Annotated in this window: 78 protein-coding genes (1 of these 78 only partly in view); 54 read left to right on the forward strand and 24 right to left on the reverse strand. The window is 58.0% G+C overall.

The genetic code is table 11. The features are described 5' to 3' along the window. The 4 genes from metK to cmk all read left to right on the forward strand — a co-directional run. On the forward strand, positions 1-1,140 hold the 3' portion of the coding sequence (gene metK, locus HW561_RS15030; protein ID WP_176866158.1) for a methionine adenosyltransferase. It extends 42 nt beyond the left edge of the window; the window shows 1,140 of its 1,182 coding nt (coding positions 43-1,182); its start codon lies off the left edge, out of view; the stop codon is at positions 1,138-1,140. A 103-nt stretch (positions 1,141-1,243) separates the two neighbouring features. After that, positions 1,244-1,954 carry a tRNA (guanine(46)-N(7))-methyltransferase TrmB gene (gene trmB / locus HW561_RS15035; protein ID WP_176866159.1) on the forward strand — a complete coding sequence of 237 codons (711 nt, stop codon included), beginning with the start codon at positions 1,244-1,246 and terminating at the stop codon, positions 1,952-1,954. 67 nt (positions 1,955-2,021) lie between these two features. After that, positions 2,022-3,368 (forward strand): 3-phosphoshikimate 1-carboxyvinyltransferase, encoded by a 1,347-nt coding sequence (gene aroA / locus HW561_RS15040; RefSeq protein WP_176866160.1) that lies wholly within the window; start codon positions 2,022-2,024, stop codon positions 3,366-3,368. Further along, complete coding sequence (gene cmk, locus HW561_RS15045) at positions 3,365-3,982, forward strand: (d)CMP kinase (RefSeq protein ID WP_176866161.1); 618 nt, start codon at positions 3,365-3,367, stop codon at positions 3,980-3,982. Before aroA ends, cmk begins: the two co-directional genes overlap by 4 nt. Positions 3,983-4,009: 27 nt before the next feature. Here the strand turns inward: cmk and HW561_RS15050 are convergent, their stop codons facing one another. Continuing rightward, positions 4,010-4,489 (reverse strand): YHS domain-containing (seleno)protein, encoded by a 480-nt coding sequence (locus HW561_RS15050; RefSeq protein WP_176866162.1) that lies wholly within the window; start codon positions 4,487-4,489, stop codon positions 4,010-4,012. Between the two features lie 219 nt (positions 4,490-4,708). Between HW561_RS15050 and HW561_RS15055 the strand changes: the two genes are divergently transcribed. The 8 genes from HW561_RS15055 (at position 4,709) to trpB (ending at position 12,646) form a co-directional block, all read left to right on the forward strand. Beyond that, complete coding sequence (locus HW561_RS15055) at positions 4,709-5,224, forward strand: hypothetical protein (protein ID WP_176866163.1); 516 nt, start codon at positions 4,709-4,711, stop codon at positions 5,222-5,224. 303 nt (positions 5,225-5,527) lie between these two features. Beyond that, complete coding sequence (locus tag HW561_RS15060; RefSeq protein WP_176866164.1) at positions 5,528-7,213, forward strand: tryptophan halogenase family protein; 1,686 nt, start codon at positions 5,528-5,530, stop codon at positions 7,211-7,213. Between the two features lie 227 nt (positions 7,214-7,440). Continuing rightward, on the forward strand, positions 7,441-7,743 hold the full coding sequence (locus HW561_RS15065; RefSeq protein ID WP_268952757.1) for a DUF6525 family protein: 303 nt from the start codon (positions 7,441-7,443) through the stop codon (positions 7,741-7,743). A gap of 265 nt (positions 7,744-8,008) precedes the next feature. Continuing rightward, positions 8,009-9,685: a 30S ribosomal protein S1 gene (rpsA, locus tag HW561_RS15070; RefSeq protein WP_176866166.1), complete on the forward strand. Its 1,677-nt coding sequence runs from the start codon at positions 8,009-8,011 to the stop codon at positions 9,683-9,685. Between the two features lie 271 nt (positions 9,686-9,956). Beyond that, the gene (ihfB, locus tag HW561_RS15075) at positions 9,957-10,241 is read left to right on the forward strand and encodes an integration host factor subunit beta (RefSeq protein WP_037310872.1); all 285 of its coding nucleotides are present in this window, start codon (positions 9,957-9,959) and stop codon (positions 10,239-10,241) included. A gap of 7 nt (positions 10,242-10,248) precedes the next feature. Beyond that, positions 10,249-10,599, forward strand: coding sequence for a lipopolysaccharide assembly protein LapA domain-containing protein (locus HW561_RS15080; RefSeq protein WP_176866234.1), 351 nt, complete (start codon positions 10,249-10,251; stop codon positions 10,597-10,599). Positions 10,600-10,608: 9 nt separating this feature from the next. Next, complete coding sequence (locus HW561_RS15085) at positions 10,609-11,253, forward strand: phosphoribosylanthranilate isomerase (protein ID WP_176866167.1); 645 nt, start codon at positions 10,609-10,611, stop codon at positions 11,251-11,253. Positions 11,254-11,398: 145 nt separating this feature from the next. Further along, positions 11,399-12,646 (forward strand): tryptophan synthase subunit beta, encoded by a 1,248-nt coding sequence (trpB, locus tag HW561_RS15090; RefSeq protein WP_176866168.1) that lies wholly within the window; start codon positions 11,399-11,401, stop codon positions 12,644-12,646. Positions 12,647-12,700: 54 nt separating this feature from the next. On the opposite strand, the gene HW561_RS15095 is transcribed toward trpB, so the two are convergent. The 8 genes from HW561_RS15095 to HW561_RS15130 all read right to left on the reverse strand — a co-directional run bounded on the left by HW561_RS15095 (position 12,701) and on the right by HW561_RS15130 (position 19,033). Next, positions 12,701-13,021 (reverse strand): antibiotic biosynthesis monooxygenase family protein, encoded by a 321-nt coding sequence (locus tag HW561_RS15095; protein ID WP_176866169.1) that lies wholly within the window; start codon positions 13,019-13,021, stop codon positions 12,701-12,703. 85 nt (positions 13,022-13,106) lie between these two features. Beyond that, the gene (locus HW561_RS15100; RefSeq protein WP_176866170.1) at positions 13,107-13,484 is read right to left on the reverse strand and encodes a DUF2237 family protein; all 378 of its coding nucleotides are present in this window, start codon (positions 13,482-13,484) and stop codon (positions 13,107-13,109) included. Between the two features lie 9 nt (positions 13,485-13,493). Beyond that, positions 13,494-14,657 (reverse strand): serine hydrolase domain-containing protein, encoded by a 1,164-nt coding sequence (locus tag HW561_RS15105; protein ID WP_176866171.1) that lies wholly within the window; start codon positions 14,655-14,657, stop codon positions 13,494-13,496. Positions 14,658-14,738: 81 nt separating this feature from the next. After that, positions 14,739-15,422, reverse strand: coding sequence for an aminoacyl-tRNA hydrolase (pth, locus tag HW561_RS15110; RefSeq protein ID WP_176866172.1), 684 nt, complete (start codon positions 15,420-15,422; stop codon positions 14,739-14,741). Between the two features lie 170 nt (positions 15,423-15,592). Then, the gene (locus HW561_RS15115; RefSeq protein WP_176866173.1) at positions 15,593-16,246 is read right to left on the reverse strand and encodes a 50S ribosomal protein L25/general stress protein Ctc; all 654 of its coding nucleotides are present in this window, start codon (positions 16,244-16,246) and stop codon (positions 15,593-15,595) included. Positions 16,247-16,367: 121 nt separating this feature from the next. Then, the gene (locus HW561_RS15120; RefSeq protein ID WP_176866174.1) at positions 16,368-17,534 is read right to left on the reverse strand and encodes an alpha-hydroxy acid oxidase; all 1,167 of its coding nucleotides are present in this window, start codon (positions 17,532-17,534) and stop codon (positions 16,368-16,370) included. 139 nt (positions 17,535-17,673) lie between these two features. After that, the gene (gene trpA, locus HW561_RS15125; RefSeq protein WP_176866175.1) at positions 17,674-18,465 is read right to left on the reverse strand and encodes a tryptophan synthase subunit alpha; all 792 of its coding nucleotides are present in this window, start codon (positions 18,463-18,465) and stop codon (positions 17,674-17,676) included. Positions 18,466-18,544: 79 nt separating this feature from the next. Further along, positions 18,545-19,033 carry an acyloxyacyl hydrolase gene (locus tag HW561_RS15130; protein WP_176866176.1) on the reverse strand — a complete coding sequence of 163 codons (489 nt, stop codon included), beginning with the start codon at positions 19,031-19,033 and terminating at the stop codon, positions 18,545-18,547. A gap of 200 nt (positions 19,034-19,233) precedes the next feature. Here HW561_RS15130 and ychF point away from each other — a divergent pair, with 200 nt between their 5' ends. The 5 genes from ychF to HW561_RS15155 all read left to right on the forward strand — a co-directional run bounded on the left by ychF (position 19,234) and on the right by HW561_RS15155 (position 27,060). Continuing rightward, positions 19,234-20,331 carry a redox-regulated ATPase YchF gene (gene ychF / locus HW561_RS15135; RefSeq protein WP_176866177.1) on the forward strand — a complete coding sequence of 366 codons (1,098 nt, stop codon included), beginning with the start codon at positions 19,234-19,236 and terminating at the stop codon, positions 20,329-20,331. Between the two features lie 71 nt (positions 20,332-20,402). Continuing rightward, positions 20,403-21,284, forward strand: coding sequence for a LysR family transcriptional regulator (locus HW561_RS15140; RefSeq protein WP_176866178.1), 882 nt, complete (start codon positions 20,403-20,405; stop codon positions 21,282-21,284). An 85-nt stretch (positions 21,285-21,369) separates the two neighbouring features. Continuing rightward, positions 21,370-23,073: an NAD(P)H-dependent oxidoreductase subunit E gene (locus HW561_RS15145; protein ID WP_176866179.1), complete on the forward strand. Its 1,704-nt coding sequence runs from the start codon at positions 21,370-21,372 to the stop codon at positions 23,071-23,073. Between the two features lie 13 nt (positions 23,074-23,086). Beyond that, positions 23,087-25,867, forward strand: a complete 2,781-nt coding sequence (fdhF, locus tag HW561_RS15150) for a formate dehydrogenase subunit alpha (protein ID WP_176866180.1) — start codon at positions 23,087-23,089, stop codon at positions 25,865-25,867. 314 nt (positions 25,868-26,181) lie between these two features. Beyond that, positions 26,182-27,060: a LytTR family DNA-binding domain-containing protein gene (locus tag HW561_RS15155; RefSeq protein WP_176866181.1), complete on the forward strand. Its 879-nt coding sequence runs from the start codon at positions 26,182-26,184 to the stop codon at positions 27,058-27,060. Positions 27,061-27,770: 710 nt separating this feature from the next. Here the strand turns inward: HW561_RS15155 and HW561_RS15160 are convergent. The 3 genes from HW561_RS15160 to HW561_RS15170 all read right to left on the reverse strand — a co-directional run bounded on the left by HW561_RS15160 (position 27,771) and on the right by HW561_RS15170 (position 35,034). Then, positions 27,771-31,859, reverse strand: coding sequence for a translocation/assembly module TamB domain-containing protein (locus HW561_RS15160; RefSeq protein WP_235962925.1), 4,089 nt, complete (start codon positions 31,857-31,859; stop codon positions 27,771-27,773). Continuing rightward, on the reverse strand, positions 31,856-33,661 hold the full coding sequence (locus HW561_RS15165; protein WP_176866182.1) for an autotransporter assembly complex protein TamA: 1,806 nt from the start codon (positions 33,659-33,661) through the stop codon (positions 31,856-31,858). The genes HW561_RS15160 and HW561_RS15165 overlap by 4 nt, the downstream gene beginning before the upstream one ends. Before the next feature lie 149 nt (positions 33,662-33,810). Next, positions 33,811-35,034, reverse strand: coding sequence for a urate hydroxylase PuuD (locus HW561_RS15170; protein ID WP_176866183.1), 1,224 nt, complete (start codon positions 35,032-35,034; stop codon positions 33,811-33,813). Positions 35,035-35,129: 95 nt separating this feature from the next. Here HW561_RS15170 and HW561_RS15175 point away from each other — a divergent pair, with 95 nt between their 5' ends. Next, positions 35,130-36,044: a LysR family transcriptional regulator gene (locus HW561_RS15175; protein ID WP_176866184.1), complete on the forward strand. Its 915-nt coding sequence runs from the start codon at positions 35,130-35,132 to the stop codon at positions 36,042-36,044. Between the two features lie 4 nt (positions 36,045-36,048). Here the strand turns inward: HW561_RS15175 and uraH are convergent, their stop codons facing one another. After that, positions 36,049-36,405 carry a hydroxyisourate hydrolase gene (uraH, locus tag HW561_RS15180; RefSeq protein WP_176866185.1) on the reverse strand — a complete coding sequence of 119 codons (357 nt, stop codon included), beginning with the start codon at positions 36,403-36,405 and terminating at the stop codon, positions 36,049-36,051. Between the two features lie 168 nt (positions 36,406-36,573). Between uraH and puuE the strand changes: the two genes are divergently transcribed. Both puuE and HW561_RS15190 read left to right on the forward strand, forming a co-directional pair. After that, the gene (gene puuE / locus HW561_RS15185) at positions 36,574-37,992 is read left to right on the forward strand and encodes an allantoinase PuuE (RefSeq protein ID WP_176866186.1); all 1,419 of its coding nucleotides are present in this window, start codon (positions 36,574-36,576) and stop codon (positions 37,990-37,992) included. Next, complete coding sequence (locus tag HW561_RS15190; protein ID WP_176866187.1) at positions 37,989-38,477, forward strand: ureidoglycolate lyase; 489 nt, start codon at positions 37,989-37,991, stop codon at positions 38,475-38,477. The genes puuE and HW561_RS15190 overlap by 4 nt, the downstream gene beginning before the upstream one ends. A 100-nt stretch (positions 38,478-38,577) precedes the next feature. Here HW561_RS15190 and HW561_RS15195 read toward each other — a convergent pair whose 3' ends face one another. The 3 genes from HW561_RS15195 to HW561_RS15205 form a co-directional block, all read right to left on the reverse strand. After that, positions 38,578-39,564 (reverse strand): type I glyceraldehyde-3-phosphate dehydrogenase, encoded by a 987-nt coding sequence (locus HW561_RS15195; protein ID WP_176866188.1) that lies wholly within the window; start codon positions 39,562-39,564, stop codon positions 38,578-38,580. 54 nt (positions 39,565-39,618) lie between these two features. Beyond that, on the reverse strand, positions 39,619-39,942 hold the full coding sequence (locus HW561_RS15200) for a hypothetical protein (RefSeq protein ID WP_176866189.1): 324 nt from the start codon (positions 39,940-39,942) through the stop codon (positions 39,619-39,621). Positions 39,943-40,043: 101 nt separating this feature from the next. Then, positions 40,044-40,877, reverse strand: a complete 834-nt coding sequence (locus HW561_RS15205; RefSeq protein WP_176866190.1) for a bifunctional allantoicase/(S)-ureidoglycine aminohydrolase — start codon at positions 40,875-40,877, stop codon at positions 40,044-40,046. Positions 40,878-41,052: 175 nt separating this feature from the next. On the opposite strand from HW561_RS15205, the gene HW561_RS15210 reads away from it, so the two are divergent. Continuing rightward, positions 41,053-41,409, forward strand: coding sequence for a hypothetical protein (locus HW561_RS15210; protein ID WP_176866191.1), 357 nt, complete (start codon positions 41,053-41,055; stop codon positions 41,407-41,409). 8 nt (positions 41,410-41,417) lie between these two features. Here the strand turns inward: HW561_RS15210 and HW561_RS15215 are convergent, their stop codons facing one another. Next, positions 41,418-42,353, reverse strand: a complete 936-nt coding sequence (locus tag HW561_RS15215) for a 2-hydroxyacid dehydrogenase (protein ID WP_176866192.1) — start codon at positions 42,351-42,353, stop codon at positions 41,418-41,420. A 126-nt stretch (positions 42,354-42,479) separates the two neighbouring features. Here HW561_RS15215 and HW561_RS15220 point away from each other — a divergent pair, with 126 nt between their 5' ends. From HW561_RS15220 to HW561_RS15235, 4 genes are read left to right on the forward strand one after another with little or no spacing between them, the layout of a single operon-like run. Further along, entirely contained in the window at positions 42,480-43,715 is a 1,236-nt protein-coding gene (locus tag HW561_RS15220; protein ID WP_176866193.1) for an acyl-CoA dehydrogenase family protein, read from the forward strand. A 13-nt stretch (positions 43,716-43,728) separates the two neighbouring features. Then, complete coding sequence (locus HW561_RS15225; protein WP_176866194.1) at positions 43,729-44,529, forward strand: thioesterase family protein; 801 nt, start codon at positions 43,729-43,731, stop codon at positions 44,527-44,529. A gap of 29 nt (positions 44,530-44,558) precedes the next feature. Then, positions 44,559-45,251: a DUF1007 family protein gene (locus HW561_RS15230; RefSeq protein ID WP_235962926.1), complete on the forward strand. Its 693-nt coding sequence runs from the start codon at positions 44,559-44,561 to the stop codon at positions 45,249-45,251. Beyond that, positions 45,236-46,147: a nickel/cobalt transporter gene (locus HW561_RS15235; protein ID WP_176866195.1), complete on the forward strand. Its 912-nt coding sequence runs from the start codon at positions 45,236-45,238 to the stop codon at positions 46,145-46,147. The genes HW561_RS15230 and HW561_RS15235 overlap by 16 nt, the downstream gene beginning before the upstream one ends. Position 46,148: 1 nt before the next feature. Here the strand turns inward: HW561_RS15235 and truA are convergent, their stop codons facing one another. Continuing rightward, on the reverse strand, positions 46,149-46,916 hold the full coding sequence (gene truA, locus HW561_RS15240; protein WP_176866196.1) for a tRNA pseudouridine(38-40) synthase TruA: 768 nt from the start codon (positions 46,914-46,916) through the stop codon (positions 46,149-46,151). A gap of 108 nt (positions 46,917-47,024) precedes the next feature. Here truA and HW561_RS15245 point away from each other — a divergent pair, with 108 nt between their 5' ends. The 8 genes from HW561_RS15245 to ileS all read left to right on the forward strand — a co-directional run bounded on the left by HW561_RS15245 (position 47,025) and on the right by ileS (position 58,489). Then, complete coding sequence (locus tag HW561_RS15245) at positions 47,025-48,440, forward strand: YcjX family GTP-binding protein (protein ID WP_176866197.1); 1,416 nt, start codon at positions 47,025-47,027, stop codon at positions 48,438-48,440. Then, positions 48,437-48,892, forward strand: coding sequence for a GNAT family N-acetyltransferase (locus tag HW561_RS15250; RefSeq protein ID WP_176866198.1), 456 nt, complete (start codon positions 48,437-48,439; stop codon positions 48,890-48,892). The genes HW561_RS15245 and HW561_RS15250 overlap by 4 nt, the downstream gene beginning before the upstream one ends. After that, entirely contained in the window at positions 48,885-49,874 is a 990-nt protein-coding gene (locus tag HW561_RS15255; protein ID WP_176866199.1) for a YcjF family protein, read from the forward strand. The genes HW561_RS15250 and HW561_RS15255 overlap by 8 nt, the downstream gene beginning before the upstream one ends. Positions 49,875-49,933: 59 nt before the next feature. Next, complete coding sequence (locus tag HW561_RS15260) at positions 49,934-50,644, forward strand: VIT1/CCC1 transporter family protein (RefSeq protein ID WP_176866200.1); 711 nt, start codon at positions 49,934-49,936, stop codon at positions 50,642-50,644. Positions 50,645-50,729: 85 nt separating this feature from the next. Next, positions 50,730-52,046 (forward strand): SDR family oxidoreductase, encoded by a 1,317-nt coding sequence (locus tag HW561_RS15265; protein WP_176866201.1) that lies wholly within the window; start codon positions 50,730-50,732, stop codon positions 52,044-52,046. After that, complete coding sequence (locus tag HW561_RS15270) at positions 52,046-52,525, forward strand: DUF2269 family protein (protein WP_176866202.1); 480 nt, start codon at positions 52,046-52,048, stop codon at positions 52,523-52,525. Before HW561_RS15265 ends, HW561_RS15270 begins: the two co-directional genes overlap by 1 nt. Before the next feature lie 89 nt (positions 52,526-52,614). Beyond that, positions 52,615-55,347 (forward strand): DUF2339 domain-containing protein, encoded by a 2,733-nt coding sequence (locus HW561_RS15275; RefSeq protein WP_235962927.1) that lies wholly within the window; start codon positions 52,615-52,617, stop codon positions 55,345-55,347. Positions 55,348-55,510: 163 nt separating this feature from the next. Continuing rightward, positions 55,511-58,489 carry an isoleucine--tRNA ligase gene (gene ileS / locus HW561_RS15280; protein WP_176866203.1) on the forward strand — a complete coding sequence of 993 codons (2,979 nt, stop codon included), beginning with the start codon at positions 55,511-55,513 and terminating at the stop codon, positions 58,487-58,489. A 51-nt stretch (positions 58,490-58,540) separates the two neighbouring features. Here ileS and HW561_RS15285 read toward each other — a convergent pair whose 3' ends face one another. Continuing rightward, a complete protein-coding gene (locus HW561_RS15285; RefSeq protein WP_176866204.1) occupies positions 58,541-60,517 on the reverse strand; it encodes an alpha/beta hydrolase family protein in 1,977 nt (658 codons plus the stop codon). A 126-nt stretch (positions 60,518-60,643) separates the two neighbouring features. Here HW561_RS15285 and HW561_RS15290 point away from each other — a divergent pair, with 126 nt between their 5' ends. Together HW561_RS15290 and HW561_RS15295 are read left to right on the forward strand one after the other, a co-directional pair. Next, positions 60,644-61,099 carry a methylated-DNA--[protein]-cysteine S-methyltransferase gene (locus HW561_RS15290; RefSeq protein WP_176866205.1) on the forward strand — a complete coding sequence of 152 codons (456 nt, stop codon included), beginning with the start codon at positions 60,644-60,646 and terminating at the stop codon, positions 61,097-61,099. Between the two features lie 76 nt (positions 61,100-61,175). Further along, positions 61,176-61,643: a hypothetical protein gene (locus HW561_RS15295; RefSeq protein WP_176866206.1), complete on the forward strand. Its 468-nt coding sequence runs from the start codon at positions 61,176-61,178 to the stop codon at positions 61,641-61,643. 24 nt (positions 61,644-61,667) lie between these two features. Here HW561_RS15295 and HW561_RS15300 read toward each other — a convergent pair whose 3' ends face one another. The 4 genes from HW561_RS15300 to fsa form a co-directional block, all read right to left on the reverse strand. Beyond that, positions 61,668-62,363 (reverse strand): CDP-alcohol phosphatidyltransferase family protein, encoded by a 696-nt coding sequence (locus HW561_RS15300; RefSeq protein ID WP_176866207.1) that lies wholly within the window; start codon positions 62,361-62,363, stop codon positions 61,668-61,670. An 89-nt stretch (positions 62,364-62,452) separates the two neighbouring features. Beyond that, positions 62,453-63,373 carry a tyrosine recombinase XerC gene (locus tag HW561_RS15305; protein WP_176866208.1) on the reverse strand — a complete coding sequence of 307 codons (921 nt, stop codon included), beginning with the start codon at positions 63,371-63,373 and terminating at the stop codon, positions 62,453-62,455. Continuing rightward, on the reverse strand, positions 63,370-64,077 hold the full coding sequence (locus HW561_RS15310; RefSeq protein ID WP_176866209.1) for a DUF484 family protein: 708 nt from the start codon (positions 64,075-64,077) through the stop codon (positions 63,370-63,372). The genes HW561_RS15305 and HW561_RS15310 overlap by 4 nt, the downstream gene beginning before the upstream one ends. 200 nt (positions 64,078-64,277) lie before the next feature. Then, positions 64,278-64,931 (reverse strand): fructose-6-phosphate aldolase, encoded by a 654-nt coding sequence (gene fsa, locus HW561_RS15315; protein WP_176866210.1) that lies wholly within the window; start codon positions 64,929-64,931, stop codon positions 64,278-64,280. Between the two features lie 91 nt (positions 64,932-65,022). Between fsa and HW561_RS15320 the strand changes: the two genes are divergently transcribed. The 4 genes from HW561_RS15320 to HW561_RS15335 all read left to right on the forward strand — a co-directional run bounded on the left by HW561_RS15320 (position 65,023) and on the right by HW561_RS15335 (position 69,919). Then, the gene (locus HW561_RS15320) at positions 65,023-67,218 is read left to right on the forward strand and encodes a primosomal protein N' (protein ID WP_176866211.1); all 2,196 of its coding nucleotides are present in this window, start codon (positions 65,023-65,025) and stop codon (positions 67,216-67,218) included. Between the two features lie 79 nt (positions 67,219-67,297). Next, positions 67,298-68,530 carry an MFS transporter gene (locus HW561_RS15325; RefSeq protein WP_176866212.1) on the forward strand — a complete coding sequence of 411 codons (1,233 nt, stop codon included), beginning with the start codon at positions 67,298-67,300 and terminating at the stop codon, positions 68,528-68,530. A gap of 66 nt (positions 68,531-68,596) precedes the next feature. Then, on the forward strand, positions 68,597-69,475 hold the full coding sequence (locus HW561_RS15330; protein ID WP_176866213.1) for a 50S ribosomal protein L11 methyltransferase: 879 nt from the start codon (positions 68,597-68,599) through the stop codon (positions 69,473-69,475). 87 nt (positions 69,476-69,562) lie between these two features. Next, the gene (locus HW561_RS15335; protein WP_235962928.1) at positions 69,563-69,919 is read left to right on the forward strand and encodes a hypothetical protein; all 357 of its coding nucleotides are present in this window, start codon (positions 69,563-69,565) and stop codon (positions 69,917-69,919) included. A gap of 101 nt (positions 69,920-70,020) precedes the next feature. On the opposite strand, the gene HW561_RS15340 is transcribed toward HW561_RS15335, so the two are convergent. Beyond that, positions 70,021-70,236 carry a DUF1127 domain-containing protein gene (locus HW561_RS15340; protein WP_176866214.1) on the reverse strand — a complete coding sequence of 72 codons (216 nt, stop codon included), beginning with the start codon at positions 70,234-70,236 and terminating at the stop codon, positions 70,021-70,023. A 333-nt stretch (positions 70,237-70,569) separates the two neighbouring features. Here HW561_RS15340 and ruvC point away from each other — a divergent pair, with 333 nt between their 5' ends. The 15 genes from ruvC to HW561_RS15415 all read left to right on the forward strand — a co-directional run bounded on the left by ruvC (position 70,570) and on the right by HW561_RS15415 (position 84,729). Next, on the forward strand, positions 70,570-71,067 hold the full coding sequence (gene ruvC, locus HW561_RS15345; protein ID WP_176866215.1) for a crossover junction endodeoxyribonuclease RuvC: 498 nt from the start codon (positions 70,570-70,572) through the stop codon (positions 71,065-71,067). Continuing rightward, complete coding sequence (gene ruvA, locus HW561_RS15350; RefSeq protein ID WP_176866216.1) at positions 71,064-71,741, forward strand: Holliday junction branch migration protein RuvA; 678 nt, start codon at positions 71,064-71,066, stop codon at positions 71,739-71,741. Before ruvC ends, ruvA begins: the two co-directional genes overlap by 4 nt. Before the next feature lie 4 nt (positions 71,742-71,745). Next, the gene (gene ruvB, locus HW561_RS15355) at positions 71,746-72,765 is read left to right on the forward strand and encodes a Holliday junction branch migration DNA helicase RuvB (protein ID WP_176866217.1); all 1,020 of its coding nucleotides are present in this window, start codon (positions 71,746-71,748) and stop codon (positions 72,763-72,765) included. 63 nt (positions 72,766-72,828) lie between these two features. Beyond that, positions 72,829-73,452 carry a hypothetical protein gene (locus HW561_RS15360; protein WP_176866218.1) on the forward strand — a complete coding sequence of 208 codons (624 nt, stop codon included), beginning with the start codon at positions 72,829-72,831 and terminating at the stop codon, positions 73,450-73,452. Continuing rightward, on the forward strand, positions 73,449-73,832 hold the full coding sequence (gene ybgC, locus HW561_RS15365; protein WP_176866219.1) for a tol-pal system-associated acyl-CoA thioesterase: 384 nt from the start codon (positions 73,449-73,451) through the stop codon (positions 73,830-73,832). Before HW561_RS15360 ends, ybgC begins: the two co-directional genes overlap by 4 nt. A gap of 109 nt (positions 73,833-73,941) precedes the next feature. Beyond that, entirely contained in the window at positions 73,942-74,637 is a 696-nt protein-coding gene (gene tolQ, locus HW561_RS15370) for a protein TolQ (RefSeq protein WP_176866220.1), read from the forward strand. A 1-nt stretch (position 74,638) separates the two neighbouring features. Next, the gene (tolR, locus tag HW561_RS15375; protein WP_176866221.1) at positions 74,639-75,115 is read left to right on the forward strand and encodes a protein TolR; all 477 of its coding nucleotides are present in this window, start codon (positions 74,639-74,641) and stop codon (positions 75,113-75,115) included. Between the two features lie 9 nt (positions 75,116-75,124). Next, positions 75,125-76,228: an energy transducer TonB gene (locus HW561_RS15380; RefSeq protein ID WP_176866222.1), complete on the forward strand. Its 1,104-nt coding sequence runs from the start codon at positions 75,125-75,127 to the stop codon at positions 76,226-76,228. After that, the gene (gene tolB, locus HW561_RS15385) at positions 76,225-77,544 is read left to right on the forward strand and encodes a Tol-Pal system beta propeller repeat protein TolB (RefSeq protein WP_176866223.1); all 1,320 of its coding nucleotides are present in this window, start codon (positions 76,225-76,227) and stop codon (positions 77,542-77,544) included. The genes HW561_RS15380 and tolB overlap by 4 nt, the downstream gene beginning before the upstream one ends. An 83-nt stretch (positions 77,545-77,627) precedes the next feature. Next, positions 77,628-78,134, forward strand: coding sequence for a peptidoglycan-associated lipoprotein Pal (gene pal / locus HW561_RS15390; protein ID WP_176866224.1), 507 nt, complete (start codon positions 77,628-77,630; stop codon positions 78,132-78,134). 4 nt (positions 78,135-78,138) lie between these two features. After that, a complete protein-coding gene (gene ybgF, locus HW561_RS15395; protein WP_176866225.1) occupies positions 78,139-78,963 on the forward strand; it encodes a tol-pal system protein YbgF in 825 nt (274 codons plus the stop codon). Beyond that, positions 78,954-80,213, forward strand: a complete 1,260-nt coding sequence (gene tilS, locus HW561_RS15400; RefSeq protein WP_328803296.1) for a tRNA lysidine(34) synthetase TilS — start codon at positions 78,954-78,956, stop codon at positions 80,211-80,213. The genes ybgF and tilS overlap by 10 nt, the downstream gene beginning before the upstream one ends. 76 nt (positions 80,214-80,289) lie before the next feature. Next, entirely contained in the window at positions 80,290-82,206 is a 1,917-nt protein-coding gene (gene ftsH / locus HW561_RS15405) for an ATP-dependent zinc metalloprotease FtsH (RefSeq protein WP_176866227.1), read from the forward strand. A gap of 105 nt (positions 82,207-82,311) precedes the next feature. Beyond that, on the forward strand, positions 82,312-82,887 hold the full coding sequence (locus tag HW561_RS15410; protein ID WP_176866228.1) for an MOSC domain-containing protein: 576 nt from the start codon (positions 82,312-82,314) through the stop codon (positions 82,885-82,887). 165 nt (positions 82,888-83,052) lie between these two features. After that, positions 83,053-84,729: a formate--tetrahydrofolate ligase gene (locus tag HW561_RS15415; RefSeq protein WP_176866229.1), complete on the forward strand. Its 1,677-nt coding sequence runs from the start codon at positions 83,053-83,055 to the stop codon at positions 84,727-84,729. Positions 84,730-84,749: the final 20 nt, after the last annotated feature.

Genomic DNA, 84,749 nt, shown 5'->3' on the forward strand with positions numbered 1-84,749 from the left:
GAAGGGCATCCCGATAAGGTCTGCGACCGTATTTCCGACGCTGTACTTGACGCATTTCTGAATGAAGAACCCGAAGCGCGCGTTGCGTGCGAAACCTTTGCTACGACCGACCGGGTCGTCATCGGTGGAGAAGTAGGTCTGTCTGATCAGGAAAAGCTGCATGACTATATGGGCCGCATCGAAGATATCGCGCGCGCCTGTATCAAGGATATCGGCTATGAGCAGGACAAGTTTCACCACGAAACGGTCGAGGTGACGAACCTGCTGCACGAACAGTCTGCACATATCGCACAGGGTGTGGACGCGGCTGAAAACAAAGACGAAGGCGCTGGTGACCAGGGCATCATGTTCGGATATGCCACGACCGAAACACCTGCGTTGATGCCGGCACCGATCCAGTATTCGCATGCGATCCTGCGCCGTCTGGCCGAGGTTCGCAAAAACGGGACCGAGCCTGCACTAGGCCCTGACGCGAAATCTCAGCTTTCGGTGATTTACCGCGATGGTAAACCGGTCGGCATCAGCTCGATCGTGTTGTCGACGCAGCATTTGGATGAAGCTCTGACCTCGGATGACATTCGTCAGCTTGTCGAGCCATATATCCGCGAAACCCTGCCTGAGGGTTGGGTAACAGCTGACACCGAATGGCATGTGAATCCCACGGGCAAATTCGTGATTGGCGGACCGGATGGCGATGCGGGCCTGACTGGACGCAAGATCATCGTGGATACTTATGGCGGTGCCGCGCCGCACGGCGGCGGTGCGTTCTCGGGCAAGGATCCGACCAAAGTGGACCGCTCGGCTGCCTATGTCTCGCGCTATCTGGCCAAGAACGTGGTTGCGGCAGGCATGGCCGAACGCTGCACCATCCAGCTGAGCTATGCGATTGGCGTGTCCAAGCCACTGTCGATCTACGCCGACACGCATGGCACGGGGCAAGTCGCTGATGCCCAAATCGAAAAAGCTATTGATCAGGTGATTGACCTGACACCGCGTGGCATTCGTGAGCATTTGCAGATGAATAAACCCATCTATCAGCGTACCGCGGCATACGGGCATTTTGGCCGAGAGCCGGAAGCCGATGGTGGTTTCAGCTGGGAACGCACCGATTTGGCGGATGCGTTGAAACAAGCGGTCTAAACCAAAGAAACAAAAAGCGCGTCGGTTTCGGCGCGCTTTTTCGATTGCACGCGAGGGATCACACCCCTTGCAACGCTGTCGGCCCGGCGGTATGGCCACCGGCATGAGCACCGAGACCCCGCAACGCCCTCGCAGAAACTTCTATGGCCGCTTCAAGGGAAAGACCCTGAAGCCCAGCCAGAAGACCTATTTGACCGAAGATCTGGCCGCGCTTGCACCCGGTGCGGTGGATTGGGACAGCAATCCGGAACGCCAACCTCTGGATCTGGATGGTCTGTTTGGTGGCAAGCCGATATGGCTTGAGGTCGGTTTTGGCGGCGGTGAGCATCTTGTGCATCAGGCCGAGAGCAACCGCGATATCGGCATTATCGGGGCCGAGCCTTATATCAACGGCGTTGCCATGCTGCTGGGAAAGATCCGCCGTGCTGATGTCGATAATCTGGCCGTACATCCGGGTGACGCACGTGATTTGTTTGATGTTCTACCGGATGCCAGTATCTCACGCGCCTTCCTTCTTTACCCTGACCCATGGCCCAAAACACGGCATCATCGCCGCCGCTTCGTCACACAGGAACATCTGCAGCCGCTGGCCCGCGTCCTGAAGCCGGGGTCTATTTTCCGCGTTGCAACGGATATTCCCGATTATGTCCGGCAAACTCTGGAAGAAGTTCCGCGTGCTGGCTTTGAATGGCTAGCAGAACGCCCTGCAGACTGGCGCGAGCCGTGGGATGACTGGATTTCAACTCGGTATGAACAAAAAGCCCTGCGCGAAGGGCGTACCCCGCATTACCTGACCTTCCGCCGTACGGGGTGATTGCACTGGACCAACCGGCCTCAATTCGCTAATCGGCCTGAGGTACGATAGCGCAAAAGGAGCCCTCATGTCCGGACACGGCACGCCCATCCCGATGACCTCGCATCCCTGCGGCCCGCTGACTGGCACGGCAGAGGTGCCCGGCGACAAGTCGATCTCGCACCGGTCTTTGATCCTTGGGGCAATGGCGGTGGGTGAGACCAAAATCTCGGGACTTTTGGAAGGCGAAGATGTTCTGGACACCGCCAAGGCCATGCGCGCCTTTGGGGCCGAGGTCACGGATCACGGTAATGGTGAATGGGCGGTGCACGGCGTTGGCGTCGGTGGTTTTGCGGAACCCGATCAGGTGATTGACTGCGGCAATTCTGGCACCGGCGTTCGGTTGATCATGGGCGCGATGGCGACCTGTCCGATCAGCGCGACCTTTACCGGCGATGCCAGCCTCAACAAACGCCCGATGGCGCGTGTCACTGACCCATTGGCGTTGTTCGGAACGCAGGCTGTCGGCCGTTCCGGTGGTCGGTTGCCGATGACTATCGTAGGCGCGGCCGAGCCGGTTCCGGTGCGCTATGAGGTCCCGGTACCATCTGCGCAGGTGAAATCTGCGGTATTGCTGGCCGGGCTGAATGCACCCGGCAAGACAGTTGTGATCGAGAAAGAGGCCACGCGCGACCACTCCGAACGTATGCTGGCCGGATTTGGGGCAGACGTCACGGTCGAGGATACGGACGAGGGGCGCGTGATCACGTTGACCGGACGTCCCGAGCTGAAGCCTCAGGTCATCGCTGTTCCACGCGATCCGTCCAGCGCGGCTTTTCCCGTTTGCGCGGCTCTGATCACTCCGGGGTCGGATGTGTTGGTGCCCGGAATCGGCCTGAACCCGACACGTGCTGGCCTATTCACTACACTGCGTGAGATGGGGGCCGATCTAACTTATGAGAATGAGCGGATCGAGGGCGGCGAGCCGGTTGCCGATCTGCGCGCGCGCTTTTCGCCCGACATGAAGGGTATCGAAGTTCCGCCGGAACGCGCGGCGTCGATGATCGACGAATACCCTGTGCTGTCGGTGGTTGCGGCCAATGCCAGCGGGACCACGATGATGGGCGGCGTGAAAGAGCTGCGGGTCAAGGAAAGCGACCGCATTGATGCGATGGCGCGGGGTCTGCGCGCCAACGGTGTGACTGTGGAAGAAGGTGACGATTGGTGGTCCGTTGATGGGCTGGGCATTGGCCGCATCCCAGGCGGCGGCACATGCGAGAGCTTTCTGGATCACCGCATCGCCATGTCTTTCATGGTTATGGGTATGGGTGCAAAAACCCCGGTATCGGTCGACGATGGTGGCCCGATCGCAACATCTTTCCCGATCTTTGAACCCTTGATGGCGTCGCTAGGTGCGCGCGTAGACCGTACATGAGCTTTGCGGTCGCGATCGACGGCCCTGCTGCGGCAGGCAAGGGGACGATCTCGAAGGCCGTTGCGGCGCATTTCGCATTTGCTCATCTGGATACGGGGCTGTTGTATCGCGCTGTAGGGCGGCGGACGTTGAACGGAACCGATCCGGTTGCCGCCGCACAGGATTTGACGGCCGAAGAGCTTGCACAAGGCGACTTACGTACTGCCGAGATTGCACAGGCGGCCTCGAAAGTGGCTGTCATCCCTGAGGTCCGCGCGGCACTGGTTGATTTTCAACGCGCCTTTGCCCGGCGGGCAGGGGGGGCCGTGTTGGATGGGCGTGACATCGGAACAGTGATTTGTCCGAAAGCGGACGTGAAGCTGTTCGTCACTGCCAGTGCCGAAGTCCGGGCTGAACGCCGTTTTCTGGAACTCAACGCCAAGGGGGCGGACGTGACGCGCGCTCAGGTGTTGTCGGATGTGCAGGAACGTGATGCGCGGGATGCCGAACGCAGTACCGCACCGATGAAACCTGCCGAGGATGCCATCTTACTGGACACTTCGGATCTGAGCATTGATGAAGCGTTGGCTCAGGCAATTGAGGTCATCGAAAGTATGCTGCCCGCGACGCGGTGACGTCGCAGGCAGCCTGATCAGGTCAGATTACAGCTCGCCGACGGCGATGCTTTTGATATTCGACCATTGACTGTCGGCGGTTTTCGAAGTGCCGCTCACGTCCTCCAGAAAGCTGGCCCGGGTCGCTGCGTTCAGGAACAGGTACAGCTTGCCATCCGCAACCAGATACTGATCCGGATCGCCGTCGAATTTTTTGCCGACCGACACGCCAAACGAGCAGAACCCGCCATGCTGCGGCAGATAAGCGGCTGGGTTTGCCTCGAACGCTTCGCGGTTTTCAGCGGTGGTAAAGTAGTAGGACGCGCCGTCGTAGGTGGCGGAGTGGGTTGCGAACCCGTCAACCGGGTTGCCGTCATTGACCAGCGTAACAACATCGACGCCATGAACGGCCAGAGGCGCGCCAGCGGCCGAGATACCGCTCGAGACGTTGATCTCATCTGCGGCAAAGGCGGGGGCTGCGATCAGAGGCACGGTCGCGATCAAAGACGCCAAAATCAGAGATTTCATTGTGATTTCCTTTTTGCTTTCAGGTTCGGGTCGAGCTGAGCGTCGACCGCTGTAGCAAAGATAGAAACGTTAATCCGAACGTACTATGACAGAAAATACGCTACTCTTTGCAGATCGTTCAGAATTCTGAATTATCAGAAAAACCCGTTCACCAAGCTTTGTTTGGTCAGTGCGCGGATCGACACCTATGGTTGGACTGTCGTCTGCAGGAGAATGACCATGATACGACTTGCCCTTGCGCTGATTTTTATGGCTGGAAGCTTGGCCGCCCAAGAGGCGGAGCCACCGATGGACTATGAGAGGTTGGGCAAGATCATCTTTGCCCTCGACCCTGATGCGCAACCCACCGGCCCGGGGTTCGAACTGACAATCTCGGACGTGCCAGTGCTGGTGATCACCGATGTCAATGCAGACAGAATGCGGGCGATGGTAGCGATCAGCAGCGCCGCAGATTTGTCGCCCGAGGACCTGCAACGCATGATGCAGGCGAATTTTGACAGCACGCTGGATGCGCGCTACGCGATCGCCAATGGCACCTTGTGGGCTGCGTTCATCCACCCGTTGTCTCGGCTGGACAGAGACCAGCTGATCTCGGGACTGGCCCAGACGGTGAACATCGCCAATACGTACGGCACCCTGTATTCCGGTGGTGTGGCGGAATTCGGAGGGGGCGACAGCAATGATCTTCAGCGCGCTCTGATCGAAGAACTTCTGAAGAAAGGCGAGGAAATCTGACACACGCCTAGAATTTGCGCTTACCCTGATGTCAGCCTTTCTCGCAGAAGCCATCATGCTGAGGGAGATAGCGGCAGGGTTTGCTTCGAACGCCTCGCGGATTTGTGCGGAACCGGGGGCGGAGGATCTGTCAATGTGGATTACGGGGCCGGATGTGTATGCAGGCCAGGGCGCCATAGGCCCTAGCTGGATGCAGGAAAGCTGCTATAGTTTCCCTAATAAAGCGAAAAGGGAAAGCTGCTATACAAACCCAAAAAGGGGAAAGCAGCTACATAATTCCCTAAGCCAACAGGGACTGAAAACATGAATAATCGTTTACGCAAAATCACCATTGTGGGTGGTGGCACGGCAGGTTGGATGACCGCGCTGATCTTGGACATGGTGCTTTCCCGCACTTCAAGGCAAATGGATCGCCCGCGCATCTGCCTGATTGAGAGCCCCAACATCGCCACCGTGGGTGTAGGCGAGGCCACGGTGCCGCGCATGCCGGTCACACTCCGTCAGGCGGGCATTTCAGAGCGGGATTTTTTCCGCGAGACCAACGCTTCGTTCAAACTGGGTGTGAAGTTTTGCAATTGGAACAAGGACGCCAAGGGTAATCGCATCGATTATGTGAACCCTTTTGCCCACGGCCAGATGTTGGAGGGGTTGGAGTCTGCCGAGTATTTCTTGCGCTTTGGCAATGGAGATCGGGATTTTACGCAGTCCATCTCGCCGCACGATGATCTGGGCCGCCTGTGCAAAGGCGCGCGGCAGTTGGGTCAGTCCGAATTTGAGCAGCGGTTTGGCTATGCGTATCATCTGGACGCTGTGAAATTTGCGGGCATGCTCTCTAAGGTCTGCACCAAGCGCGGCGTGGAGCATATCCAAGACGAGGTGCAATCGGTTGAGCTGGATGAGCAGGGCAACGTCAGCCATCTGATGTTAGAGCGCAGGGGCTGCCATGACATCGAGATGGTCGTAGATTGCACCGGGTTTCGTGGGTTGATAATCAATAAAGCACTTGGCGAACCGTTTATGGACTATTCGGACTATCTGCCAAACGATCGCGCCCTGGCGTTGCAGATCGAGCATCCCAACCCAGAGAAGATCGAAAGCCTCACACGGTCTACTGCACTTGGCGCAGGTTGGACATGGCGGGTGCCGCTCTATAACCGTGTGGGCACGGGCTATGTGTTTTCATCCGCGCATCGTACCGATGATCAGGCGGCAGATGAATACCTCGAATGGCTGGGTGACAGCGGCAAGGGTGCGACGCCGCGCGTGATCCCGATGCGTATCGGGCGTGTGCGCAATGCTTGGGTCAAAAACTGTGTGGCGATCGGTCTGTCCGGCGGGTTTATTGAGCCGTTAGAGAGTACTGCGATCCACATGGTTGATCATGCGGTGCGCTGGTTCGCAGAGCACTTGCCCACGCGAGACATCGCGCCGTCACTGCGGACAAGATATAATCGGCAGATGAATAATCTCTATGACGAAGTTCTGGATTTCATCTGTTTGCACTATCGATTGGGCAACCGCACCGATGACCAATACTGGATCGACGCGCGCACCGAGATGAAAATACCGGACCGGTTGGCGGAAAACCTGGAATTGTGGCAGCACCGCCTGCCACTGGAACACGATATCGAGTTCGCAACGTTGTTTAACTTTCGCGTCTATCAGACGGTTCTTTTGGGTAAGCAGGTTTATGATACGGGCTACGGTGCTGGCATCCGCGATCGTCTGCGGCCGTTGAAGAGACCAATTTGGTTCCAGTGGTTGAGGGGCGCAAATGTGGAGCTTGCGAAGATACTCAAATCGATGCCGGATCACAAAACGCTGCTGCGCGATATCCGAGGAGAGTTGAAGCAACCAGCCTTTGGCCAGGCGGCAGCGGTGAAACCGACGGTGGCGATGCCGGGCGTGGCACCGGCACCCGTGACGATCCAGAACATGCCGAACCACGCTGAAATCCAAAGCGGCGCAAAGGATTTGCAACTGTTCTAGAAGTTCTTTGCGCTCTGCGCATATATTTTGAGGCAAAGTTGAAGGGCGGAGAGTAATATCTCTGCCCTTCAACGTGAGCTAATCGTGGAATTTTCGATGAAAGGGGAGAAAACCCAAGCGACCGCAAAGGGTATCATCCCATTGATAAGAGGATCAGCGCCTCTTGATCACGCCATAAATGAGATATAATAACATATCATAAATTGACACCAAAAAGAGATTTGTTTATGCCAGCTGCAATCGCTTCTTCACGTGACTTATGGCTTGGGCGCCGAACCAGTCGAAACCTTCGTACACATCTGACGCGCAGAAAGCGGCAGGGGCGCACTATGCAGGCTTATGATACGCTCCCTTCAACGTTGCGACATTGGTTGGCCGAAGCATGTCTGCCTTGGAGCCCGTCCTCGGCACTGAAAATCTGGGAAAATGCCGGAGGAGATCGCAATCCAGAAGCCGCGTTGGAACGGCTGGACACGATTGAGCGGTCAATGCTGTGCCGCGATGCACGTATTTGGGAGGTGAATGCCTAAACCAATCGGGCGGGCAAATCCTTTGTAACCCATACGGGGCAGGGCTTTGCACTTGCACAATCCCGCCAAACGGCCTATACGCGCGCTGTCACGACAAGGGCGGTCAACGTCCGGATGACGTATCTGAGCAGGGCCGGGTTACCTCGGCCCTTTGTGTTTGTTGTCTCCGATACGCACCGAACCACGTCTGGTGACGCCATGAAACAAGACCGGCGGAAACAACCGCTCGGCCAGTAAAAACGTATGTAAAGGAAAACACTGCCAGATGGCTGATACAACCATGGAGGAATTCGAAGCCCTCCTGAACGAAAGCTTCGAAATGGACACGCCCGAAGAGGGTTCTGTTGTCAAAGGCAAGGTTCTCGCGATCGAAGCGGGCCAGGCCATCATCGACGTCGGCTACAAAATGGAAGGCCGCGTTGATCTGAAAGAATTCGCAAATCCCGGCGAAGCCCCTGAAATCACTGTTGGCGACGAGGTCGAAGTCTACCTGCGCGCCGCAGAGAACGCCCGCGGCGAAGCCGTCATCTCTCGCGAGATGGCCCGCCGTGAAGAGGCATGGGACCGTCTGGAAAAAGCATATGCTGACGACCAGCGCGTCGAAGGTGCAATCTTTGGTCGCGTCAAAGGTGGCTTCACCGTCGATCTGGGTGGCGCAGTTGCGTTCCTGCCCGGTTCGCAGGTTGATGTACGCCCCGTGCGCGACGCAGGCCCACTGATGGGTCTGAAGCAGCCGTTCCAGATTCTGAAAATGGACCGCCGCCGTGGCAACATCGTTGTTTCGCGTCGTGCAATCCTGGAAGAATCACGTGCCGAACAGCGCGCCGAAGTTATCGGTAACCTGACCGAAGGTCAGACCGTCGAAGGCGTGGTCAAGAACATCACCGAATACGGTGCGTTTGTTGACCTGGGCGGTGTTGACGGCCTGCTGCACGTCACCGACATGGCATGGCGTCGTGTGAACCACCCGTCCGAAATCTTGACGATTGGCGAAACCATCAACGTCCAAGTCATCAAGATCAACAAAGAGACCCACCGTATCAGCCTCGGCATGAAACAGCTGCAGGACGATCCGTGGGATCTGGTTGCTGCGAAATACCCGCTGAGCTCGGTGCATCAGGGTCGCGTCACCAACATCACCGATTACGGCGCGTTCGTCGAGCTGGAAGCCGGTGTCGAAGGTCTGGTGCACGTGTCCGAGATGTCGTGGACCAAGAAAAACGTCCACCCTGGCAAGATCGTTTCGACCAGCCAGGAAGTCGACGTCATGGTTCTGGAAATCGATGGCGCCAAGCGTCGCGTTTCCCTGGGCCTGAAACAGACTCAGCGTAACCCATGGGAAGTGTTTGCTGAAACACACCCCGAGGGCACCGAAGTCGAAGGCGAAGTCAAGAACATCACCGAATTCGGTCTGTTCATCGGCCTCGAAGGCGACATCGACGGCATGGTTCACCTGTCGGATCTGTCCTGGGACGAGCGCGGCGAAGATGCCATCCAGAACTACCACAAGAACGATGTGGTGCAGGCTGTCGTCTCGGAAGTGGATGTTGAGAAAGAGCGTATCTCGCTGTCGATCAAAGCCCTGGGCGGTGACAAGTTCGCCGAAGCCGTGGGTGGCGTGAAGCGCGGCTCGATCATCACCGTCGAAGTGACCGCAATCGAAGATGGCGGCATCGAGGTGGAATACGAAGGCATGAAATCCTTCATCCGCCGCTCGGATCTGTCACGTGACCGTGCCGAACAGCGCCCCGAGCGTTTCTCGGTCGGTAACAAGATCGACGTTCGCGTCACCAATGTTGACAGCAAGACCCGCCGTCTTGGCCTGTCGATCAAGGCACGCGAAATCGCCGAAGAGAAAGAGGCCGTGGAACAGTACGGTTCTTCCGACTCGGGCGCGTCGCTGGGCGACATTCTGGGTGCAGCGCTGAAATCCGGCGACTAAGCCTGGACTGCATCCCGAACACGACTTTTCGGCCCCGCGCAATTGCGCGGGGCCGTTTTTGTTGCGAATCAATATGTTCCGATTTCTCGTGTTATTCCGGGTATCGCTCGCGCATTAAGTGTGGAAATTCGGCTAACAGGCAAAAAATCGCGTGAGATTGCCGCAAAATGATCTCTGATCGCACAGAGATTGCTTTCCCCTGATCCGGATTTTTCCCTATACTGTCCAGAACATAGACATGTCACACCGGCCGCCTGGGAGGGTATCACGCATGATCCGTTCAGAATTGATTCAGAAAATTGCCGACGAAAACCCGCATCTCTATCAGCGGGATGTCGAGCGGATCGTGAATACCGTATTCGAAGAAGTCACAGACGCCATGGCGCGTGGCGATCGGGTCGAACTGCGCGGGTTTGGCGCGTTTTCGGTCAAACAGCGGGACGCCCGCGTTGGTCGTAACCCAAGAACGGGTGAAACAGTGCAGGTCGAGGAAAAATGTGTACCATTTTTCAAGACTGGCAAGTTGCTACGGGATCGATTGAACGGTAAAGCCTGACCTCATGATGCGCTACCTTCGATATGCTTTTCTGGTGACCTTGGGAATCATTTTGATTTCGGTGTCGCTGGCCAATGTTCAATCCGTCGAACTGAAGCTGATGCCAGACGCTCTGGCCGAACTTCTGGGCTTTAATCTCAGTACATCATTGCCGCTGTTTCTGATTGTACTGGGTGGCGTTGTTGCCGGGCTGGTCATCGGCTTCATGTGGGAGTGGCTGCGCGAGCATAAGCACCGCCGCGACGCGACCACGAAGAAAAGCGAAGTCCGCAAGCTTGAGCGCGAGGTCAAGAAGCTCAAGAAAAAGCAGAATGAAGGTCAAGACGAAGTGCTGGCCCTGCTGGATGAGGCAAGCTGAGACGGCCCAATGTCCGATGATGTTAAGTTCAAGATTTGCGGTTTGACCGCCCCCGAACATGTGCGTGCTGCCGCAGATGCCGGTGCGGGCTATGTCGGCTTTGTCTTTTTCCCCAAATCGCCGCGCAATCTTGAGCTTCCTGCAGCGGCCGAGTTGGCGCATCTGGTTCCGGCTGGAATTGCCAAAGTGGCGTTGGTCGTGAACGCCTCGGACGAAGAGCTAGATCGAATCGTATCCACAGTTCCTCTGGACATGTTGCAACTGCACGGCAAAGAAAGCCCCGATCGTGTGGCCGAAGTTCGGGACCGGTTCGGGTTGCCGGTGATGAAGGCTGTTGGCATTGCCGAAGCCGAGGATCTAGCCGCCATTGATCTTTATTCGGACATCGCAGATCAATTGCTGATCGACGCCAAACCACCCCGTCAGTCCGAATTGCCGGGGGGTAATGGGTTGGCGTTTGACTGGCGTTTGCTGGCCGGGCGAAAATACTGGCGTCGTCCCTGGATGCTGGCCGGTGGGCTCACGCCTGAAAATGTGGTTGAAGCTGTCAGAATGACCGGAGCACAGCAGGTTGATGTGTCGTCCGGGGTCGAGCGCGCGCCGGGTGTGAAGGACACATCCCTGATCCACGCCTTCGCAACATCCCTTCGGTGATCTGATCTGGGCCGTAATGTGTATCCCTCGAACGCGAGGGATAGATCATGCCCGTGGCATTCCGAGGCCACGAAAGGATGCGATTTGCGATGGCAAATCCCTGCGCCACCTCCTATGAACAACGGGTATGACGAGGGAGACATCCATGGCCAACGATCTTTTCAATTCCTTCATGTCCGGTCCCGATGAACAGGGCCGCTTTGGCATTTTCGGCGGACGGTTTGTCAGTGAAACGCTGATGCCGCTGATCCTGTCGCTGGAAGAGGAATATGAGAAAGCCAAGGATGACCCCACCTTCTGGGCCGAGATGGATGATCTGTGGGCCAACTATGTCGGACGCCCTTCGCCGCTGTATTTTGCGGAACGGCTGACCGAGCATCTGGGCGGTGCTAAGGTCTATCTGAAGCGCGATGAGCTGAACCATACCGGCGCCCACAAGATCAACAACGTGCTGGGTCAGATCATTCTGGCGCGGCGTATGGGCAAGACGCGGATTATCGCAGAAACCGGGGCAGGGCAGCACGGCGTTGCGACTGCCACCGTCTGTGCCAAGTTTGGCCTCAAGTGCATCGTCTACATGGGCGCGCATGACGTGCAGCGTCAGGCGCCAAACGTATTCCGCATGCGCCTGTTGGGGGCCGAAGTGATTCCAGTAACTTCGGGCCGTGGCACGCTGAAAGACGCAATGAACGACGCGCTGCGTGATTGGGTGACCAATGTGCGCGACACATTTTACTGCATTGGTACCGTGGCCGGTCCGCACCCGTACCCGGCAATGGTTCGTGATTTCCAGTCGATCATTGGCAAGGAAGCCAAGGAACAGATGCACAAGGCCGAAGGCCGCTTGCCCGACACACTCATCGCTGCGATTGGCGGTGGGTCAAACGCGATGGGCCTGTTCTACCCGTTCCTCGACGACAAGGACGTCAACATCATCGGCGTCGAAGCTGGGGGTAAGGGCGTGAATGAAAAGATGGAGCATTGTGCCTCGCTGACTGGTGGCCGCCCGGGCGTGCTGCACGGCAACCGCACCTACCTGCTGCAGGACGATGATGGGCAGATCCTCGAAGGCTATTCGATCTCGGCCGGTCTGGATTATCCCGGTATAGGTCCCGAGCATTCGTGGCTGCACGAAATCGGACGCGCGCAATATGTCTCGATCACCGACCTTGAGGCGCTGGAAGCGTTCCAGCTGTGTTGCGCGACCGAAGGCATCATTCCTGCGCTTGAACCCAGCCACGCGCTGGCGCATGTGATGAAAATCGCGCCTGATCTTCCCAAGAATCACATCATTTGCATGAACATGTGTGGCCGTGGCGACAAAGATGTGCAGACCGTCGCGCGTTACCTGAAGTTCGATATGTCGGATACCGAGGGCCGCGCAGCTGACTAGTCGCTGACGCGGCCCAACGGATTGAACCGGTCCCATGTTGGGGCCGGTTTCTTTCTATTTTTCGTGCAGAATGGTTTCGAAGCCCTCAAACTGCGGTGGCCCCATGAGGGGGGATTGGGTTTTGTTGTTTTCTGCGTTCTTGTGCGCGTGGCGGAACTGTTCGGATTTGGTCCATGCCTCGAAATCTTCCCGGCGGTCCCAAATCACATGGCTGGAATACAGGCGATACCCGTCCCCTTCTGGCCCTTTCAGCATCCGGAATTCCTGGAATCCCTGTAGTTCTCTCAGGCGGCCTTGGCGTTCTCTCCAGGTGGTTTCGAAATCCGCTTCGCTGCCCAGCCGGACCTTGAAGCGATTCATAGCAATAAAACTCATGGTTTACCTCTTTTAAGCGCTATCGGGTGCTGGCTGGACGCGGTCGTGGCTGGCTTTCGACATAGACGAAATTTTTGGTGTCGCGTCAATTTGCGCCGACAGCGTGTTGATGCAGAATGTTCAAAGGGACGATGTCCAGGGCCCGCTGATGGGTCGCCTCCAGATGAACTTTGGGCGCGCACCCTTCGTCATGAGCTTGTAAAAAACGCGCTGCGCACAGACACCAACTGTCTCCGGACTTGAGGCCGGGAAAATCGAATTCGGGCCGTGGAGTGCTCAGATCGTTGCCGACATATTTCGAATAAGCCAGGAATTCGGCCGTCATGATGGCGCACACTGTGTGACTGCCCTGATCCTCGGGGCAGGTGTTGCAGGCGCCGTCACGAAAGAATCCAGTGACCGGGTCGCGCGAGCAGGGGGCCAGGACGCCCCCCAGTACATTTATGCTGTCCTGTTTTTGCATGTGCCCATCTTACAGCTTTCGGGCGATGTTGCGGAACATTTCGATATTCTGCGCATTGACGCCGGATGTGCGAAACTCGCGATCCGCCCCGGTGGTGACGATGAGGACATTGCGCGCCTGATCAAAGTAGATGTATTGGCCATAGACGCCGCGTGCGAAGAATTCTCCGTCTTGTGCATCAACCGGAATCCACCATTGATAGCCATAGCCTGTCCTGCCGGGTTCGGTGGGGGCACTGGCGCGTGTTGCCTCGGCGATCCATTCGGCTGGCACCAGCTGTTGCCCATCATGATTGCCGTTTTGCAGGATCATTTGACCGAAACGGGCAAAGTCACGGGTGGTAAAGTTCAATCCGCCCAACACAAATGCCACTCCGGCACCGTCGGTGATGTAATAACCGTCGCGTTCAAGCCCCAAGGGTTGCACGATTTTTTCAGTCATCAGCTCGGTCACACTACGACCGGTTGCACCGCGGATCACTATGCCGATCACATGGGTGTCGATTGAAACATATTGCCAGATATCGCCCGGCGTTGCGAAACTGTCTTGCAACGCGGCCGCGAAATCATCCAGTTCCCCGCCCAAAGCGACCACGCGACCCATGCGGTTAATGTCGGAGCTGGGGTCCAGGTAATCCTCGTTGAAAGTCACCCCGCTGGCCATGTTCAGCACATTGCGGATTGTTGCATCCTCGTAAGCACTGCCTTTCAAATGTGGGGCGTATTCCACGACCAGATCGTCCAGCGAGTTGATTGCGCCTTCCTCCAGCAATATCCCCAAAAGGGCCGACAGGTAGCTTTTGGCAACGGACCAGGATATCCGGCGGTCTTCGGCTGCGGTGCCCAGATAGTATTCCTCAAACCGGATTTGTCCGCTCTGCATCACCAGCAAAGAGGTTACGGACCGCTCATCGATCCAGGTATCGGTTCCCTCGGGCAGGTCAAAGCCGGCACCATAGGGCAGCTCCCAGGTCGGCGCGTTGCCGCGTGGCAGATCGGCTGTCAGAAAGGCTTCGTTCATATGAGAAAAGTTGTGAACGATCTTTTCTTCCGAAAACAGCGAGTTCACGGCCATCAGACGCTGTATCTCTTCGCGTTTCCACAGCCCGACGACAACGGCTGCAAGTGCCAAAGCCAGAATGATGCGCAACAGCCACTTAAACACAGGTCTCATACGGTGCCTCCCTCTTCGATCGGCATTGGAACGCGAGGTTGGTTACTCCGCAATCACGACGTTACGGAAAGAGCAGACAGATCACTTGAACTTGTCCATGAGTTTCTGCATCGCCGACCGCTCATCTGCCACCGGTTCCGGCTGTGCCTGCGGTTTAGCCTCGGAAGTCGGGGATGCGGGCGATTTTGAGGATCGCGGCGGGGCCGTGCGCAAGGCCACTGCGTTCATGAACTTGCCACCCTCATCCTGCGCCAGATGCGCCGCGCCGTCCGAGACCCCGCGCAGAACGTTGTCCAGCCACTCCCCTTCGGATTTTGCGAAGTCGCTGAGCACGTAGGGTGAAACCATTTCCTTGCGGCCGGGATGCCCAATGCCCAGCCGCACGCGATCATAAGCGGCGCCGATGTGGTCGTGGATCGATCGAAGGCCATTGTGCCCGGCGTGGCCGCCACCGGCTTTGACGCGGACTTTTCCGGGTACAAGATCCAGCTCGTCGTGAAAAACAGTCACATCGGTCGAGTCGAGCTTATAAAACCGCATCGCTTCACCGACAGACTGGCCCGAGCGGTTCATGTATGTCTGAGGCTTGAGCAGCAGGATCTTTTCGGATCCCAATCGCCCTTCGGCGATGTCGCTCTGAAATTTGGATTTCCACGGGCCGAACCCGTGATCCTCGGCGATACGGTCTACAGCCATGAAGCCGATATTGTGCCGGTTCCGGGTATATTTCTGACCCGGATTTCCCAATCCCACAAATAGTTTCATGACAATGCTCCGCGCGTCTGAATTTGCCTGACATCCTCATGCCCGGATTTCGAACGGAAATCCAGTCGAGGCAAACCAGAGTGACGCTCGAAGTAAAGGTATCAGCGTTTAACAAAAAAACGGGGCTCCAAAGGAACCCCGTTCGAAAATCCGAATACTTGGATGCGGATTTATTCTTCTGCTTCTTCCTTGCCGACAACTTCGACTTCGTCAGCCGCGACTTCGCCTTCTTCTTCGTCATCATCCGTGACCAGACCGGTCGGAGCCGAGACATTGGCAATTACGAAATCACGATCGATGGTCGGCTTGGTGCCTTCCGGCAGAACAACCGACGAGATGGTTGCGACGTCGTTGATCTCCATGCCGGTCAGATCGATAGTGATCTTCTCGGGGATGTCGCCAGCGGTGCAGACCAGTTCAACCTCAGGACGGACAACGGTCAGAACGCCGCCCTTCTTGATGCCGGGTGCTTCTTCTTCGTTGATGAACTCAACAGGAATGAACAGCGCGATCTTGGTGGTCCGGCGCAGGCGCATCAGGTCCAGGTGGGTCGGCAAGTCTTTGACGATGTCACGCTGAACGTCGCGGCAGATGACGCGGACGTCTTCCTGGCCTTCAACCTTCAGGTTCCACAGGGTCGACTTGAATCGGCCAGCCTTCAGGCGCTTGAACAGTACGTTGAATGGGATCTGGATTGCCAGCGGGTCTTTGTCGCCGCCAAATACAACGCCCGGAACCATGCCTTCGCGGCGTGCTTTACGAGCGGCGCCCTTGCCTGTCCCCGTCCGTTCCAGAGCTACGAGATCAGGAATCTCACCAGCCATGTTAATTCTCCAATGTTAGGGCGGGCATCCTCCAAGGCTGTATGCCCGCGTGAAGCGGCGTCCATAGCTTGATTCATTGGGTTTGGAAAGGGATTTTTGTCCCTTCAGGTGCGCAGGCGCGTCAATCCTGCCAGCGCCCGCCAAAATCTTCGGGGATCAACAGATTGTGCCGCCCCAGATCGCCCACATTCCGCTCGCCACACAGGGCCATGGTGGTGTCCAGTTCCTTCTGAATGACGTCCAGAGCTGTGGTCACGCCTTTCTGTCCCATCGCGCCCAGGCCGTAAACAAATGCGCGACCGATATGTGTCCCTTTTGCCCCGAGCGCCAGAGCTTTTAGGACGTCCTGGCCAGACCGGATTCCACTGTCCAGATGCACTTCGACATCGTCGCCGACCGCATCCATGATCTCGGGCAGCACGCGGATCGAACTGAGGGCACCGTCCAGTTGTCGTCCGCCGTGGTTGGACACGATGATGGCATCTGCACCCAGTTTGGCGGCCATCTTCGCATCTTCGGCGTCCAGTATGCCTTTGAGGATCACCTTGCCGCCCCATTGCTGCATCAGCTTTTCGACCTTATTCCAATCGAGACTGGGATCGAACTGTTCCGCCGTCCACGCCCCCAGCGATGATGCGTCCGAAATGCCCTCGACATGGCCGACGATATTGCCAAATTCCCGGCGTTTGGCGCTTAGCATTTCTATGCCCCAGCCCCATTTGGTCATCAGGTTTGCGATGGTTTTCGCCGTTAGTTTTGGCGGAGCGGACAAACCGTTTTTCAGATCTTTGTGTCGCTGCCCCAGAATCTGGAGATCCAGTGTGATAACAAGCGCCGAGCATTTCGCATCTTTGGCGCGCTGGATCAGGCGGTTGACGTAATCCGTATCCTTCATCGTGTAGAGCTGAAACCAGAACGGTTTGTTGGTGTGTTCCGCCACATCCTCGATCGAGTTGATTGACATGGTAGACAATGTGAATGGGACGCCGAATTCCTCGGCAGCCTTGGCGGCTTTCATCTCGCCATCAGCATGTTGCATTCCGGTCAGCCCGACGGGGGCAAGTGCTACGGGAAAGGAAACGTCCTCGCCGATCATCTGAGATGCGGTCGACCGTCCGGCCATGTCCACGGCGACCCGCTGGCGCAGGCGGATCTGTTCGAAATCCGAGCTGTTTTCGCGAAATGTTTGCTCGGTCCAGCTGCCGCTTTCGGCGTAGTCGTAGAACATCCGTGGCACGCGGCGTTCGTATATCCGTCGGAGGTCTTCGATCGTGGTAATTACGGGCATTATCAGGGACCTCTCTGGACTGAGTAAGGGTTTGTAACCACTGGATGCCCCGGATCGCAATGTGATCCCGCAAATAAGAAACCGCAGATGGCAAAAAACCAACTGCGGTATTGCTTACTTCAGAGGTTGGATTGCCCAATCAGGCCGAGTGGGCGCCATCGGACAGCGATTTTACAAAATCCAGAACCTCGGTCACGGGCTTGCCCGCTCCGATTTGACTCACGATGGCCGAGCCGACCACAGCGCCATCCGCTATGCTGGCGATGGCTTGGGATTTTTCTGGCGTGTTTATGCCAAACCCAACAATGACGGGCAGATCTGTTGCCGATTTGATCCGTGAGACTTCCGGGCCGACATTCGTGGCCTCAGCCTCAGCTGCGCCCGTGATCCCGGTGATCGAAACATAATACACAAAGCCCGAGGTGTTCTGCAGAACGCGTGGCAGGCGTTTGTCATCCGTTGTCGGTGTTGCCAGACGGATGAAGTTCAGGCCAGCGGCCTGCGCGGGCAGGCAGAGCTCCTCGTCTTCCTCGGGCGGCAGGTCAACCACGATCAATCCGTCAATTCCTGCGGCTTTTGCATCTACCAGAAAAGCGTCTACGCCCCGGCTGTAGATCGGGTTGTAGTACCCCATTAGGACAATCGGCGTCGTATCGTCGGTTTCACGGAAGGCGCGCGCCAGACCCAACGTGCGTTGCAGCGTCATGCCGCTATCCAGTGCCCGCTGTCCGGCGGCCTGAATCGTGGGACCGTCGGCCATTGGATCGGTAAACGGCAAGCCCAGCTCAATCACATCCACACCGGCACCCGGCAAACCCTTTACCACCTCAAGCGAGGTCTCATAATCCGGGTCCCCCGCCATGACATAGGAGACAAAGGCCTTTTTCCCTTCAGCTTTCAGGGCGGCGAACTTGGCGTCGATACGGGTCATCGGATGTCCTTGCAGTCAGGTTTAGACCTGATGTGCAGAAACTTTGCCCGAAAATCAATCCCGCATGGGCGGCGCGGGATCAGAACGCGTAATGGTACCGCAAGAGGAGGGTGTTTACGCCGGGGTTGTCATCTTGTGTGCTGGCGTTGGATTTGTGGGTGATTGCCATCGATACCTTGTTGCCGCTGTCCAAGGTATAGCCAAGACCCAGCAGGCTGCGGATCTGAAATTCACCGCCCAGATCGTTATCATTGTCTGAGGCGTTAAAATACCCCGGCATCACGCTGCCTTCGACAAACCACCGGTCAGACAGTGAATAGATGCCGATCAGGCCCGCTCCGATATGGGTGTTGCCATCCTCGTCCACGGACAGTGCTGCCCCCCAGGTCGCGCCAAACCGGGTCGCTTGATGAAAGGGTTTGTGCTGATATTCCAGTGAAAAGATAGCTAGATCATCCGAGTCGCTATTCGAAAAATCCGCGTACCCGGCGCCAAAAATAACAGATTGAGCCTGCGCCGTTGTGGCTGCAGCGGCCAGTAAAACAGAGGCGAGAATAGATTTTATCATGGCTGTCTATCATTACTTTGTTGGTCGTTGAATGCTAAGTGGTTATGGTAACGTGCCTTTTTCAATTCACACAATAACACGAAAATCGAACATTTTTGTGATGTGTCGAAACGGACTCAGTTTTACATAGCCCGGCGTACGGCTTGCGCATTGACCCGGACCTGCCTAGAAGCAGCCGCGAATGGCATCAGGAGACCATCATGGGCTTTAAAATGGGAATCGTGGGTTTGCCGAATGTAGGCAAGTCGACCCTCTTCAATGCGCTGACCAAAACTGCGGCTGCGCAGGCGGCGAATTTTCCGTTTTGCACGATCGAACCCAATGTGGGCGATGTTGCCGTGCCCGATGACCGGTTGGACACGCTGGCCGCGATTGCGACCTCGAAACAGATCATCCCGACGCGGATGACCTTTGTTGATATTGCAGGTCTGGTCAAAGGCGCCTCGCAGGGTGAAGGGCTGGGCAATCAGTTCCTGGCCAATATCCGCGAAACTGACGCCATCGCCCATGTGTTGCGCTGTTTCGAAGACGGTGATGTGACCCATGTGGATGGCCGCGTTGATCCGGTGGCCGATGCCGACACCATCGAGACTGAGTTGATGTTGGCCGATTTGGAAAGCATCGAAAAGCGCCGCGCCAATCTTGTGCGCAAGCTCAAGGGCAATGACAAAGAGGCACAACAGCAAGAGCGTCTGCTGGCCGAGGCACAGGAGATGCTGGAAAGCGGCAAGCCCGCGCGTCTGGTTGAGGTCAGCGATGAAGACGCCAAGGCATGGAAAATGCTGCAACTGCTGACCACAAAACCTGTCCTTTACGTGTGCAACGTGTCCGAGGAAGAATCCGCCACGGGCAACGAGTACTCGGCCCGCGTCGCCGAAATGGCTGCGGCGCAGGGCAATGCACACGTGATCATCAGCGCCAAGATCGAAGAAGAGATCAGCTTGCTGGAAGACGACGAAGCGCAGATGTTTCTTGAGGAGATGGGGCTAGAAGAGCCCGGCCTCGACCGCCTGATCCGTGCCGGTTACGACCTGCTCAAGCTGGAAACCTACTTCACCGTCGGCCCAAAAGAAGCGCGCGCCTGGACGATCCGCACCGGCACAGCTGCACCGCAGGCCGCCGGTGTGATCCATGGCGACTTTGAAAAGGGTTTCATCCGTGCCGAGACCATCGCCTATGACGATTACATCTCCAGCAATGGCGAGCAGGGCGCCAAAGAGGCCGGTAAAATGCGGGCCGAAGGCAAAGGCTATGTCGTCAAGGATGGCGACGTCATGCACTTCCTGTTCAACACTTGATCATATAGGGCCTTTTCCTGACAGGCGATGAGGTTATCCTGCCTCATCGCAGCTATGCCCCGAGGCCCAACTTGATCGAAATCCGCGACCTGCAATTGCTCAGCGCTTTGGCGCGGCACCGCCATTTTGCCAAGGCGGCCGAGGAATGCGGAATCTCTCAACCTGCGTTTTCGATGCGCATCCGCAATCTTGAGGATCGCCTTGGCGTTTCGATCGTCCGCCGTGCTAACCGATTTCAGGGATTAACCGAAGAGGGCGAGATGATCGTCCAGCGCGCGCGCCGGATCCTCGACGACACCAAGGCATTGGAACAGCAGGTTCTGGCTGCCAAAGGCGAGATTACTGGAACATTAATTCTGGGTGTTATTCCCACCGCAGTTGCCTTTACCGGCCGTCTGATCAAACATTTGCGTCGGGCGCATCCGCGTATTGTCACGCGGATTGAAACCATGTCCGCAACGGCCATTCAGCACCGGTTGGACGAGGGCAGTCTGGATGCAGGCGTAACCTATGGCGACAGCATCGGTACCGATTTGCGGCAGGTGCAACCTCTTTACGAGGAAACGTATGTCTTGCTGGTTCCTTCGCATATGACAGACCGGTCCGACCCGATCCCCTGGGCGCGCGTGGCGGATTTTCCGCTCAGCCTGCTTGAGCCGCAGATGCAGAACCGTCGCATTCTGGATCGTATCTTTGCCGAGCAGGGCCTGCATCCGGATGTTGTTGCTGAAACCAGCGGCTTTACTGCGTCGATGGTGATGGCACGCGAAGGGTTGGCGGCCACAGTTGTGCCACGTGTGCTTGTGCGTGCGTTGGGTGATCTGAAAGGCACGCGGGTTCTGCCGTTGGTCGATCCCGTTGTAAGTAAACCAATATGTCTGGCTACGTTGATACGCGATCCGGAATTGCCCACGGTTGAAGCTTTGCGGGCTGTGGTGACGTCTTTACGGTGATAATCTGTCGTTATCGTGCGATTGGAATTTGCGATTTGACGATATAATATTCTGATGAGAGACGGAACCTCAATCGGAGGGCATTATGGCACCATTAGATACCAAGCCATCAAACGCACCTAAGGGCGTTTGGAAGTCAGGTAAAGGCAAGGGGCGGCACACGCCCAAGGGCCGTCAATTCACGGATGAGGCGCAGGCTGAGATTCATCGCCTGCTGGGTGATCGCCCGCGCCGCCGCGACCTGCTGATCGAATTTCTGCATTTGATTCAGGACGAACACGGCCACATCAGCGCCGACCACATCGCCGCCTTGGCTGTTGAAATGCGCATCGGTCAAGCCGAAATCTATGAGACCGCCACATTCTACGCCCATTTCGATGTGGTGAAAGAGGGCGAGACGCCGCCACCCGCGCTGACCATCCGGGTCTGCGATTCCCTGTCTTGCGAGATGGCCGGTGCCCAGCAACTGCAAAAGGCGCTTGAGGATGGGTTGGATGCATCGCAAGTCCGCGTGTTGCGCGCGCCCTGCATGGGCCGGTGTGATACCGCGCCAGTGCTTGAAATTGGTCATAACCACATCGACCATGCGACCCCCGAAAAAGTTCAGGCTGCCATAAATGCGGGTGATACCCACGCGCATCTGCCTGACTATGAAACTTATGCCGCCTATGTCGGAAACGATGGGTACGCCAAGCTGGCGGAACTGCGGGACAGCGGTGATTGGGAGAAGGTTCAGGAAGATATCCTATCCTCGGGTCTGCGCGGCCTGGGCGGCGCTGGCTTCCCGTCCGGCAAAAAATGGGGCTTTGTTCGCATGAACGAAGGCCCGCGCTATCTGGCCGTGAACGGGGACGAGGGCGAACCGGGTACGTTCAAAGACCGCTACTATCTGGAGCGCACGCCGCATGTCTTTCTAGAGGGTATGCTGATCGCTGCATGGGCGGTCGAGGCCGAGACTTGCTTTATCTATATGCGCGATGAATACCCGGCGGTGCTGGAAATCTTGGCCACTGAGATTGCCGCGCTGGAAGAGGCCGGCATCGTTGCCAAAGGCTATATCGATCTGCGCCGGGGCGCTGGCGCTTATATCTGCGGTGAAGAATCTGCGATGATCGAGTCGATCGAGGGCAAGAAGGGCCTGCCGCGTCACCGTCCTCCGTTTGTGGCGCAGGTTGGGGTCTTTAATCGCCCGACTCTGGTGCACAATGTCGAGACGCTGTATTGGGTCTCGAAGATCTGCCGCGAAGGGCCGCAGATCCTGAATTCCGTTGAAAAGAATGGCCGCAAGGGCCTGCGCAGCTATTCGATCTCAGGCCGCGTGGCTAATCCGGGCGTCTATCTGCTGTCTGCGGGTTCGACCATTCTTGACGTGATCGACGCCGCTGGTGGCATGGCCGAAGGTCAGTCTTTCAAAGCGTACCAGCCGGGTGGGCCGTCCTCGGGCCTGCTGCCTGCGTCGATGGATGACATCCCACTGGATTTTGACACGTTGCAACCACACGGCACCTTCATCGGGTCTGCTGCAGTCGTGGTTCTGTCCGATCAGGACACCGCTCGCGATGCAGCGCTGAACATGTTGCGGTTCTTCGAGGATGAAAGCTGCGGTCAGTGCACGCCTTGCCGGGCAGGTTGCGAAAAGGCGGTGAAGCTGATGCAGGCCGACAAGTGGGATCAGGACCTGCTGGAAGATCTGTGTCAGGTCATGGGCGATGCGTCGATCTGTGGTCTGGGGCAGGCGGCCCCGAACCCGATCCGCCTGGTCATGAAACACTTCGCTGACGAAATCTGAGGGAGACAGAGCCATGCTTGATGCAAGCCCAACCAAGACCGTCACCTTCAACCTGAACGGCGATGACGTCACCGTGCCCGAAGGCACCACGATCTGGGACGCGGCCAATGGCCAAGGCCTGATCATTCCGCACCTGTGCCACAAGCCGCAACCGGGCTATCGCCCCGACGGCAACTGCCGCGCCTGTATGGTCGAGGTGGAAGGCGAGCGCACTTTGGTTGCCTCGTGTATCCGCCCTGCAGCAGAGGGCATGGTCGTGAAAACCGACACCGACCGGGCCGAGAAGTCGCGTGCGATGGTCATGGAGTTGCTGGTGGCCGATCAGCCCGAGCAGCCGCATGATGTTTCCAGCCATTTCTGGGACATGGCCAAGCTGAACGATGTTAGCGACAGCCGATTCCCGGCGAAAGAGACCGAGAAGATCCCGCTGTTGGATGACAGCCACGTCGCGATGCGCGTCAATCTGGATGCCTGCATCAACTGCAATCTCTGCGTCCGGGCCTGCCGTGAAGTGCAGGTGAATGACGTGATCGGCATGGCCGGGCGTGGTCACACAGCCGAGGTGGTGTTTGATCAAAACGACCCTATGGGCGCGTCCAGTTGCGTCGCCTGTGGTGAATGTGTTCAGGCCTGCCCAACGGGCGCTTTGATGCCGGCCACTGTGCTGGACGACAAGCAGCAAGGCGACAGCAAGGACTATGACTCTGAGACCGAAAGCGTCTGCCCGTTCTGCGGCGTCGGCTGCAAGGTCTCGCTGAAGGTCAAGGACGGCAAGGTCAAGTATGTCGAGGGCATCAATGGCCCCGCGAATGAAGGCCGCCTGTGCGTCAAAGGCCGGTTCGGCTTTGACTATATCCACCACCCGCACCGCCTGACCAAGCCGCTGATCCGCCGCGAGGATGCGCCTGCCAAGGGGTTGAACGTCGATCCCGGCAACATCGGCACCCATTTCCGCGAAGCGACATGGGAAGAGGCGATGGATCTTGCCGCCTCCAAGCTGAAAGCGCTGCGCGAAGATGATCCGCGCAATGTTGCAGGCTTTGGTTCGGCCAAATGCACCAACGAAGAAGCCTATCTGTTCCAGAAGTTCATCCGACAGGGCTTCCGCCACAACAACGTCGACCACTGCACCCGTCTGTGCCACGCCTCATCCGTGGCGGCGCTGATTGAGAACGTAGGTTCGGGTGCGGTGACGGCGACCTTTAATCAGGTCGAAAACTCGGACGTGGTCATCATCATCGGCTCGAACCCGATCGAGAACCATCCGGTTGCTGCAACCTATTTCAAGCAGTTCGCCAAGCGTGGCGGCAAGCTGATCGTGATGGACCCGCGCGGCGTCGGCATGCGCAAGTTCGCGGATGAGATGCTGCAGTTCCGTCCGGGCGCGGATGTCTCGATGCTCAACGCGATCATGAATGTGATCGTCGAGGAAGAGCTGTATGATAGCCAGTATATCCACCGCTGGACCGAGAATTGGGAGACCGAGAAGGAACATCTGCGCGCCTTCACGCCTGAGGCGATGGCACCGATCTGCGGCATCGAACCGGAACAGCTGCGTCGTGTTGCACGGATTTTTGCGCAGGCCAAAGCCGGTTTGATCTTCTGGGGGATGGGCGTCAGCCAGCATATCCACGGCACGGACAACTCGCGTTGCCTGATCTCGCTGGCTCTGATGACGGGTAACGTCGGCAAACCGGGCGCGGGTCTGCACCCGCTGCGTGGTCAAAACAACGTGCAGGGCGCGTCCGATGCGGGTCTGATCCCGATGTTCTTGCCGGATTATCAGTCGGTTATGGATGACGGCATCCGCGCCAAGTTCAACAACGTCTGGGATTCGGAAGACTTCTCGAACGAAAAGGGTCTGACCGTCACTGAAATCATTGATCAAGCTTACGCAGGCAACATCAAGGGGATGTACATTCAGGGCGAGAACCCGGCCATGTCAGACCCGGATGTCGGTCACGCGCGTGAGGCACTGGCCAAGCTGGAACTGATGATCGTGCAGGATATCTTTCTGACCGAAACGGCGAACTATGCCGACATCATCCTGCCTGCCTCGGCGCTGTATGAAAAGAACGGCACGGTGTCGAATACCAACCGTCAGGTGCAGCGGGTGCGGCCTGCCGTGGCACCCCCGGGTGAGGCGCGTGAAGATTGGAAGATCACCGTTGAACTAGCGCAGCGGATTGGGTTGAACTGGGATTACACCGACGTGTCTCAGGTATTCGACGAGATGAAGTTGACGATGGCATCGCTGGACAACATCACTTGGGATCGTCTGAAAACCGAAACCATCACCTATCCGTCGCTCAGCGAGACCGACCCGGGCCAGGCGATTGTGTTCGGTGACGGCTTCCCGCGTGCGGGTGGAAAGGCCAAGTTCACCCCAGCCAGCGTCATCCCGCCGGACGAGGCCCCGGATGAAGAATACCCGATGATCGCCACCACTGGCCGTCAGTTGGAGCATTGGCACACCGGGTCGATGACTCGCCGGTCAATGGTTCTGGACGCGGTCGAGCCGGAAGCAAATTGTTCGCTCAACCCCCGTACCCTGAAGCTGATGGGAATTGAGCCGGGCGAGATGATACGTCTGACAACCCGCCGCGGATCCATCGAGATCATGGCACGGGCCGACCGGGCGATTGCCGAGGATATGGTGTTCATCCCGTTTGCCTATGTCGAGGCGGCGGCGAATATCCTGACCAACTCGGCCATTGACCCCTACGGCAAGATCCCCGAGTTCAAGTTCTCGGCCATCCGGGTCGAAAAAATCGAAGCCATCGCGGCGGAGTAACACCACTCATGCGATGTGAAAGGGGCGGCTAAAAGGCCGCCCCTTTGCTTTTGCCGTAACGTCACATTGGAATGCGCCCATCTGACGTCTAGTTGTGAGAACTGCACCACATTTGAATGCAAATTGTGACGCTAAAGTTATTAAGGTGACGCAAGAACACCTATTCCACTCGAAATGTTCACAGGCTAAAAATATCGCTGTTTATTTTTGGCCCGGGTCACACTGAGGGGGCAGGGCACCGATCGAGATGGCGACCAAAATCGAAGGCTTCCCCAGCAGTGGAGCTTTAGGAAACTGACAGAAAAAAAGGGCACATGAAGCTCACGGACGCATATAAACTAGTTAAAAAGGCGAACATAACGCTGGTAATGATGCCGCGTGTATCTGTCACCATGAAGCTGCAAGAGGCTTTTGGTTTCTTTGCGTCCAGAAATTTTCTTCTGTTTCTAGCGCCTCTGATGATGATGCTTGTCGGTGCCACGCCGTCGCTGTTTGCCATGCCGTTAGACGGATTCGGGCGCGCGGTGTATTGGGTTTTTTGTCTGATCGGCTACGCGATTCTTGCCTTTGCCATGCTACTGTCCATGGCAGTGGCGAGCAGGTTCTTTCACATCGGAAAGTTCTTTACGCCGCTCACCTGTCTGCCGATAGCTTTTGGGGCGACAAAGTTTGCCCAATACGGCGCAACGTTGTTCTGCAACATCGTTCTATCCTACAATTTTGTGTATATGCCGTATTTTCTGCCGCAGTATTTTCTGATCCTGGGGGTAGAGCTTATTGTGATGGTCTGGGTGCTGCCGGCCTTTCTAAACCGTGCCAGGGAAAACGCACCCGCAGCAGACGATGCCCAGGAAATGGGTGCATCCGGTGGGGTTATTTCCGCCAACGACAAGAAGTTCCTGCTGCGGGACATTCTGTATATTCAGGCCAACCAGCATTATGTGACAATTCGCACCGAAGATCGGGAAGTACTGGTCCGCTCGACGTTCAAAAGCATTCTGACGCAATTGCCGGAAGATTATGGATTCCAGGTCCATCGTTCGTTCTGGGTGTCCGGCAATGGTGTTGATCTGGGCCGTAGTCTGAACGAGGTTGATTGTGTGGTCCTGTCCTGCGGTACTAAAATCGCCGTCGCGCGCAGCAGGCAGAGCGCAGTGCGCGATTGGTTGACGGATCTGGCGGCCGCTGCCTGACTCATACCACGCCTTTGCGGTCGCTTTGATTGAAAACAAACCCGCTGGACTTGTGACCGTTAAGGTCTGAGCACAAGACATTGCAGTGTGTTGGTGCCTATCAAATATTAGGTCAGTTCTAGCGCTTGGATTTGTGTTCCTTCTGCATGGCTATGCCGAAGGGATTTGGGCGCATCGGAGGTCAGTCAAAATTGATAGACTGACAGTTTCGTTCAGGTGAGGATGTCAAAGTCGCCCGAGGTACCCACTTCCCCGCGAAACTCATACAACATGTATGAAATTTCGCGGAGAGATGAGTGGAGTAATACACTCGTACTCAAAAAAAATTGTTGCTATGTTTGCAGTATTTCTTGCCCAAAACCTCACTCACTTCGAAATAAGGACGTACTCGTTAAACTTAGTCACTCGTTAACGCACCAGAACAATCTTTGTGCTGAAACCAGTTTGCAAAAGCTGGCTTCCGACCGCAACGGGATTGGAACGAACGGTCGGAAATCGAGCACTAACGGTCGACTTTCGTTTGTGTGTCACGAATGGGAAGTCTCAATCTGAAGTTATTTGAGTGGCATGATCATAGCACATGGGTGATCAGGGCGGGCTGGCCGCTGCCGCCCTGCCTTCGTGCTTGGAAAGTGTGCTATGGGCCGTGGGGCTGGCTTCACGGTTGCGTTTTCTGGGATGGCTCTGCGGCGCGGTCTTTCGTCCGGGTCCTAGTAATCCCGTTCAAAGAAGATACCGACCCCGGTTTCCCCCCGACCGTCCACGGTGCCGCGTACGGTGAAATTGTCAGTGACGTCCAGGTTCAGGTTTACCTCGGTATCGCCTTCGGTGTTCACGGTGAAATCGGTGTAGAGATTGTCGCTCAGATAAGCGCCGGCTCCCAGACGGCCTGCACCACCTTCGGTGGCACCGAGGTCAATCGTATCGACGCCGGTGGAGTCCCGCAGACCTTTGGTGGCGTCACCGCCAGCCCCGCTGAGCTGCGCGAGGGATGCCGCCATCTGCGCAATCAGGAACGGAGAAATTTCAGAGAAACGATTTCCGAACAACAGCATGGCCAGCGCCTCTTCGGCGGGGCGTTCGGGATCCGAAAATACATCGACCTCGGGCGAATCCAGCGGCCCGGCGATTTCAATCGTGGCAGTACCGTCGGACGTGCTGGCCGAGGACTCGAACTCAATATAAGGCGTCAGATCGCCTTGCAGCGTTACGAGACCCTTAGTCAGTGCCAGCCTTCGGCCCAGAATATCAAAGGTCCCGCGGATCAATTCAATCTGACCTGACGGTACGACCGACTTTGTGGTTCCGCTAATCTGAATGCGACCACCCAATTCAGCATTCACGCCTCGGCCGCGAACAAACACCTCTTTAGGTGCCAACAAGCTGATATCCAGCGCAATCCGGGAATCGGTCTGGGTGCTTTCTTCGGTCACGACCAGTTGAGCCCGTTCGCGCGTAAGGTATCCCGCAGCACTTTCGTTCAGATGTTCAATTTCGGGGATCGGAGCCGCCCCAACCGCACCGGAAGCAGCGGCGAGGTTGATATTGGTCTCGTCAAACGCGATCTGCCCGGACAGCGAACTGTTCCCCGCCAGTGCCCCGGTCATGGCGATCTGTCCGTTCAGCGTAGTTTCATACAGCAGTTTGTCCGTCAGTACGAGGCTATTGAGCGCCGTCGTGATCTGAGCATTGAAAGGTGGTGTCAGATCCACTGGTCCATTGACGGTGAAACCGCCCCCGGCGCGCATTCCGCCGCTCAGCGCAATCGTGGCGCGGCTTTGGGCCAGATCGACCGATCCGCTGATACCCGTGATCGTCTGGCCCGCCGTTGGGATTGCCAGCGAAGTGCCCGAGGTCGTGATTGAACCGCTGAGAGACTCAAGAGCCGATTTGCCTTTCAGCGCCAGATTGAACCGGGCCTGCCCGGCGATCTTGTTCGGTGTGATAAAGATATTGGCGATACCGATATTGATCCCGCCCTGCGCCTTCAGGTCCGCCTCGCCGGTGGATTCGTCGAAGGTGCCGACCACATCGCTGTTTATTTCTGCCGGGCCTTCGGCTTTGGCATCAATGGTCCAGACGCCGTTATTCCGTTTGGCACTTCCGCCTGCGGTAATGGTTCCCGGGAACTCTGGCGCGAACCGCTCAATCCGGTTGAGTTTGGCATCGAAATCCAGATCGGCAGACCCATCCGTGTCCACGGTTCCTTCAAGGCTGGCGTAAGAGCTGTCGGGGCCCTGCAGCTTGGCAGTGCCTTCCAGCCCAGACCCGGTGGGCGCGACATTGCCGTCCAGTTGCAGTGGCCCTGAAAGAGTGCTTGATAAACGTCCCAGATCATCCAATGCAGCCGAGAAACTCAGCCCGCCGGATTCCCGATCCAACTGGCCCGAAGCATTGGCCGACAATGCCGTGCCCTTCAGGCGGAAGGTGCGAATATTCAGGCCCTGATCGTCGTTCACGGCGTCCACGGTCAATGTCGTGCGCCCCTGAATCAAGCCATCAACCAGATCAACACCGGTTTGAATGTCGTTGGCGTTCACGTTTCCCTGGACGTCGAACGCCTTGCTGCCTTTTGCGCCCTTGCCCTGCAAATTGGCTTGAACCGACCCGGCCAGATCGCGCCCGGCCAGTCCCGAAAACAGTGACAGATCCGGTGCGTTCACCTGGGCCTTGCCATCAACGGCTAGGCTACCCGTCGGATCGTCAACCGTGGCGGTGAGCTGCGCGGTCAGGGCCTTTCCGTTCACTTTCGCCTCGCGGACGACAATTTGATCCTGGCTGAGGGCTCCGTCAAATTCAACAGAGGACTGGCCAACCAGTAGCGGGTCGATTTCGGTCATGCCGGTTTTGATGTTGCGGCCCGTTAGGCTGGCGGTTCCGTCAAATTCCAGCGTTTGAATGGTCCCTTTGCCATCCAGTTTGGCCTGCACTGCGCCACCCAGATCACGATTTGCAAGGCCGGAAAAGATCGAAAGATCCCGAGCGTCCACGGTGGCTTGACCATCGATCGAGACGTTGCCATCGGGGGTTGTCACAGTACCGTTGGCCTGAGCGCGCAAAGTATCCCCGATCACTGAGAAGTCCCGGATCGTTACACCGTCAGCGCCACGTTTGGCATCAACTGTAATCGTTGTTTCGCCGGCGATTATCGGATCGATATCGTCGCGCCCTGTGGACAGATCACTGCTTTTGACAACAAGCTTGCCGTCAAAGCTGCCCTCAAGCGGCGAGCCATTTCCCTTGACTTGCGCGGATGCTTGTCCACCCAATTCGAGCTTAGCCAAATCCGAGAAACGCGACAGGTCTGACGCTTCGAGCGAGGCCGAGCCATCCACGCTCAGACCGCTGGTCAATCCGCTGATCAGCGCGTCGACACCCAGCGTGTAATCTGATCCAACCAGCTCAAAACCGGACAAGTTCAATGACTGGTCGCTGCCATAATCAAACAATCCATCCAGCGTGATACGATCCCCAAGCGCCGTGTTCAGCGCGGGATCGGCCATGTCGATGCCGTCCACGGCGGCCTGTAAATCGCCATCAACTTTCAGAATGTCACCCTGATCCAGTGTGCCCTGCGCAGTAATCTGGGCGCGTTGCAGACTAATCCGCTCTGATTTGAACGCATTTGCCGTCAGGCTCAGGTCCCAGAGGTTTCCGTTCTTCTGGTCGAACAGCGCCGAAATCTGTGCTGCTTCGATCGACGTATCCCCACCGGAAATCGGTAGAACAACGGTATTCCCATCCGGCGGAGTAATACGGCCCTGCAACGCCGCCAGCTGCAAAGTGCCGCCCGCCGCCAGCTGCAACTTGCCTTCCAGTTTCAGCGCCTGAGAGGTGAATTCCAGGTCACTGATGTCCAGTGCACCGTCTGGCTCGGTGCGTCCATCTACGAAAAGGCGTGTCTGCGTGCCAAAAAACGTGTCCATATTTTCGGCGACAAAAGGCGTCAGATCACCGCCCAGATCAGCCGTGAACGCAATGCCTTCGCTGGCGCTTGCAGCGGCTGTCGGGGCCGCGCGCAATCGAACCTGACCGGATACGCGTAGCTGATTGTCACTGCTCAGCCCGATATCGGCGGTGAAATCCGTGACCGGCCCGGACCCTTCGGCCGTCAACCCAATGGGCGGGCTGTCGGGGATCTTGAGTGCCGTCGAAATCAGACCGCCCGAGGCTTCGATTACTTGCAGATCAAGATCAATCTGACTGGTGGAGTTTTGAAAACCAGCAGCGAGCTTGATTTCATCGCCCGCTCGGTCCAGCCGCGTGATGTCCAACTTGGTGTCCAGCGTCCCATCGGCCAAGGACAGATTGCCATTGACCGCCAGCTCTGCCGCAACACCAATCAGAGGTTCCCCAAGCGCCAGCTCATCTATCCGAATTTCTCCGATTTCGATAGCGACTGGCAGTTCGGGCAACTGAAAGGGTTGTGTTTCAGCCGAGGGCGGCGGGGTGTCTTTAGTGGTGGTCCCCGGCGTACGGGCAACATCGATCTCTTGCGCTGTCAGGGTATTGACGGAAAACCGGCCCCGGATCAGTGCCAGACGGTTCCAATCCAGCTCGGCATCTTTGATGGTCAGCCATACACCTTCATCGTCGGCGACAGTGATTTCTTCGATGGTCGCCCGCGAACTCAGCGCGCCCTGCAGGCCTTTGACGGTGACATTCTGGTCGTCACCCGAGAGCGTATCCTGCAAGAACCGCTCGATCATGCTGCCGCCTTCGTCCTCTTGCGCCTGCACCACAAGTGGGGCGCATGCCAGGATGCCGATGAGCAAAGGATATGAAAGACGCCGTATCAAAATGCCTGTCCGATCCCGATGTAGAACTGCAGACCATCGCCTGTGTCACCCTGAACCGGAAAGGCCAGATCAAATCTCAGCGGTCCAAATCCGCCCAGATCGTATCTGACCCCCAACCCCGCCCCAGCATGATCTTCAGCACCGCTGCCGACAAAGGATGACGTGTCGACCATACCGTAGTCGTAAAAGCCAACCAGCGACAGGCTGTCAGTGACCTTGCCGCGCACTTCGCCGGAAAAGCCCAGAAACGACTTGCCGCCAGCAACGCCTGTTCCGACCGGAATGCCCAGGCTTTCGAAAGGTTGCCCGCGCACCGTTCCGGCGCCACCTGAGAAGAACAGAAAGTCCGGCGTGACATTGTCTGCGCTTGGGCCAATGACCGACCCCAGCTGAACCCGGCCCGCCAGCACCAGACGTCCGCCAGTTCCGAGGCTGGTATAGCCACGGCCATCGAAAAACAGGCGAATGCCGCTGTCTGTGCCAGAAAACCCGGCAAACGGCATAATCTGCGAATCCAGATAGAAGCCACGCGTTGCGCTGACTTTGCTGTCCCGCTTGTCCCACTCTGATCGGAAGGGCAGGATGAAGTAGCGGAATTTGCGACCGTCTCCATAGGCGTCATCCGCATCCGACCACTGAAAACCAGCCGAAGCCTCGGCATAAAGCTGATCGGAAAAGGTGCGACGTGCACCATAGGCCAGTGAGGCCACCGAAACGTTGTAGTTTTCGGTATTGCGCCGTTCCAGAAGGGCGCTCCAGAAGGTGTTGTCATCTGGGCCCAGCCGGTCAGGTTGGTCCAGCCGCAGACCGATCCGTCCATCAATATCTTCGGCCCCGCCGATGTTTCGAATGGCAGCCTCGAACCGCAGGCGTTCGGCCCTTTTGAACATGTTGCGATGCGTCCAGGTCGCGGTCACATCAATGCCATCACGCGACGCCAATTCGACCCCGAATGTCAGACGGCGCTTGGGCAGATCTTCGAAAGTCGCATCAAAGTCCAAAGTACCATCGGGATTGGGTGTGTCCCGTTCCTGGATCGAGACCACGTTGAATGTGCCAGTGCGGCGCAGTCGGGTGCCGACCTTCTGAATCTGTGCGGGTGAGTAGACCTCACCACTTGGAAAACCCGCGATCTTTTCAATGGAGTGATGGCGCACATCCGTATCACCGCTGATGAACATCTTGCCGAACGTCAGCCGCCGGCCCGGATCGAGGTCAATATCGGCATCCAACCGCGCCTGCGCGTGGCGCGCGATGACCCTTTGTCCCGCGACGTCGGCTTTTGCGTGGCCTGCATCTTTCCAGGCACTCACGCCAGCAGACGCAGCCTGTTGAATGGCGCCTGTGGTCGCCAGTTTACCGGTTGCGAACTCCTCTGGCAGCTCGGTCTTGGGGGCGAGCGGTTGCACAACAGCGGTGCCGAAGGTGAAGGTTGGCCCGGTTTCAACGGTGATGACCGCGCGGTTGATTTGCGCCGGTACACTGAGCGAGCTGAGCTCTGCCGCTTCCTGACCGTCCAGCTTGATGCTGACGACCGGGCTGAAATACCCTTCGTCATACAGAATTTGTACGATTGTTCGGTAATCCGACAGAGCGGCGGACAGGATTTCTAACGGAGTGTCCAACCCGCGGGACTCAGCCGTCGTAACTGAGGATGTTTCCTCAATGCGCTCAATCAGTTGCTTTGGCGCGCCCGGTGCGGTGAGGGTTGTTTCCAATGCCGCCAGAGTTGTCGGCATCAAAGCCGTGAGCGCATAAAATAGCCAGCGCCCCAGATTGCCTCGCGGCTTGCTCCACTGCATCAGATGGCTCCAACTGCCCCTAGTCGAAATCACTTGTGCCGCGTTTTGACCTTGTCGCGGCTGATTAACTTCATGTTAGAGCATTTGACACCGTTTGGGGAAAGGGAATTAATGTGAGTACTGCTAATTTGGCCTGAATTGTGGTCGCATTACAGACCGGCGTTGCGAACCCATCGGATGATGGCATCGCGATCTTCGGGTTCCATATAGGTTACGTTGGCCGGGGGCATTGCATGGCTGACGCCTGCCTGCAGATAAATCTGTTTTGCATTGCGGGCGATGTCGGCTTCGGTTTCCAGAAGGACACCTTTGGGAGCCCACAGTATACCCTCCCAAACCGGTTCACGCGCGTGGCACATCGAGCATCGGCCCAGCACGACGTCATGTGCCTCTTCAAACCCTTCTGCTGAGGCAAATCGTTCTTCGTAAGATGTCAGCGGCTGGGCTTCGGCCTCTTCCAGCGGCTTGTACATAGGCGCGGTGGACAGCCATATGATGGCGAGAAACAGCAGCGCAGTGACCAGCCAGGTCCAGGTCGGGTTGCCAGTGCGGGCGTGGCGGGTGTTGAAATAATGCCGGATGGTGACCCCCATCAGGAACACCAGCGACGCGATTATCCAATTGTATTCGGTCGCAAATGCCAGCGGATAGTGGTTCGACAACATCAGGAACACGACCGGAAGTGTCAGGTAGTTGTTATGGGTGGACCGCAGCTTGGCGATCTTGCCGTATTTCGGGTCCGGTGTGCGCCCGTTCTGCAAATCATCCACCACGATGCGCTGGTTTGGCATGATGATGAAAAACACGTTTGCTGTCATGATCGTGGCGGTGAACGCCCCCAGATGCAACATCATCGCGCGGCCGGTGAAGATCTGGTTGTAGCCCCAGCCCATCGCCACAAGCAGGACAAACAGGAGCACCATCAACAATGTTGGACGCTCGCCCAGACCGGATTTGCACAGGAAGTCATAAACCAGCCAGCCGACGGTTAGCGACGCCGCCGAAATCAGGATGCCCTGCCACAGCGCTAGATCGGCTTTCTGCGCGTCGATCAGATACAGCTCCCCACCGACCCAATAGACGATCATCAGCAATGCTGCACCGCTGAGCCAGGTCGCATAGCTTTCCCATTTGAACCAGGTCAGGTGGTCCGGCATCTGTTCCGGTGCTACGAGGTATTTTTGGATGTGATAGAACCCACCACCATGCACCTGCCATTCCTCGCCATCCGCCGGACCGGGGATGTTGCGATTCAGACCAAGGTCTAGTGCGATGAAATAAAAGGATGATCCGATCCAGGCGATTGCGGTGATCACGTGCAGCCAGCGCACAGCAAAGGCCATCCAGTCCCAGAACACGGCGAAGTCGTACATGCAGAGGTCTCCGATTGCTTGCTGCCACACTAGGCAAGCGGGCTTTTCTTCGGTATTCCCGTATATTGTCAAACTGTATCAAAAAAAACGATAAGATGTCCTATCTCGATAACATTCGCACCTTCGTCAGGGTTTATGATCTGGGCAGCATGTCTGCGGCCGGGCGTGACCTGCGCATTTCACCTGCTGTCACCTCGGCGCGGATATCGCAGCTTGAGGATCATCTGGGTGTCCGTCTGTTCCAGCGAACGACTCGGAACCTCAGCCCGACAGAACAGGGCAGGGCGTTTTATCCCGGGGCTGTTACAGTTCTGGACGCAGTGGATGAAGCAGAGGCGCAGGTGACGCATCTGACCGAGGCGCCCCGAGGATCGTTATTTGTGGCTGCCCCACTAGGCGTAGGGCGCCGGCTTCTTGCACCGCATGTTCCTGATTTTCTGGCGGAATACCCCGAGATCGATGTGCGACTGCGGCTAACGGACCGGTCAGTGGATTTGACCACCGAAGGGCTGGACCTGGCCTTTTTCATTGGTCAGCCCGAAGACAGCACCTTGCGCATCCGAAAAATCGCGGATTGCCAGCGCGTGCTATGCGCGGCGCCAAACTATGTGAAGCGGCAGGGTATGCCGCAAACGGGCAGTGACCTGATTTCGGAAAAACACGAATGCCTCAAACTGCGCTTCCCCGGAGCTACCGAGTTTCAGTGGCTACTTGAAACATCAGAAGGTCCAAAGCGATTTGCTGTCACCGGGCGCTTTGAATGTGATGACGGGGATGTGCTGACGGATTGGGCGCTGTCGGGGCAGGGTATTGTGATGAAACCCGTTTTCGAAGTGGCCGAGCATCTGAAAGCGGGTCGGCTTGTCACTGTGGCCGCGGATACACCGCCGACGTCGGTGCAAATGGCGTGCCTTTACACGCATCGCCGCCATCAGGACCCCAAAGCGCGCCTGTTCATGGATTTCATGATCGAGCGGGTCGGCAAGGTTGTGCGTCAATCCGAGGCGTAAAACCTCAGCTGCCGCGATAGGTCGAATAGCCGTACGGGGACAGTAGCAGCGGCACGTGATAATGCGCGTTTGCATCGGACAGGCCGAAACGAATAGGAACTTGATCCAGAAACAGCGGATCGTCACCCGCCTGCGCTGTTTCCCGCAAATAGTCCCCGGCGAAGAAAACCAGCTCGTAAGTTCCGGTCTTGAAATCTTCTTGGGGCAAGATCGGGCTGTCGGTGCGGCCGTCTGAATTGGTCTCCATCTCGACTAGTTTGCGATGGGAATTGCCGGATACTTCGTAAAGCGCGATTTTCAGCCCCTGAGCCGGGCAGCCTCGGGCCGTGTCCAGAACATGGGTCGTCAGATAGCCTGCCACGGTCATCTCCTTTGATTTGCCTTTTGGTTTGCCACAGTGTGGAACAAACTTCAAAACAGTTGAAATGCGGAAAGAAGTGGAAACACTGTTCGGATTGATTTGATAATCGAGATCGGTTTTCTGCGTTAAGGCAGTATGTAACAGAAGAACCATAGGACGGAAGACACCATGCAGCCCCCTCGTTATCCCCGCGACATGATCGGATACGGCGCCAACCCACCGGATGCGAAATGGCCAAACGATGCAAAGGTCGCGGTGCAGATCGTATTGAACTATGAAGAGGGCGGCGAGAACTGCGTCTTACATGGCGACGCCGCATCCGAGGCATTCCTGTCCGAGATCGTGGGCGCCGCACAATGGCCGGGCCAACGCCACTGGAACATGGAATCGATCTATGAATACGGCGCACGCGCCGGGTTTTGGCGCTTGCATCGTTTGATGCGTGATCTGCCGATCACGGTCTATGGTGTGGCGACATCTCTGGCTCGGTCCCCAGATCAGGTGGCTGCGATGAAGTCCGCTGGATGGGAGATCGCCAGCCATGGGCTGAAATGGGTTGAACACAAGGACATGCCCGAGGACGAAGAGCGTGCGCAGATTGCCGAAGCGATCCGGTTGCATACCGAGGTGGTCGGGGAACGGCCCCGAGGGTGGTACACCGGGCGCTGTTCTGAGAATACAGTTCGGTTGGTGGCCGAAGAAGGCGGGTTTGACTATGTCTCTGATACCTATGACGACGATTTGCCTTACTGGATGCAGGCCGACGGGCGGGATCAACTGATCATTCCTTACACGTTGGATTGCAACGATATGCGTTTTGCAACGCCGCAAGGCTTCAATTCGGGGGATCAGTTCTTTGCCTATCTCAAAGATAGTTTTGATGCGTTGTATGAGGAAGGCGAGGCTGGGGCACCCAAGATGCTTTCGATCGGGTTGCACTGTCGTCTGATCGGTCGCCCGGGCCGGGTGATGGCCCTGCGGCGCTTTCTGGATTATGCACGCGGGTTCTCGGATGTGTGGTTCGCGACCCGGTTGCAGATTGCCGAACATTGGGCGCAGATTCATCCACCGCAGGCACACCCAAAACCATCGCAGATGGGACGAGAGGAATTTGTTTCGGTCTATGGCGGCATCTTCGAGCACTCCGCCTGGATTGCTGAGCGGGCGTTTGATCTGGAGCTTGGGCCAGCGCATGACACTGCCGGCGGGTTGCACAATGCCCTGACGCGCATGTTCCGTTCAGCATCGGATGCCGAACGACTGGGAGTCCTGACGGCGCATCCGGATCTTGCGGGGAAGCTGGCGAAGGCCAAGCGGTTGACCAGTGAGAGCACGTCCGAGCAAGCCTCGGCCGGGCTGGATGCCCTGACAGATGACGAGCGCGAAACATTTACCGAGTTGAACCAACGGTACATCGAAAATTTCGGATTTCCGTTCATCATTGCGGTGCGAGACCATGACAAGGCCTCGATCCTGCAGGCGTTCCAACGCCGGATCGAGCAAGATCGCGACACCGAATTTGCCGAGGCCTGTCGTCAGGTCGAGCGCATTGCCGAGTTCCGGTTGCGGGATATCCTGCCGTCATGAACCGCCAGATTGTAATTGAGCCGATATCGTCACATACCTTTGCGCCCTTCGGTGATCTGATCGAGGTGTCGGATACTCCGGACAAGATCATCAATCAGGGACAGTGCGGGCGGTATCACGACCTTGCAGCTCTGGATTTCGCGGATGGGCGGGCGGGTATCAGCTTGTTTGATGCCAACCCGCGAGACTTGCCGTGTCGCCTCGAGATGGTCGAGCGTCACCCAGAGGGCAGTCAGGCCTTCATCCCGATGACGCACCAGCCTTTTCTGGTCATAGTTGCGCCGGATCAGGGGGGCGTTCCGGGGCAACCGCAGGCGTTCGTCACTGAACCGGGACAGGTGGTGAATTATCACCGCAACACATGGCACGGCGTTCTGACACCGTTGCACGGGCCGGGATTGTTTGCCGTAATTGATCGCATCGGTGACGGCACAAACCTCGAAGAATACTGGTTCGAAGAACCATATGAGGTCATCAAGGCCTGAATCAGGACGCTCCCGCCCGGTCAGTGAGCATCAGAGATGCACCTTGACCCGTTGGGCCAGGCAGCGTGCGGGCAAGCCCGCCCGCTGTGTCAGCGACGGATCAGTCGGTTGCCATCAACCGCGCAACGTCGAGCATACGGGCGGAAAAGCCCCATTCGTTGTCATACCAACCAAACACCCGAACCTGATTTTCACCGACCATCCGGGTCTCTGGCCATGCAATAACCAAAGATTCAGGGCGTGCGCGCAGATCGGATGACACAAGCGGTAGATCGGTCCGCCCCAGTACCGATGAGGCATCGATTGCGCGGCGAAACTTGTCGTCAAAGGCGTCGGTGCTCATGCTCTGCTCAAGCGTGACAACAAGGTCTATGGCGGACACACTGGCTGTTGGTACACGCACGGCTGCGCCGGATATACGCCCGGCCAGATGCGGCAGAACCACGTCAATCAGATGGGTTGCGCTGGATGTGGTGGGCACCATCGACAGCGCACCGGCACGGGACCGGGCCAGATCGCCGCGTGGGGCGTCAACCATCGGTTGGCTGTTGGTGTAGCAATGAATGGTGGTCATGTGCCCCAGGGCGACACCGCCGATATCATCCAGCACCTTGATCAGCGGCGCCAGACCGTTGGTGGTGCAGGACGCGTTCGAGACGATGCGAGCGCTGCCCAACTGGTCATCGTTGGCGCCCAGAACGACCGTAACCTCGGCTGCCGGAGATGGTCCCGAAATCAGCACTTTACCGGCGCCGGCTGACAACCCACGACGGGCCACATCCGTGCTTCGTGCAATCCCGGTACAATCCAGTAACACGTCCACGCCTGACAGATCGACCCGTGTCAGGTCGGCGCTATGGGTCATGGGGACCGTGCGTCCGTCCACGGTCAGCCCCGCGTCGCCTTGGGCAACGGTTCCGGGATAGGGGCCAAAGGTGCTGTCGTATTTGAACAGGTAGGCACAGGTCTCCAGCGGTGCGATATCGTTGATCAGCACCAGCTCGATATTCGACTCCTGTGGCAAAGCCAGAACTTGCCGCAGGATCGTGCGGCCGATGCGGCCGAATCCATTAATCGCGAGTTTCATGCGCAAGCTATGGCAGGCCGCCTGAGCGACCTCAATGCCCGATCTGACGCTGCATCAATTGCAACTGACCTGCGAGAAGAACTGACCCGAGATGTTCTGATACATGCTGGGCACAATTACCTTGCAGCCCGTGGCCTGCTGGATTGCAGCGATGGCCTGAATGGTGCGCAGGCGGGGCGGCGGGCCGAACGGGTTCAGGTTGTTGTTGTCGCGGGTTGCGCGATAGACGGCAGGTGTTTCTGCGATCTGAGTCACCGCCCATGTGCGGCTCATGACAAAGACGGATTTGGTTTCTTCTTTGGCCGCGACAGGCGTTGCGTCAAATGCCGAAAGGCCAAGCAAAATCGCCAGGGCCACCGTTGTTCCGCGCAGTAACATCAAACAATCTCCAGTGTAAAAAAACACTGTTATTTCACCAGATTCACGTGCTTATGTGAACCCCCAGTGGGCAAAAACCTGTGTAGAGTGGCTTTCAATTCTCAGCGATGAGAAAGCGACAATGGCATGTGCCGGTTCACATCTTTGTACAGCAGATACCGGAACCGACCGGGCCCGCCAGCGTAACAAGCCTGCGGGCAGAAGGCACGCAGCCACATGTAATCGCCTGCTTCAACCTCGACCCAATCTTGATTGAGCCGATAAACCGCTTTGCCTTCTAGCACATAAAGCCCGTGTTCCATGACATGTGTTTCGGCAAAGGGAATCACACCGCCGGGTTCAAAGGTAACGATGTTTACGTGCATGTCGTGGCGCAGATCCTGAGGATCGGCAAAGCGCGTGGTAGCCCACCGTCCTTCGGTGCCGGGCATCGGGGTCGGCGCAACGTTGCGTTCATTTGTTATGATCGGATCAGGTGCGGGCAAATCCTGTACCGCCTCATAGGCTTTGCGTACCCAGTGAAACCGGACGACATCGTCGGTGCGGTTGTGCAGTGTCCAGTCAGAGCCGGGTGGGATATAGGCGTATCCTCCGGTTTCAAGAACATGAACCGAGCCATCGAGGGTCAAAGTAACCGCGCCTTCGACCACGAACAGAACGGCCTGCGCGCGGGCATCGGTTTCAGGTCGATCGCTGCCGCCGCCGGGCTGAACCTCCATGATGTACTGCGAGAAGGTCTCGGCAAAACCGCTGAGGGGCCGTGACAAAACCCAAAGCCGCGTGCCTTCCCAAAACGGCAGATAGCTGGTGACAATGTCGCGCATCGTACCTTTGGGAATTACCGCATATGCGTCAGTGAACATGGCACGGTCGGTCAATAGCTGGTCCTGACCGGGGTGCCCGCCGCTGGGGGCGTAGTATGTCGGATGTGTCATCGCGTGCCTCAAGATCAGTTTGCGGGCACTATGCTGGGAAAGGCAGAACGCTCCTAGGTCTGGCCTTACGATAGGTTTGTTCGGAAAAATTTGAAGGTGCGCTTGCAGGGCTTGGCCACACCCGCACGGCGGTATATCCTTGAGGTCAAATTGAATTCATTTAAGCGAGACGCACATGAAAGCCCGGATTTCTTTCGCATTGGCGGTACTGAGTATTGCAGGATTCGTTGAGGTCGCTGCGGCCAAGCCGTTGTCCCGAATCATCGCGGAAATGGGGTTGAGCCCTGCTGATTTCGAGGTTGTGAACGCGGTATCGACCACATTGTTATCCAACGGCACACCGAGTGTCGGTCAGGAGCAGTCGTGGATGAACGCCGAGACGGGATCCCAAGGCACAGTCCGGGTGAACGGGGTGCAAGACAACTGCGTGCAACTGCAGCATTTCATTCAGCCCGAGGGGGCGGACGACACGCGCGAAATCAGGACGCAACGATGCAAAGATGCCAGTGGTAATTGGATCATGACGCCCTGATCCATGGATCAGTAACCCCGAGTCCGATCCACCTCGTGCAACAAAGACGTGCCCGAGTTGAGCTTTTGAAAGTTCTGGGCCACGTCAGACAATGCATCACCCAGATGCCAGCCTGAGACATGCGGGGTAATCGTAACACCGGGATGCCGCCAAAGCGGGCTGTCCTGCGGCAAGGGTTCCTGACAGGTTACATCCAGTACCGCGTGACCGGGTGTGTTACGATCCAGTGCCGCGATCAGGGCGTCCTCGTCAATCAGATCTCCGCGTCCGGCGTTCAACAATTGACTGCCGGGTTTCATGGCGGCCAGCATACCCGCGTCGAACAATCCCACAGTCTGCGGTGTGGACGGCAGGATGGCGCACACATGATCACATTGGTTCAGCATATCGGGTAAGGCAGCTTCGCCATGCAGGCAAGTCACGCCTTCGATCTGCTTGGGCGACCGACTCCAACCGATGACCTGGAACCCGACTGCGTTTAACATGCGCGCAGTACGGTCGCCGATATGGCCTAACCCCAGAACTCCGACCACGGTGTCGGGCGTAAAGGTCGGTGCTTTGGGGCGCCATTCCGCCACGCTCTGGGCGTTTTCGTGAAATGACATGTGCCTTTGGGCGCGCAGGATGTAGGCCAGAAACCACTCGGCAATACCCTGCGCAGGCGCATCCGGTTTCAGACGCGCCACCCGGACATGCCCCGGAAGGTCCGGGTTGCCCACAATCGTCTCTACCCCGGCCCCAAGTTTTTGAACCAGTTTCAGGTTTTGCAACCGGCGAAGATGGTCGCTTGTGAAGTTAACGACTGCAATCATCGTGATCTCATCAACGTTTCCGATTGTGTCCGGTGTCCGAACATCGGCATCAGGCGTCAGCCGAAGGATATCGCTGGCGATATCGGAATCGCGTTTCCAGTCTGACAGCCCGGTATCGATCAACAACGCCATGTGCGGCCCCTGCATTAAAATTAAGTGTGGTGACGTCCCGTTACCCAACTGGACAGTGCCACGACAGTTAAGCCATCCTCTGACCCAAAGGTACAGCCCGGTTCCAGTGCCGCAGGAGGGAATTTGATGATGATGTCGTTTGGACTGCGCGAGGAAAATCGTGCCCTGTTACAACGCGTTTCCGACATGATCCGGGACGAGATCATGCCACTGGAAGACGAATATCAGGCCGAAATCAACAAAGGCGACCGGTGGCAGTATACAGCGCGGCAAGCCGAGATACTGGAAGGTCTCAAGGCCCAAGCCAAGGCTGCCGGGTTGTGGAATTTCTGGCTTACCGACAGCAGCAAGGGGTTTGGGCTGACAACGGTTGAATACGCCTATTTAGCTGAAGAGATGGGCAAAACCCCTTTAGGCGCCGAAATATTCAACTGTTCAGCGCCGGATACCGGCAACATGGAGGTGTTTGAGCGCTACGGCACCAAGAAAATGAAGGAGCAATGGCTTGCACCTTTGCTCGATGGGCAGATTCGGTCGGCCTACCTGATGACCGAACCGGACGTGGCCTCGTCGGATGCTACCAACGTGGCGATGTCTTGTGTGCGGGATGGAGATGACTATGTGCTCAATGGCGAAAAATGGTGGTCGTCGGGGGCGGGTGATCCGCGTTGCAAAGTATATATCGTCATGGTCAAGACTGGCGGTGACGAGCAGCCTAAGCACAAGCGTCAATCGATGATCGTCGTGCCAGCCGATGCGCCGGGAATAGAAATTCTGCGGCCCATGCAGGTCTATGGCCATGACGACGCGCCGCATGGGCACATGCACATCCGCTTCACAGACGTGCGCGTTCCAGCCGAGAATATCCTGCTGGGCGAAGGGCGCGGGTTCGAGATCGCGCAAGGCCGTCTGGGACCGGGCCGCATCCATCACTGCATGCGCGCCATCGGGCAGGCGGAAAGCGCGCTGGAGCAGATGTGCAAACGGTCCATGCAGCGCGAGGCGTTCGGCAAGAAGCTAGCCCAGCTGGGTGCCAACTTCGACATTATCGCCGAATGCCGGATGGAGATTGAGATGGCCCGCCTGCTGTGTCTCAAGGCCGCATGGTACATGGATCAGGGTGATGCACGGGCAGCAGCGCCGTGGATCAGCCAGATCAAGGTTGTGGCTCCGCGTGTTGCGCTGAAAGTTATCGACGAGGCCGTTCAGATGTTTGGCGGGCAAGGGGTCAGTCAGGATACGCCTTTGGCAACCGCCTGGACCCATGTGCGGACGCTGCGACTGGCCGATGGGCCGGATGCCGTTCATCGTCGTCAGGTGGCGCGGGCCGAATTGAAAAAACACACTCAGGAAAAGGTCTGAGGCCGGAATACCCATGAAAACGAACTCACAGGCGCAGGCCTATTTTCACCTCAGCGCTGACGGGACGTTCGTCGGCAATGACCCGGTACGCGGACCTTGGTCTGCCGATCATTGCCACGCCGGGCCGGTCACCGGCCTGATCGCACGTGCGGCTGAAACCGAAATCGGGCCTGACAAAATGATGACCCGATTGACGGTTGATCTACTGCGACCTTTACCTTTGGCGGGCCTGCGTGTTGCGGCCGAAACGACGCGCCACACCAAGACGCTGGCGACAACACGCGTCACCGTTCATGATCTGGACGACACGTTGTGCGCCACTGCGACAACCATGCACTTGGTGCGGAAGGATCTGGGCGATGTTCCGAATGTGGTGACCCCAAGTGCTGGTTTTGACAACGTCGTGGAGGGTCCTTTCCCGATCCGGCAGATGCGTCATGACTTGCCCGGATTCGCGCACTTCGTTGACGTGGCATACCCCAAAGACGGCAATCAGGGACCGGGCCCCAAAACCATCTGGATGCGCGCGCCACAACTTCTGGATGGGGAACAGCAATCGCCGATTCAGTCGCTTTGCCCACTGGCAGACTGTGGCAACGGCATTTCCTGGAATGTGCCGCCGACTGAGATGGGATTTATGAATACGGATCTCAGCGTGCATATCCATCGTGAACCTGTGTCGGATTGGCTGGCCTCCGAGTCGGTCTCTCACTGGCAACCATCCGGAATCGGCATGTCGCAATCGGTTCTCTATGACAGGCAGGGTCCAATCGGAACGGCCCTGCAGACTTTGGTGTTGTTTCCTCCGACCTGAGCACATCAGCCGGGTTTCGCTTCTGGGACATGAAACAGATTGCCGCCGCGTGCCCTGCGACCTATCTTGCGGCCATGCGATGGCTGATCACCCTTCTGACCTGTTGCCTGCCAATCCCTGTGATGGCGCACCCGCATGTCTTTATCGACACGGGGCTGGAATTCATTGTGGATGAGGCCGGTCAATTGACCCACGTACGCGTCACCTGGGCGTATGATGAGTTTTATTCCTTGTTGGTGTTGGAAGACATGAAGTTGGATCAGGATGCCGACGGTATTCTGACCACGGCCGAGGAGAGCCGTCTAACCGGTTTTGATGCGCAATGGGTCGAGGGTTACAATGGCGATCTGGTACTGACTGCGGGCGACGTGCCCGTCGTTCTATCTCGTCCGCAGGAACCGCGCGCGACCACCGAGGATGGACGCATCGTGACCTCACATCTACGTAAGGTCGAGGGCGGTTCCGTGCCCGCCAATGCCTTGTCTGCCAAGGCTTTTGACGAAACATTCTATACGGCTTACGAACTCACGCGCCCTGTGACAGTCTCTGGGCCTGTCTCGTGTCTGGTTGAGCGTTTTGACCCGGATATCGATGGTCAGTTGGCGCAGATGCAGGCCTTTCTACGAACGCTGGATGCCGACTACGATTTGGAAGAAAATGACATCCCGCTTGTCGGGGAAAACTTCGCGACCGAGATCCGTCTTTCATGTCCAGATACCTGATTATTCCAGTCGCAATCGCCTGCGGCTTGCTGCTGTGGTTTTGGGGTAGCGGTGGGTTTGACCATCTCGCTGCCTGGGCCGCTGGCGAACAGCGCGAATTTCAGAATCAAATTGCACGTGCTTTGCGTGCCGCGCGGGCGGAACAGCCCGAAGCGGTCGCGACGCTACTGACGGTTTGTTTTGCCTATGGGTTCTTTCATGCCATAGGGCCCGGTCACGGAAAGGTCCTGATCGGCGGATACGGTTTGGGCCGCCGGGTTGCGTTCTGGCGTCTATCGGCGATCAGTGTGGCGTCCAGTTTAGGCCAGGCTGTGACGGCGATTGTACTGGTTTACGCCGGAGTGTTGGTGTTTCAGATGTCGCGTGAGAGCCTCGTCGACACGACCGAGCAGGTCATGGCTCCGATCAGCTACGGGGCGATCGCGGCGATTGGCCTTTGGCTGGTGTTCCGGGCGGTGCGCAGTTTCGCAAAGCGACAACGCAGCCAGTCGGTCCATGCCCATGGTGATCATCATCATGACGCTGAGGTTTGTTCGGATTGCGGCCATCGCCATGGTCCCAGCGCTGAAGAGGTGGCGCAAGTCGGAACCCTGCGTGAGGCGTCAGCCTTGATCGCGGGCATCGCTGCACGCCCCTGTACCGGAGCGTTATTTGTGCTGATCCTGACATGGCAGATGGGCATCGCGTTGGTCGGCATCGCGGGGGCCTTTGCCATGGCGCTGGGCACAGCAACCGTCACGACCTTGGTGGGGTGGACATCGTTTGGCTTGCGCGGCGGTCTGCTGGCTTCGGCGTCGGCCACGCGGTTTGCTTCGGTGCTGGCGCCGACTATTGAATTGGTGGCTGGATTACTGATCGCGGTGCTTGCCGGCGGTCTGCTGTTGCGCGCCCTGTGAGTCAGTCAAAAACTGGATCGGGGTATCCGACCCGCGCCAGATACAGACCTTGCGGCGGGCAAACCGGGCCGCACGCTGCCCGCTCGGTGGCCTCTAGCGCATCCCGCACATCATCGGGGGTCCATGATCCTGCGCCGACCCGCTCTAACGTGCCGACGAAACTGCGGACCTGATTGTGCAGGAACGACCGCGCACGCACGTGAAAATGCACTTCCGGGCCGGAAAATCCCTGAACCTGTTCCACACGCAACTCATCCAGCGTCTTAACCGGGCTGGCGGCCTGACAGATTGTCGAGCGGAAGGTGGTGAAATCATGCCGTCCGATCAACATGTCCGCACCGGCCTGCATCGCGTCAATGTCCAGCCGATGTTTGATCTGCCAAACCTGCCCCTTGTCAAGGGTTACGGGCGCGCGGCGCATCAGGATGCGAAACAGATATTGCCGCTCTAAAGCTGAAAATCGCGCGTGCCAATCGTCATCGACCTGCGCGGCTTTCACGATGGCAACCGGCTGCGGTTTAAGGTGATAGTTCAGCGCCTCAGACAGGCGGAACGGATCCCATTCATTGTCCAGATCGCAATGCGCGACTTGCCCCAACGCATGCACGCCGGCATCCGTCCGACCGGCGGCGGCAATGGTGTGCGCACCGGGCTGGATGCGCGACAATGCCTCTTCAATGGCGCCTTGAACCGACGGCAGCTCTTTTTGCCGCTGCCATCCGGCAAACGGTTCCCCTTGGTATTCGACTTTCAACGCGTATCTGGGCATAGCGCGCTGGTACCGCGCCACGCCCGAACGGGCAAGGGGGGCAAAAGCGCTGGCAAGTGCTGCACCCTCTACCTATCTTGGAAAAAACAATAATTGCGGGGCGACAGCTTGGTCATCTCTTCACTGGCAGACAGTCTTGTGCGCGGCGTCGAAACCATCGGCGACAGCGTGTCCGAGACATTCTTCGAGCCGGTCATCCGTCTGGGCGTCACCGGATTGGCGCGGTCTGGCAAGACGGTATTCATCACTTCACTGGTTGCGAACCTGCTGGACCGGGGCCGGATGACCGGTCTTGTCGCCCAGCAAGAGGGGCGGATAAATGCTGCCTATTTGCAGCCGCAGCCGGACGATACCGTGCCCCGGTTCGACTACGAATCTCATATGTCCGATTTGACCGGACCCGAACCGCACTGGCCGGACAGCACCCGCGCGGTGTCTGAATTGCGACTGTCCTTCAAAGCCCGCCCTGCCGGATTGCTTGCCGGTTTGCAGGGGCCGCGCACGGTGCATCTGGATATCGTGGATTACCCCGGTGAGTGGCTGTTGGATCTGGCTCTGCTGGAAAAATCCTATGAAGATTGGTCGCAAGAGACCCTGTCTCGCATCGAAAAGCGTACCGAGGCCGCAGAATTTCTGGCGCAGGCGAGGGCTGCCGACCCAGCGTCGGTGCACGATGAACCTACGGCGCAGGCTCTGGCCGCCGCGTTTTCCACCTATCTGAACAAGGCCCGAGAGGCCGGCTTTTATGATTGCACACCCGGTCGCTTTTTGTTGCCCGGCGATCTTGCGGGGTCTCCGGTTTTGACATTTGCGCCTTTGCCGATTTCAGATCCATCCCGACGCCGCACCTTGCAGCGCGAGATGGAGAGGCGCTACGAGGCCTATAAATCTAAGGTGGTAAAGCCGTTCTTTCGCGATCATTTCTCACGGATCGACCGGCAGGTTGTTCTGGTCGATGCGCTGGGCGCGATCCACAAAGGGCCGCAAGCGGTCGAGGATATGCGCCGCGCGATGGCTGATATCCTGTCGGCTTTTCGACCTGGTCGGAATGCGTGGCTCAGCCAGCTTTTGCTGGGAAAACGGGTCGAACGCATTCTCTTTGCTGCCACAAAAGCCGATCACCTGCACCATCTGCAGCACCCCCGTCTGACCGCGATCATGGAAGCTCTTACGCGCGAAGCCCGGGATCGGGCGAGTTTTGCAGGCGCTGAAACAGCCGCCTTGTCGATGGCGTCTTTGCGCGCCACAACCGAAGAAATGCGTAGTCATAACGGGTCTGAATTGCCCTGCGTTCGTGGTACGTTGTTGGATAGTGGCAAACAGGCGGCGTTTTACCCGGGTGAATTGCCGGACGACCCTGCGCATCTGTTGGCCCCGGCGCGGAACGGGGCCGACACGTGGCTGGGTGAAGATTATGGTTTCATGGCCTTCGCCCCGGCCCATCTGACTTTGCGCCCCGGTGACGGGCCGCCGCATATCCGGCTGGACCGGGCCGCGCAGTTTCTGATCGGAGACCGGCTGTGAGCGTGACCCTCCGCACAGCCCGCAGCACGGATGCGGGAACAGTCGGCACGATTCTGCATCGCTTTGCCCGTGAAAACGACTGGATGCCCGAGCTTCATTCCTGCGCCGAAACCATCGCTTTTTGTGGTCGGATGATTGATCAGGATTGGGTCACTGTGGCCGAAACAGAGGCGGGCGTTGTCGGTTTTCTGGCGCTTAACGGCACCGAGATTCACTCTCTCTATCTCGCAGAACCCATGCGCGGGCAGGGGATCGGGCAGAAATTGCTGGATCAGGCGAAATCGCAACAGGATCGGCTCAGCCTGTTTGCCTTTCAAGCGAACGGTCCGGCGCGCAAATTCTATGAACGCAATGGCTTTGCAGAGGTCGCGCGCAGCGACGGAGCAGACAACGACGAGAACCTGCCGGACATAAAGTATGTCTGGCCCAGCAAGGGATTGAACAATGGCTAAAGGTCCGGTTCTGATCGATCTCGAAACGGATGAACGTGCCGCCGATGTTGCGCAGGCCCCGCCGGTCCCGGATATCGCGCAGCCGCAAGGGCAAGCGATGCGGGGCGCGGCGCGATTGGCTGCCCGCAAACCCTCCGCCCTTTCACGGTGGTTCTGGGGCCTGGCACTGGCTGTCATCGGAGCCGCAATCTCGGTCGCGGCCTGGGACTTTGCGACCTCACTTGTAAACCGCGCGCCTGTCTTGGGCTGGATCGTAACAGGGTTGATTGCGGCACTGGTGTTTGTAGTGCTGATCATCGCGATCCGTGAACTGGCCGCGATTGGCCGCCTGTCCCGTGTCGACGGGATGCGCCGAGCCGCGGACACCGCGCTTGCCGAAGCTGATCTGGCGCAGGCTCGCGCGGTCACGACCCGGTTGATTGCATTCTACAAAGGGCGCGATGAAACGCAGTGGGCGCGCGATAGGCTGGCTGAGAGGATGTCCGACCAGTTTGACGCATCCGGCCTTCTGAGCCTTGCCGAGGACGAATTGCTGGCCCCGCTAGATGCCGCCGCCAGCCGCGAGGTCGAAGCGGCCGCACGACAAGTGGCGACAGTAACTGCGCTGGTTCCTCTTGCGTTGGCAGATGTTGCCACCGCTTTGGCCGCGTCGTTGCGAATGATCCGGCGCGTCGCCGAAATCTATGGTGGGCGGGCCGGGTTTCTGGGCAGCTGGCGTCTGACCCGCGCCGTCTTTGTGCATCTGGTCGCAACCGGAGCCGTAGCTGTTGGCGATGATCTGCTGGAGCCGGTTCTGGGTGGATCTGTTCTCAGCAAACTCTCGCGCCGATTTGGCGAGGGGCTGGTGAATGGCGCGCTCAGCGCCCGTGTTGGGGTTGCAGCGATGGAGGTGTGCCGCCCGTTGCCATTCTCGGACAGACACAAACCATCAACGCGTGGCATGATCAAACGCGCCTTGCAGGGCCTGTTCTCGAAGGGTTGATCTAACGCAAAGCCCCTTTGCGCACCGTTCGGCACACTGGTTGTGTCGGAGGGCCAGCCATGACAGATCACGGTCACAGCCAGCAGGAAATAGCCGCCCGGATCAACGCCCCGCCAGGGCGTGGAGTTCTGCGAGATGTGGTCTATGGCGGTATCGACGGATCAGTGACCACGTTCGCAATTGTGGCCGGTGTCGCCGGGGCGGGCCTGTCGCCCTTTGTGATTGTGGCATTGGGTCTGGCAAACGTGCTGGCGGACGGATTTTCCATGGCCGCGGGCAACTATTCGGGCACCAAGGCCGAGCTGGACAATATCCGGCGTATTCGAGCAATTGAAGAACGTCATATCAATCTCTACCCCAAGGGCGAGCGGGATGAGGTGCGCGAAATCCTCGCGCAAAAGGGACTGACGGGTCCCGTTCTGGACGACGCAACACGAGCGATAACAACCAATCGCGAGAACTGGATCAACCTGATGATCGAGGGGGAGTATGGATTGGGAAGTGTCGATCCGCACCCCATGAAAGCAGCCGTGGCAACGTTCTTTGCCTTCCTTGTGGCTGGTATGATCCCTTTGTTGCCATTCTTGTTGTCGGTCGAACATGCGTTTCCCGTATCCGCGTGGATGACGATGGGTGTGTTCTTTTTCATCGGCGCAGTCAAAAGCCGGTGGTCGCTGGCGCGGTGGTGGCGGTCGGGTCTCGAGACGCTTTTGATCGGCGGTCTGGCGGCTTTGATCGCGTATCTGGTTGGGTCTCTGTTTCATCCGTAACAGGTGGCTTTGTCGCAGATTGGTGGTCGTGACTGGTGTGTGGCGACCAATTGGATACTGTGCCAAAAAACGGATTTGATTGCCCATGCCGGATTCTGAGTTGCAAGGAAAAAGCGTTCTTGTGTTAGGCGCTTACGGGTTTATCGGTGCAGCGGTCGTACGTGCATTGCAAGCCGAGGGTGCCTTGGTGAGCGGCCTTGTTCGCAATCTGTCCACCGGTTCCCGGGTTCTGCCCGAGGTCACGCTGATACAGGGCGATTTGCGTGATTTCCTGCGGGCCGAAGATTGGCAAGATATTCTATCTGGGATGGATGTCGTCGTAAACTGTGCGGGCGCGTTACAAGATGGCGGTGCTGATGATCTGGAAGCCGCGCATCACACCTCAATCGCTGCTATGGGTGAAGCTTGCGTTCGCAACAAAACGGCGATTGTCCAGATCTCTGCCATTGGGGCCGAGCAGGACGCAAACACTGAATTCTTGCGCACCAAGGCAGCCGGCGACGCCTCTCTTCGCGCCTGTGGGGTGGCATTGTGGGTATTGAAACCGGGGCTTGTCATTGGGCAATCGGACTATGGCGGGACAGCGTTGTTGCGCATGTTGGCGGCTGTGCCGGTTGTGCAGCCTTTGGCCTTTCCCGATACGCCAGTTCAGTGCATCGGAATGCCAGACCTGTGCCGTGTTGTAACTTCGGCAGTCGCGGGTCGACTGCCACAGGGCAGTTATGATCTGGTCGAAGATACTCCTCATCCCCTTTCGGATATTGTGGCGGCCACGCGGTCTTGGTTGGGCTTTCCGCCCGCGCGCACCACTTTGACGATACCACCAGTTCTGACCCGCGCGGTTGCCAATGTGGCAGATCAATTGGGTCGTTTGGGTTGGCGATCACCCCTGCGTAGCACCGCGATGACGGTCATGGCGCAGGGTGTGACCGGCGATCCTGGTCCTTACCGCGCTGCTACTGGCCGTGCGGTGGCCGGGCTGGATGACATCTATGCGTCTCTGCCATGTGCCCGCGAACACCGGTTGACTGCGCGGATGACCTTGTTGATGCCATTGGTCGTCGCAATCCTAAGCCTGTTCTGGATGCTTTCCGGTCTATTCGGCTTGATTGGCCTGACCGATGCCGCAGAGGTTCTGGCCGGGGTAGGCTGGTCTGCACCGATGGCGACTCTGAGCGTTATACTCTGGTCGTTGATCGACATCGCGCTGGGGCTGGCCGTCCTGTGGCGCCCTTGGGCAGCGCGTGTCTGCGTGGCGCAAGCTGGTGTGGCGCTGTTCTATGTATTGGCCGCCTCGCTGACAGTGCCCGAGCTTTGGTTGGATCCGCTGGGACCGCTTGTGAAGGTTTTGCCAGCGATAATGCTGTCTCTGGTCGCGCTGCCTATGTTGGAGAACCGGTGATGGACCCGGACCTGATCCTGCGCTGGCTGCATGTCATTGGCGCCTGCGTCTTGCTGGGGACAGGGGCGGGCATCGCCTTTTTCATGCTGATGGCGCATCGCAGTCGGGACCCACGTTTTATTGCCCATACCGCCGGTATCGTAGTGGTGGCCGACCTGCTGTTCACGACCACTGCTGTGATTCTGCAGCCGGTGACCGGTGCGCTGCTTGCATGGCAGTTGGGATGGTCGCTGACCGAGGGGTGGATTGCCCTGTCGCTGGTGCTTTATGTCCTGACGGGGTTTTTCTGGTTGCCGGTGGTCTGGATACAGATCAAATTGCGCGACTATGCGCAGGTTGCCGTTGATGAGGATACCGCGTTACCTCGGAGCTATGACCGCCTGTTCCGCATCTGGTTTGTGTGCGGTGTTCCGGCCTTTCTGGCGGTTCTGACAATTCTATGGCTAATGATCGCCCGGCCCGCGATTTCAGCGCTTTAGCGGGCATGACTATACAACATCTTGAAACCTTACGGATTTCCGGACTGTTACCCGGGAACAGACCGCGATAGCTTTGGCATCAGCACCGAATGGAGGCACCCCTTTTGGAAACACTGCTCGTTCTCGTTGGCCTGATTGTTCTGGCAATTCCGGTGACAATCATCGTGTTGTTGGTCGGGCAGGCTCGCCTCAGGGGGCGGGTCGAGCAATTGGAGGCGCGGATTGCCACGCTGAGCCAGCGCCCCGGCGCAGAAGATCAGTTGCCGATCCCGGAAACGCCTGCACCGCAAAAGCCGACAGAAAAAGTGCAGGTCAAGCCAGCGCCATGGTCGCCTCCCAAGGTGCAACGTGCCGAGGACCCTCAGGTCAAATCAGCGCCTGAACCCAAAGAGCCATCCTCTGCCATCGTGTTTCGGCCAGAGCGTATTGCGGCGCTGGGCGCGTGGTTGCGCGAGAACTGGTTTTATGTGGTGTCGGCGTTGTCGTTGGCTTTGGCGGGCATTTTTCTGGTGCAGTACGGTGCTGAAAACGGATTTCTTCCACCCGCCGCGCGCGTCGCCGCGGCGCTGGCATTCGGCATTGTTCTGATTGTCGCTGGCGAATTCGTACGCCGCAAATTCGGAGATGATGAAACATCGGCCACCGCCTATCTGCCATCGGTGTTTTCCGGGGCGGGGCTTGTAACCCTATTCGGCGGCATCCTGTCCGCACGTCAGCTTTATGACTTGATCGACGCCGAGACGGCATTGGCAGGCATGGTTGCAGTTGCCCTTGTTGGTCTTGCACTGGGGTGGTTTCATGGGCCGTTACTGGCGGCAATCGGGCTGATCGGCGCCTTCGCGGCCCCTTTCGCAATTGGCGGATCATCGGACGATCCCACGTGGCTGTATGGGTATTTCTTTGTCATCGCCGTTCTGGGGCTGGGCATCGACACCGTGCGGCGCTGGGCATGGATTTCGGTACTGACCTTGTTCGGGGCCTACTCTGCCAGCTTGCTGGTTGTCCTTTCGTCACCGCTGACCGAGCCGGGGTACTTAACCTGCGTAGCAGCTCTGGCGTTGATCGCGACCGCAACCCCGGTCCGACGGATTTGGCCTGACCATACCGGCCCCATGATTTCTGAAATGCTCAAGCGTTCCAAAGGTGCACCGTGGCCCGAATTTCCAACCCGGATAGCCGCCGGGGCGATTGCGGCCAGCTCGGCGATCCTTTCGCTGCATTGGGCAGATTCAGCAGGTGAATTCTGGCTGGGGGTCTGTTTGCTGTCTGGTCTGACGGTGGCTCTGATCCTGTGGGCCAAAAACGCGCGCGCCCTGCAGGACGTCGCGGTGCTGCCTGCTCTGGGGTTGATCTGGTTTGTTCTGATCCACGGGTTGGACAATGGGGCGGTGATGCGCAGCTTTTTGGACACATACGCAGAAACAGCCGAGGCTGATTACCCTATGGTCATCACCTTGCTTGTTGCCTTGGGAACGCTGGTGTCGATCCTTGCGGCCTGGCGATCCTTTGCGGCGAAAAGCTATCCGGTTGTTTGGGCCGGAGCGGCAGTGTTGTTCGCGCCAGCGATGGCCATCGCACTGGAAGTCGGTTGGAAACCGGCACACGTGATCGGAGCTTATCCTTGGGCGCTGCACGCAATCGCATTGGGTATCTTCATGGTCGGGTTGGCCGAACGTTTTGCCCGTGTTGATGGCGAAAACCGGATGCGCCCGGCACTGGCCACCCTGTCCGCGCTGTCCTGTCTGGCATTTGCCTGTGTCATCGTGCTCAGTTCTGCTGCGCTGACCATTGCGTTGGTTGCGACGATCGTTGTGGCGGCCGCTTTGGATCGGAAGTTCACTTTGCCGCCAATGAGCTGGTTTATTTGGGCAGGTGTATTCACGGTCACACTGCGTCTGGTGCTGAACCCGGGCCTCGACTGGGCGAATTCCGCGCCGGTGCCTGAAATGACGCTGGTTTATGCCGCAGCCACCGCCGGATTTCTGGCAGCTTGGTGGCTGTTGAAACCGCTATACCGCCCGGTTGCTGCTTTGTTACTGGAAAGCGCGGCCTGGGCGACCGGGGGCATATTGCTGTCCTTGCTGCTGCTGCGCTGGCTCGAAAAATTCGGAGAAGGCGGTGCCGATTACAGCCATTGGGGGTTGGGGCTGCTTTCGGTCATCTGGCTGCTGCTGGCTTATGCGCAGGTGCAGAGGTTTGCGCTTGGGGGCAAGTTGAATTACGTGCGTTATCTGTTGGCGGTGTTCTTTGCCGGTCACGGGGTATTGCGTCTGACCCAGGCGTTGACCGACGCGAACCCATTGATCAACCCCTTTGCCGACCCGGTTTTGGGGCCACCCGTTCTGAATACTCTGGCAATTGCGTATCTGCTGCCTGCACTGGCGATGGGGCTTTCAGCTTGGCGGATCACGTCAATGCCATCTCGGCTGAAACAAGCCAGCTATGGTCTTGCCGGGGTCCTGACTGCGTTCTGGTTGGGGTTGACCATCCGCCACATGTGGCAGGGTGCGGGGGGTATGTATGAAGGCAACGGGGTGACCCAACCTGAACTTTATACATATACCATGACCCTTTTGGTGATCGGCGCGGTGCTGTTCTACCAGTCTCTGGCGCGTGGCTCCGACCTGATGCGCAAGGCGGGGTTGGCGGTGATCGGACTGGCTGTGGCAAAGGTGTTCATGATCGATATCGCCGGGCTTGGCGGGTTGATCCGGGTCTTTTCTCTGTTGGCGCTGGGTCTGGCTCTGGCAGGTCTGGCGTGGCTCAATCGCTGGGCCAAGATGCGCCATTCGCCGCAAGGGGCGGAACCTCTGGACCATTAGGCGTGGGCGTCTTATAAGCCCCGCATGTATGACCGGCTGGCCATCATTATTCGAATTATATCCCCGGCGCTCTGATATCGCGAGACGCCGGGCAAAGGTGCTTGAGTTTTCGCACTGACCGCTTCGATCCATACATGAAAAGATCATCCTGAGGACGCCCCCAATGTGCGCCGACACGACCCAAACACCTGATTACAAAGACACGCTGAACCTGCCCAAAACCGAATTTCCAATGCGCGCTGGCCTGCCCAAGCGCGAGCCGAACTGGCTGGAGCGGTGGGAGACAATCGGCGTTTACGACCGCCTGCGCGAGAAAGAGGGTCGAAAGCCCTTTACCCTGCATGACGGCCCCCCCTACGCCAACGGTCACCTGCATATCGGCCACGCGCTGAACAAGACCATCAAGGACATGATCGTGCGCAGTCATCAGATGATGGGCTTTGATGCGCGATATGTGCCCGGCTGGGATTGCCACGGTCTGCCCATCGAGTGGAAGATCGAGGAACAATACCGCAAGAAGGGCAAGAATAAGGACGAAGTGAACGTCGTCGATTTCCGTCAGGAATGCCGCAAGTTCGCCGAAGGTTGGATTGACATCCAGCGCGAGGAATTCAAGCGCCTTGGCATCACCGGTAACTGGCCCGATCCCTACATCACCATGGACTATCACGCCGAGGCGGTGATCGCGGATGAGTTCATGAAATTCCTGATGAACGGTACGCTTTATCAGGGGTCCAAACCTGTGATGTGGTCGCCGGTCGAAAAGACCGCATTGGCCGAGGCCGAGGTCGAGTATCACGACAAGGAAAGCTTCACCATCTGGGTGAAGTTCAAGGTGCAAAAGTCGCCAGATATTGCTGTGCCAGACAAACAAGGTGAATCTCACTTGAACTCACAGGCGTGGAGTGACGCTCACGAATTGGAAGGTGCCTATGTGGTCATCTGGACCACGACACCTTGGACCATGCCTTCGAACAAGGCCGTGGTTTATGGCAAGGACATTTCGTATGGCCTGTACGAAGTCACCGGTACGCCGGACGAATGCTGGGTTTCCGTCGGGGACAAATACTTGCTCGCTGACAATTTGGCTGCGGATGTTCTGGGTCGTGCGCGTCTGAACGACGATCAGTGGGCCCGTGTGCGCGACGTCACGGTGGACGAGTTGGAACATGTCAGCCTGACCCACCCGCTGGCCGGGGCCGAAGGCGGAAACGGCGAATGGGACGACCTGCGCGATTTTCGGGCGGCCGAGTTCGTAACCGACACCGAAGGCACTGGCTTCGTCCACTGTGCGCCCTCGCACGGGATGGAAGAATTCGAACTGTACCGCGATCTGGGCATGTTGGAACAAGTCATCACCTATAACGTGATGGATGATGGCGGCTTCCGCGCTGATCTGCCGTTCTTTGGCGGCAAATACATCCTGTCCCGCAAAGGGGGCGAAGGTGACGCGAACAAGGCGGTCATCGACAAACTGGCCGAGGCCGGCGGACTGCTGGCGCGTGGCAAGATCAAACACAGCTATCCGCATTCGTGGCGCTCGAAAGCGCCGATCATCTACCGCAACACGCCGCAGTGGTTTGCCTCGGTCGACCGCAAACTGGACGATGGCATGGGTGAGATGGGCGATACCATCCGCGAACGCGCCCTGCGCTCAATCGACGAACTGGTAAAATGGACGCCGCAAACCGGTCGCAACCGTCTGTATTCGATGATTGAGGCGCGCCCGGATTGGGTTCTGTCCCGCCAGCGCGCCTGGGGTGTGCCGCTGACCTGCTTCACCAAGAAGGGCGCTCTGCCCACCGACGCGGATTACCTGCTGCGCAACGAGGACCTCAACGCCCGTATCAAAGCGGCGTTCGAGAAGGACGGTGCGGATATCTGGTACACCGACGGCTTCAAGGCGCAGATGCTGGACGGTATCGCCAACCCGGACGATTACGATCAGGTCTTCGACGTACTGGACGTGTGGTTTGACTCTGGCTCGACCCACGCCTTTGTTCTGCGCGACCGTGAAGATGGAACCGAGGACGGCATCGCTGATGTCTATATGGAGGGTACCGACCAGCACCGTGGTTGGTTCCATTCCTCGATGCTGCAGGCCTGTGGCACCAAGGGCCGCGCGCCTTACCGCAACGTGGTAACCCACGGCTTCACGCTGGATGCCAAGGGCAACAAGATGTCCAAATCGCTGGGCAATACCATCGTACCGGAAAAAGTCATCGAGCAATACGGTGCCGATATCCTGCGCCTGTGGGTGGCCCAAACCGATTACACCGCCGATCAGCGGATCGGGCCGGAAATCCTGAAGGGCACCGCAGATAGTTATCGTCGTTTGCGCAACACCATGCGGTTCATGCTTGGCTCACTGGCCGATTTCTCGGAAAGCGACCGGATGGACCCCGCCGACATGCCGCGTCTGGAACGCTGGGTTCTCAGCCGTCTGGCCGAACTGGATGAGCAGGTGCGCAAGGGCTATGCGTCGTTTGATTTCCAAGGCGTGTTCAGCGCGGTGTTCACCTTTGCCACCGTGGATCTGTCGTCGTTCTATTTCGATGTGCGCAAAGATGCGCTGTATTGCGATGGCGACAGCGAACGCCGCCGTGCTGCACGCACTGTGCTGGACATCCTGTTCCACCGTTTGACCACCTGGCTGGCGCCGGTTCTGGTCTTCACCATGGAAGAGGTCTGGCTGGAACGTTTCCCGTCTGACGACAGCTCGGTCCATCTGGTGGACTTCCCGGATACGCCAGCCGACTGGCGCAACGAGGAGTTGGAAACCAACATGGCCAAGGTCCGCCGCGTTCGTCGCGCCGTGACCGCCGCACTTGAGGTGCAACGGCAAGACAAGGTGATCGGCTCCAGCCTCGAGGCCGCACCGATTGTGCATGTCGAGGATGAAGATACGCGCACCTTGCTGGCAACATTCGATGTGGATGACATGTGCATCACCTCGGGCCTGACAGTGACCGGTGATCCGGCCCCGGCCGAGGCGTTCCGTGTGCCGGAAATCGAAGGCGTTGGTGTGGTCTTTGAAAAAGCTGATGGCGCAAAGTGCCAGCGTTGCTGGAAAATCCTGCCAGATGTCGGTCGTCACACGCATGACGGTGTCTGCGGTCGCTGCGACGAAGCATTGGGCTAAGCTTACCGCCCCCTCGGATGCGCGAGGGGGCGAACTTCCATTCGAAAAGCGCTATCCATGCCTTTTGGGGTGAAACAGGTCAAAACCAATGTCATCTCCGGTCAGTACTTTCCACACCTGATAGTCGGTGAAGTATCCCGTATGCCCGCCGGGCTGGACCGGGATATTTCTTGTCTCATCAATCAAGCCGCCTTCGATACGGGTGCCGACAAAATCGTCCTGACGGAAGATATTGAACCAGGCCGCATGCAATCGGTTCGGGTTGACCGTGAACATCTCAGGGAAATAGCGCTGATAGATATGCGTCACCGGGGCTCCCATGGTGATTAATGTGACCGGTCGATTGTCGATCCGTCTCTGCACCCGTTCATCGGCCAGCATCTGGGTGGCAATCACCGTCCCCTGAGAGTGTGAGATTACCGTGATGTGGTCTGCCGGAAAAATGTCCAACGCGTAATAGAGCGTCCGGTAGAACCGTTCGTCGATTGCATGGCGATCAGGATAGTTGTCCCGCCGGCTTTCCAAACTCTGCCTCAACGCGCACTTGTCGCGGATGGCATAGGTGACGATGTCGCGGGCCACCCCGAGACCGGCGGCGACAAAATTAGACATACGATACAGCAGCGTCACCGCGCCAAGCACCACGAGACCGATCATGCCCTGGGCATTAGCAAGGGCGTTCAGCGCCTTACCGATCAGGTTGCAATCCGGCTCAGAATTTCCCGAGGGTGGATTTGAGGCACATACGGGATCAAAGCCATAGGCTATTGCGATCTCGCGGGCGACCATCAAGGTCAATGTCACGGCAGCTGCCAGAAATACCCACTGGGTCAGCCTGTTCAGAATGGCGCGACTTAAAAGGCTGTTCTTTGTGTGCAGGTTGTCTTTACCCAGTCGTCGCCCGCCAAAAAGACCCGTCCCGACGATGGCCAGTATCACGATGGCAGCAAAGGCCGCACTTAGGGTTTCGATGGATCCCTCCAGATGGCTCTCGAATAATGTCTGCAATTGACTGGCAGAGAGGCCCGGAACGGTGGCGACCAATTGCTTGAACCCCAGCCAAAGGCCAGAGATGAAGAACATCCAGAAGACGAGCATGCCGGCGCAAACGCTGGGATAAATCCGTCTGTGCTCGGTCAGTTTTTTCCCGACATCGAGTTTTGCCAGCGACATGACATACATGAGTGCCGTCATGAAAATCAGCAGGGCCCAGAATATGGCCAGCACAAATACCTGAAGCGCCACAAATTGCCCAAGCGCGGAACCGCATGTGCCCTCCACCCCCGGAGGGGCGCCCATACAGCCCCACAATCCGATGCCAAGCGGCCCCACGACAAGGGCTGCCGCCAAGGCAAACCCCATCACCGTCATGCCCCGCCAAAATACACGCTGCAAATAAGTCCGTGCGGTGTTCCATCGCTTTGCGCCGAATGCCGCACCGACGACATATAAAAGCAACAGCAGGCTGAACAGAACAGCCGTGCCATCCGCGATGCCGCCGGGCAACAGATCAACCATCACCGCCGCAGCCCCGATCAGCAGATAGGTGTTCAGGGTCGCCACCGCGCCAAAGAACACCCACGTAAAAAGATGAACAATCTGAGCGGTTCGCGTATTGCGCCCATCAGGTTGCGATGGGTCGATACCGCTGCGCCTGTGGGTCTGCTCGACATTGTCCATTGCAAGATAGCCAAGCGCCAGCACCACCCAGACAAGATCCAGCACCGTCCTGAAGGTGCCTTTGGGCGCGGGTGAGCGGTCAGCCCAGAAGACTTCGGCGAACAGCGCTTGATCCCTGTTGTCATTGGGTTTCGAAACCTTGCGAAGGTTTACTTTGAACAGCTTGGCATTGCGGCTGCTGCCGTCGAAATTGCTCTCGGCCAGTTCGATCATCTGGCGGTCTATTTCGACCGGTGGCCTGCGATTCCCATCAACCCAGGTTGTGGCGGCGCCCACCACCTGATCCACGGTTTCACCGGGTTTCTGTTCACCGATCCCATGGACCGTAAGGATCAGATGCCGCCCCATTCCACACCTCGAATATTCTTAATCAATGTGAAGAAGTTAGCATGAAAACGCTCAGGTCCCAAACGCCGGGGCTATCCATCAATTTCCCGGCTTGCGCTCTGCTGGCTGATCTGAAACCCTCGATTCATGGCTATGATCGCAGTTGAAACCCGGTTTGGACGGCTCGGCGTCGAGGAATCCGACGGCGCAATCACCCGTCTTGTCTGGAATGGCAGAGATGAAGGTGAACTCACACCGCTGCTGCACGAGGCTGCCGCGCAGTTGCAGGCCTATGATGCCGGACAATTGGAACGTTTCGATCTGCCCTACCACGTTGAAGGGTCCGAGTTTCAAAGGCAGGTCTGTGACCTGATGTTTGCCATACCCTTGGGTGAAACGCGTACCTATGGGGACATCGCCAAAGAGCTTGGGCAACCGGCGCAACCCGTGGGGCAGGCCTGTGGTGCCAACCCCATTCCTGTCATCCTTCCGTGTCACCGGGTTTTGGCCGCCAATGGGTTGGGCGGGTTTTCAGGGGATGGTGGCATCGAAACCAAAGTGGCCCTGCTGCGGCACGAGCGGGCGGCGGGTCTGCTCATCTGAACAGCGAAAATCTGTTGCAATCCTTGGACCCGAGGCCCAACTTATATCAGATGCTGAATTTGAAGGACCGCATTGAATGACGACCGAAACAAACCGCGCAGCCCGGAAGAAGGCCATTATCGACCGGCTAATGTCACTTGAATCGCAGGAACTGGCGACGGCGCAGGCACATTACGACGCCTTTCTGAAGGACTCACAGTTGGACGATCGTGAGGGCCACGACAAAGACGATATCGCCGCCTCGCGCGAGAATGCGGACTTGGCGGCGGCCTTTGATGCTCCGGTGCATGCGCATCACGCCAAGATCGACGTGATCGAGAATACCGATTTCGGCATAACCGATACCGTACAACCCGGTGCGGTGATCAAGTTCAACAACCGGCGCTTTGTTGTCTGCGTGTCCACCACGCGGTTCGACGTGGACGGCAAGACCTATATGGGGATTTCAACGCAAAGCCCGATATATCTGGCCATGGTCGGGTTGAAGGCGGGTGACGTTTTTACCCACAATGGAACCGAATTCGAAGTTCAGGAAATTCTGTAGCCTGATACCTGCGGCGCTGTCTTGTTATCTATCGCGCTGCGGGATCAATTGCTGTCCGATGCCTGCGAAAACCAGATACAGACTGGTTATGACCAGCCCCCAATGCGCCCAGCTTTCGGGGTGAAAATTGACCCAGGCTGCCCAGCCAGCAAAGAAAGTCCAGGCAAAGGCCATTGGCAAAGTCAGGCTGCGCCAGCGTTCGGTGCGCACGGGATGGACGAACTTCAGCGGCAGGAACATCGCTAGCGACAACAGCGTCACCAGCAGTAGAATCACCCAGAAATTGGGCTCGAGTGCGAAGATCACAATCACGAACATGTTCCAGCAACCCGGAAAACCTGAGAAGGAATTGTCTTTGGTTTTCATGCGCGTATCTGCGAAATACATAGCGCTGGCAAAGGTGATGACGATGATGGCAAACCATCCGGTCCAGCCGTCCATCAACCCGGATTTGAACAAAGCAAAGGCTGGAATGAACACGTAGGTCAGATAGTCGATAATCAGATCCAGAAGGACACCGTCGAATTCGGGCGCGTTCTTTTTGACGTGATAATGTCGGGCCAGCGGGCCGTCGATGCCATCAACGATGAACGACACGACCAACCATAGATACATCAGGCTCCACTTTTCTTCGACCGCGGCCAGCATGGCCAGCATTGCGAAAACGGCACCAGTAGCGGTGAAAAGATGGACGGCTAACGCTTTGAATCTCAGAGTCATGCAGATGTCATGTACGATGCGCGGGGCAGATGCAAAGCAAAAAGCGGCACCGCGCTGTTAAGCGTTGAAATTATACGTGATTTTTGGATTCAAGCTTTTGGGTGCGCGCGGTTGTAGACCTCCATCAGGCGCGCAGTGTCGACTGCAGTGTAGGCCTGAGTGGTCGACAATGATGCGTGACCCAGCAACTCTTGAATCGCCCTCAGGTCGCCTCCGGCAGAGAGCAGGTGGGTGGCGAAGCTGTGGCGCATGGCATGAGGGGTTGCTGTCGAGGGTAGGCCGAGTTGCATGCGGGCCTTGGCCATGACGTCCTGTATGGCGCGGGGATTTAACGGGCCTCCGCGAACGCCCCGGAATAGCGCTGCGCCAAGTGACTGAGGATGCGGGCACAGTTGCAAGTACCGATCAACAGCCTCACGTGCGGCGGGAATGACCGGTACGATCCGCTCTTTATCGCCCTTGCCCAAAATGCGCAGGGATTGCGGCAACGGCGCATCCGCCCCGGTCAAGGAAAGGGCCTCGGATATCCGCAAGCCGCACCCATAGAGCAGAGTAACGACTGCAACGTCGCGGGCTGCTACCCAATCCGAGGTCGATTGCAATTCGACCGTTTCCAACATGGCACGGGCGGCGTCTTCGGCCAGTGGGCGGGGCAATTTCTTGGTGAACTTGGGCGCACGGGTGGATAAGACAGCGGTTGGTTCAAAGCCTTCTCGCTCGGCCAGCCAGCGATAGAAGCTTTTGACAGCAGAAAGTTTGCGCGCCAACGATCGTGCCCCCACATCCGACCCACGCTGATCTGCCATCCAGGCGCGCATGTCGGAAATAGAGATACGCTCCAACGCCGCCAGCCCCTGCCGTTCGCTATGATGCAATGTCATGAAAGACAGAAAATCAGCGACATCGCCCTGATAGGCGGATTTCGTGTTTTCTGACCGTCCCGCCAGCGCCCCCAGACTGTCCAGCCAGTGCTGCAACGCATCGCGGCAGGCTGGCGAGATCAGGCTCACGATAGCCAGTGGCGCATCGAGCGTTCGAACACGCCAGCAAAAAAGGCCAGAAGGTCAGTTCCAAGCTGCGGTGTGAAATGTCGCGGGTCTTTTGCGCCCATGACAATCATTCCGGGCAGGCGACCGGGACCCAGATCCAGAGTCAGGCATGCCTCGGACCGCAATTGATCAGCGTGAGGGCCAAAGATTCTGCGGTTCGGCTGATGAATTTCGCGCAACGTCACTTCACGCGCCGGACTGCTGCGATCATAAGTCAGATACTGGTTGATAAAGCCAGGTTCGGTCACGGTCAGGACGCCGCCGAGTTTATCGATGGCGGGATCGTTCTGCACCACCGTGGTTTCCAGAACCAATGTGATCCGATCGACACGCAGAGTTTCAGCCACTTCGGTGCCTAGCGTGCGCAGGAAATCTTCGAATTCGACCGGTTCCAGCAGTCGCAGAATGGCGCGATGAACCTGATTTGTGCCCGCCAGGTTTTCATACGCGGCGGCGATGACGGACCGATGGGTGTCTTCCAGCCGGTCCAGTCGCGTTTCAAGCCGTTGCATGGCGATGCCGCGCAGATCGATGACGTTGGTTCCACGCGCTTCTTCGTTCGCGGTCACCAGCGCCTGCATCAGATCTTTGTCGTCCAGTACGACGTCCGGCTCAGCCAGAATCGCGGCGCGGAGGTTATCCTCGAGTTTGGGGTTGCTGCTCATGTCCTGTCCGGTCTTCTTTTTGTTGAGCGGCTTATAACATGACCCGGCGGATTTGCCTTGGGAAAAATGCACGCAAGAGCGGAATTCGTTTGGCACTGTGCTTGTGGTGCGCTCCCACCTGCAACGCCCTGATCACAGATCAGGTCCTGACAGTTGGGCCAAGCGCGGCGCCTGACGGCACCGCGCGGTCGTGTGATGGATCAGAGGATTTTCTGACCGGTCTTGGCCCAGTCTGCCATGAATGTTTCCAGACCTTTGTCTGTCAGCGGGTGATCGGCCAGCTTCTTGATCACGGCGGGCGGTGCGGTGATGACGTCAGCACCGATGCGGGCACTGTCGGTCACGTGATTCACGGTGCGGATCGAGGCTGCGAGGATTTCAGTCTCAAACCCGTAATTGTCATAGACCTGACGGATGTCTGCGATCAATTCCATCCCGTCCATGTTGATGTCGTCCAACCGACCGATAAAGGGCGAGATGAAGGTCGCGCCGGCCTTGGCGGCCAACAGAGCCTGATTGGTCGAGAAACAAAGCGTCACGTTGACCATCTGGCCTTCGTCGGACAGTGTCTTGCACGCCTTCAGACCGGCCCATGTCAACGGAACCTTGACCGCAATGTTCGAGGCGATCTTGGCCAGCTTGCGGCCTTCGGCGATCATGTCGTCGGCCTCAGTCGCGACAACCTCGGCCGAGACCGGTCCGTCGACCAGATCACAGATTTCCTTGGTCACTTCCAGAATGTCGCGACCAGATTTCAGGATCAGCGAAGGGTTGGTGGTCACGCCGTCCACCATGCCCAGATCGTTCAGCTCGGCAATGGCGTCGATCTCGGCTGTATCTACGAAGAATTTCATGAGGGCAGTCCTTTGATGGGTTGGCCTTAGTCGCGGATGCCTTTACCTCAAAGAGACCCATGCTGAAACCCCTGCTGAGGACGCGCGTGACTTGAGCACTCAGGAATTCTTCGACCAAGGTGAGCTGGTGGCGGTCCTGACCACACAACCGCTGGACCGGACGCTGGATTACAAAGCGCCTGAAGGTGGGTGTTTTCTAGGTGCGTTTGTTGAGGTGCCGTTGGGACCGCGAAAGGTTCTGGGCGTGATCTGGGGGCCGGGGCAGGGGGGCTTCGATCTCAGCAAGGCCCGGTCAGTGATCCGGGTGCTTGAGGTCGCGCCGATGCGCGAAGAGATGCGCGTGTTTCTGGGGCGGGTGGCGGATTATACGCTAACACCGATGCCCGCGATGCTGCGCCTTGCGACCCGCGCGCCTGGGCTGGGCGATCCGCCGTCGATGCGCAAAGTGTATCGGCTTGGTGATGGCGAGCCTGACCGGATGACTGACGCGCGCTCGCGTGCTCTGGGCGTTCTACGGGATTTTGGTGGGCTGGCCTTTACGCTGAAGGAACTGGCCGAGCAGGCGGGGGTGACATCCTCGGTCGTCAAGGGGCTGGTTAAGCAGGGTGCTGTGCGGGAAGAAGACAGCCCGCGCGATTTGCCTTATCCGCATCTTGATCCGGACCTGCCGGGGAAAGAGCTGACTGATGATCAGGCGGGGGCCGTTGGCAAGCTGCAACAAGGGCTTCAATCCGGCGATTATGGCACAACGCTGCTGAAGGGCGTAACGGGCTCGGGCAAGACCGAGGTCTATCTGGAGGCCGTGGCCGAGGCGCTGCGGATGGGGCGGCAGGCGCTGGTGTTGTTGCCCGAAATTGCGTTGACGGCAGAATTCCTGACACGAGTCGAAGCGCGCTTTGGCGCACGCCCTGCCGAATGGCATTCGGGTGCAACGATGACCGAGCGTCGTCGGGTCTGGCGCATGGTGGGGCAGGGCAAGGCGCAGCTGGTTGTGGGCGCGCGTTCGGCGCTGTTTCTGCCATTCCGCGATCTGGGGTTAGTGGTGGTCGATGAGGAACACGACACTTCGTATAAACAGGAAGATGGCGTTCACTACAGCGCCCGCGACATGGCGGTTCTGCGGTCGGCCATTTGTGGCGGTCGCGTGGTCCTGGCCAGCGCCACGCCTTCACTGGAAAGCTGGGCCAATGCCGAGGCTGGCAAGTACGACCGGCTGGACTTGACCGCGCGCTTTGGGGCGGCGGTTCTGCCCGAGATGAAGCCCATCGACATGCGGGCCGAGCAGATGCAGTCGGGAACGTGGATTTCTCCGTCGCTGCGGCAGGCGGTGCGGCAGCGGGTCGAGAGGGGCGAGCAGTCATTGCTGTTCATCAATCGCCGCGGCTATGCGCCCGTGACCTTGTGCCGGGCTTGCGGGGAACAGATCGCGTGTGATCATTGCGACGCGAGGATGGTCGAACACCGGTTTCTGAAACGCCTGATGTGTCACCAATGCGGCGAGACCAAGCCGATGCCCGAGGCTTGTCCTTCGTGTCAGGTTGAAGGCAAGCTGGCCCCGGTCGGGCCGGGGATCGAACGGTTGGCTGAAGAGGCTGAGCTGACGTTCCCTGAGGCAAAGATCGTCATGCTCAGTTCCGATCTGTTCGGATCGGCACGAGCGTTGAAGGCGAAGATCGAAGAGATTGCCGAGGGTGACGCTGACATTGTCATAGGTACGCAGCTGGTGGCCAAAGGGCACAATTTTCCAAACCTCACGCTGGTGGGGGTCATCGACGCGGACCTCAGCCTGCACGGCGCAGACCTGAGGGCAGCGGAACGGACGTTCCAACTGATGCGACAGGTGGCGGGGCGGGCTGGTCGGGCCGAAAAGCCGGGGCAAGCGCTGTTGCAGACCTTTCAACCCGAACATCCGGTGATCCGCGCGATCCTGTCGGGTGATGAAGAAGGATTCTGGAAGGCCGAGGCTGCCGGGCGGCAAGCGGCGGGCGTGCCGCCCTACGGGCGAATGGCTGGGATCGTTCTGTCCGGGCCGGAGGTTGGACCCGTATTTGATATTGGCAACGCAATGGCGCGCAACGACGCCCCCTTGCGTCAGATTGGTGCACAGGTGTTTGGCCCGGCACCAGCGCCCATTGCCCGTATTCGCGGGCGTCATCGTGTACGGTTGCTGGTCAAGGCCCCCAAAGGCGCTCCGATTCAGGATGCCATCTCGCACTGGATCGCGCCACTACGCCTGAAAGGAGATATCCGCCTGACCGTGGATATCGATCCCCAGAGTTTTTATTGATCTCTGCATGCATGCAGAGGCGATGTGCGTTGCCTGCTTTCCTCTCGCCAAGACAATGAAATGGGCGTAGAGGACTCACATGCTGAAACCCATGCCGCTTTCTGAGGCGCAGAGCCTTCCGTTCTGGCGCCGCCCTGTGACGCTCTTGTTCATGATGGCGATGACCATGCCGATTGCGTTCAACGCATGGAGCGCGCTGTTGAACAATTTTGTCATTGAGGCGGCGAATTTCGATGGTGCGGATATCGGTCTGCTGCATACAGTGCGCGAGATTCCGGGGTTTCTGGCTGTGGGCGTGATCGCGGTGATCCTGTTCATCCGCGAGCAGGTTCTGGCGATGATCTCGCTGATGCTGTTGGGTGTTGCAACGGCGGTGACCGCATGGTTCCCCAGTCTTGGCGGGTTGCTGTTCGTGACGCTGTTCAGCTCGATTGGCTTTCATTATTACGAGACAGTGAACCAATCGCTGCAACTGCAATGGTTGCCCAAAGACCGCGCGCCGCAGGTGCTGGGATGGCTTGTGGCGATGGGGTCGGCTGCGACGCTGGTAGTTTATGGCCTGATCGTGCTGACATGGGAGCGGTTCGATCTGGCCTATAACATGGTGTTCATGGCGGCAGGCGGGCTGACGGCGCTGCTGGCACTGTTCTGCCTGATCGCCTATCCGCAATTCGACGCACCCACGCCTCAGACAAAGAAGATCGTTCTGCGCCGCCGCTACTGGCTGTACTATGCGCTGCAATTCATGGCCGGTGCGCGTCGACAGATATTTGTCGTCTTCGCGGGTTTCATGATGGTCGAGAAATTCGGCTTCGAAGTGCATGAGTTGACGGGGCTGTATATGATCAACCTGCTGATCAACATGACCGCCGCGCCGATGCTGGGCAAAGCGGTGGCGAAATTCGGCGAACGTCGCACGCTGATCTTTGAATATACCGGGCTGGCCATCGTGTTTGCGGCTTATGGCGGTATCTACTGGTTCGGCTGGGGTGTGTTGATCGCGGCGATCCTCTATGTGATCGATCATGTTTTGTTTGCTCTGGCTTTAGCGCTCAAGACCTATTTTCAGAAGATCGCCGACCCGGCGGATATCGCGCCCACGGCGGCCGTGGCGTTTACCATCAACCATATTACGGCGGTATTCTTGCCAGCACTGCTGGGGTTGCTTTGGATTGTCTCGCCTGGCGCTGTCTTTGGATTTGCCGCTGCCATGGCTCTGGTGTCTCTGGCGCTGTCTCTGCTGATCCCGCGACACCCCGAGCCGGGTAATGAAACGGTTTTGTCGAAATACGCCCCCGCGCCCGCTGAATAATCACCAGCGCTTGACCTTGGCGGTTCACCGCCCTAGGCGCTGTGCCAGCTTAGACAGGAGGCTCCCATGCCCACATTCACGGCGTTTACCACCATGCTCGGCAAAACCGCAGCCGACGGATTGGGTGAAGCGATGGAGCGTTTGGATCCGGAACCCACAGGTGTGGGTGTGTTCGAGGTCGAAGACGGTTCAGGTCTGTGGGAGGTTGGCGGCTATTTCATCGAGACCCCGGATGAAACTGCGCTGGCGGTTCTGGCGGTGGCATTTGAGGCCAAACCGTTCGTTGTTTCGCAATTGCCCAAAACCGACTGGGTCGCCCATGTGCGCCGCGAACTGGCCCCGGTCGAGGCGGGCCGGTTCTTTGTGTATGGCAGCCATGACGCGGATAACGTACCCGAGAACCGCATCCCGTTGTTGATCGAGGCGGCGATGGCCTTTGGCACCGGACACCACGGGACCACATTGGGCTGCCTCAAGGCGCTGGATCAGCTGCTGGATGATGGATTTGAAGCAACCAAAGTGGCCGATATCGGTTGCGGCACTGCCGTTCTGGCCATGGCCGCCGCGCGTGTCTGGGATGGCGAAATACTGGCCAGCGATATCGACCAGGTTGCAGTCGACGTGGCCGAGGCGAACCTGAAGGCAAACGGAATGTCCGGTGCCGTGCGTTGTGTCGAAGCAGCGGGCTTCGATCACCCCCAGCTGCAGTCGTTGGCACCCTACGACTTGATTTTTGCCAATATTCTCAAAGGTCCTCTGGTGGCGTTGTCCCCGGAAATCGCAGCGAATCTGCGACCCGGAGGCCACGCGATCCTGTCGGGAATCCTTAATGAGCAAGCCGATGATGTGGTGGCGGTTTATTCCCAAAATGGGTTCAATCTTGCAAATCGAGATCAGATTGGTGAGTGGACGACGCTAATCTTAACGAAACAGGGCGCAATTTAGGCCATTTGCAGGAGTTTTGTGGATTTTAGCCACGTTTTTGTCGCAATCTGTATTTACCGTTTCTCAATGATTTTGAGGGGGGCGGTTTTGGAGGCTGCCATGATGGGAAAGCAATTGGAATTTGATCAGCGCGTTAATCGCCTGACAAAAAAGCATCAAAAGATGGACCGTGGCTATCGTGCGACTATGCGCAAAGATGGCCTGGTCATTATGAAGCCGCAGCGTGTGCGCTCGGCGGTACCGGCCAAGGTGCTGCTGCTCAGCCTCATCGGCTTTTTCGCGTTCAAGGCCTTTCTGCTGTCCAGTCTCGGGCCAACTGGGTATCAGTACCGGATCGATAGCCTGAATGAGGGCACGTCCGTTGAACAGGCCGGTGCCTGGGTTATGCAGATTGATCCCTTGTCCCAGCTTCTGTCGGCGCAGCTTAACAAAGTTCTATACTGAATCATCGCGACATAAAAAAACACCGCGGCCTCAAAGGCGCGCGGTGTTCTTTTTTGCCCCACAGGGAGGAAACTGGGGCATATGAGTGGTGGTCGGTTCTGTTATCGACGGCCTTCGGCAATGGCGTCAATGTCGCCACGGCACAGGCCGATATCTTCCAGTTCGCGGTTACTCAGACCGGTCAGCGCGTTGCGGGTCACGCGGGCGTCGTTCCATTCCACAGCGGCGTTCACGCCTGATGTGAAAAGTGCGCCGATACGGCCAACGAGGCCGAACGAGCCAGTGGTGGCGATGCGGGTGGTGTCCAGTGCGGCCATATCCAATTTCCTTCTGGTTTGTGTTCACGTTGCGATCTTGCGATCTGACCGGCATCTAGTGATGTCATTTGTGCCGCACAAGCGCAGTTTTTGCATGTGTCCTATGCAATTTCTGCAATGCTTCACAAGGCTGTAATCCCCTTAAATAATTGATGAATTTGTGTTCATAATCGTGTCGAATTCAGACTTTTCAAGGTCGCAATCAGCCCCTGTTGTCGCGGTCTGAATAGCTGTGTCGTTTTTGTACTCTGGGTTTAATTGCTTGGAAAATGTTCATGTTTCGTGCTAATCGATAGGAAAATATAACATAACCCGAGCAGGCCGAGGCAAAACATGCGAATTCTGGGCATTGATCCGGGGCTCAGAACCCTGGGATGGGGCGTCATCGAATCAAATGGCAGCCGACTGAGCCACGTTGCCAATGGGCTGTGCAAGTCGGACGGGGATGATCTGGGCGAACGGCTGTTGTCGCTGCACAACCAGATTGTCGAAGTCATTGCTGAACATCAGCCGGATCAGGCAGCCATCGAACAGACCTTTGTCAATAAGGACGGGGCGGGAACGCTCAAGCTGGGTCAGGCACGCGGCGTGGCGTTGCTGACGCTGGCGCAGGCCGGTTTGCCGGTCGGAGAATACGCGCCAAACCGGGTCAAGAAGACCGTGGTCGGTGTCGGACATGCTGACAAGGGGCAGGTTCTGCACATGGTCAAGCTGCAGCTGCCCGGATGTCTGCCGAAAGGGGCTGATGCGGCGGACGCTCTGGCGATTGCAATCTGTCACGTCTACTACGGAAATACACAACAGGCGCGAGTGAAAGAGGTGCGGGCATGATCGGTAAACTGACGGGTCGGTTGGATTACCGCGCGGCGGATCACGTGTTGATCGATGTGCGCGGCGTTGGCTATATCGTCTATTGCTCGGATCGGACGATGGCGGCCCTGCCGGGCGTAGGTGAAGCGGTTTCGATCTATACCGATATGGTCGTGCGGGAAGACCTGATGCAGCTATATGGGTTCTTGTCCCTGGTCGAGAAAGAATGGCATCGGCTGTTATGTTCGGTGCAAGGCGTCGGGGCCAAGGTGTCGCTGGCCATCCTGAGCGCTTTGGGCCCGGATGGAGTCAGCCGCGCGATTGCTCTGGGCGATTGGGGTACGGTGAAAGCGGCCAAGGGCGTCGGACCAAAAACGGCGCAACGGATCGTGTTGGACCTCAAGGACAAGGCGCCGGGTGTCATGGCCATGGGTGGTACGATCACCGAAGCAATGGACGGACCCGGGCTGGAGGTTGTTGAACTGGCTGAGTCTGCGTCGGTGCCGCCACGTATGCCAAAACTGGCTTCGGGTGCGGCTGCGGCGTCGGCCGGTGCGTTGTCAGCCCTGTCCAATCTGGGCTATGGCCCATCGGATGCTGCGGCGGCTGTGGCTGAGGCGGCTGCTACTTTGCCGGATGCGGGTGAGGCTGATCTGATCCGCGCCGCGCTGAAGCTGCTAGCTCCGAAAGGCTGACTGAATGGTAGACGCCGATCCCACCCTGCGCCCCGAGCCACTGCCCGAGGACCATGACCGCGCGCTGCGCCCACAGGGGTTGAGTGAATTCATTGGTCAGGCTGAAGCCCGCGCCAATCTGCGCATTTTCATCCAGTCGGCGCGCCAGAGAGGCGAGGCGATGGACCACACGCTGTTCCATGGCCCTCCGGGGCTTGGCAAGACCACATTGGCACAGATCATGGCGCGCGAGCTGGGGGTGAATTTCCGCATGACTTCTGGCCCGGTGCTGGCCAAGGCTGGGGATCTGGCGGCGATTCTGACCAATCTGGAAGCGCGTGATGTATTGTTCATCGACGAAATTCACCGTCTGAACCCCGCAGTGGAAGAGGTTCTCTATCCTGCGATGGAGGATTTTGAACTGGATCTGGTAATTGGCGAAGGACCTGCGGCACGGACGGTTCGGATTGAGTTGCAACCCTTTACTCTGGTCGGGGCGACCACCCGGATGGGTCTGTTGACCACGCCGTTGCGCGACCGGTTTGGCATTCCGACGCGGCTGCACTTCTACACGGTGGATGAGCTGCACGAGATTGTCACCCGCAACGCGCGCAAGTTGGGTGCCCCCGCTGATGATGATGGCGCACGGGAAATTGCACGGCGGTCACGTGGAACGCCGCGGATTGCGGGTCGGTTGTTACGAAGGGTTGTAGACTTTGCTATTGTCGAAGGCGATGGCAGCATTTCGCGTGAACTGGCCGATGGAGCATTGACGCGGCTGGGTGTTGATAATCTTGGCCTGGACGGCGCGGACCGGCGCTATCTGAAACTGATTGCCGAGAATTATGCCGGTGGCCCAGTGGGGATCGAAACCTTGTCGGCGGCGCTGTCCGAAAGTCGCGATTCCCTGGAGGAAGTCATTGAACCCTATCTGTTGCAGCAAGGGCTGATCCAGCGCACGCCGCGCGGGCGTATGTTGGCCCGTAAGGCTTGGGCGCATTTGGGAATGACCGCGCCGAAGGGGCAAAACGATCTGTTTGGTTGAAGCCGGACGTCAGAAATTTTATGCCTTCGGCGAGAGTATTTTCGAAAAGATGAAGGATTGTGCGTGACACCCGAAGAGATTGAGGCCCTGTTTACACGCGAAAGCGGTGAGTTCCTGTTTGCGCGGTGGGGTCGTCCGATTGTGCCCATTGTGTTCGGGGTGGAAGATGAGACGCTGACCACAGTCAAGGGCGCATTCGAAGCGGTCGTGACGCTGGTCGGCCACAATATGGCTGAAACTGACCCGGAACTGGGCGCCAACTGCATGGTGTTCTTTTTCCGGGATTGGCAGGAATTGCTCGATGTGCCGGATCTGGACCGCCTGGTTCCTGATCTCGGACCATTGGTGGAGCGTCTGGTCGCTGCGGATGCCAATCAGTATCGTATTTTTCGGTTCGAAGACGACGGCGCAATTCGGGCGGCCTTTGTCTTTTTGCGGATGGATGAAGAATTGTCCGAGGTTCCAGCTGATACCCTTGCGCTCAGCCAGGTCGTGCAAACCGTATTGCTTTGGTCGGATGCCGCGTTCCGCACCACATCCCCGTTGGCCGTGGCGGGCGAGGCAACGATCCTGCGTCCCGAAATTGCTGATTTGATCCGCGCCGCCTATGATCCGGTTTTGCCGGGTGCTGCGCAGGATCCTTCTCATGCACTACGGTTGTTTGCCCGGCTGGATCCACCGCAATGAAACATACCTATCCGGTTCGCGTTTATTACGAAGACACCGACATGGGCGGTGTCGTTTATCATGCGAATTACCTGCGCTATATCGAACGTGCCCGTTCGGATTGGGTGCGCAAGTTGGGCAATGACCAGAACGCCATGCGGGACGAAGGGATCGTTTGGGTCGTGCGGCGGGTCGAGGCGGATTACCTGTCCCCTGCAAAGTTTGAGGATGAACTGGTGGTCGAAACTGAAGTGGTTTCAATCTCGGGCGTGCGGCTGACCATGGCGCAGCTTGTTCGCCGGGGCGAAACCGAGATATTCCGCGCCACGGTGACAGCCGTCTGCATTAACAGCGCAGGCAAGCCAATCCGCCTTCCGGCAGAGATTCGCGCATTGATGTAACAATTTGTGGGGCCGGGGTGGTTCTGTTGGCTTTTCATGACCAACTGCGATAGCGTTTGGCAAAACAAGGCCAAACGAACGGCCATCAGGCAAAACAAAGAGCAGGTTCATGGAAGCTGAAACGCTGGCGCTGGCGCAGGAGATCGACTTCTCCATGTGGGGGCTGTTTGCCCGCGCGACATTTATCGTAAAGATCGTGATGCTTGTCCTTGTGGTCGCTTCAGGGTGGTCTTGGGCAATCATCATACAGAAGCTCATCAACTATCGGTCCGCGCGTCGAGAAGCTGCAGTATTCGATGAATCCTTCTGGTCGGGTAATCCGCTGGATGAATTGTTCGAACAGATTGGGTCCCGGCCTGACGGCAGCTCCGAGAAGATATTCGCCTCTGGCATGATCGAATGGCGCAGATCCCATCGCAACGATGGTGGATTGATTGCAGGTGCAACGGCGCGGATTGACCGATCCATGGATGTGGCTATCGCGAAGGAATCTGAAACGCTGCAAAAGGGCCTGCCCATTCTGGCCACCGTTGGTTCGACCGCGCCTTTCATTGGCCTGTTTGGCACCGTTTGGGGCATCATGAATGCGTTCATCGAAATTGCCGAACAGCAGAACACCAACCTTGCCGTGGTTGCGCCCGGTATTGCCGAAGCGCTGTTGGCCACAGGTCTGGGCCTCCTGGCTGCGATCCCGGCGGTGATTTTCTATAACAAGCTTAGCGCGGACAGCGATCGCATTGTTGGCGGCTATGAAGCTTTCGCCGACGAATTTGCCACCATCCTGTCACGACAGTTGGACGGCTGATATGGGTGCTGCGGTTCAGCAATCCTCGGGGAACAACGGGCGCAGGCGCGGGCGGCGGCGTGGCCGCGCGCAACCGATGGCCGAAATCAATGTGACGCCGTTTGTAGATGTGATGCTGGTGCTGCTGATCATCTTCATGGTGGCCGCCCCCTTGCTGACCGTGGGTGTTCCAGTCGATCTGCCCAAGACAGCCGCAAGTGCCTTGCCCGGCGACAACGAAGAGCCGCTGACCGTGACCTTGACCGCCGAAGGAAGAGTGCAGATCCAGACAACGGATGTGTTACGCGAAGAGTTGATTGGCAAGCTGCGCGCGATTGCGTCCGAGCGCAGCAGCGATCGTGTGTTCCTGCGGGCCGATGGCGCGATTCCTTACGCGCAGGTTATGCAGGTGATGGGTGCGTTGAACGCTGGCGGCTTTTCCAATGTGGGCCTCGTGACCGATACCGGCGGACCGACGCTGGACGATGGCGGAGAGTGAGGTCGCACGGTGGATACCGGCACCAAGATTTCGGCAATTGCCCATGTGAGTCTGATCGGATGGGCATTGTTCGGCGGGACCTTCCGGTCCGAGCCGTTGCCGATGTCCGTACAGGATGTGTCTGTGATTACGGCTGAACAGTTTGCCGCCATGACGGCCCAACGCGACGCGCCCGAGGTTCCGACAACGCCCAGCACTTTACAGCAACCTCCGGATCCCGAAGTCGAGGCCAATGCGCCAGAACCGACGCAGGAAGAACAGCCCCGTCCCGAGCCGGTCACGCCATCCGAGCCGGAACCGGAAATTGAACCAGAACCAGTCGAAGTTCCCCCCGAACCCGAAGTGATCGAAGAGCCTCCGGTTTTGACAGAACCTGAACCCGAAATTGCCGCGCTGCCTGTCCCCCCGGGGCCCGAGGCGCAGCCCCGAGCCGCTGACCGGATTGCGCCCGAGGCTATTGCACCTCCCCCGCCCGAGGCCCAGCCTGATGACGTGGAAACGCCACCCGTTTCCTTGGATGAGGGCGCTGAAATACAGCAGGAGCAGCAGGACCAGACCGCGCCTGAAGAGGCTGCGCCGGAGATCGTGACGGAAGCCGAGGAAACAGACGAACAGTCGCCGTTGACATCGCCCCGACCGCGCGTGCGTCCGAACCGACCGACACCACCAGCCGAGCCTGTTGTGGCCGAAACTCCGGAACCGGCGCCGGAAAACCCGGCGCAGAACGACGAAGCGGCCATCAACGATGCGCTGGCCGAGGCGCTGGGGAGTGGGACAGAGCCATCTGGCCCGCCGCTGACCAGCGGTGAGAAGGATGCGATGCGTCTGGCCGTATCCAGATGCTGGAACGTCGGCTCTTTGTCGACCGATGCGTTGAGCACCGTGGTTGTTGTCGAATTTTCCATGAACCGGGACGGTACGGTTGTCGGCAGCAGCATTTCGATGTTGGACAGTTCCGGTGGATCGGCTGCTGCCGCAAATCAAGCCTATCAGGCGGCCCGACGAGCGATTTTGCGCTGTGGGGCCAAAGGATTCGACCTGCCTGCTGACAAATACGCGCAGTGGCAGGAAATTGAGATTACATTCAATCCCGAGAGGATGCGGATCAAATGATGAAACTTCTGACCAGCCTCTTTGTTGGCCTGACCCTGTTGTCGGCGCCGGTACATGCTCAGAGCGGACCCCTTCGTTTGGAAATCGATGAAGGGATCATCGAACCGATGCCTTTTGCGGTTCCCAATTTTGTCCCGGACGGGCCAGCGGCGGCGCAATATGCACAGGATATCTCTCGCGTTGTCGCCGCCGACCTGACCGGAACAGGCCTGTTTCGAGAAATCTCGGCAGATGCGTTTATCAGCCGGGTCAGCAGTTTTGATGCGCCGGTTCAGTTTGCAGACTGGAAAGCGATCAACGCGCAGGCCCTTGTTACCGGCGCGGTCAACGTGTCTGGTAAACGCCTGACGGTTCGGTTCCGGGTCTGGGACGTGTTCTCGGGTCAGGAGTTGGGTGAAGGTCTGCAATTGGCTGGTACGACCGATGGCTGGCGGCGCATGGCTCATAAGGTGTCGGATCAGGTCTATAGCCGGATCACGGGTGAGGGCGGCTATTTTGACAGCCGCGTGGCTTTTGTTTCGGAAAGCGGGCCGAAAAACCAACGGCTCAAGCGTTTGGCGATTATGGATTATGATGGCGCGAATGTGCAGTATCTGACCGATAGTGCTGCCATCGTTTTGGCGCCGCGGTTTTCTCCCACCGGTGATCGGCTGCTATATACCAGCTATGAAAGCGGTAGCCCTCGCATCTATGTACTGGATGTCGGACGGGTCAAAAAGCAAGAGCTGAAAACTCAAGACGGCACCATGAGCTTCTCGCCCCGGTTTTCGCCAGATGGACGGTCGATCGTCTATTCACTGATTCAAGGCGGTAATACCGACCTTTGGAAAATGGATCTGGCCTCGGGGCAAAGCGTGCGATTGACCAACACGCCCGCGATTGAAACCGCGCCCAGTTATTCGCCGGATGGCAGCCAGATTGTGTTCGAAAGCGATCGCTCGGGCACCCCGCAGCTTTATGTCATGCCTTCTGGTGGCGGGGAGCCGACGCGTATCAGCTTTGGTCAGGGGCGTTATGGCACTCCGGTGTGGTCCCCGCGCGGGGATCTGATTGCCTTTACCAAACAGAACAAAGGTCGGTTCCATATCGGAGTGATGCGAACAAATGGCGATGAGGAGCGCTTGCTGACATCATCTTTCCTGGACGAAGGTCCGACTTGGTCCCCCAATGGACGCGTGATCATGTTTACGCGGGAAACGCAGGGTGCCAGCGGTCGGTCGTCGCTGTACTCTGTCGATATCTCGGGGCGGAATCTACGACCTGTTCGCACTCCGGATGGCGGCAGTGATCCGTCATGGGGGCCGTTGCAAAATTGATTGCGGTCGCAGCGCCGCCAAGTTCACAAGAAACCAATGCTGTGGTAGACAAGCGGCAATAATCAAAACACGAGGCACTTGAAATGAACGTATTGGGCAAAATCCTGGCATTGGGCGCGCTGAGTGTGATCGCCGCCTGTACCAGCAACGATCCTTCGGCCTTGGGTGGTGGCGGCCCGGGTGGCAGCGGCGCGATTGTGCCAGGCTCACCCAGTGATCCGCGTTCGCCAGCTTATTTCCAGCAAACTGTTGGCGACCGCGTGTTGTTCTCGGTTGATCAATCCACCTTGACGCCGCAGGCACAAACGACCCTGCAAGGACAAGCCGACTGGCTGATGTCCAACCCCGACTTTGTGGCCACCATCGAGGGCCATGCGGATGAGCAGGGGACACGGGAATACAACCTTGCACTGGGTGCGCGCCGGGCCAATGCAGCGCGGGAATTCCTGATCTCGCGCGGTGTAGCGGGCAATCGTCTGAAGACTGTCAGCTATGGCAAGGAACGCCCGATCGAGATTTGCAGCACCGAGGAATGTTATTCCAAGAACCGTCGCGCGGTGACGGTGCTGACCGGTTCAACATTGGGGTAAGACAATGCGAGTTGCAGGATTGGTTCTGGCCGTAGCTTTGGCGACGGCGGGTGTGGCAAAAGCGCAAGATCAACAGACCCTGGCGGATATCCGGCAGGAGCTGACGGTATTGCATGTGGAAATCCAACGTCTCAAGCGCGAGTTTTCAACCACCGGGTCACCAGCGCCGAACCTGTCCGGCAGTTCAGTGCTGGAACGGGTCGACGCCATCGAGGCCGAGTTGCAGCGGCTGACGCGTCAAACCGAGCAACTAAACCAGCGTGTGCAGAACATCGTGACGGACGGTACCAACCGGATCGGAGACCTCGAGTTCCGACTTGTCGAGCTGGAAGGCGGCGATTTGTCGACACTGGACCAGACGTCGACTTTGGGTGGTGGTGACCAATCCACCGCTGCTGTCCTTCCTTCGCCAACAGAACCGTCCGGCGCTGATCAGGGCGAGCTTGCCGTGGGCGAAAAGGCTGATTTCGACGCGGCCTCCCAAGCGTTGGCAGATGGCGACTATCAAACGGCGGCCACCATGTTCGCTCAGTTTGATACGTCTTACCCGGGCAGTCCACTTGCACCTGAAGCAAATCTGAAACGTGGTCAGGCGCTAGAAGGTCTGGGCGATACGCGCGAGGCGGCGCGGGCGTTTTTGGCCAGCTTCACCGGCGATTCAGAGGGGGCCCTTGCGCCTCAGGCGCTGTATGAACTGGGTGCCGCATTGGGGCGCTTGGGGCAAACCGATCAGGCCTGCATTACCCTCAGCGAAGTCGGAGTACGTTTCCCGGCCTCCGCCACCTTGCCCGATGCCACACAGGAAATGGCATCGCTGGGGTGTTCTTGAGTCGCCAAGTCGATAGCTTACGATCCGAACTCCGCGCCCGGCTGCCTGAGATGCTGCCGGGCCGTTTGGGTGTCGCTGTGTCGGGGGGCGGCGATTCGGTTGCCTTGATGCACCTTTTGCAAGGCATCGCGCAAAGAGAGAGCGCCAGACTGTTCGTCATCACGGTCGATCACGGTCTGCGATCCGAGGCAGCGCATGAGGCAAAAGTCGTTGCCGAACAAGCTGCGCAACTTGGCCTGTCTCACGAGACTCTGCGTTGGGGCGGCTGGGACGGAGCTGGGAATCTGCAGGATAGGGCGCGACAAGCGCGTTATTCTTTGCTGACAGACTGGGCGCGTGGCAAGGACATCAGCGCGGTTGCCTTGGGCCATACGGCGGACGATCAGGCGGAGACAGTTCTGATGCGATTGGGCAGAGCCGCAGGTGTGACCGGGTTGGCCGCGATGCCCTTCCAACGGCACAGAGGAGGCATCGAACTGCTGCGTCCCATGTTGGGAATCACACGCCAGCGGCTGCGAGATTATCTGACCGAGATTGGGGTGGGCTGGATCGAGGACCCCTCGAATCAGGACAATCGCTTTGACCGCATCAAGGCGCGTGAGGCCTTGTCGAACCTCGAAGTCTTGGGGATTATGCCCGAAACACTGTCGCGAGTGGCTGAAAATCTTGCACAAGCACGAGAAGCTTTGGCGCTTTTTGCGCAGGAATCCGCCCGCAAGGTCGCCCGAGTTGAAGCGGGGGACATTCTGGTTGATCGTGTGGGATTCGCAGCGTTGCCCGATGAAATCCGCCGTCGAATTCTTGTGGGGGCCGTGTTGTGGATCGCGGGGCGAGGCTATCCACCGCGCCAGACAGCAATTGATCAGGCCGAAGAGGCGCTTTTGCACGGACGGGCGGGGGCGATAGGTGGCTGCCTATTGATCCCGCAAGGCCACAATATGTGGATTTGCAGGGAGTTTAAGGCCGTCGAGGGCCTGACCGTTGCCGCTGGCGCGCAGTGGGACGGAAGATGGATTCTGACTGGACCTGCGACCGCAGGGGCAAGAATCAGCGCGCTTGGTGAAAGCGGCTTGCAATGTCTGCCGGACTGGCGTGCGATCGGGCGCCCGCGGCTTGCGCTGAAATCATCTCCGGCGGTTTGGCAGGGGGATGCTCTGCTTGCTGCGCCGCTTGCCGGTTATGCCAACGGGTGGCGCGCTGAACCGGCCCCCGAATGGACAGAGTTCCACACTTCGATTTTATCGCATTGAACCTGCCACAATCCTCTCTATTTTAAGAGGTAACTCGGCAGATCCCCATCTGCCGTAATCTTTTGGGAGATTTTCCTTGGGCAACGCTCGCAATATCGCCTTTTGGGTCGTTCTGTTTCTGCTGATCCTTGCACTTTTCAATTTGTTCAGCGGACCGGGCGGAACGCTTCAGAGCAACGAAAGAACCTATTCCGACTTTGTCAGCGCCGTGCAGGGTGGCCAAGTCAAGAATGTGACTCTGGATGGTGAGCAGATTCGCTATACCACCGAAGGCGGCGGTACATTTGTCACGATCAAGCCCACCGATGCTGAAGTGACTAAGCTGCTGATTGATGAAAACATCCCCGTGCGCGCTGAAAAGCAGCAGCAATCCGGGTTTCAGTCGTTTCTGATCACATTGCTGCCCTTCCTGCTTCTGATCGGCGTCTGGGTTTACTTCATGAACCGGATGCAGGGCGGTGGCAAAGGCGGCGCGATGGGCTTTGGCAAGTCCAAGGCCAAGATGCTGACCGAAAAACATGGTCGCGTGACCTTTGACGACGTCGCAGGCATTGATGAGGCCAAGGAAGAGTTGGAAGAGATCGTGGAATTCCTGCGCAACCCGCAGAAATTCTCGCGTCTCGGCGGTAAGATCCCAAAGGGCGCGCTGCTGGTGGGCCCTCCGGGCACTGGTAAGACGCTGCTGGCCCGTGCAATTGCGGGTGAGGCGGGCGTGCCGTTCTTTACAATCTCAGGCTCGGACTTTGTCGAGATGTTTGTCGGTGTCGGTGCAAGTCGCGTCCGCGACATGTTCGAACAGGCCAAAAAGAACGCGCCCTGTATCGTCTTCATCGACGAGATCGACGCCGTGGGTCGCCATCGTGGCGCCGGTTACGGCGGCGGTAACGATGAGCGCGAACAGACCCTCAACCAGTTATTGGTCGAAATGGATGGGTTTGAGGCCAACGAGGGTGTCATCATCCTTGCGGCCACCAACCGGAAAGACGTTCTGGACCCCGCGCTGCTGCGTCCGGGCCGGTTCGACCGGAATGTGACCGTTGGCAATCCCGACATCAAAGGTCGTGAGAAGATTTTGGGGGTTCACGCCCGCAAGACCCCGCTGGGCCCTGACGTTGATCTGCGCATCATCGCGCGCGGTACGCCCGGCTTCTCGGGTGCGGATCTGGCGAACCTTGTGAACGAAGCCGCTTTGATGGCTGCCCGTGTCGGTCGTCGCTTTGTCACAATGGAAGACTTCGAGAACGCCAAGGACAAGGTGATGATGGGTGCCGAACGCCGCTCGATGGTGCTGACCCAGGATCAGAAGGAAAAGACCGCCTATCACGAATCTGGTCACGCGGTGGTCGGCCTGTCGCTGCCGCTGTGTGATCCGGTCTACAAGGCGACCATTATTCCACGCGGTGGTGCGCTGGGGATGGTGGTGTCACTGCCGGAAATGGACCGTCTGAATTATCACCGCGATGAATGTGAACAAAAACTGGCCATGACCATGGCAGGTAAAGCCGCCGAGGTGATCAAATACGGTGAAGATCACGTCTCGAACGGTCCCGCCGGTGACATCATGCAGGCCAGCCAATTGGCGCGTGCCATGGTGATGCGCTGGGGCATGTCGGACAAGGTCGGCAATATCGACTATGCCGAGGCACATGACGGCTATTCCGGTAACACGGCTGGGTTCTCAGTATCGGCGCACACCAAGGAGCTGATCGAAGAAGAGGTCAAACGCCTGATCCAACAGGGTTACGAGCGGGCGCACCAGATTCTGACCGACCAGACCGAAGAATGGGAGCGTCTGGCGCAGGGCCTGCTGGAATACGAAACCCTGACTGGTGAAGAGATCAAACGCGTCATGAATGGCGACTCGCCCAGCGAAGGCGATGATGAAGGCGACAGCCCTGACGAGGGAAGCGCGCCCAGTGTCACCGCCATTCCGAAGACCAAAGTCAAGAAATCTCCGCCTGAGGGCGGGATGGAGCCGGAACCTTCGGCCTGATCAAACAGACCCGGGCACTACCCGGGTCTTTTGTTTTTGACCTTTCCATTGTTGCCGACATGGCCTCTATTGGGTCGCGGTGACGAATATGCGAAGGGATTGAAAATGCCGGTCTTGCGCCAAACAGAATTTACGGGTGAGGTCGTCTGGCTGGGTCACGTTCCCGCCGGGCAATCCCTACGGGCGCAGGCGGTCGACTCCCTTGATCTTGATTTTTCAGGGGATCGCGGCGCGCGGCATGAAGGGGGCAATCGCGCCTCATGCGTGCGGGTGAAAAACCTCTATCCAGAGGATACTGAGATTCGAAACGTGCGCCAGCTGTCGGTTTTGTCCGCCGAAGAGTTGGATGCGATTGCGCAGGATATGGGGCTGGACAGTCTGGATCCCTCCTTTCTGGGGGTCAGCATCGTTTTGCGTGGAATTCCTGATTTCACACACGTCCCTCCGTCTTCCCGTCTGCAACTGGCCGATGGTGTGACGATCACGATCGACATGGAAAACCGGCCCTGCGTGTTGCCCGGACGCGAGATCGAAGCTGATAAACCCGGATATGGCACAGCATTCAAACCAGCGGCAAAGGGGCGCCGCGGGGTGACCGCATGGGTCGAGCGGCCCGGCTTGTTGCGTGTCGGCGACCAAATGACATTGTTTGTGCCAGATCAGCGGAATTGGGCCCCGTAATACCCGCCCGTTTCCGATTGGAGACTGCAGATCAGCCCTGACGCCGTTTCGCGGCGTGATTATGTCGGAATCTATATCCATTGTCATTGTACACAACGGTATGGGTTGTGCAGCACCGGCCTCTTCGCGCCGGTATGCACGGCATTCAATCAGGGACCTTGCCCAATGAGTTACAAATCTGACATTGAGATCGCCCGAGAGGCGCAGAAGAAGCCGATTCAGGAGATTGGTGCGAAGATTGGCATCGATTCTGCGGACCTGCTGCCCTATGGGCATGACAAGGCGAAGGTGAGCCAGGACTTCATCAACTCGGTTCAAGGTCGTGAAGACGGCAAGCTGATCCTGGTGACGGCGATCAACCCGACGCCTGCGGGTGAGGGCAAGACGACGACCACCGTTGGTTTGGGCGATGGCCTGAACCGGATCGGCAAGAACGCGATGATCTGTATCCGTGAGGCCTCGCTTGGTCCGAACTTCGGCATGAAGGGCGGCGCTGCGGGTGGCGGGTATGCGCAGGTTGTTCCGATGGAAGAGATGAACCTGCACTTCACCGGTGATTTCCACGCCATCACCAGCGCGCATTCGTTGCTGTCGGCGATGATCGACAACCACATCTACTGGGGCAACGCGTGCGAGATCGACGTGCGCCGTGTTGCATGGCGTCGTGTGGTTGACATGAACGACCGCGCCCTGCGCCAGATCACGGCGTCCCTGGGCGGCGTGTCGAACGGCTTCCCGCGCGAAACCGGCTTTGACATCACCGTGGCGTCCGAGGTCATGGCGATCCTGTGCCTGTCCAACGATCTGAAAGATCTGGAAAAGCGTCTGGGTGACATCATCGTGGCCTATCGCCGCGACAAGACCCCGGTTTACTGTCGCGACATCAAAGCCGAAGGCGCGATGACTGTGCTGCTGAAAGACGCAATGCAGCCGAACCTGGTACAGACGCTGGAAAACAACCCGGCCTTTGTCCATGGCGGCCCGTTTGCCAACATCGCGCATGGCTGTAACTCGGTCATCGCCACCAAGACGGCGCTGAAAGTGGCCGACTATGTCGTGACTGAGGCGGGCTTTGGTGCTGATCTTGGCGCCGAGAAGTTCATGAACATCAAGTGCCGCAAGGCAGGCATCGCTCCGTCGGCTGTGGTGCTGGTTGCCACCGTGCGCGCGATGAAGATGAATGGCGGCGTGGCCAAGGCCGATCTGGGTGCCGAAAACGTTGACGCGGTTCAGTCGGGCTGCGCCAACCTGGGTCGTCACATCGAGAACGTCAAATCCTTTGGTGTTCCGGTCGTTGTCGCCATCAACCACTTCGTCACCGATACCGAGGCGGAGGTGCAGGCGGTCGGCGACTATTGCGCCGAGCACGGCGTCGAGGCGGTTCTGTCGCGTCACTGGGAGCTGGGCTCGGAAGGCTCCGCGCCTCTGGCCGAGAAGGTGGTCGAAATCGTCGAAGGCGGGTCCGCGAACTTCGCGCCGATCTACCCCGACGACATGCCGCTGTTTGAGAAGATCGAGACCGTCGCCAAGCGCATCTACCGCGCCGACGAGGTTCTGGCCGACACCAAGATCCGCAACCAGCTGCGCGAATGGGAAGAGGCCGGATACGGCAACCTGCCGGTCTGCATGGCCAAGACGCAGTATTCCTTCTCGACCGATCCAACCCTGCGCGGCGCGCCCACCGGCCATTCGGTTCCGGTGCGCGAGGTGCGCCTGAGCGCCGGTGCCGGCTTTGTCGTGGTTGTCTGCGGAGAGATCATGACCATGCCCGGCCTGCCGCGCAAACCGGCGGCGGAAAGCATCTGTCTCAATGACGCAGGTGAGATCGAAGGCTTGTTCTAAGCCGCCAGATAAGACATCTC

Origin of the sequence: Ruegeria haliotis (genome assembly GCF_013377785.1) — a bacterium.
Taxonomy (GTDB): domain Bacteria; phylum Pseudomonadota; class Alphaproteobacteria; order Rhodobacterales; family Rhodobacteraceae; genus Ruegeria; species Ruegeria haliotis.

Coding starts and splice junctions, on each gene's coding strand:
- trmB (WP_176866159.1), top strand. CDS start 1,244: ATGAGCACCGAGACCCCGCAACGCCCTCGCAGAAACTTCTATGGCCGC.
- aroA (WP_176866160.1), top strand. CDS start 2,022: ATGTCCGGACACGGCACGCCCATCCCGATGACCTCGCATCCCTGCGGC.
- cmk (WP_176866161.1), top strand. CDS start 3,365: ATGAGCTTTGCGGTCGCGATCGACGGCCCTGCTGCGGCAGGCAAGGGG.
- HW561_RS15050 (WP_176866162.1), bottom strand. CDS start 4,489: ATGAAATCTCTGATTTTGGCGTCTTTGATCGCGACCGTGCCTCTGATC.
- HW561_RS15055 (WP_176866163.1), top strand. CDS start 4,709: ATGATACGACTTGCCCTTGCGCTGATTTTTATGGCTGGAAGCTTGGCC.
- HW561_RS15060 (WP_176866164.1), top strand. CDS start 5,528: ATGAATAATCGTTTACGCAAAATCACCATTGTGGGTGGTGGCACGGCA.
- HW561_RS15065 (WP_268952757.1), top strand. CDS start 7,441: ATGCCAGCTGCAATCGCTTCTTCACGTGACTTATGGCTTGGGCGCCGA.
- rpsA (WP_176866166.1), top strand. CDS start 8,009: ATGGCTGATACAACCATGGAGGAATTCGAAGCCCTCCTGAACGAAAGC.
- ihfB (WP_037310872.1), top strand. CDS start 9,957: ATGATCCGTTCAGAATTGATTCAGAAAATTGCCGACGAAAACCCGCAT.
- HW561_RS15080 (WP_176866234.1), top strand. CDS start 10,249: ATGCGCTACCTTCGATATGCTTTTCTGGTGACCTTGGGAATCATTTTG.
- HW561_RS15085 (WP_176866167.1), top strand. CDS start 10,609: ATGTCCGATGATGTTAAGTTCAAGATTTGCGGTTTGACCGCCCCCGAA.
- trpB (WP_176866168.1), top strand. CDS start 11,399: ATGGCCAACGATCTTTTCAATTCCTTCATGTCCGGTCCCGATGAACAG.
- HW561_RS15095 (WP_176866169.1), bottom strand. CDS start 13,021: ATGAGTTTTATTGCTATGAATCGCTTCAAGGTCCGGCTGGGCAGCGAA.
- HW561_RS15100 (WP_176866170.1), bottom strand. CDS start 13,484: ATGCAAAAACAGGACAGCATAAATGTACTGGGGGGCGTCCTGGCCCCC.
- HW561_RS15105 (WP_176866171.1), bottom strand. CDS start 14,657: ATGAGACCTGTGTTTAAGTGGCTGTTGCGCATCATTCTGGCTTTGGCA.
- pth (WP_176866172.1), bottom strand. CDS start 15,422: ATGAAACTATTTGTGGGATTGGGAAATCCGGGTCAGAAATATACCCGG.
- HW561_RS15115 (WP_176866173.1), bottom strand. CDS start 16,246: ATGGCTGGTGAGATTCCTGATCTCGTAGCTCTGGAACGGACGGGGACA.
- HW561_RS15120 (WP_176866174.1), bottom strand. CDS start 17,534: ATGCCCGTAATTACCACGATCGAAGACCTCCGACGGATATACGAACGC.
- trpA (WP_176866175.1), bottom strand. CDS start 18,465: ATGACCCGTATCGACGCCAAGTTCGCCGCCCTGAAAGCTGAAGGGAAA.
- HW561_RS15130 (WP_176866176.1), bottom strand. CDS start 19,033: ATGATAAAATCTATTCTCGCCTCTGTTTTACTGGCCGCTGCAGCCACA.
- ychF (WP_176866177.1), top strand. CDS start 19,234: ATGGGCTTTAAAATGGGAATCGTGGGTTTGCCGAATGTAGGCAAGTCG.
- HW561_RS15145 (WP_176866179.1), top strand. CDS start 21,370: ATGGCACCATTAGATACCAAGCCATCAAACGCACCTAAGGGCGTTTGG.
- fdhF (WP_176866180.1), top strand. CDS start 23,087: ATGCTTGATGCAAGCCCAACCAAGACCGTCACCTTCAACCTGAACGGC.
- HW561_RS15155 (WP_176866181.1), top strand. CDS start 26,182: ATGAAGCTCACGGACGCATATAAACTAGTTAAAAAGGCGAACATAACG.
- HW561_RS15165 (WP_176866182.1), bottom strand. CDS start 33,661: ATGCAGTGGAGCAAGCCGCGAGGCAATCTGGGGCGCTGGCTATTTTAT.
- HW561_RS15170 (WP_176866183.1), bottom strand. CDS start 35,034: ATGTACGACTTCGCCGTGTTCTGGGACTGGATGGCCTTTGCTGTGCGC.
- HW561_RS15175 (WP_176866184.1), top strand. CDS start 35,130: ATGTCCTATCTCGATAACATTCGCACCTTCGTCAGGGTTTATGATCTG.
- puuE (WP_176866186.1), top strand. CDS start 36,574: ATGCAGCCCCCTCGTTATCCCCGCGACATGATCGGATACGGCGCCAAC.
- HW561_RS15190 (WP_176866187.1), top strand. CDS start 37,989: ATGAACCGCCAGATTGTAATTGAGCCGATATCGTCACATACCTTTGCG.
- HW561_RS15195 (WP_176866188.1), bottom strand. CDS start 39,564: ATGAAACTCGCGATTAATGGATTCGGCCGCATCGGCCGCACGATCCTG.
- HW561_RS15200 (WP_176866189.1), bottom strand. CDS start 39,942: ATGTTACTGCGCGGAACAACGGTGGCCCTGGCGATTTTGCTTGGCCTT.
- HW561_RS15205 (WP_176866190.1), bottom strand. CDS start 40,877: ATGACACATCCGACATACTACGCCCCCAGCGGCGGGCACCCCGGTCAG.
- HW561_RS15210 (WP_176866191.1), top strand. CDS start 41,053: ATGAAAGCCCGGATTTCTTTCGCATTGGCGGTACTGAGTATTGCAGGA.
- HW561_RS15215 (WP_176866192.1), bottom strand. CDS start 42,353: ATGGCGTTGTTGATCGATACCGGGCTGTCAGACTGGAAACGCGATTCC.
- HW561_RS15220 (WP_176866193.1), top strand. CDS start 42,480: ATGATGATGTCGTTTGGACTGCGCGAGGAAAATCGTGCCCTGTTACAA.
- HW561_RS15225 (WP_176866194.1), top strand. CDS start 43,729: ATGAAAACGAACTCACAGGCGCAGGCCTATTTTCACCTCAGCGCTGAC.
- HW561_RS15230 (WP_235962926.1), top strand. CDS start 44,559: ATGAAACAGATTGCCGCCGCGTGCCCTGCGACCTATCTTGCGGCCATG.
- HW561_RS15235 (WP_176866195.1), top strand. CDS start 45,236: ATGTCCAGATACCTGATTATTCCAGTCGCAATCGCCTGCGGCTTGCTG.
- truA (WP_176866196.1), bottom strand. CDS start 46,916: ATGCCCAGATACGCGTTGAAAGTCGAATACCAAGGGGAACCGTTTGCC.
- HW561_RS15255 (WP_176866199.1), top strand. CDS start 48,885: ATGGCTAAAGGTCCGGTTCTGATCGATCTCGAAACGGATGAACGTGCC.
- HW561_RS15260 (WP_176866200.1), top strand. CDS start 49,934: ATGACAGATCACGGTCACAGCCAGCAGGAAATAGCCGCCCGGATCAAC.
- HW561_RS15265 (WP_176866201.1), top strand. CDS start 50,730: ATGCCGGATTCTGAGTTGCAAGGAAAAAGCGTTCTTGTGTTAGGCGCT.
- HW561_RS15270 (WP_176866202.1), top strand. CDS start 52,046: ATGGACCCGGACCTGATCCTGCGCTGGCTGCATGTCATTGGCGCCTGC.
- HW561_RS15275 (WP_235962927.1), top strand. CDS start 52,615: ATGGAGGCACCCCTTTTGGAAACACTGCTCGTTCTCGTTGGCCTGATT.
- ileS (WP_176866203.1), top strand. CDS start 55,511: ATGTGCGCCGACACGACCCAAACACCTGATTACAAAGACACGCTGAAC.
- HW561_RS15285 (WP_176866204.1), bottom strand. CDS start 60,517: ATGGGGCGGCATCTGATCCTTACGGTCCATGGGATCGGTGAACAGAAA.
- HW561_RS15290 (WP_176866205.1), top strand. CDS start 60,644: ATGGCTATGATCGCAGTTGAAACCCGGTTTGGACGGCTCGGCGTCGAG.
- HW561_RS15295 (WP_176866206.1), top strand. CDS start 61,176: ATGACGACCGAAACAAACCGCGCAGCCCGGAAGAAGGCCATTATCGAC.
- HW561_RS15300 (WP_176866207.1), bottom strand. CDS start 62,363: ATGACTCTGAGATTCAAAGCGTTAGCCGTCCATCTTTTCACCGCTACT.
- HW561_RS15310 (WP_176866209.1), bottom strand. CDS start 64,077: ATGAGCAGCAACCCCAAACTCGAGGATAACCTCCGCGCCGCGATTCTG.
- fsa (WP_176866210.1), bottom strand. CDS start 64,931: ATGAAATTCTTCGTAGATACAGCCGAGATCGACGCCATTGCCGAGCTG.
- HW561_RS15325 (WP_176866212.1), top strand. CDS start 67,298: ATGCTGAAACCCATGCCGCTTTCTGAGGCGCAGAGCCTTCCGTTCTGG.
- HW561_RS15330 (WP_176866213.1), top strand. CDS start 68,597: ATGCCCACATTCACGGCGTTTACCACCATGCTCGGCAAAACCGCAGCC.
- HW561_RS15340 (WP_176866214.1), bottom strand. CDS start 70,236: ATGGCCGCACTGGACACCACCCGCATCGCCACCACTGGCTCGTTCGGC.
- ruvC (WP_176866215.1), top strand. CDS start 70,570: ATGCGAATTCTGGGCATTGATCCGGGGCTCAGAACCCTGGGATGGGGC.
- ruvA (WP_176866216.1), top strand. CDS start 71,064: ATGATCGGTAAACTGACGGGTCGGTTGGATTACCGCGCGGCGGATCAC.
- ruvB (WP_176866217.1), top strand. CDS start 71,746: ATGGTAGACGCCGATCCCACCCTGCGCCCCGAGCCACTGCCCGAGGAC.
- ybgC (WP_176866219.1), top strand. CDS start 73,449: ATGAAACATACCTATCCGGTTCGCGTTTATTACGAAGACACCGACATG.
- tolQ (WP_176866220.1), top strand. CDS start 73,942: ATGGAAGCTGAAACGCTGGCGCTGGCGCAGGAGATCGACTTCTCCATG.
- tolR (WP_176866221.1), top strand. CDS start 74,639: ATGGGTGCTGCGGTTCAGCAATCCTCGGGGAACAACGGGCGCAGGCGC.
- tolB (WP_176866223.1), top strand. CDS start 76,225: ATGATGAAACTTCTGACCAGCCTCTTTGTTGGCCTGACCCTGTTGTCG.
- pal (WP_176866224.1), top strand. CDS start 77,628: ATGAACGTATTGGGCAAAATCCTGGCATTGGGCGCGCTGAGTGTGATC.
- ybgF (WP_176866225.1), top strand. CDS start 78,139: ATGCGAGTTGCAGGATTGGTTCTGGCCGTAGCTTTGGCGACGGCGGGT.
- HW561_RS15410 (WP_176866228.1), top strand. CDS start 82,312: ATGCCGGTCTTGCGCCAAACAGAATTTACGGGTGAGGTCGTCTGGCTG.
- HW561_RS15415 (WP_176866229.1), top strand. CDS start 83,053: ATGAGTTACAAATCTGACATTGAGATCGCCCGAGAGGCGCAGAAGAAG.